This is a genomic window from Cloacibacterium normanense (genome assembly GCF_002943105.1).
In the GTDB taxonomy this organism is placed as follows: Bacteria; Bacteroidota; Bacteroidia; order Flavobacteriales; family Weeksellaceae; genus Cloacibacterium.
Genome location: NZ_PTPZ01000001.1, coordinates 346029 through 461371 on the forward strand (window position 1 = coordinate 346029; position 115343 = coordinate 461371).

Sequence of the window (115343 nt, forward strand, 5' to 3'; positions counted from 1 at the left end):
AAAAAATGAAACCAAATGCCATCATCATGCATCCCGCTCCAATCAATAGAGGGGTAGAAATAGACAATGATTTGGTAGAATGTGAACGTTCTAGAATCTTTAAACAAATGCAAAATGGAGTATTTGCAAGAATGGCCATCTTGAAAAAAGTGTTAGAAGAAAGAGGTTTTGAATTTGAATAAATTAATACAGATAAAAGTGAAAAGTCAGAGTAATACTGCTCTGGAAATCTATTAAAAAGGAATGAAAAAGAAATTAATTTTAGAATCAGGTGAAGTTTTTCACGGACAAGGTTTTGGTGCAAATACCGATACTGAAGGAGAAGTGGTGTTCAATACTGGAATGACTGGTTATCAAGAACTCATTTCAGACCCTTCATATTGCGGTCAGATTGTAACCATGACTTATCCATTAATTGGTAATTACGGAATTAATAGAGATGATTTCGAAAGTATTGAGCCCGCAATTAAAGGCTTAATCGTGAGGGAATTATGTGATTTTCCTTCTAATTTCAGAAGTCAATTGTCTCTAGATGAATTTTTTGCCAAAAAAAAGCTATCAGGAATTTCAGGGATTGATACCAGAAAACTGACTAGAATTATCAGAAATCACGGGGTTTTAAAAGGAAAAATTGTAGATGAAAATGCAAATGAAACAGCAGTAATTGCTGAACTGAAAACTAAAAATTTCCCAACCAATCAAGTAGAGCAAGTTTCTACCAAAACGCCTTATGCAAGTCCGGGAAGAGGTTTCAAAGTGGTTTTAGTGGACTTTGGTTCTAAATTAGGCATCATCAGAGAACTTTCGCAGAGAGATTGCGACATCATCGTGGTATCTCAAGATACAACTGCAGATGAGATTCTGTTAATGAATCCAGATGGAGTAATGCTTTCTAACGGTCCTGGTGATCCACAAGATGTAAAAGGTGCTTCAGAATTAATTAATGGTTTACTTGGGAAAGTTCCAATCTTCGGAATTTGTTTAGGTCACCAGTTAATTGGTTTGGCTTGTGGAGCAAAAACCTATAAATTAAAATTCGGTCACAGAGGTGGAAATCACCCAGTTCTAGATTTAAAAACAGGAAAAGTAGCGATTACTTCTCAGAATCACGGTTATGCAATAGACGAAGAATCTCTAGAAAGCACCGATTTAGAAGTAACACACATCGCTCTGAATGATAAAACAAACGAAGGAGTTCGTCATAAAAAATATCCATGTTTTTCAGTACAATATCACCCAGAAGCAAGTCCAGGTCCAGAAGATGCGAATTATCTTTTTGATGAATTTGTAGAAATGATGGAAGAGTTTAAAATTAAGAACTAATTACTAAAAATTTGTAAAAAGAAAAAATGAAAAGAACAGATATTAAAACCATTTTAGTAATAGGAAGCGGTCCAATTATCATCGGGCAAGCTGCAGAATTTGACTATGCAGGAACTCAGGCTTGCCTTGCATTAAAAGAAGAAGGGTACAGAGTAATCCTCATCAATTCTAATCCTGCAACCATCATGACCGATGTAGAAATTGCAGACAAAGTGTATATAGAGCCTATTTCTCTTCCATTTGTAAGTCATATCATCAGAAAAGAACGTCCAGATGCGCTTTTGCCAACTTTGGGTGGACAAACTGGATTGAACATGGCGGTAGAATTACAGAATTCTGGAATTTTAGAAGAATGTGGAGTAGAAGTTCTTGGGACTAAACTTTCTGCCATCAATAGAGCAGAAGACAGAGATTTGTTCCGTGAATTAATGAGAGAATTAAACGAGCCGGTTCCAGATTCTGATATTGTAAATACAGTAGAAGGCGCATTAGCTTTTGCAGAAAAAATTGGTTATCCATTAATTGTTCGTCCTGCTTTTACCATGGGTGGAACAGGTGGTGGAATCGCTCATGATGAATACCAACTGACAGAAATTGCAGAACTTGGACTGAAATATTCTCCAGTGACTCAATGTTTAATTGAAAAATCAATTGCTGGGTTTAAAGAAATAGAATACGAAGTAATGCGCGACAAAAACGATAACGCTATCGTGGTTTGTAATATGGAAAACATAGATCCAGTAGGTGTTCATACTGGAGATTCTATCGTAGTTGCGCCTTCGCAAACGCTTTCTGACAGAGAATATCAGATGCTCAGAAATGCTTCACTTAAAATTATTAGAGCTCTCGGAATAGAAGGAGGCTGTAACGTACAGTTGGCTTTAGACCCTCATTCTTTCAACTATTATATTATCGAAGTAAATCCTAGAGTTTCTAGAAGTTCGGCTTTAGCAAGTAAAGCAACAGGTTATCCTATTGCGAAATTAGCTGCTAAAATTGCAGTGGGACTTACTTTAGACGAAATGCTTAATCCAGTTACAGGAAAAACTTATGCTTGTTTCGAGCCTGCTCTGGATTATGTGGTAACTAAAATTCCTAGATTCCCATTTGATAAATTCGAAACGGCTGACAGAAGACTTTCTACCCAAATGAAAGCAACGGGTGAAGTAATGGCGATTGGTAGAAGTTTTGAAGAATCATTAATGAAAGCTATTCGTTCTTTAGAAACGGGATTGCAACATTTAGGATTAAAAACCAAACCTGCACTTGCCTTAACAGACGAAGATATCGAACGCAGAATTAGAGTGTGTGATGACGAAAGATTATTCATCATAGGCGAAGCTTTAAGAAGAGGTTATGATTGGGAAACCATCGTAGAATGGAGTAAAATAGATAAATTCTTCGTTTGGAAATTCAAAAAACTGATTGATTTTGAAAAAACCATTGCGGAAAATAAATTCAACAAAGAAATATTACTGGAAGCGAAAAGATTAGGCTTCTCAGACATTAATATCGCACATCTTTGGGAAACAGACCACAGAGAAATCTTCAAGTTCAGAAAAGAAAACGGAGTGATGCCAGTTTATAAAATGGTAGATACTTGTGCTGCAGAATTTGAATCTGAAACCCCTTATTTCTACGGAACGTATGAAGAAGAAAACGAGAGCATCCCTTCGGTTAAAGAAAAAATCATCGTTTTAGGTTCTGGTCCTATCAGAATTGGTCAAGGGGTAGAATTTGATTACGCTACTGTTCATTCAGTTTGGGCAATCAAACAAATGGGTTACGAAGCGATTATCATCAATAACAATCCAGAAACCGTTTCTACAGATTTCTCGATTTCGGATAAGCTATATTTCGAGCCTCTAACAGAGGAAGATGTAATGAACATCATAGAACTCGAAAAACCAAAAGGAGTGATTGTACAATTTGGTGGACAAACCGCGATCAACCTTGCAGATAAATTAGCAGCTCATGGTGTAGAAATTCTGGGGACTTCTCTAGAAGATTTAGACAGAGCCGAAAACAGAGATAAATTCGAACATGCACTTCAAGAATTAGGCATTCCACAACCATTGGGTAAAACGTGTTTCTCTAAAGAAGAAGCAATTAAAATTGCCAATGAAATCGGATTCCCAGTATTGGTGAGACCAAGTTACGTTCTGGGAGGAAGAGCGATGGAAATAGTATACAACGATGCAGAATTAGACCATTACATGGAACATGCGGTAGATGCAAGTCCAGAACACCCTGTTTTAGTAGACCGTTACCTCACCGGAAAAGAAGTAGAAGTAGACGCGATTTGCGATGGCGAAACCACCGTAATTCCAGGAATTATGGAACATATCGAAAGAGCGGGAGTTCACTCAGGAGATTCTATTGCAGTATATCCTCCACAAACGCTTACTCCAGACCAGATTGCAACATTGGAAGATTATACCAAACGTTTAGCAAAAGGTTTGAAAGTAGTAGGTTTAATGAATATTCAGTATGTAATTTCTGATGGAAATGTCTATGTGATTGAGGTAAATCCTCGTTCATCAAGAACCGTTCCTTTCTTGTCAAAAATCACAGAAGTTCCGATGGCGAATTTGGCGACCAAAGCAATTCTCGGAGCAAATCTGAAAGATTTAGGCTATCAAGATGGATTGGTTCCAAATAAAGAAGGAATTTTTGTAAAAGTACCAGTCTTCTCATTCAGTAAATTAACAAGAGTAGATGTAACACTGGGGCCAGAAATGAAATCTACAGGAGAAGTAATGGGCAAAGATTCTACGCTAGAAAAAGCCTTGTACAAAGGTTTAATCGGTGCAGGTAGAAAAGTGCCTTTACACGGTTCTATCTTATTCACCATAGATGATGTAAATAAACCAGAAGCCGCAAAATTAGCAAAAAGATTCTACGATATCGGTTTCAAAATTTGGGCAACCAGAGGAACTTCTAGATATTTTAACGAACTTAATATTCCAACCAAAATTGGATATAAAATAGAAGAAGAAACAGAGAACTTAATCAGTTTAATCCAAAAAGGAAAAGTACAATATGTAGTGAATACCACTACGAAAGGAAAACAATCGATGAATGACGGGTTCTTAATCCGTAGAACTTCGGTAGAAAATGGCGTTCCTTGTCTTACCAGTATGGATACTGTAGAAGCAATGCTCAAAGTTATCGAAAGCATGACTTTCAAAATGGAAAAAATGTAAAAATTTTCTCTAGAAATACCAATCCTTCAAGGTTTTAAAACTTTGAAGGATTTTTTTTGTCTTGAAGGATTTTTTTTATCTTTATCAAAAATTAAAAATAAAAAATATGAAAAAACTGATATTTTCTTTAGCATTGGCAGTAAGTGTACACGCTTTTGCTCAACAATATAACATTCCAGCAGTTAGTCCAAGACAAACCGTAGAACAGCAATTTTCGGTGACCAAAATCTCTATAGAATATGGTAGACCTGCGGTAAAAGGAAGAAAAATCTTCGGAGAATTGGTTCCTTTCGGTCAAGTATGGAGAGCTGGAGCCAATGAAGCCACCAAAATTACTTTTGGTCAAGAAGTGCTTTTTGGCGGTCAAAAAGTGAAAAAAGGAACCTATGCATTGTATGTAGTTCCTCAAGAAAAAGAATGGAAAATCATTTTAAATAGAGGGGTTAACAATTGGGGAGCTTATACCTATGATGCAAAAGACGATGTAGCAACCACTACCGTTCCTGTAAAAATGATGAATGAAAAAATGGAGCGTTTTACCATTAATTTCGAAGACATTACAGACGAAAAACTGAATTTAGTTTTCGAGTGGGACAAAACCAGAGCAGATGTTCCGGTAGAAATTCTGAATGTAGAAGAAACGCTACAGATTATTGATAATTTAAAAGCCATTAAAAAAATAGAAAGCGATATCAAAAAGAAAAACGAACCGAAAAAGTAATTTTTGGGCGCGTCCTTTTTTTGCCAACGCTAAAAACGCTTTTAGAAATTTTTCTAAAAGCGTTTTTTCATCCGCCGAAAAAAGGTCGGTCTTCGTGTAGTCGCTTTTTTAATTTTTTTCTAAAAATTTAAAAAGAGCTCCAACAATACACTTCGCCCTCGCGCAAAAACAACAGAATTTTAAATAATTGTCACTCTGAGCGGTAGTCGAAGAGTCCCATCCAACATTTCACATCTAAAATCTCACATCTAAAATCTAAAATCAAAAATACTTGTTCATTTTTCGGTTGTATCATCCATTCCTAAAAATTTACATTTGCATTACTTTGTCAAAGTTTTAAAATCTTTGACAAAGTTTATCATATCTTTTTTCAATCATTATATATCAATCATCATTTATGAACTTACCTAACGATATCATGTATAATGCTTCTTTCAATAAAGATGCAAGTTTTGAAGGCGTTTTTTGGATGGGCGTAAAAACTACAGGAATTTTCTGTAGACCAACATGCACTGCCCGAAAACCAAAACCCGAAAACGTAGAATTTTTCAGCAATACGAAAGATGCGATTCTAAAAGGATATCGCCCTTGTAAGGTTTGTAAACCATTAGAAAAACTGAACGAAACCCCGAAATATATTCAGGAAATCATCACAGAATTAGCAGAAAATCCTTCTTTGAAGTTCAAAGATTACGACTTGGTAAAACGCGGAATAGAACCTGCAACCATGAGACGTTGGTTTCTGAAAAATCACGGAATCACGTTTCAGGCGTATCAAAGAATGTTCAGAATTAATTCTGCATTTAAGAAAATACAACAAGGCGAAACCGTAACAGAAACCGCTCTGGAAAGTGGCTACGAAAGTTTAAGTGGTTTTACCGAAAGTTTTAAAAATGTTTTCGGAGTGTCTCCTAAAAATTCTAAAAATCAGAAAGTAATTGATTTAAAACGCATCGAAACGCCACTCGGAACCATGTATGCTGCTGCAACGGATGAAGGAATTTGTATGCTAGAATTTACAGACAGAAAAATGCTGGAAACCGAATTAAAACACCTCTCTAAATCCTTAAATGCCAATATTATTCAAGGAGAGAATCCTTATTTTAAAATTTTAGAAGAACAAATTACCGAATATTTTGAAGGAAAAAGAAAAGAATTTACTGTTCCACTTCATTTTGTAGGTTCAGATTTTCAGAAATCAGTTTGGGAAGTGTTGATGAAAATTCCCTACGGTGAAACATGGAGCTATGCCCAACAATCTGAAATTTTGGGAGATAGCAAAAAAGTAAGAGCAGTGGCAAATGCCAATGGAATGAATAAAATATCCATCTTGGTTCCTTGTCACAGAGTGATTGGCAGCGATGGAAATCTTACAGGTTATGGCGGTGGAATTTGGCGAAAACAAAAACTACTAGAATTAGAAGGCGCTATTCTATTCTAATTATTTATGTTTTTTCAATTAAAACTTCGGTTTTAAATAGATAGCATCAATTCTTTTAATTTCTGTAACACTTGTTACAAAGCGGTTTTTCAGAAAAATTCAATTTTGCATTTAATAAAGATCAACAGAGTCTTTTTTAACCCAATAAATTGAGAATTTCCATGAAAAGCATTTGTCCTAATACCTTTCAAACGATGATAAACGATACCATTCAGTTGGTAGACGTCAGAGAACGCTATGAATTTGAATTGTATAAAATGAATCTTCCTATCGTAGAAAATATTCCCTTCAGCGAGATAGAAGAGTTATGGTCACATTTTGATGCTGATAAAAAAATCGTTTTGGTTTGTAACAACAGTGTCAGAAGTAAAAGTGTTGCCAAATACTTGGAAGACAGAGACTTTAACCAGATTTACTATTTAGAAGGTGGTTTGGTGAAATGGCAACAAAATAATTTACCTCTTTTTGGAAATCCACCAGAAATAATTTCCCATTCCCTTTCTATAACTGGAGAATGTTTAAATTGAAATATCGAAAATTACCTTTTGAAACGTCAGAATTTTTCTGGCGTTTTTTTCTTTCTAACAAAAGAATTTTCTGAATGTAACATAAGTTACTGCACATGATTTTTCTCACTTCTATTTTTGCCGAAGAAATAGAGAACGTATATTAAAATTCTCGATTTCAATAATTAAAATAAATGACAAAAAAGAAAAATTTAAATACAATGAGAAAATTTTTAACGGTAGTTTTTGTTTTTTCGCTCGTTCTGAAAGGTTTCTCTCAAGATACCATCAGAATTTCTAGAGCAGAATTAGAACAAAGAATGGTAGACCAAAATCTTCAAGTGAAATTGGCTAATGACGAAGCCAAATTAGCACAAGCAGAACTATTGGGAACGAGAGCAATGTATTTACCCAACGTAAATGCTTCTTACACCTTTTCGAATACCAATAATCCTTTGTATGCTTTCGGTTCTAAATTGAATCAAGAGCGTATCACGCAAATGGATTTTGACCCAGCTAAATTAAATGCTCCAGACGCGATTTCTAATTTCGCTACTAAAATTGAGGTGCAACAACCCATCATCAACATGGATGCGGTGTATCTTAAAAAAGCAGGACAAGTAAAATCTGAAGTTTTAAAAATTAAAGCAGAAAGAACCAAAGAGTACATTCAGTTTGAGTTCAAAAAAGCATATATGCAACTGCAATTAGCGTACAGAATGCTTGAAACACTTGAAAATGCTAAAACCACAACGCTAGCCAATAAAAAAGTAATCGACAATTATTTCAAAAACGGAATGATTCAGAAAACAGAAGTGTTGTACATAGACGTTCGTGTAAAAGATATTGAAAATCAAATCGCTTATGCGAATTCTAACATAAAAAATGCTTCGGATTACCTTTATTTCTTATTAGACGAAGAGTCTTTCAATAAGGTTTTCAAGCCTACTGAAAAATTAGAATTTCAAAACCAGATTTTAGAAAATACGGCTACACTAAATGTAGAAAGAAAAGACTTACAGGCGTATCAAAAATCTCTGGAAGCGTACGATTATCTGATTAAATCAACCAAAGCCAAATTTTTACCAAGATTAAATGCTTTCGGAAGTTTTGAATTGTATGATAACAAATTTGCACAATTTGGTGCCAATGGTTATTTGGCAGGAGTTCAGTTGTCTTGGAATGTTTTTGATGGATTAAAAGCAAAATCTGAACAGGAAAAATACAAAGCAGAACTCACCAAAGCACAAACCGAAATCACTCAGTATAATAGACAAAGTCAGTTAGAACTCAATAAAGCAAATCGCCAACTTCAAGATGCCGAAAATAAAGTAAATCTTACTAAACTAGCGCTGGAACAAAGCAAAGAAGCCTACAGAATTCGTAAAAACAGATACGACCAAGGTTTAGAGAAATCATCAGACTTATTAATGAGCGAAACCACGATGTCTCAAAAAGATTTGGAATATCAACAAGCTATTTTTGAATACAATGTCGCTTTAGAATACTATAAATTTTTAAAACAATAACAATAAAATCTACATATGAAAACATATATTTATTCAGCATTATTTTTAGGAAGCGTATTCCTTGCAAGTTGTTCTTCAGACGAAAATAAATCTTCAGAATTGAATGACAAACCAATCGCGGTTACCGTAAATAAATCTGCCACCAACGCAGTAGGTTCTAATGCTACAGCAAGTGGAAAATTAGTCGCTAAAAATTCGGTAAATGTTTCTACCAGAATGATGGGGTACATTACTGCAATGCGCGCAGAAGTTGGGCAATATGTGAATGCGGGTCAACTTTTAGTAAGCATCAACAGTACAGATATTCAGGCAAAAGGCGGACAAGCTTCTGCTGGAATAGCCCAAGCTCAAGCCAATTATAATATTGCGAAAAAAGATTTTGAAAGATTTCAAAATTTATATAAAAATCAATCAGCTTCTCAAAAAGAATTAGATGATATGAGAGCGCGCTACGAAATGGCTCAAGCTGGTTTACAAGCAGCTCAACAAATGAAAAACGAAGTAAACGCTCAGTACAGATATACCAACGTTACAGCACCTATTTCTGGTACGGTTACTGCGAAATATGCCAGTCAAGGGGATATGGCAAGTCCAGGAATGCCTTTACTAACTATAGAATCTCCGGGAGCTTTGCAAGCGCAAGTTTTGGTTTCTGAACAGAATATTACCCTTTTAAAATCTGGAATGTCTGTAAAAGTAACTTTAAAATCTACCAACAAAGAAGTTTCGGGTACGGTTTCAGAAATCAGCAAATCTTCTGCAAATACAGGTGGACAATACATGGTGAAAATCAATGTTCCTGCTTCTAAAGATTTATTACCAGGGATGTTTGTGAATGTTCAGTTTCCTTTCAAAAATTCTGGAAATGTAAACCAAGATTTTCAGGATGGCGTAATGATTCCTAAATCTGCAATTGTAGAAAACGGACAGTTAACCGGCGTTTATACCGTAAGTTCACAAAATACAGCAGTTCTAAGATGGGTAAAAGTGGGTAAAACTTTCGGTGATCAAGTAGAAATTTTATCAGGTTTAAATTCAAATGACAAGTACATCATTTCAGCACAAGGAAAATTGTTTAACGGTGCAAAAGTTAGTTTAAAATAATATGAGTTCCGAGATACGAGATACGAGTTTTTTACTCGAAACCCGTAACCCGAAACCCGTAACAAATAGAGAATAGTATGGAAAAAGGATTTGCAGGACGCATCGCCGAGTTTTTTATCAATTCAAAATTAACAATTTTGTTGATGATTGCATTGATGATTATTGGGGTGTACAGTTCCACATTAATACCAAGAGAAGAAGAGCCACAGATTATTGTTCCGATGGCAGACGTAATGGTAGGTTATCCCGGTGCTTCACCGAAAGAGGTAGAAAGCAGAGTGGTAAAACCATTAGAAAAAATCATCTCAAACATAAAAGGAGTAGAGCACGTTCATTCTATGGCAATGAACGGACAAGCCATGATTATCGTTCAGTTTTATGTAGGCGAAGATACAGAGCGTTCTTACGTGAAACTCTATGACGAACTCATGAAAAATAAAAATATTTTTCCGAAAGGCGTTTATGAACCGATGGTGAAAACCCGTTCTATTGATGATGTTCCGATGTTGGGTTTAACACTTTGGAGTGAAAAATATAACGATTACGAACTTCGTCAGATGACAGAAGAATTGTCTTCGGAAATCAAGAAAATTAAAGACGTTTCTTTAACCAAAGTCATTGGAGGAAGAAACCGCCAGTTAAAAGTTGAGTTAGACAAAGATAAAATGGCTGAATTGAGCATTGATGCATTAAACGTAATGCAAATGATTCAAGCCAATAACGGAAGTTCACAATCAGGAAGTTTTGATTCTAATGACACAGAATATCTATTGACGACAGGACAGTTTTTAAGTTCTGCAGAGGATGTAGAAAATTTGGTGGTGGGAACTTCGCAAAATATGCCAGTTTACTTGAAACAAGTCGCAAAAATAGAAGATGGAGCGCAATCTCCAGCGAATTATGTGAGTTTCGGTTACGGAAATGCTAATGAAAATGGCAAAAAATTCAAATCAGAATATCCTGCGGTTACACTTTCGGTTTCTAAAGTGAAAGGAGCTGATGCAATGAAAATTTCGGAGCAAATTTTGGATAAAGTAAATGAATTGAAGAAAACTTTAATTCCAAATGATGTTCATGTAGAAATTACGAGAAACTACGGAGAAACCGCTTCTCACAAAGTTTCAGAATTATTAATGCACCTTGGTGTAGCGATTTTAGCGGTTACCATTTTGGTAATGCTCGCAATGGGTTGGAGAGGCGGATTAGTCGTGTTCTTCTCAGTTCCTTTAACCTTTGCATTAACGCTTTTCAGTTACTATATGTTGGGTTACACCCTAAACAGAATTACACTTTTCGCATTGGTTTTTGTGGTGGGAATTGTAGTAGATGACAGTATTATTATTGCTGAAAACATGCACCGACATTTCCACATGAAGAAATTGCCATTCAAACAAGCGGCTATTTATGCCATTAATGAAGTTGGAAACCCAACCATTTTGGCAACGTTCACCGTAATTGCTGCCATTTTACCAATGGCTTTCGTAAGCGGAATGATGGGACCTTATATGTCTCCAATGCCAATTGGTGCTTCTATTGCGATGATGCTTTCATTGTTCGTAGCGTTAACCGTTACTCCTTATTTAGGTTATCATTTATTGAAAGTAAAAGATAACGAAGAGCACAAGGAAGAACAGGGAATGGAAACCAGCAAAATATATAAAATTTACAAAAAAATAGAGCAGCCATTCTTAGACAGCGGCAAAAAACGTTGGACGATGATGGGAATTACGGTAGTACTATTGTTGATTTCTATGTTGGCTTTCGCTACAAAATGGGTAGCAGTAAAAATGCTTCCTTTTGACAATAAAAATGAAATCCAAGTGGTGATTGATATGCCAGAAGGAACGACTTTGGAAAGAACGGCATCAGTTTCTCAAGAAATTGCGCAGTACTTGAAAACCGTTCCAGAAGTGGTGAATTATCAGTCTTACGTTGGATCTTCTGCACCGATTACTTTCAATGGTTTGGTTCGTCACTACGATATGCGTGGACAAAGCAATACCGCTGATATTCAGGTGAATTTATTACACAAAGAAGACAGAGATAATCAAAGTCACGATGTAGCGAAGAATATTCGTCCAGAAATTCAGAAAATTGCGAAAAAATACAATGCCAATGTAAAAATCGTAGAAGTTCCACCTGGTCCGCCAGTTTTATCAACCATTGTTGCAGAAATTTATGGCCCAGATTACGATGAGCAAATTAAAGTAGCCAACCAAGTTCAAAATATTCTGAACAATACAGATGATGTGGTAGATGTAGATTGGATGGTAGAAGCGCCACAAAAAGAGTTTAAATTGGTTGCTGATAAAGAAAAAGCAATGTTGAACGGTGTTGCACCAGCGCAAATTGTAGGAAATCTTACGTATTTAATGGGTGAACATCCTATCGGAAATCTGTATGATGAAAAATCAAATGATGCGGTAGATATCGTAATGAAATTGAATGATGCGGATAAAACATCAATTACTGACATTACTGATTTGAAAATTAAAGGACAAATGGGGAATATGGTTCCTGTAAGTGATTTAGTGAAAGTTCAGCGCGAAGAATTACAGAAAACCATTTACAGAAAAGACCAAAAAAGGGTAGTGTATGTATTAGCAGATATGGCAGGAGGTTTAGAAAGTCCAGCCTATGCAATCTTAGGAATGGAAGAGAAATTGAAAAAAATACAACTTCCAAAAGGATATTCTATTAATGAACTGTACATGAATCAGCCAACTAATGAAGACGATTACACGGTGAAATGGGACGGAGAATGGCAAATTACGTTAGAAGTATTCCGAGATTTAGGAGCAGCTTTTGCAGTGGTAATTATCATTATCTACATGCTGATTGTAGGTTGGTTCCAAAACTTTAAAACACCAATGGTCATGATGGTTGCGATTCCGCTTTCTTTGATTGGTATTGTACTTGGTCACTGGTTATTAGGAGCGTTCTTCACCGCAACTTCATTCATCGGAATGATTGCTTTAGCGGGAGTCATGGTAAGAAACTCGGTATTGCTCATTGACTTTATAGAAATTCGACTCAATGAAGGAATTCCAATTAAACAAGCGATTATAGAAGCAGGAGCTGTAAGAACTACACCAATTTTATTAACAACGGGAGCGGTAGTTATAGGAGCGGTAATCATCTTATTCGACCCTATTTTCCAAGGATTAGCCATTTCATTAGTTTTTGGAGCAATCGTTTCTACTTTGTTGACGCTAATTGTCATTCCGTTGATTTATTACATGACCGAAAAGAAAAAATGGGAGAAAATACACGCAGATGAAAAAAGTGAATATGGTGAGATTTCTTCAGAGGATAACTTATAAAAAAAATGTATTCAATATGAAACTTTTAATGATTACAGCGATTAGAGAATTTGAGAAAAATGTAAAAGATATTCTCAATCATTCTGGAGTAAAATCTTTTTCATATCACTATGTAAAAGGTTACAAAAATGAAAGCGATGGCAGTTCAGAAAACTGGTTCGGAGCTTCACACACTGAGATAGATTCTGTATTATTTGCCGTTTTTATCGACGAGAATTTTACTGAAGAAGTGTATAGAAAAGTGGAGTTTTTCAATGGAAAACAAAAATCCCTTTCTAAAATCCACGTGGCTACAATGAATATAGAAAAATCAATATAACAATAAAAATATGAAGACAAGAGTAATCCACGGGTTCGCAGGAACCATGATATTAACAAGTTTGTTACTGGGAATTTTTGTACACCAAAATTGGTTTTGGTTAACAGGTTTCGTAGGTGCTAATTTGTTTCAAAACGCTTTTACCAACTGGTGTTTGTTAAGTACCATTTTAGAAAAATTGGGCTTAAAAGACGAAAAAGACACTTGTTGTAACTAATAAATTTTCAATTGTGTTTATAGGCTTCGTTTGTATTTTACAAATGGGGCCTTTTTTTTATTACATTTGTTAAAATTAACATCATGGATTTCAGCATACAACCCATTTTAGAAACGCACAAAGTAAGACTGGTTCCGCTTCAGGAATCAGATTTCGAAAGATTGTATCAAGTCGCTTCAGACCCTTTGGTTTGGGAACAACACCCGAATAAAAACCGTTTTCAAAAAGATATTTTTAGAAATTTTTTTGATGGAGGCATGATTTCCGAAGGCGCTTTTATCATCATCGATAAAATGAGCAATGAAGTAGCGGGAAGTACCAGATTTTACAGTTATGACGAAGATGAAAACTCTATTTTCATAGGCTATACTTTTTATGGTAGGAAATTTTGGGGCGGTCAGTTGAATCCTATTGTTAAAAAAATGATGCTAGACTACATTTTCCAATATGTAGATTTGGTAAAGTTTCATGTAGGCGCAGAAAATTGGCGTTCCCGAAAAGCCATGGAAAAATTAGGAGCCGAATTCAAAGGAGAAGTAATGGTAGCCTATCATGGAGAACCTACCAAACAAAATGTAGAATATTGGATTAAAAAAGAAAACTGGAAATAATTACATACAACCTTTCAAAGCATTAGCTCCCCAAATAATAGCAATCAAAGAAAGCGTTCCTTTGACTGAGAAAAATAAAATGCCGAGCCAACCGTATTTTTTAAGAAGGGTTTTCCATTTTGGAGTCTTTTTTTCTTCCATAAATATTTTTTTTAATTAAAATGTTAAAAATCTTCGTTGATGTGTTTATCTCTAAATCCTAAAAAGTATAAAACCCCGTCTAAACCAATGGAAGAGATAGATTGTCTGGCATTTTCTTTAACCTTTGGTTTGGCGTGAAAAGCAATTCCCAAACCTGCAATGTTCAGCATTGGTAAATCATTAGCGCCATCTCCTACAGCAATCACTTGATCTAATTCTATATTTTCTACCTGAGCCAAAAATTTCAAAAGTTCTGCTTTTCTGTTTCCATCTACAATGTCTCCCAAATGTTTCCCCGTAAGCTTTCCGTCTTTTATTTCGAGTTCGTTGGCATATAAATAATCTACTCCAAAACGTTTTTTTAGATATTTCCCGAAAAAGGTAAATCCTCCAGAAAGAATAGCGATTTTATAACCACATTTCTTTAAAATATGCATCAGTCGGTCTGCACCATCCATAATCGGAAGATTTTCTGCAATTTCTTGCAATACAGATTCGTCTAAACCTTCGAGAAGCGAAACACGTTTTTTAAAACTTTCGCTAAAATCTATTTCGCCGCGCATCGCTGCTTCGGTGATGGCTCTTACTTCTTCACCAGCTCCAGCTTTTTCTGCTAATTCATCAATAACTTCTGTTTTGATTAAAGTAGAATCCATGTCAAAACAGATTAATCGTCTGTTTCTGCGGTAAATATTATCTTTTTGGAAAGAAATATCAATGTCTAATGCGCCACTTAAAGTCACAAATTTTTCGTGAATCAAATTCACATTTTGAGGAGTTCCACGCACCGAAAATTCTATACAAGACCTGTTTTGACTATCGTCTTCAGAATCGAGTGGAATTCTTCCCGTCAAACGTTTAATGGTATCGATGTTGAGACCTTGCTCTGCAATAACTTTGGTGACATGAGCTAATTGGTTGGCTTCTATTTTTTGACCAAGAACCGTAATTACGTAGCTTTCTTTACCTTGCCTAGAAACCCATTGATCATAGTCTGCTCTTTCTATGGGCGTAAATTTCGCTTGTACACCAAGTTCGTATGATTTAAAAAGCAAGTCTTTCAAAATATTGCCTTGCATTTGTGGGTCTAATCGAAACAAAATGCCTAAAGATAAAGATTGATGAATGTTTGCCTGACCAATATCGAGAATCGTTGCATTGTGTTTACTTAAAATTTCAGTGAGCGATGAGGTTACCCCGGGTTTATCTTCTCCAGTAATACTCATTAATACAATTTCATGTTTGGTCATATCAATTCTTTGCCCAAAAATACACAATTTCTGCAAAATTCCCTTTCACTAACTTTCGTTTTCTTTTCTGAAATTTTTAATTTAATAGATATTTTATCTTTCAAATTCTTTTATTGTAAAAAATAAATTTATCTAACGTTTAATTTTGAAAAATATTTAACAAAATGCGAATTTTTTTATTGATTCTTTAAAATTTGATATATTTACCGAAATTCAAATTCAACATAATGTCAAAGAAAAATAAAGATTTCGGGATTGAAAAAGTTTTAAAAAATTTAGGAATTAAAGCAGAGAATAAAGGTACTTCTACCGGCGGAAAATGGTTTGCCACAGGAAAAGTAATCGAAAGTTACTCACCAGTAGATGGAAATTTAATTGCTAAAGTCACCGCTTCTTCTAAAAAAGACTACGAAAAAGTAATCGCAGAAGCAGAAAAAGCATTCAAGGAATTCAGATTGATGCCAGCTCCAAAACGTGGAGAAATCGTAAGACAGTTTGGCGATAAACTCAGAAAACATAAAGAAGATTTAGGAAAACTCGTTTCTTACGAAATGGGGAAATCACTGCAGGAAGGTTTGGGCGAAGTTCAGGAAATGATAGACATCTGCGATTTTGCAGTAGGTTTATCTCGTCAGTTACATGGTTTAACCATGCATTCAGAACGTCCAGGTCACAGAATGTACGAACAATATCATCCATTAGGCATTGTAGGAATTATTTCTGCATTCAATTTTCCAGTGGCCGTTTGGTCTTGGAATACTGCGTTAGCTTGGATTTGTGGAGATGTTTGCGTGTGGAAACCTTCAGAAAAAACACCATTGTGCGGTATTGCTTGTCAAAACATCATCACAGAAGTGCTTCAAGAGAATAATCTTCCTTTAGGAATTTCAAATTTAGTCATCGGAGATGCAGAAATTGGGGATTTAATGGCAAAAGACACTAGAATTCCTCTAGTTTCGGCAACAGGTTCTACCAGAATGGGAAAAATTGTAGCTCAAAATGTAGCGGCTAGATTAGGAAAATCTCTTCTAGAATTAGGAGGTAACAATGCAATTATCGTAACACCGGATGCTGACATTAAAATGACGGTAATTGGTGCGGTTTTCGGAGCGGTAGGAACTGCAGGTCAACGTTGTACTTCAACCAGAAGACTCATCATTCACGAAAGCATTTATGATAAAGTAAAAGATGCGATTGTAGCAGCTTACGGACAATTAAAAATAGGAAATCCTCTAGATCAGAATAATCACGTAGGTCCGCTGATTGATACAGATGCTGTGAAAATGTACGAAGAGGCATTGAAAAAAGTGAAAAAAGAAGGCGGTAAACTGATTGTTGAAGGGGGCGTTTTGAAAGGAAAAGGCTACGAAAGCGGTTGCTATGTAAAACCAGCGATTGCCGAAGCTGAAAACCACTTTGAAATTGTACAGCACGAAACTTTTGCGCCGATTTTATACTTGTTAAAATATTCAGGAGACGTAGAAAATGCCATTGAAATTCAAAATGGAGTAGCGCAAGGTTTATCTTCTGCGATTATGACAAATAATCTTAGAGAAGCTGAAAAATTCCTTTCTCACGCAGGTTCAGATTGTGGAATTGCCAATGTAAACATCGGAACTTCTGGTGCTGAAATTGGTGGAGCTTTCGGTGGAGAAAAAGAAACAGGAGGCGGTAGAGAATCAGGTTCAGACGCTTGGAAAGTTTACATGAGAAGACAAACCAACACCATCAATTACACCACAAACCTACCTTTAGCACAAGGAATTAAGTTTGATTTGTAAAATGCTAGATGTTAGATGCAGGATGCTGGAAGTCTGATTAAACAAGCAACGAAGTTGCGTAAGAAATAGCATAGTGCGAAGCGCTATAAAAATATTATAAATTGAATCGCACAGCGATGAATGATTTCAAAGAATTGTAATTTATTCCAATAATTTAAAAAACATCAAAACATCAAATCAACAAATTAACAAATTAACAAATTATCACATTAATCATATGAACAAAACAATAGAATTAAGCCACGAAGTTGCAGGCAACAAAGTAAAAGCAACATTAGGAAAACATATTTTAGCAGATGGTTTTGATTTCGTAATGGATTACGAAAAATCTCACGGCTCTTGGATTCATGACCGTTTAACAGGAACAGAATTTCTAGATATGTTTTCTATGTTCGGTTCTGCTTCTGTGGGTTATAATCATCCCTATATCGTAGGAAAATCTGCTTGGTTAGGCAAAATGGCGGTGTACAAACCTACCATGTCTGATGTGTATTTGCAGGAATATGCAGATTTTGTAGAAACTTTTAGCAGAGTTGCGATTCCAGAAGAATTGCCGTATTGTTTCTTTGTAGAAGGAGGAGCTTTAGCAGTAGAAAATGCTTTGAAAACAGCTTTCGACTGGAAAACCAGAAAAAATTGGCTCAAAGGAAGCAAAACAGAAGGTTCTGTAGCAATTCACTTTAAACAGGCTTTCCATGGAAGAAGTGGGTATACACTAAGTTTAACCAATACCAACGACCCAAGAAAATATCAATATTTTCCATTGTTTGATTGGCCAAGAATCATCAATCCGAAATTGTATTTCCCAATCACCGAAGAAAATTTACAGGAAACCATCAAGAATGAACAATTGGCTTTTGTACAGATTGAAGAAGCGATTTTATCAAATCAAGATAAGGCAGCTTGTATCATCATCGAAACCATTCAAGCAGAAGGTGGAGATAATCATTTCCGTGATGAATTTTTAGTAGAATTAAGAAGAATCTGCGACGAAAACGAAATGTTGCTCATTTTTGATGAGGTGCAAACAGGAATCGGAATTACAGGTAAAATGTGGGCGTTCCAAAATTACAGCGTAGTTCCAGACGTGATTTCTTTCGGGAAAAAAGCACAAGTTTGTGGTATTTTGGCAAGCAAAACCAAGCTAGATGAAGTAGAACACCACGTTTTTGCTGAAAGTTCTAGAATCAACTCTACTTTCGGAGGGAATTTCATTGATATGCTAAGATTCCAATTGGTTTTAGAAATTATTGAAAAAGAAAATCTTTTAGAAAATGTTCAGAAACAAGGTGAGTTTTTATTAGAAGGTTTGCAAAAACTTCAAGCGAAGTTTCCGCATCTAATTTCTAATGCAAGAGGAAGAGGATTAATGTGTGCTTTTGATTTACCGGATGGAAAAGCAAGAGCCGATTTCCAAGAAAGACTCTTCGAAGAAAACGTAATTGTACTCATTTGTGGCGAAAAATCGATTAGATTCCGTCCACATTTGAATGTGACTCAAGAAGACTTGCAATTTGCTTTGGATAAAATAGAGAAAATTGCTTCCAACTACTAAAACTTTTAACATTTACTATATTTCTCACAATCGTTCAATTTTTAAAAATTGGGCGATTTTTTTTGACCTCTTTTCATTTCAAAAAATATTCCTATTTTTAAAAAATCTAAAAATAGTTCATTATTATTGATATGAAGAAAGTATTGAGTCTCTTTTCTTGCATTCTTTTCAGTTGGATGCAAGCGCAATTAGGGTATTGGCAAAATGATACCACTACCAAAGATCAAAGCATTTATGCAATTAGAAACATTACCTTGTATCAGGATTACAAAACAGTGATTCCAGATGCAGTTTTGGTCATTCAGAAAGTGGCAAAGTGTTAGAATCGGGTAAAGTAGCAATCCCGAAAAATGCAGTGGTGATTGATGGGAAAGGAAAGTTTGTCTATCCTTCATTTATTGATTTGTATACCAATATTGGCGTAGAAAAAGCTGAGGCAAAACAAGCAGATTCTAGAAGTATATATTTGCCTAATACCGCTTCTGCAGCAGCGTACAATGATGCTGTAAAAGCCTATTCTAGGGCAGTAGATCAATTTACCAATCAAGGAAAAGACTACGAAGAATACTTAAATCAAGGTTTCGGTACAGTTTTAAGTTTCAATCAGGATGGAATCGTGAGAGGTTCTGCGGTGCTGTACAATTTAGGAAACGGAAAACCTGCAGAAAAAATCATCAAAGAAGATGCTGCACTCATGCTTTCTTTTGATAAAGGCAGTTCTAGGCAGTCTTATCCTACTTCTTTGGCGGGTTCTATTGCCTTATTGAGACAGTTTTATTTAGATGCAGATTGGTATGAAAAAGGAGGAAATGCAGTAGAGAAAAATCTAAATTTAGAAGCTTTTAATCAATATAAAAAATTACCAACCATCATAGAAACTTCTGAAAAATGGGACGTTTTAAGAGCGGATAAAATTGGGGACGAAGCCTTACAACAATTCGTTTTTATGGGTTCTGGAAATGAATACCAGAGAGCCAAAGAAATGAAATCTACAGGGGGATTCTTCTTATTGCCTTTAGAATATCCAAAACCGTATCAGGTGAATGATGCTTTAGATGTGGAAAATGCCAATGTTGCTGAATTAAAGCATTGGGAATTAGCGCCTTATAATGCCATATTTCTTCAAAAAGAAAATGTAGACTTTGCCTTCACGATGAACAAGTTGAAAGACAAATCTTCATTCTTAGGAAAAATAAGAGAACTCTATAAAAATGGTTTATCTAAAGAAGTAATTCTGAAATCTTTGACCGAAAACCCTGCAAAAATTGTAAAATCTGAAGCAAATTTGGGGAATTTAAGAAAGGGAAGTTATGCTAATTTCTTATTATTTACTGAAGATTTATTCAGCAAAGATGCCGTTTTACAGGAAAATTGGGTGGCAGGTAAAAATTTCGTAGTCAATAAATTGTTAGACCAAGACATTAGAGGAGTGTATCAACTCACCATCAATAATCAGAACTATGATTTAAAAATTGCAGGCTCTCTTCTGAAGCCTGAAGCTAAAGTAAGTCAGGAGAAAAAAGACGGAAAAGCAAAACTAAACGTAAGCGACTATAAAATGGCTCTGGAATTGGTTTTACCGAAAGATTCTGTACAGAATTATAGAATTCTTTATCCGCTTGCAGATTATAAAAACACCAATGGTTTTGCCCTGAACAAACAAGGAAACAAAGTTCCTTACAGCATCACTTTCGTAAAAAATAATGAAACCGAAACCAAAAAAGAAGAAGAAACGCCAAAAGAAATCGGTAAAATTTGGTATCCTTTTGCAGCTTTTGGAAGCGAACATGTACCGACTCAAAAAGACTATATCATTAGAAATGCTACGGTTTGGACCAATACCTCAAAAGGAATTGTAAAAAATTATGATGTTAAAATTTCTAAAGGAAAAATCGTAGAAGTAGGAACTCAGTTAAGCAAAGGAAACGCTGAAGAAATTGATGGAACCAACTTGCATTTAACCAACGGAATTATCGATGAACACACGCACATCGGACTTTCTAGAGGAGTAAATGAAGCGGGAAGCAACTCTTCTGCGGAGGTAAGAATGAGTGATGTTATCAATCCTGATGATGTGAATTTTTACAGACAAATTGTAGGTGGTGTTACCACAGCTCAACAACTGCATGGTTCTGCAAACCCAATTGGTGGGCAGTCTTCCATTGTAAAATTTGCTTGGGGAGAAAATGCAGAAAATATGAAGTTTCCAAATGCACCTCAGTTCATCAAATTTGCTTTGGGAGAAAACGTAAAACAATCGAATTGGGGCAATAATCCTAATCGTTTTCCTCAGTCGAGAGGTGGAGTAGAACAGGCATTTGACTTTTGGTTTACCAGAGCTTTAGAATATGAAAAAGAAAAGCAAACCAATAAAAATTACAGAAAAGATTTAAGACTGGAAACGCATTTAGAAATTTTAAAATCTAAACGCTACATCACGTGTCACTCTTATGTGCAGAGCGAAATCAACATGTTTATGAAAATTGCAGAGAAATTTAATTTCAAAGTCAATACGTTCACGCACATCTTAGAAGGGTACAAAGTGGCAGACAAGATGAAAATTCACGGAGCAAATGCTTCTACATTCTCAGATTGGTGGGGTTACAAAGAAGAAGTGAGAGAAGCGATTCCTTACAATGCAGCGATTTTATTAAAGTCTGGCGTGAATACAGCCATCAATTCAGATGATGCAGAAATGGCGAGAAGACTCAATCAGGAAGCAGGAAAATTAGCAAAATACGGAAATATTTCTCAAGAAGAGGCTTGGAAAACCGTTACCCTTAATCCTGCCAAAATGCTAAAGTTAGACCAAAAATTAGGAACAATTGAAGTCGGTAAAGATGCTGATTTGGTATTGTGGACGGACAATCCATTGAGTATTTATGCCACAGTAAATAAAACTTTTGTAGACGGAAAACTCATTTTTGATGCTCAAAAGCAAGCCGAAAAAGATGAAATGGTAAAGAATGAGAAAAACAGAATTATTCAAAAAATGTTATTCTCTGACGATGCTAAAAAAGGAAATACCCAATCGGTAAAAACAGAGCAAAAGAAATTGTATCACTGTGACACTTTAGAAGAAGATTTTCATCAACACTAAAAATTAAATTTCATGAAAAAAATATTTTTCACTTTATATATTTTGGTTTCGGCAATGGTTTTGGCACAAAGACCAAATCCTGCACCTGCACAAAAAAATCCAATTGCGATTACCAATGCCACGATTCACACCGCTACAGGAACGGTTTTAAATAATGCTTCCCTAGTTTTTGAAAACGGAAAAATTACCCAGATTAATGGAATCATTCCGAGTAATGCAGAAGTCATCAATGTCCAAAATAAACATGTTTATCCGGGTTTTATTTTGGTGAACAATACATTAGGCTTGGTGGAAATTTCCGCAACCAATGCCACTGTAGATTATAGAGAAGCCAATGACATTTCGCCAGAAGTCCGTTCGCTCATCTCTTTTAATACAGATTCTCACGTTATTCCTGTGATTAGAAGCAATGGCGTTTTATTGACTCAGCCAGTTCTGAAACATGGGACATTGTCTTGCACCTCTTCCATCATGCAATTAGACGCTTGGAACTGGGAAGATGCAGTGGTAGCTACGGATAATGTTTTGCATCTTTCTTGGCCTGAAATTTTTAGAATAGACGATGAAAAAAGAAACAAAGAATTCCAAACCAGAAGAACAGAAAAAATTAAAGAACTGACTTTACTGTTTCAAAGAGCGCAACAATATGATAATCAGCAAGTCAAAGATTATAAACTGAATGCCATAAAACCAGTCTTTGAAAACAGAAAACTATTTGTAGAAGTAGCAGGAGCCAATGAAACGCTGGAAGTGATTGCTTGGGCCAATAAATTAAACCTTAGAAATGTAGTGCTCATCGGTGAAAGCAATTTGGTAGGGGTTTTAGATGATATCAAAAAAAGCAATTTCCCACTCATCATCAAGAGAGTTCACAGTTTGCCAGTCAACAGTTCTGATTCTCCGAGATTACCGTATGAATTTGCAAAATTGGTGCAAGATAAAGGTATTCTCTATGGGTTAGATTACAGCGGAGATATGGAATACCAAAATTCTAGAAATCTTCCGTTTTTGGCTGGAACTACAGTTGCTTATGGTGTAGAAAAAGAAAAAGCCTTACAAAGCATCACCATTAACCTAGCCAAAATGTTGGGAATAGATAAAAACTACGGAACTTTAGAAGTAGGCAAAAGCGCAACACTCTTCATTTCTGAGGGCGATGCACTGGATCAATTGACCAATAATGTTACTGAAGCCTTCATAGATGGTAGAAAAATTAATCTAGACAATCAGCAGAAAGAACTTTACAAAACATATCAAGAGAAGTATCGATTAAATCAGTAATTTTTATAAATTTGTGTTAAAATTAGAAATATGGGAGCAGAATTACCAAGAGTTTCGGTATTTGAAGCAGATGAAATGGTTCAGATACAAATCGTGAAAAAGAAATTAGAAGATGCAGGAATCGCTTGTTCAGTAAGCAATAAATACCTTAATAATTTGCTTTCTACACCTACTGCAACCGCGCTAAAGTTGGAGGTGAACATTCATGACGAGCAAAAAGCTTTTGAAATAATAGACCATTATTTGGCAGAAAAAGAAAACTAAGTTTTCTTTTTTATGGGGAATTAGCTCATCTGGCTAGAGCGTTAGACTGGCAGTCTAAAGGTGGTGGGTTCGAGTCCCATATTCTCCACAAATAAACTTTAAAACACTTGCAATTTTGTGAGTGTTTTTTTGTTTTAAAACAAATTTTATACCCGAAAAGGTATAATCTATATAATTAAATCTATTTTTATACCCGAGAAGGTATATTATTTAACTTTCAAAACGCATTCCTTAAAGCATATTTTTGTAAATTTATTTCTTTTTTAAAATAAAAAAAATGCATTTTTGCAGCCCTTTTAGAATTCAACCATGAAACTTTGTATTGCAGAAAAACCAAGTGTAGCAAGAGATATCGCTAAAGTTTTGGGAGCCACCACTCCTAAAAGTGGCTATATGGAAGGCAATGGTTACTGCGTAACGTGGACTTTCGGACATCTCTGCACCTTGAAAGAACCTCACGATTATGCACCCGAATACAAAGCGTGGAATCTCTTCTTACTGCCCATAATTCCTAAAAATTTCGGAATTAAATTGATTAATAATACCGGTGTAGAAAGACAGTTCAAAGTCATTGAGTCTTTGGTCAAAGAATGTGATGAGGTCATCAATTGTGGGGATGCTGGTCAAGAAGGAGAACTCATTCAGCGATGGGTTTTACAAAAAGCCAAATGTGATAAACCCGTAAAAAGATTGTGGATTTCTTCTTTGACCGAAGATGCCATAAAGGAAGGTTTTGAAAAATTAAAATCTGCTGAAGATTACAAAAATCTCTACTTAGCAGGTAACGCCAGAGCAATAGGAGATTGGCTTCTCGGAATTAATGCTACCCGTTTATTCACCAAAAAATTTGGCGGAAACAAAGCCGTTTTATCAATTGGGAGAGTACAAACGCCTACTTTGGCAATGCTCGTAAAACGCCAAAAAGAAATAGACGCCTTCGTGCAAAAAGACTATTGGGAGCTTAAAACCAAATACCGAGAAGTAATTTTCACAGCAGCAATTGACCGTTTACAATCGGCAGAAAGAGCTGAAAAAGGTTTGGAATATCTCAAACAAAATCTTTTTGAAATCATTGCTTTTGAAATCAAAGAAGGAAAAGAAAAAAATCCTCGATTGTTTGACTTAACGGGACTTCAGGTAGAAGCTAATAAAAAATACGGATTTTCAGCAGAAAGCACACTTAATTATATCCAAAGCCTCTACGAGAAAAAACACACTACTTATCCTAGAGTAGATACCACCTATCTTTCGGAGAATTTATATCCAAAAATTTCGGGAATTCTTAGAAGCATGAATTTTTATTCAGACTTAACAGCTCCTCTTTTAGAAGCGCCAATTCCAATGTCAAAAGCCGTTTTTGATGATGCCAAAGTGACTGACCATCATGCAATTATCCCAACGGAAATTCCGCCAACTTCCAATTTAACCAGAGAAGAAAAATTAGTCTATGATTTGGTGGCGAAGCGTTTTATAGCGGTTTTTTATCCAGAATGTAAAATTTCGAATACTTTGGTAGAAGGTCAGGTAGGAACCATCAATTTCAAAGCATCGGGAAAACAAATTCTCGAGCCAGGTTGGCGCTTAGTCTATGCCAAAGACCAAAAAGAAACGACTGAAAAAGAAGAAAAAAACGAAGAACAACTTATTCCCGAATTTACAGTGGGCGAAAAAGGCGAACACGAACCTTTCGTGCATCAGGGAAGAACTTCTCCGCCAAAACCATATACAGAAGCTACATTGCTGAGAGCCATGGAAACTGCAGGAAGACAAGTGGAAGACGAAGAACTGCGTGAACTTTTGAAAAACAACGGCATCGGTAGACCTTCTACCAGAGCAAACATCATAGAAACACTTTTTAAAAGAAAATACATCGAAAAGAAAAGGAAAAATCTTTTCGCGACTCAAACGGGTATTGATTTAATTGATACCATAGAAGATGAATTATTAAAAAGTGCCGAACTAACAGGAGAGTGGGAACAAAAACTCAGAAAAATTGAAAAAGGCGAATATGAAGCGCAAAAATTCAAAGAAGAACTTATCGAAATGGTAACCCAACTCACCAAAAAAGTCATAGACAGCAAAGGAAAAGTAATCTCTTTTCAAGAAGAAAAACCTGCCAAAACAAAAGACAAAAAGAACAAATCTCATGACAAATGATTTAAAATAATCATATAAGACTATTGTCTTTTAATTATAATTAAAAAATAATGAATCATTATAAAATAAAAAGCCAGAAGAAAATTTTTCTTCTGGCTTTTTCACATTACAATTTATAATTAGTCTACAATTATTTTTGTTGATTTACCTTGAATTTTTACAATATAAACTCCTTTTGGTAATTTAGTAAGATTAACTTTTTCTTTATTTCCTACATTTTTTACAACTTGAATCAATCTGCCATTCAAATCATAAATTTGAACACTTTCTTTTTTAGTAATACCGCTAATGTAAAACTCGTTGTTTGTTACTGGGTTTGGATAGATGGATAATTTTGAATTTTTTAAATTCACGTCATCAGTAGCCATAGCAGAATAACAAGTCCATGTTAAATTATCAAAAGAGACTCTATTGTTACTAGTATCTACTAATTCTATAATTACATTTCCTTCAACATTAATGTCATTAATGACTTGTGTTGTTGCTGTTTTAGAATAAGGGATTTGAGCTTTTACTACACCATTTACTTTAAGGCTATAGCTTCCCGCAGAATCAGAAAAAGGTAAATAGGTTCTCACTGTTAATGAACCTATTCCACCTGAGATAGTAGAAGATTTTAATGTTCCGTTTTTAATACAAATTGCTTTATTATTGTTACCATCAATATAAATTTGTGAATCTGTTCTAGCACTAGTTGCCGTCCATACAATGTTTTTATTTGTCCACGTTCTTCCTGCATAAGAAGAATCTGCTGTAGGGATACTTTCAAAATCTTCTGTTCCACAAGATGTTCCTGAGCCAGTTCCGCCTGTATCTCCTGTTCCACCAGTTGCTTCTGTTGTTCCACTTACGGTATTGCTGTTGGTTGATTTATTTCCGGCATAATCTCTAGCTACAATATAAAAACTGTAAGTAGTAGATGGAGATAGACTAGAAATAGTAGCGCCAGGATTATATACAGTTGTATTGTAGATATTATCCACATATACATCATAGCTGCCAATTCCTACATTATCTGTAGAAGCTGTCCATGCTAAAACAATACTTGTAGAGGTTTTTCCTGTAACATTTAAGTTAGTAGGAGTTGTAGGAGCTTCAGTGTCTGTAGTGGAACCACTTCCACCTCCAGAAATGCTGTCTGGCCAAGTGTTCTGTGCAGACGGACCTCCCCAGATTACGGTTGCTAAATATGGATTATCTATAAATGGATTTCTATTGTGCTGAATATTATACACTACATTATTTCTATTTCTTTCAAAGTCAGACACAGGATCTTCAACATTCCATTTAAGAAGTATATCTGGGAAATCAGAAGAATAAGTAGCAGGATTCATTGTGATATTTAGAGGTAAACATTGGTTCTTATATCTCACATACATGTACATTAGTATTCTTGCTACGTCACCTTTCCATTCATCTCCTGGATACCAACCTCCTCGATTAGTAGAATAAGCCGTAGCACCTGAACCATCGTCAAATAATAAACTTCCTCTAGTACTATTTAATGTGTTGTCTGCAGGGCGAAGATGGTGACCATCTGATCCAGGACCAGATGTTCCTAGATTTGGTGTTCCTTTTGATTTTGCATAAACGTGCTCTCTATTCCAAGTTCCAGAGTAAGGACGACTTCTTTGATGGGTTCCAGATGCTTGAGAGCCATATATCAACAGTAAATTAGAAGGATTTTGAGGATCTGCGTCACTTGTTTTAAAAAGGTCTGCTAATCCCGCAGAATAAGAAATATTCTGTGTGTGTGTATTGGTAATAAGTGTAGCAAGGTCTGCTTTAAGATCATTTTTTGTCTTGCTAAAATTAATGCCAGAATAGTAAGAAGGCGCTGATTGCGCAAAAGCAAACACTGTAAGAATGCATGCCAAGAAAGAAATTTTTAATTTCATAATGTTTAGGGGATAAAAATGTTTAATAACATTGTGTTTTTATAATGTATAGATAATTTATGGTTAAAGAGATCAATTCTAAATAATTGGTCAAACTTTAGGAAGATATAATTTTTAAACTCAAAAAATAATGCAATAAATGTTTGATTTTCTAACTCTATTTTTACTTCTACAGGGGTATTATTTTCTAATGTTGAGATATTTGTATAAACTAGACCTTCATTTTTATCAATGGCAACTACTTTTATAAAAAGCCCCGGATGATCTATTCCTTCTCCTACAAAAATCCTATTCTCTTTTTTATTTATTCCTATTACATATAAAGGTTTTTTTTTACCACCTACATTAATTCCCTTTCTTTGACCTAACCTAAAATTAGTCCAACCTTCATGTTCTCCTACCAAAATCCCGTCAAAAAGTGAATATTGCCTTTTTTGTGATGCAGATAAAAAATCTGTTTCTGTGGATAAATTGGATAAAATATCACTTTTGTAAATAAGTGAGGATGATAATATCTCTACAATTTGTCCTTTTTGGTTCATTTTATTCTAATTCCCTTTGGGTGAAGTCTTTAGGTGAAAGAGGGCGGCTAAGCTAGGTATTATATTTTAATTATGTACTATGTTATTATTTTTTTTTTCAAAATCATAACATAAATCATTTTAAAATAGGAATTTCAAAAAGAGGGAAAATCTAATTATGATAATACGAGGGGAAACATTTTAAAGAATATTGTGTGTAAAAGATAATATATCTGTCAAAATTTTGAAATGTAAAAAGTAAAATAATACGAATTGTAAATTTCTTATTTTTTTATGTTTAGTAAACCTTCAATGTTTTTTTTAAGAGAGAGTTGGGAAAATAGACACTTGTTTAGCAATAGCTATAATTAGTCAAGTTTATCCTCGAGTTCAATTATTTCAGGGTATTTTATCGAATAAAGAATATAGTATTTGTTTCCTTTTTTGTATTTGTTTTTATAATTGAAAATTCCTTTTTGATAAGTTTCATTTTTAGAAGTTTTATAACTGAAAATTGCCCAAACTTTCCAACCTCCTCTTGTGTATCTGCTTTCGAGATTAATTACTTCAGCGATTGTTTCGTCAGTTGGATAAGTATAGAGTATTTTTTGTATTCTTTTTTCAGTAATATTTCCAGTAATAATAATTGATGTGAAAACTCCACTTATATTTAAAGATATTATTACTATGTTTTTAAAAGTTTGTTGAAACCATAAACTTTTATTTGCATTGAATTTTGGTTTACTGAAACTATAATGTTTTCTAAAAATCGAAAATATAAGTACTAACCAACCAAAAAAGAAAGCGAAATAACTTATGATTCCTAAAAAACTACTTTCTTTATATCCAAGAAAAAAAGTTAATGAAAATCCAATGAGTATTAATAGAATGCTAAAAAAATAAAGCTTTACTTCTCACTCTAAATATTTTGTGAAATGTTTATTTTACAATTACAGATAACGTTTTGCGGTACGAAAAATTATTTATCCAAATATACAAAAGATTTCTTTCTGTTCGTTTTATGAAATCTAAAATCTAGAATCTAAAATTTTAAAATAATCAACGTCTATTTCCAGAAAGTTCTACCAAATCCAGCATTAAGCCAATTTGATTCACATTGTCGGCGTTGTGATAACGAACATGGGAATAATCAAACCTAAAAGAAGAGATTTTGATTCCAAAGCCAAAACTCAATCCAGAGAAATTTCTTTGGTCCAAAACAGCGAGTTCGTTTCCGCGTTTTACATTATAACCCATTCTAATGTTGAAGGCTTGTTCAGGAAACAATTCGATGCCACCAGAAAAATGGTCCATCAATTTTCTACCAAAACCGATTTCTTTTCCATTAATATCATACGATTGAGAAATATTGAATTGCTGCAAATCATGATAAGTAATGGTGTAAGCTAAAGGAAAATCTGGCAAAATTTTGGTGTAACCGATATCTGCTCGGAAAGGCAATTGTTCTTTGGTTCCGTTGTAAGATTTGATTTGATAGCCAAAATTTCTGAAAACTAGAGCTAAAGTTTCTTTGGATTGTTCATTGTGATAAGTCACTCCAGCATTCGCAGAAATGGCCGAAGAAGTATAATTGTCGATTTTAGAAGTCAGGTAATTCACATTGGCGCCAATCGTGAAATCATCATCAAACTGATAAGCATAACCTACACCAAATGAAGCATCCATTGCAGAAAATTCGCCATTTACATTCCCAAATTCATCAGTTCTAGGTGTTTTTCCAAAGTCCAAAACTCTAGCATTGACGGAAATGAAATGTCCCGCCGTTAAATCTTTCACGTAATTAATGCTTCCTAAATTAGAACCCGCAATGTAAGAACCGTAATTAATCCCGATTCTATTGTCCATGTCTAGATTCATCAAAGCAGGATTAATGGCTGCAAAATTCACGTCATAATCTCGTACAGAAACCGCATCACCACCTAAAACAGCTTGTCTGGCAGAAACGGGAACATTGAGAAAAGGATAGACCTTGGTTCCAGTTTGTGCAGAAGCCCATAATGCGAATAAACAGAAGGATGTGGTAAATAGTTTCTTCAAAATTTCAATTATAACTTTGCAAAAATAATTTATTTTACACTTTAACAAAAATTAAATGTGAAAACATAATTCTATTAACGAAATTCTTTACGATTCATTATATTTGCAGTAAATTTATTTTTTGCCTCAAATCTATACTTTTTGAGACACCATTTTTGATAAAAATATAACAATGAAATACAAAAGAGTTCTTTTAAAATTAAGCGGAGAAGCTTTAATGGGTAGCAGACAATACGGAATTGATAATGATCGATTGGTAGAATATGCTAAAGAAATTAAAAAAGTAGTAGATGCAGGCGTAGAATTAGCAATTGTAATAGGTGGAGGAAATATTTTCCGTGGAGTAGCAGGAGCAGCCAAAGGTATGGATAGAGTGCAAGGTGATTATATGGGGATGTTGGCTACCGTAATTAATGGAATGGCGTTACAAGGCGCATTAGAAGACCAAGGCATTAAGACCAGATTGCAGTCTGCAATCGAGATGGACAAAGTAGCAGAGCCTTTCATCAAAAGAAGAGCAGTAAGACACTTGGAAAAAGGAAGAGTGGTAATTTTCGGAGCAGGAACGGGTAACCCGTATTTTACGACAGATACTGCTGCAACATTGAGAGCCATAGAAATAGGCGCTGATGTAATTCTGAAAGGAACCAGAGTAGATGGAATCTACGATTCTGACCCAGAAAAAAATGCAGATGCAGTAAAATTCAATTCGCTTTCTTACGACGAAGTTTTTGAGAAAGATTTAAAAGTAATGGACATGACTGCATTTACCCTAAGTAAAGAAAATAATTTACCCATCATTGTTTTTGACATGAATAAAGACGGTAATTTATTAAAAGTAGTCTTAGGCGAAGAAGTAGGAACTCTTGTGAATATATAATGTGTAACTTATCAAATTTTCAATATACAATGGAAGAATTAAACATGATTATGGATATGGTAAAGCAAGAAATGGATGCTGCAATTAAGCACCTTGATCACGCTTTCCAAAAAATTAGAGCAGGTAGAGCTTCTACGTCTATGGTTCAAGATGTTGTGGTAGAATATTACGGAGCAATGTCGCCAATCAATCAAGTGGCGAATGTATCTGTTCCAGATGCGATGACGATTTCTATTCAACCATGGGATAGATCAGCGATTAACGCCATTGAAAAAGCGATTATCAATTCTAACCTTGGTTTTGCACCTTCTAATAATGGAGATACAATTATTCTAAACGTTCCGCCATTAACTGAAGAAAGACGTAGAGATTTAGCAAAACAAGCGAAAGCGGAAACCGAACAAACCAAAGTAACCATCAGAAATGCTAGACAAGATGGTATGAAAGAGCTTAAAAAATTAGATGGCGTTTCTGAAGATATCATCAAAGATACAGAAGCTAAAATTCAAGAATTGACAGACAAGTATGTGAAATTAGCAGACGAACATCTTAAAGCAAAAGAAACAGATATTTTCAAAATCTAATGCTCATAAACTTAAGAAAAACAAAAAACTCCAGAATTTCTGGAGTTTTTTTATTATAAAATTTTGAATCTCATATCTAGAATCTCATATCTAGCATCTAGAATATAAACCTATTGATACCTTTCATGTTCTCTTTCTTTCACAAACTTGCTCCAAAGAGGCTTGGTCAATGCTTTGTATTTTTCTACATCAAAAACTTGAGAATCGGTAAGCGCTTTATACGTGAGCCAAACACCAAAAGGAAATAAAACCAAATTAGAAAGCCAAGCTCCGAAATAAGGATTGAGTTTTCCTTTCCAAGTAATATTTTCTACCGTCAAGTTCATCACATAGAAGACAATAAAAATGATAATTGCAATCACCACAGGTAAACCTACACCTCCTTTTCTGATGATAGAACCCAAACTTGCGCCAATCATAAAGAAAATAAGACAAGTCACGGAATAAGCAATAATCCCTTGCTGATACATGATAATCTTGTTGTAATACTTTACAATATCTAAGATTTGGGTGTCCTTATTCTTTTTTTCGTTTTGTAGAAAAGAAATTTTAGTATAGGCTTGATAGAGTACTTCTAACCTTTTATCTTCTTTTAATTTTTCTATTGCAAAAGGTTCTGTAGGTTTGGCAGGATTTTTAATTTTGTCGATGTAAGTCACATAATTATTGGTTTGTCCTACCATTTCAGAGTTAATTGAATTAAAACTAAAGTCGTTTTCTTTCTTAACTTTTACAATCGTTTTATTAATCTCTTTATAATTTTGAAAACGGTAATCGTCTGTAATTTTTTCGTCTTCTATGGCTTTGTTAATGACATCACTCACATCAAAATGCTGAACCAGAGAATCAAATTTTACCGATTGACCAGGCTGTTTCAGTCGTTCTAAATAATTTTTATCTTGAATATTATCTTCGAAAATATAACCATCATATAAAACCAACTTCAAATAATTTCTATTCGCAGCGGGTGTAAATTCACCTTTTTTAGCGATAATTGTTCTTTGGTCTTCATAAGCATTAGCCACTTTGTGCACAAAAACGCCTTCTAAATGTTCACCGTTTTCCCCATAAATTTTGTCAAATTTTACCGTTGCTCCAGGCAATGAATTGATAAATTGTCCTGCGGTAAAGTTGATGGCGGGTTTGGTGGCGGCAATATTGTACATCATGTTTTTGGCCTTCCTCTGAAAATCTGGAATGACATTATTTGAAAACACAAAAAGCATGATGGAAAGTAAAGAAACTACTACAAACAGAGGCATCATAATTCTTGTAAGGGAAATTCCTGCAGATTTCATGGCGGCGAGTTCATAGCGCTCCCCGAAATCTCCAAAAGTCATAATGGAAGCCAAAAGAATCGTGAGTGGTAATACCATTTTGACAACGTTTACACTCAGATAAAACAAGAATTTTACAATTTCCCAATTGCTCAAGCCTTTTCCTGTAAACTGCGAAAGCTGAATCCATACAATATTCACCATAAAGATGAAAAACAGCACGCTGAAAATAAATAGAAACGGCCCGAAAAAGGTTTTTATAATATATTGATCGAGTTTCTTTAACATTTGCCAAAATTATGAAAAAAGTTAGAATTATTTTGGTTTTAGTTCTTTTGTCTTGAAACAAAAGAACCAAAAGTTCAAGACTTGAATGCTCAGCTAAATAATTGAAATCTATTCTAAAATCCCTGAAACTTGTCTTCGCTTTGCTTCGACTTCAAACATCAGGAATTTTTTAACGCCTAGATTTCAATTATTTTTAACGCCTCCGCATTCTATGTCATAGAAAAATCCTTCTCATTTTGAGAAGGATTAACGTTATAATTCAGTAATGAGGTAATTCTTGTACTTGGTTTTATCAAAGCTAAAAGTAGAAGCACTTAAACTTTGGTTTTCTTTGTATTGATTTACGGTTATCACGGCCAAATCATTGCCTGATGAAGTCTGTACAATTTTAGCAATCTGCTTTTTAGGCGTATTGATATACAACACCACACTTTTTACCCCATTATCTTTTACAGGAACCATTTTGATGAGGTCTAGACCGCCACTTTTCCCTGCATAAGTTACGGTGTAGCCTGTTTTGTATTCATCAAGGTAGTTGATAGGTGAAAGTGCTTTTTCCGAACCATTCGGTTGAGCAATTGTCACTTCTTGGTCTTCTTTAGAAATGTTGTACACTTTTTTCCCGTCAAAAATCTGCTCATTACCCATGATATTCAGTTTATACTGAGTAGGAGTAGAGTAGAAGATTCCCGTTTCGGTTTTGCTCACTTTTCCAGTTCCCGTTCCGTAAGAAAACTTGAAGTACGTATTTTTTTTGGCTTTATAATTTTTAGAAACGGTTTCTAAAATAGTTTTGGCTTTAGCATCTACTTTTTGCGCAAATGAAAAGGTAAAACTTCCAACCAAAGCACTTGCTAATATAATCTTGTTAAAATATTTCATGTTTTTATTTTTAATGATTCTTGGTGTAGATTTCAAAAAGCGAGCCAAGAAATCTTAAATTTTCTTAACGTTTTAATTTTTTCGTTTTCTAAGATACTTGCTAAATATATTTATGTATCTGTCATCAAAACGTACCAATGTTATTTGATTCCATTTAATTTGGGTTTCTTCATCACTCAAAAAACCTTTTGAGTCAAAGTAATGGATATAAACTGAATTTTTGTTGACTTTAACTATTGGTCCAATATCAAATGTCTTATCATCTATATCTTCATTTTCGATGATAACATTTAAATGAGTTTTTTTTATTGATTTAAATAATGTTTCCCAATTATTAAGATTTATTTTATGTTTTAAATTCACCTTTTCAAGAAGATTTTCACCTTGTAATATTTTATGATAATATTTGTCAGAATTATTTCTTCTTATTTTCTCAATTGTTGATATTGGAAAAATCACATATCCTAAAATATTGAAATCATCACTTTCATGAATAATTAAAAATTCTTTAGAATACGCTACAATGAATCCACTTATGGTTTCAAAATCTCCTCGAAAAATTTTACAAAAATTTTTCTCTTCAAAGTGAAGTTTAATTTGAGAACTTAAATTTTCCATAATTATTTATTACTTCCTCAATTCTTCCAAGAAACTTTCCAAAGAATTTAAATCAGAAATCATGACTTCTCTTGCTTTTGCACCGTTGAAACCGCCTACAATTCCTGCAGCTTCTAATTGGTCCATAATTCTTCCTGCTCTGTTGTAGCCCAATTTTAATTGTCTCTGAAGCATAGAAGTAGAACCTTGTTGTGTAGAAACAATAATTCTAGCCGCTTCTTCGAAGAGTTGGTCTTTTTCATTCGGGTCAAAACTTCCCACTGTAGAAGTGGTTTCTTCACCTGAATATTCAGGCAACATAAATGCAGAAGCGTAACCTTTTTGTTCGCCAATGTATTCTGCAATTTTTTCCACTTCTGGAGTATCTACAAATGCACATTGCAATCTTAATAAGTCATTTCCGTTGAAATAGAGCATATCACCTTTTCCTATCAATTGCTCTGCACCTGTAGAATCTAAAATGGTTCTGGAATCCACAGAAGAAATAACTCTAAAGGCTGCTCTCGCTGGGAAATTGGCTTTAATCATCCCTGTAATGACGTTTACAGACGGTCTTTGAGTCGCTACAATCAAGTGAATTCCCACCGCTCTTGCCAATTGGGCTAATCTGGCAATTGGAAGTTCTACTTCTTTTCCTGCTGTCATGATAAGGTCTGCAAATTCGTCTACTACAAGTACGATGTAAGGCATGTAACGGTGACCGTTTTCAGGATTCAGTTTGCGTTCTGTGAATTTCTTATTGTATTCCTTAATATTTTTACAAAAAGCATTTTTCAGCAAATCATAACGCGTATCCATCTCTATACAAAGAGAGTTCAGCGTGTTAATTACTTTATGTGTGTCCGTAATAATAGCGTCTTCACCATCTGGAAGTTTAGCCAAGTAATGTCTTTCAATTTTTGAATACAATGAAAGTTCTACTTTTTTAGGGTCTACCATCACAAATTTTAATTCTGATGGATGTTTTTTGTAAAGCAGGGAAGTAAGAATGGCATTAATCCCAACAGATTTTCCTTGTCCAGTTGCTCCAGCCATCAATAAGTGAGGCATTTTGGCTAAATCTGCCACGAAAACTTCATTAGAAATCGTTTTCCCGAAAACTACTGGCAAATCCATATCTGCATTTTGGAATTTAGGTGAAGAAATAACACTTCGCATAGAAACCATTGAAGGATTTTTGCGTGGAACTTCTATTCCTATCGTTCCTTTTCCTGGCATCGGTGCGATAATTCTAATGCCTAGAGCTGATAAATTTAAAGCAATATCATCTTGTAATTTTTTAATCGCCGCTACTCTGATTCCCGCTTCTGGAACAATTTCGTAAAGTGTAACCGTTGGACCGATGGTTGCTTTAATTTCTGCAATACCTACGTTGAAATTTTTCAGTAAGCCAACGATTTTATTTTTATTTTCTTCGAGTTCGTCTTTATTGATGGCGATTTCTTCGTTGCCATATTCTTTGAGCAACTCAATCTTTGGCATTTGGAAATTCGCCAAATCCAATTTATGGTCATACAAACCATGTTTGTCTACCAAATCTTTTGCTTTTCTTTCAGAATCGTCTAAATCTTCCTTCACTTCTTCAATACTGAAAGCAATATTGTCTGCAGGTTTTGTAGGCGTTTCTTCTTTTTGAAAACTAAAACCTGTAGGTTCTAAATCTTTCTCCTTTGTCATGTTGAGCACAGAAGAAGGTTCTGCGGACGAAGTCCTCGAAACATCTGTCTTAGGAACTTCCAAACCTGTCTGATTAGGCGTTTTAATGGTTTCAAAAGTTTCTGTTTTTGGAGCTTCAACTTCTGAAGTGACTTTTAAATTTTCAAAATGAGGTTCTTCTTTCAGTTCTTTGTCTGCTTCGAAATCTTCATCTGCATCATAATCTGGGGCAAACTTATCTTTAATAGAATCGATTTGATTTTTAATAGAACTCGGTCTGAGATTAAATTCCAAAACAAAATACAGGATAATCGCCGCTAAAAGTGTCATCCACAATCCGAAATCACCAATAATAGAAGCCAAATATTCTTGAATTTCATTTCCGAAAACGCCACTTAACGTTCCGTTTCCTTTGGTGATGGCACCCATAAGAATAGGGAGCCAACAAAGAAAAAAGAGAGAGTGAGAAACGGTTTTCCAGATTTTAAAATAGTTTTTCTTCAAGATTTGGAAACCTAAAACCATCATCAAAAAAGCCACAATGAAAGCAGCAATCCCGATACTGTCGAAAATAAAAATATTCCCGAGCCAATCTCCCACTTTTCCAAAAATATTAGAAGATTTAATGCTTTTATCCAACATTGCACCGGTCTGACTTTGGTTAGCCTTCCAGTTCAGTAAATAAGATGCGAAAGATAGTGCAAACACTACCGATAAAAACAAAAATAAAAGTCCGAAAAAAATTCTGGGTTTAGAAAGCGTCTTGCTTTCTTCTACCTCTTGTCTATTGTTAGATGCTAATTTTGCCATAATGTGATAACACGCAAAGGTAATATTTTATATGAAAAATGAAAACATTTGAAATCGTTTTTTGATTTTAAAAATAGTAACTTTTTAACGAGAAATAGCATTTAATTTTCTGATTTTGAGGTCTTCAAATAGAAAATGAGGATTTGTCTTTTAAGCGATTGAATTTTTATACAGAGAAATCAAATGGTTCTATGCACCAAAGAAGTTAAAAAAAGCAAAATTTTATAAAAATTTTAACACAGTTATAGATAAAATCCAACTATCAAAATTCGCTAATTCAATTTATAGAATGTATTTTTGTGCAGTTTAAAAATCTATAATGAAAAAACTGATTAATATTCTGATTTCTACGAGAACAATGGCTGTTTTATTGTTCGTTTATGCTTTTGCAATGGCTTATGCCACTTTTGTAGAAAACGATTTCGGAACACCTACTGCCAAAGCTTTAATCTATGAAGCAAAATGGTTCGAAGTAGTAATGATTTTACTTATCCTCAACTTTATTGGTAATATTAATAGATACAGACTTTGGAAAAGAGAAAAATGGCCGTTATTGGTGTTTCACTTGGCTTTTGTCTTTATTTTTATTGGGGGAGCAATCACCCGTTACATCAGTTACGAAGGGCAAATGCACATCAGAGAAGGAGAGACTTCTAATGAAATCATTACCGATAAAAATTTCTTTAAAATTCAAATCGAAAGAGGTGGCGACCGTTTAAGTTATGCCGAAATTCCTTATATGATGGCTTCTCAAGAACCACTCATTGCGAAAATTATTCCACACAGATTTAAGGCAAAGTATGATTTCCATGGTGAACTTGTTCAAGTAGAGCAACTAGAATATATTCAGAGAAAAAAAGACAGTCTAGTAGTCAGCAATTCAGGAAAAGAATATCTTCACTTGGTTTCAACCAATGATAATGGAAGAGAAGATATTTATTTGGGTTCTGGTGATGTAAAAAGCATCAATGGATTCCTAGTTTCTTTCAACAAAGGAATAGAAGGAGCAGTAGAATTCAAGCAGGAAAACGGGAATCTATTCATCAAAACACCTCTAGAAGCCAATTATATGACCATGGCAACTCAAGCGACTGGTGTGACTAAAAAAGATGAATTCCAACCATTGGCTTTGAGAAGTCTTTATACCATAGAAAATTTAAAATTGGTAGTTCCAGAACCTTTGAAAAAAGGAAATCTAATTGCTTATTCTGGAGATAAAAAAAGAGACCAAAACGTTCCTGATATGTTAAAAGTATTGGTAAAAGGTCCAAAAACTGAACAAACCATCGATTTGTCAGTAGAAAAAGGAAATCCTAACGCATTTAAACAAATGACAATTGACGGATTAAACATCATTCTTGGTTTCGGTCCGAAAGTGTATCAAACTCCATTTGCTCTGAAACTAGATGATTTCGTGATGGAAACTTACCCAGGAAGTGATTCTCCATCTGCGTATGAATCTCACGTTCAAATTGTAGACGAAGGCAAACAAACGCCTTATAAAATATATATGAACCACGTTTTAAACCACAAAGGATACAGATTCTTCCAAGCGAGTTTTGACCCAGACAGACAAGGAACCGTACTTTCTGTAAACCACGATTTTTGGGGAACTTTGGTAACGTATATTGGCTATGCATTCTTGTTTTTAGGATTATTTGTAGCACTTTTCTGGAAAGGAACACACTTCTGGAAACTGAACCAATCTCTAAAAGACATGGCGAAAAAGAAAGTAGCAATTTTCCTTTTATTGTTTTCAATTATTGGGTTAAATGCTCAAGAGCATCAACATAAAGAAGGAGAAGTTCATGCTGAAGCTGCGCCAACTGCTCAACCGCAAAGTGTGCCTCAACAAATGGTTCATGCTGAAATTTCTAAAGAGCATGCTGATAAGTTCGGGTATCTTCTCGTGCAAGGTTTTGACGGAAGAATTGAGCCGATGAATACTCAAGCATTAGATGTTTTGAGAAAATTAGCCAAAAAAGAAAAATGGGGAGAATTGAACGCGAACCAGTGGTTCTTGTCGATTAACATCAATCCGATGGCTTGGATGAACGATAAAATCATCAAAATCGGAACAAAAGGTGGCGAAGAATTAAAGAAAAAAACCAAAGCCAACGAAGATGGCTATACTTCTATGATGAATCTTTTCGTAACCGATGCGATGGGAATGCCGAAATTCATTTTAGAAGAAGATTTCAATACGGCTTTTAGAAAAAAACCAGCGGAACAAAGCAATTATGATAAAGAAGTGATTTCTGTAAACGAAAGAGTACAAGTTTTCTACGGATTGCTTTCTGGGCAATATTTTAGAGTTGTTCCTATTCAAAACGACCCAAATCATACGTGGAACTCTTGGCTAGATGCAGAGCAAAAAGCAGATCCACAAGCACAAAATGTGATTGCGCCTTATTTCATCAGCGTAGTAGATGCTTCTAGAAACGGAGATTGGACAAAAGCAGATGAAGCATTAACCAAAATTCAAGAATATCAAAAAACTTGGGGCAAAAATGTACTTCCAGATGAGAGTAAAGTGAAGCTTGAAGTTTTTATGAATAAAGCTAATCTAAACTTCTGGTTATTGATTTTCTATACCATCATTGGTGGTTTATTAATCGTTTTAGGATTTATAGAACTTTTCAAACCGAATAAAACGTTACACAAGGCCATCAAATTCATCATTTACATAGGAGTAGTAGGGTATTTCCTTCACTTCTTAGGATTAATCGGAAGATGGTACATTTCTGGTCACGCTCCTTGGAGTAATGGTTACGAAGCAATTGTATTTATTTCTTGGGTGGGAATTTCAGCAGGTTTAATGCTGTACAGAAATGCCAATGCACTCATTCCAGCTGCAGGATTTATGGTAGCGGTAATCATGATGGGATTTGCGCATGGTGGTTCTCAATTAGACCCACAAATCACACCTTTAGTGCCAGTGTTGAAATCATATTGGTTAATCATTCACGTAGCGATTATTACCAGCAGTTATGGTTTCTTCGCTTTGTCAATGATTATTGCAGTGATTTCATTGTTTTTCTATATCATTTCAAGTAAAAATACATTTGATAAACATGACCATTCTACGATTAAAGAATTAACCATCGTTTCAGAAATGTCCTTAACCATTGGTTTATTTGCATTAACCGTTGGGAATTTCTTAGGTGGAATTTGGGCAAATGAATCATGGGGTAGATATTGGAGCTGGGACCCGAAAGAAACTTGGGCATTCATTTCTATCATTGTATACGCATTTGTATTGCACATGAGATTGGTTCCAGGTTTGAGAGGAAGATATGCCTTCCACTTAATGACCATGTTCGCATTCTGTAGTATGGTAATGACCTATTTTGGAGTAAATTATTACCTTTCTGGATTGCATTCTTATGCAGCAGGAGATCCTATTCCGGTTCCAGCTTGGGTGTACATCAGTATTGGAGTAATGACGGCATTAGGATTAGGTGCTTATTATAAGTACAAAAAATTGACCGCAAAGTAATTTAAAATTCAAACCTTTATCTTTAATTTTGATAAAGGTTTTTTAATAATAATGGTAATGGAAAAGAAATATAAAATTCAGAAACATCCTTTTGTAGTGCCTACTACAGATGGTAAATTAATTCAAGAACATTGGGGAAATTCTACAGGGAATGCTCAGATTTCTATTGCACACATGATTGCGCCACTACATTGGAGCGAACCACATCAAACGCCAGAATTTGATGAATTTACCATCATCATCAGAGGGAAAAAACAGTTTGAAATTGATGGAGAATTAGTAGTTTTAGAAGCTGGACAGAGCATTTTAATCCAAAAAGGGGCAAGAATTCGTTACAGCAACCCTTTCGAAGAAGAATGCGAATATTTAGCCATTTGTTTGCCTGCTTTTTCTATGGATTTGGTGAATAGAGAAGGATAGAGTATTCAAAATTACACCCTTTAGGGTAGGGGAAATAATTTTGAGAAAGTTTTTTTATGGATAAAAGATATAAAAATTCACAAAAAATTAATTCTATTGATTGCATAATATTATATTTTTGTAAAAAAGTTTAAAAATTTGATTTCATATACCATTTATCAAAATTCTGAAAGTGCAGAATGGGTGACCTTTGTTCATGGAGCTGGAGGAAGCTCTACTATTTGGTTCAAGCAAATTAGAGAATTTCAGAAAAAATTTAATGTCTTATTGCTCGATTTACGAGGTCATGGCAGTTCTAATAAATTAAAAGCTAAGAAATACACCTTTCAATCCATTGCACATGATATTTTAGAAGTTATTGATCATCTTAAAATCAAAAGTTCTCATTTTGTGGGGATTTCTTTAGGTTCTATCGTGATTCGTCAGTTGGCAGAAATGCGCCCAGAACGAGTGAAATCTATGGTGATGGGAGGTGCCATTCTGAAAATGAATTTCCGTTCACAGATTTTAATGAAAATTGGCAATATTTTTAAATACATTTTACCATATTTGGTTTTGTATCGTCTCTTTGCCTTCATTATTATGCCCAAGAAAAACCATAAGTCTTCTCGAAATCTTTTCATCAATGAGGCAAAGAAATTATACCAAAAAGAATTCATCAAGTGGTTTAAATTGACAACAGAAATCAATCCAGTTCTGCGTTGGTTCAGACAAAAGGAGCTCAATATTCCTACTTTTTATGTGATGGGAGAAGAAGATTACATGTTTTTGCCTTCGGTAAAAGAAGTGGTAAAAAACCACGAAAAATCATCGAGTTTATTGGTGATAGAAAATTGCGGTCACGTAGTCAATGTAGATGCTCCACACGTTTTTAACAGCAAAGTGATTCGATTTTTAGAATCACTCAAGAGATCTTAAATTGATCCATCGTCTATAGTCCATCAACCAACAACCAACAACTGTCAACCAACAACCAACAACTCCTTTTATAGATTTTTTTTATGGTCAAACTTCCAAAATACAGGATATTTTAAAAATAATTCTTATTTTTGACTTCGTTTTTAGATAAAATTTATGAAGTCACTCGATAAGTTAGATTACAAAATCCTCAATATTCTGCAAGAAGATAACACGATTGCCATCAAAGATTTGGCAGAAAGAATCGGTTTATCTTTCACACCCACTTACGAAAGAGTTAAGTCTCTCAAAAACAATGGAATCATCAAAAAATATGTAGCCATCGTAGATAGAGAAAAAGTAGGGTACGAATTGGTGGCGTATTGCAACGTCACCATCAAAAATAAATCAGTAGAAATTTTGAGAGATTTTGAGGAAAAACTCAATAAATGTCCTGAGATAGTAGAAGTAGTGAGCGTTTCTGGTGTGTATGATTATATGATTAAAATTGTGACCAAAAACATTAAAGAATACAATGATTTTGTAGAAAAAACATTTACCAATTATCCTCACATCGGCGATTATCACAGCAGCATCGTTCTGTGTACGGTAAAAGAAGAAACTAAAATTTTCTTGTAAAATTTTGGAAATAAAAGATAGAAAGTCACATCATCACGATGTGACTTTTTTTTGGTAGAATATGTTTTTACAGAATTTAAAAATCTAAACCTAAATTTTTAAGTTCGGTCTCTAAATTCATGTTTTCATTCACATGAACTGTGATGAAATCTAAACTTTTTGCCGTTTCGATGTTGTGGAAATTATCGTCAATAAAAACAGATTCTTCGGCTTTTATTTGATAACGGTCGAGGAGAACTTCCCAAATTTTAGGATTAGGTTTGATGAGTTTTTCTTCGCCAGAAACTACAATTTTTCCTTCAAAAACATTGAAGAATTCATAATTAGCCAAAGCGTAAGGGAAAAACTCTGCCGACCAATTTGTAAGTCCGAAAAGTTCATATTTTCCTTTTAATTTTTGTAAAACACTCACGTTTTCTGGTATGTCTGAACGCAACATGAGGTGCCAGTTTTCATAATACGCCAATATCTCTTTTTTCCATTCTGGATGCTTAGAAATGAGCAAAGCATTGGCTTCGGCAACACTTCTGCCTCGGTCCTGTTCGGCATTCCATTCATTGGTAGCGATGTTTCCCAAGAAATATTCCATTTTTTCGTCGTCATTGAAATAATCTCTGAAAAAATAACGCGGGTCCCAATCCATAACCACTCCGCCAAAATCAAAGATGATATTTTTAATATTCATGTTTTTCTTATTTTAAAATTCTACATTTTCGAAATGATAGTTTCCATTTTCAAATCTCGCAGCAATATGCTGTAAACCATTGCTCAAAATAATTTTTTCAGCGCCAATTACTGAATTGTACCGGGCAATTTGCTCAAAAGTTTGTTCGGTAAGAGTAATGTGTGGTGCTTTGAGTTCTACCAAAATTTTAGGAGCTGTTTTTTCGGTAATCAAGAGGTCTATTCTCTTAATCGTTCCGTTTAATTCTAGTTTTTTTTCTAGGATTAATGCAGATTTCGCATACTTTTTTACTTGAGTGAAATAGTGCACAAAATGCTGTCTTACCCACTCTTCAGGAGTGAGAACCAACCAAGATTTCCTTACCATATCATAAATAAAAAACGTATCTTTGTCTCGCTTGATATCAAAAACAAAATCTTCTTTAAAATTTAATTTCGGCAGCTGCATTCAGATGAAAGAATTAGAACAGATTTTCAAACATATTAAAAATAGGGAATTTTTACCCATCTACTTTTTCCATGGCGAAGAAGCTTTTTTTATAGACGCAGCTGTAAAAGCATTAGAAAATGATGTGCTTACAGAAGACGAAAAAGCTTTTAACCAAACGGTAGTCTATGGCAAAGATACCAATTATAATGATATTTTGGCACTTTCTAGACAGTATCCTATGATGGGAGACAAGCAACTCATCATCGTAAAAGAAGCACAAGACTTAAAATTAAATGAAGACGAATCTAGAATTTTAGAAAACTACGCCACAAATCCTGTGGAATCTACCATTCTGGTCTTTGCACACAAGCATAAAAAAGTAGACAGCCGAAAAAAAGTATTCAAAGTTCTAGACAAAGCAAATATGCTCTTTCACAGCGAACCTGTAAAAGATTATAACTTGGCAAAATGGATAGAAGACGAAGCTAGAAACCTTCAAATAAAACTAGCGCCAGGAATTGCTCAACTATTGGCAGATTACTTAGGGAATGACCTTTCCAGAATTTCTAATGAGCTCAATAAAATGAAATTGGTGCTGAAAGAAGGTGAAGTTTTAGACGGTAAATTGGTAGAAACGCACATTGGGATTTCTAAGGAATTTAATGTTTTTGAATTGCAAAAAGCACTCGGTAAGAAAGACAGCAATCAAGCCTTCAAAATTGCTTATTACATGGGGAAAAATCCCAAAACCAATCCTATTGTCATGACCATAGGAAATCTCTATACTTTTTTTAGCAATGTGGTAATGTATCACACTGTGGCGAATCAGGGGCAAAGTCTTATTGCTTCAGCATTGGGAGTGAATCCTTATTTTGTGAAAGATTATGCAGAAGCGGCGAGAAATTATCCGTTGAAATTTTCGACCAGAGTTATCTCGGTTTTGAGGGAAATTGATTTAAAATCAAAAGGTCTAGGTGCGGTAAATATGGAGGAAAGTGAACTCTTAAAAGAAATGGTCTACAAAATTGTAAACATTGATAAAATCAAAAGCTAAAAATGATTAAAAATATCTGGAAACAAATCATTTTACTCATTCTTCGTTTACAAGGCGAAGCAGATACCAGTCGGTACAAAGTCATTAAAACCAAAAATAATATTTTGGTTTCCCTAAGAAACGAATTCAAAAATTTTTTACTCATCACCATCGGTGTATTTTCTGCAGGTTTCGGTTTCAAAGGATTTCTTTTGACCAATAAATTTATAGATGGTGGCGCAACTGGGATTTCGTTATTGGTTTCAGCGTTGACAGAAATTCCGATTTATTACTTGATTCCGCTTATCAACTTGCCTTTCATTATTATGGGGCACAAAACCGTGGGAATCAATTTTGCGATAAAAACGGCACTTGCAATTGGAGGATTGGCTTTGGTTTTGGCAAATGTAGACTTTCCAAATGTGACCAATGATAATATTCTAGTGGCGGTTTTTGGCGGTTTCTTTTTAGGAGCAGGAATCGGATTGTCCATTAGAGGAGGTGCTGTAATTGACGGAACCGAAGTTTTAGCGCTCTATTTGAGCAAAAAATTAGGGACGACCATTGGAGACGTGATCATCATTATCAATGTGATGATTTTCTCTGCTGCGGCTTACTTTTTAGGCGTAGAAATCGCGTTGTATTCCATGATTACGTATTTATCGGCTTCTAAAACGTTGGATTTTATTGTAGAAGGAATTGAAGAATACATCGGAGTGACCATCGTTTCTTCAAAATGTGAAGAGATTAAAGAAATGATTTACAATAAATTAGGAAGAGGAGTTACCGTTTATAATGGTAAAAAAGGCTTCGGAAAACGAGGGATGAAAGAAGATAGCGATATTATTTTTACCGTTATTACCCGTTTAGAAGTGAGTAAACTGACCACGGAATTAGAAAAAATAGCACCTACCGCATTCGTAGTGATGCACACGGTAAAAGATACCAAAGGTGGAATGATTAAGAAAAGACCATTGAAAAATTAATTTCAAGTTTTCATATAAAAATTTTCAAAAATGGAAATGTCAAATCAAAAATTGCTTTCATTGAAAAAATTCATAACAGAATCATCAGGAAAACAATGAAATTCACGAAATTTGCAACTCAAAAAGTAACAACCCTTATATTCTATGGAAAATAATATATTAGATTGCGTGATTGTAGGTTCTGGACCATCTGGTTATACCGCTGCTATATATGCAGCCAGAGCAGATTTAAAACCTGAATTATACACTGGTTTAGAGCCAGGAGGTCAGTTGACAACAACAACCGAAGTAGAAAACTTCCCAGGTTATCCAAACGGAATTACAGGTCCTGAGATGATGATGGATTTGCAAAAACAAGCCGAAAGATTTGAAACCAAAGTACACTATGAAATGATTACGAAAGTAGAATTTTCTAAAGAAGTAGGAGGTGTTCATAAACTTTGGGCAGGCGAAAAAGAAATTTTAGCAAAAACAGTCATTATTTCTACAGGAGCTACAGCAAAATATTTAGGTTTAGAAGACGAGAAAAAATATTCTGGAGGTGGAGTTTCGGCTTGTGCAACTTGTGATGGATTTTTCTACAGAGGCAAAGACGTAATCGTAGTAGGAGCTGGAGATACAGCGGCAGAAGAAGCGACTTATCTTTCTAAATTGTGTAACAAAGTAACCATGCTAGTAAGAAAAGACCGTTTCAGAGCTTCTAAAGCAATGGTTCATAAAGTTTTAAATACACCAAATATTGAAGTGAAATTCAATCACGAATTAATCGCTATCGAAGGAGAGAACAGCTTAGTAGAAAGAGCAGTGGTGATTAATAACCAAACGCAAGAAACTTCTAAGATTGACGTTCATGGTATTTTCATCGCAATTGGTCACAAACCGAATACTGATGTTTTTGCAGGTCAAATCACTTTAGATGAAAACGGTTACATCATCACCGAAGGAAAATCTTCTAAAACCAATTTACCGGGTGTTTTCGCAGCAGGAGATGTACAAGACCACATCTACAGACAAGCGATTACAGCAGCAGGTTCTGGTTGTATGGCAGCAATAGATGCTGAACGTTATTTATCAGAATTAGAATAAATCATTGAAAACCTTAGTTTACATATTTTTAGGAGGCGGATTAGGGAGTGTAATGCGGTATTTGGTATCGTTTTATACTTCCAAATTCCTTTCTATTGGGAGTTTTCCTCTCGGAACATTCTTGGTAAACCTCATCGGATGCTTTTTAATAGGTCTTTTTTCGTCTTATTTTATCAAAGTAGACAATTCCCTTAAATTTCTATTGATTACAGGTTTTTGTGGCGGTTTTACCACTTTTTCTACTTTCGCAACAGAAAACTATTCTTTATTACAAAATCAAAATTATATCGTGCTTATTTCTTATGTCTTATTGAGCATAATCTTAGGAATTATAGCAGTAATATTAGGTTTTCAGGCAGCAAGTAATTAATTTTTGATGTTGAAAATTAATGCGTTATAAAAAATGTAGAAAAATCTAAAAAAATAATTTTGTCAGAATTTAAAAAGGTTCTATATTTGCACCACTGAAAACGAGATAATCGTTTCTGGAGAAATGGCAGAGTGGTCGATTGCGGCAGTCTTGAAAACTGTTGACTGTAACAGGTCCGGGGGTTCGAATCCCTCTTTCTCCGCAAGTTGAAAAACAAAATCAAACAAAACCCACTAAACTTCAATGTTTAGTGGGTTTTTTATTTTCTGTGGTATTCAATTTTTTCAACAATTCTTAAAATTTAGGTGTCTTAAAAGGTGTCACTTATTTTAGTCTACCAAGTGACTCCTCTAAATTTAGAAACTCCATTTAAAAGACAGTTTAGAGAGTGTTTCAATTTTTGTACATCTTGATTTTATAGGAATTTAAAATTAAATTGTTTAACAAATAAAATCACCACATTATGAATTCTACAGTATCTGTTCTTTTCTACATTAAGAGAGCAAAAGTTAATAAGGATGGCATTTGTCCAATCTATGTTAGAGTAACGGTTAATTCCAAAAGATTTGAATTTAGTTCTAATAAATTTGTTGCTCCAGATAAATGGTCAGCAGAAGCTTCTAAAATTAAAGGCAACAATGAAGAAGCTAGACTTATTAATAAACATCTTGAACTACTCAAATTTCAAATTTTAGAAGCTGAGAATAAATTAATTATAAAAAATGTACCAATTAGTGCAGACCGTCTAAGAGAAGAATTATTGGGAGTAAACACCACAAATAGAAAGTTAATTCCCATATTTAGAGATCATAATGAAAAAATTAAAGTGCTCGTTGGTACGGAATATTCTCCAGGAACTCTAGAGAGATATAATACATCATTAAAACATACCCAGGATTTTCTTATGTGGAAGTTCCAAAAAGGGGATATTGACATTGTTGATATTGACCATGCTTTTATTACCGATTATGAATTTTGGTTAAGAAGTGTAAGAAAATGCGCAAATAATACTGCAGTAAAATATATTAAAAATTTCAAAAAAATTATCAGAATTTGTATGGCAAATGGGTGGTTAGATAAAGACCCATTTATCAATTATAAGTCTAAAGTTAAAGTTGTCGAAAGAGTTTTTTTAACCCATACTGAAATCCAAACACTACTAAATAAAAGTTTTGTTTCAGAAAGACTAGAATTGGTAAGAGACATTTTTATTTTCAGCTGCTTCACTGGGCTGGCTTATGTGGATGTGAAAAAATTGACCAAAGAAAATCTAAATATTGGCATTGATGGCCATAAGTGGATTTTTACCCATAGACAAAAAACTGACACTCCTTCAAGAATTCCTATTCTTCCAACGGCTGAGGGTATTCTTGAAAAATACAAAGATCATCCTCAATGTATTAATTCTAATATCTTACTCCCTATTCTAAGCAATCAAAAAATGAATGCTTACCTCAAAGAAATTGCAGATGTTTGTGAGATTAATAAAGAGCTTACTTTCCATATTGCTAGACATACTTTTGCTACTACTGTCACTCTCTCAAATGGTGTTCCGATAGAGAGTGTAAGTAAGATGCTTGGTCACACGAATATAAAGACTACACAGCATTACGCTAAAATTTTAGATCAAAAAATTTCCACAGATATGCAGGTTTTAAAAGACAGATTAAAAGATTTGGTAATTTCTAAAATATCATAACATCATAAGTGTCTTATGTAAAATAGTTGTAATTTATTTGTTGCATAATTTTTATGTTCTAAAATTTTCAAGAAATAAATATTTTAGGAGCGTATTTTTTGAAATACGCTTTTTTTTATAAACTAAATAACTTGGAATCGAAATCAATTAAACTACTAACGGAATTGAATAGACAAATTCAGTTCTTAGAATCGGAATTTGAAGATGAAATTATTAAAACAGAAAAAAACATTGAACTTATTTACTTATCAATTGAAAAATTAAAGAATATTGTTTCTAATTACAACTTTAAAACTTGTATTGAGGAAATAAAATTCTTTAAGGAAATAAAACCAAAATTCACTTCTAAGTTAATTTACAATAACAATATTCTTAGAATTGAAACCAATAAGCCTATTGGCAGTAATCAGATAGTTATTAATTACTACCAGAAAGAACAGAAGAAAATTAAATATTTTTTTGAAGATAATTTAGAATTCTACAAGTACTACCGTACCAATTCAAATTATCTTGATGAAAAATATTTCACTAGAAATAATCATGATTTTAAATTGAATCTGGAAACCTGTTATGTTTCCATAGATAAAACATTTTCTACTTCCCATGATTTGAAATTAGCCAAACTCATTGCTAATGATTTGCTCTCAATATACTTAGAGAATAAGATCATTCAGCAAGAAAACTTAAAGCTCAAACATACCCAACGCAACCTCAACTCAAAACTTACTTGGACAGGTTCAAAAATAGCACTTACAGAACTAATTTATGCGCTTCAAACGGAAGGTGTTTTCAATAATGGTACTGCTAGCTTGAAAGATATTGCCGAAACTTTCGAAGAATTATTTGGAATAGATTTAGGTCAGTACAGACGTAACTTCTTAGAAATCAGAACTAGAAGAGAAGATAGAACAAGGTTTTTAAATTCTTTAAAGAGCAATCTAATCAGAAGAATGGATGATTCTGATGAATTTTATTAATTTTTTTATACCCAACGCAGTCTCCGTTGTGAATGAATTATCATCAAATCTTACAAATTTGCCTTAATTAAATTTTATAATTATGGCAGTTAACATTTTAACAAAAGAAGACCTACAGGATTTTAAAGCAGATTTACTTGTAGAGATTACAAAATTACTTCAACCGAAAAATAAAGAACATAAGCAATGGCTTCGTTCTTCAGAAGTAAAAACGATTCTCAAAATTTCTTCAGGTACTTTGCAAACGTTGCGTATTAATGGCACCCTCCGTTTCTCAAAAGTCGGGGGTACCCTTTACTACAGTTATGATGATATTGAAAAATTGCTGCAGTCCAATAATTAAATTCTAAACTAAAATCCTACTTCCTCCCTCAGCTTTTTAGTGTAGAAATTTCTCCCTTTAGATAAGGGGGAAACAATTTCTACACTTTAGGGTTGGGAATACCATCTATTTTCTATCAACAAAAATCCATCTTTTAAGAATGAATTACATTAAACACCTTACCGGTTTTTTTGAAAAAGTTGCACAGGATAGAAATCTCAATGCAACTCATGTGAGCCTTTATGTTGCTCTGTTTCAATTCTGGAATTTTAACCGTTTCAAAAATCCAATAAGCATATCCAGAGACGAAGTAATGAGAATCAGCAAAATAAGTTCAAAAGCTACATATCACAAATGCCTAAAAAACCTCCATGCTTTAGGATATTTTGACTATCAGCCTTCTTACAATCCATTCAAAGGAAGCCAGATAGTCATGTTTGATTTTTCCGAGGATTTAAAGCCTCTGTCTAAAAACGCTAAGACATCATCTGAACAAGTTATTGAAATAGTTGATAAACAAGCTCTAATCAACAAAAGAACAACTTCTAAGGTAGGTATTAAACAAGCTTTAGTACCTATTATAAACAATATAAACATTACAAAAGAATCAAACGAAAATAAAGAGGGAGCACCCATTTCCAAAATCAATTATCAATTTTTTAATAATTCAAATTCACTGAACCAAAATTTAGCTTATCAGTATACAATTCCTGAAAACAGTTTTTTAAAAAAAGAAAAAAGTTGCGCCAAAAAAGAAAAAGAACAATGGAACGATACTACCGAAAATTTGAATGTTGAAAATATCATTCCACCACCATTTGAAGAGCTGATTAATTTTTTCAAAGAATTAAATGCCCCATTAATTGAAGCTCAGAAATTTTTTAATCATTATGAGTCAAACGGCTGGTTAGTAGCTGGAAAATCTAAAATGAAAAACTGGAAAGCTTCTGTAGAAAATTGGTTAGAAAAATCAAATAGATTTAATTCTATTTCTCCAAATCATATACCATCCCCAAAGAATCTCCAAGCCACCACCAACAAAAGCTACAAAGAACCCCTCTAACCTTAACCTCAACCTCACTCTATGAACTTTCCTACACCACCCATAGAAACCCGTTATGATTATTACAAAATCATTCCAGAATTCAAAAAATTCGCTTCCCAGTATATCGGAAAAAACTACCTCATCCCAGACGAAGAAAAACCCATTGTCTTCGCCACCATTGCATGGATGCTCCAAGACGATTTAGTGGCCAAAGAAATGGACTTCGACCTTCAAAAAGGAATTCTCCTTTCTGGTCCTATTGGTTGCGGAAAAACCACCTTATTCAAGCTCATGCAAAAATTCATAGGCAACAAAAACAAATTCGGCATGGTCTCCACACGACAAATCGTTTCAGAATTCATGCAGTCAGGCTACCAAATCCTGGAGAACTACTCCAAAGGAAACTTCGCCCACGACGCTCGAAAAGCCAAAGTTTATTGCTTTGACGATTTAGGCATTGAAACCTCATCTAAGTATTACGGAAACGACTGCAATGTAATGGCAGAAATCCTTCTCACACGCTATGACCTGTTCAAAGAAAAAGGACTCATTACACACCTCACTACCAATCTTTCTGCAGCTGAAATAGAATCTATCTACGGAAACAGGCTCCGTTCCCGAATGAGAGAAATGTTCAATCTTTTCGGCTACGACCAAAACTCCACCGACAAAAGAAAGTGATTTCCATTAATTTTAATTCGTTTTATGGTACATTGTTAGTTATTTTATAGCTTTCCGTTTTTTATTGTGGTTTGGTTTTGTATTTTTGTGAATAGACATAAATTTCTATGGCAACTAATAAACATGCTCAAATTCGATATAATACATTAGACAAGTGTTTTAGAAATCCTGGTAAAAGATTTGCCATTGAAGATTTAGTAGATGCATGTAATGATGCTATTTACGAGTTCACAGGTAAACAAGAAGGAATTAAAAAAAGACAATTGTATGATGATATCCGATTCATGGAAAGTGAACAGGGGTGGTCAATTGAATTAGAAAAAACAAAAGAAGGTAGAAAAGTGTATTACCGCTATGAAGATCCAAACTTTTCTATATCAAATAAACCTTTAAATGAAACTGAAGCTTTTCAATTAAAAGAAGCTTTACTTACCTTGAGTAGATTCAAAGGAATGCCACAATATGATTGGATTGATGAGTTAGGGACACGATTAGATGCCGAATTCAAACTAAATAAAAACTCAGATAAGGTGATGAGTTTTGAAGAGAACGAATACTTAGAAGGCAAATCCTTTATCTCTCAGTTATACAACGCTATCATTTACAAAAAAGTAGTTGCAATTGAATACAAAACGTTTAAAAATGAAAATAGTGTAACTTACGAATTAAGTCCTTATCATTTGAAACAATTCAACAAGCGTTGGTTTTTATTTGGTAAGTCTCCCAATTTCGAAACACTAACAAACTTGGCTTTAGACAGAATTATTTCTATTAAGGAAACCAATAAAACCTATGAAAACAGTGACATAGATTTTAATGAATATTTCGATGATATTGTAGGGGTATCCATTCCAGAAGCAAAAGTGGAAACCATAAAAATTAAAATTGCAGAAACTTTAGTTCCCTATATCAAAACAAAACCACTACATCCATCACAAGCCTATAAGTTTGAAGACAATATACATCGTGTTATAATAAAAGTAATCCCTAATTATGAATTAGAATCATTATTGCTTTCCTATGGTGAAAGTTTACAGGTTTTAGAACCTGCTTCTTTTGTGGAAAAGATGAAAAGTAGAATTGAAAAGATGAAAAATAATTATTAATGCAGATTCAGTGCACTAATTAAAAATACATTTGCAAAGTAATTAGAAAAGAGTTTTTTTTATGGTAAATATAGTTTATTCAAATCCAGTTGATGTGTTATCTTTTAAAGTTATAGGTATTCTAAATTCATTTAGATATAACTCAAAATTCAACAATACAAGTGACTCTGTTCAGATTACATTATTATTGATATCATTATATAAAGATGGTGTAATAAATGAAGATTCTTTTACAGATGATTTTGACTTAAATAAATTAAAATCGCTCATTGTTAATTCAGTTTTAAATTCCCAGACTAAGGAAGCATATATTCAAATTGTTGAAACGCTTAACAATTCATTGACTAATCTTTTTAATCAACCATTTGATATATTTTTATTTCAATTTTTTCAATTAGATAGAAAGATGCTAGTTGATTATTTTCCAAGTTTTTTTGAAGATATTTTGTATAAAATTTCTAAATCTCAGGGAAGATATGCTGGTGAATTTATTCAACCTGTTGAGTTAACACGTTTAATGTCTAGTTTAGCTGATTTAAAAAAAGATGCCAAAGTTTTTAATCCTTTTGCAGGCTTGGCTTCATTTGGTGTGTGTCTTGACAAAGAAATAGCTTATTTAGGTCAAGAAATTTCTGAGGAATCTTGGGCATTAGGAACACTTCGTCTATTAGCGCATAATAAACTTAGTCTTTCAAATTATGTATGTGTTGATTCTACAAAGAATTGGCCTTCATCAAATGAAAAATTTGATCTAGTTATTGCTCATCCACCGTTTAATATGAAATTTGACAGAAACTATCATAATGTAAATTCAGTTGAACAGTTTTTAATTGAAAGGGGACTGGAATCTCTCGATTCTAAGGGTAATTTAATATCTATACTACCACTGGGTTTCTTGTCTAGAGAAGGATATGAAAAGCAATTAAGAAGAGAATTGATTCAACAAGATGTATTAGATACTATTATCTCATTGCCAGGAGGATTATTATCAAATACAGGAATTCCCCTTGTGATTCTGATGCTTAACAAAAATAAGAAAAAATCAGGATTGGTTCGCTTTGTTGATGCCAGTGAATTTGTTGAAGAAAAAGATGGTCAAGGAAAGATTCTAAATGATAATAAACTCAGTGAGCTAATACATAATACTAGAGTTGATTCAGAGTTTATTAGGTTTGTGAGTAATGAACAAATCATTTCGAATAAATATAGCCTAAGCGTACCAAGATATTTTCTTAATGAAATCATTTTTGAAGAAAACGAAAGATTAGTAAAGCTAGGTGATATTCTAGAGTTAGTTAGAGGCCAAAGAGGAAACTTACCAGAATCAGGCAAATTAATTCGTATCCGTGATTTAAAAGACGATAAAGTGGATTTTACACTTGATATTTCAAATGTGGAAGAGACAGAACTGAGGAGATCTGACATTCATATTGTCTCAGAATCATGCTTACTGCTTGCTATGCGTTGGCGTTCTTTAAAGCCAACTTTTTTTGAGTTCAAAGATGAGCCTATTTTTAGAAGTCAGGATATTTTTTCATTTAAAGTTAATGAAGAAATTGTTGATAAAGCTTATTTAATCAATGAGCTTCAGTCGGAATATGTTAATCATCAATTAGATTCCTACCGTTTAGGAGCTACTATACCTTTTATTCGACAGAAAGATTTACTTGAGGTAGTAATTAAATTACCTTCATTAGAAGAGCAGCGTGCTAAAGTTCAGGTTATTAATGAGTTATCTGATAAGATTAAAAGCTTGCAAGAAGAACGTAATGCCTTGGTTCATGGTAAGACGATAAAGCAGTTCAATGAATTTGCATCATTAAAGCATACTTTGGGAAGACCTAGACAAAATATTTTGGATTGGTCTGACAACTTGTTGGATTTTTTAACCAAGAAAAAGAACGATTTTGAAGAATTGAACAAAGTATTTTCCGATTTCTATGATATTGATATTATATCAGCCCTTAAGGAAATCAAGCGTGATGTAAACTTCATTACAGATGTGCTTGAAAAGGGTGAAAACGGACTTGTATTGTCCGAGTACGAAAAACAAATTATTTCGCTGTCAGATATTAATAGTACCGTCAACGAACTGTCTAATAACGGCTTTCACTTCACAATAAAGAAGTTTTTATTAAAAGGTGAAAAACTCAAAGAAAGAGGCATTTATGCTAACAAAACGCTTTTCAAAACATTGCTGGATAACATTCTCACAAATGCCAATAAGTATGCATTTGATAAAAAAGCTATAGGCAACGAAGTAATTATTGAACTGACCGAAGTTGATGATTCTTTAGTAATGGAAATCAGAAATAACGGCAAACCTTTTCCGAAGAATTTTGACAGGGAGAAGTTTATAACCAAATACTCGACAGCCGATTCTAACAATGGCAGTGGTTTAGGTGGTTATGATATACACAGAATTGCTAGTGATTTTAACAACCCGGATTGGATACTTTCACTGAATGAAGACCCATTCTTTTTGGTGAAGTTCAAATTCCAATTTCCAATAAAATTGATTAATTAATTATGGAGGATATATTTTATAATATATTGTGGATAGACGATGAGCATGAAACACTCACTGGAACTAAAGGCCGTGCAAAAAGAAATGGCATAAACCTGATTCCATTCAAGTCTTTGAATAGTGGCATGGATGAATTAGAAAGGAATTATCCTTTTTATGATGGCGTGCTATTAGACGCTAAATTTTTTGAAAATGAAGATGATGTCCAAGGAACGGAAGACACCTACAATGTGCATAGAGCCAAAGAAAGATTACTTCAAATTAAAAAGAAGTTTGAAGTATTTGTACTGACAGGGCAAGCCGAAGCTTATGAAGACAAAACCTTCAAAAAGGCCTTTACCAATGTTTACAAAAAAGGTAGTGACGAGGAAATTGACAGACTGTTTTCAGATATAAGGACTGCTGCTGCAAAACAGGAAGATACTCAAATTCGTCACAATTACAAAAGAGTGTTTGACGTATGTACAGAAAAGTATATTGGCGAGTTTGCAGGTCAAGATATTTTGAACCTACTCAAAGTCAATGATGATACAAACATTGACAATTATTTCAACGCTATTCGAAAAGTAGTCGAAGACCTTTTTATAGCATTCAATAAATTCAATTTACTGCCTTCTGAATTTGTTACACCAAGTGTCGCTTTAAATCAAACGAGTATTTTCCTTGCTGGTCAAGACCAATATGAGAATACCGACGCTGTATACAAACAACACAAGCATCTTCAAGAAACACATCTTCCGAAACAGATTGCTTCATACTTACGCAGTATTTTATCTATAACACAAGCTGGCTCACACAGGTCAGAAATTGATAATTATGTTAAGACCATAAGAACTACTTATCTTTTGAAAAGTATTTCTTTTCAACTATTGGATGTCTTGATATGGTTTAAAATGTATGTAGATTCAAATCCTAAAAAAGAGAATTGGGTAAAAGTGGAAACAGAAACTGAGGAGGCTAAACATAACGAAGTCTACATTTGTGGTAAGGTCATCAATATTAATCCCCATAAAGGCTTCGCTTTTTTTAAACCAGATGAGGGGGGAGATAATATTTTCATACCACCACATTTAGTTACCAATCATTCTCTTATTGAAGAATTACCTGTTCAAGTTGAAATAGAAGAATATACTCCCAATGGCACTAATCTTTTGAAAAATAGGGTAAAATGTATTAAAAATCTAATTGATTAATTCTAATATAATACTTTTAATTACAATATAAAGGTTTAAATTTGACTTTATATTTATTTCGATAAATAAAAATTTATGGCTAAGAAAAAACAAACGGTTGAAGAACCCTTAGAGAAACAACTCTGGAAAGCAGCGGACAAACTCCGCAAGAACATAGATGCTGCCGAATACAAGCATATTGTTTTAGGTCTAATCTTCCTGAAATATATTTCTGATGCTTTTGAAGAATTGTATGCAAGACTAAAAGTAGACGAAGCAAACGGAGCAGACCCCGAAGACAAAGACGAATACAAAGCAGAAAATGTATTCTTTGTTCCGCAGGATGCCCGATGGACTTATTTGCAATCGAAAGCAAAACAACCCGAAATTGGGAAGTTTGTGGACGATGCCATGGATGCCATTGAAAAAGAAAATGCTTCCTTAAAAGGTGTTTTGCCTAAAGTATTTGCCCGACAAAATTTGGACCCGACCAGTTTGGGCGAACTCATTGACTTGGTTGGAAACATTGCCTTAGGTGATGCCAAAGCAAGAAGTGCCGATGTGCTTGGACACGTTTTTGAATATTTCTTAGGTGAGTTTGCCCTTGCAGAAGGCAAGAAAGGCGGACAGTTCTATACGCCAAGAAGCGTTGTAGAATTATTGGTTGAAATGTTGGAGCCATACAAAGGACGAGTATTTGACCCTTGTTGTGGTTCGGGTGGTATGTTTGTTCACTCTGAAAAATTTGTAACCGAACACCAAGGAAAAGTAAACGATATTTCAATTTACGGACAAGAAAGCAACCAAACCACTTGGCGTCTTGCTAAAATGAACTTGGCTATTCGTGGCATTGATAGTTCACAAGTGAAATGGAACAACGAAGGTTCTTTTTTGAACGATGCACACAAAGACCTGAAAGCCGATTACATCATTGCCAATCCACCGTTTAACGTGAGTGATTGGGGTGGTGACTTAATGCGAACTGATGGACGTTGGCAATACGGAACTCCGCCAACAGGCAACGCCAATTTTGCCTGGATGCAACATTTTATTTACCACTTGGCACCAAGCGGGCAAGCAGGTGTTGTATTGGCAAAAGGGGCATTGACCTCTAAAACCTCAGGCGAAGGCGACATAAGAAAAGCTTTGGTGGAAAACGGTTTCATTGATTGTATTGTAAACCTGCCTGCTAAGTTGTTTTTGAATACACAGATACCTGCTGCCTTATGGTTTATGAGCAGAAACAGGAAGAATGGCAAGTTTAGGGATAGAAGCAACGAGATTTTATTTATTGATGCCCGAAACTTAGGGCATTTGATTAACCGCAGAACCCGTGAACTTTCACAAGAAGACATTGACAAAATTACCAGCACTTATCACAATTGGAGAAACCCTGACGGCAAGTATGAAGATGTGGCCGGCTTTTGTGCTTCTGCCCCAATAAGCAAGGTTAAGGAATTGGACTATGTGCTTACACCGGGCAGATATGTGGGCTTACCTGATGAAGAAGACGACTTCAATTTTGCTGAACGCTTTGCATGCTTGAAAGCAGAGTTGGAAGCACAACTAAAAGAAGAAGCCCAACTCAATGAAATAATTGCTGCTAACCTTTTAAAGATTCAAATCAATGAGTGAGTGGAAGGAGTATAAGTTAGCAGATTTATGTACAAAAATTGGTAGTGGTGCGACTCCACGTGGCGGTGGTGAATCCTACAAGGAAACAGGTATTTCTTTAATTAGAAGTCAGAATGTTTTAGATTTTCAGTTTTCTTACAGTGGTTTGGCGTTTATAGATGATGAACAAGCGGATGACTTAAAAAATGTCATAGTCAGAGAAAATGATGTTTTATTAAATATTACAGGAGACAGCGTTGCTAGAGTTTGTAAAGTTCCCAAAAAAGTCATACCAGCAAGAGTTAACCAACATGTTGCTATTATAAGAAGTGATGAGGAACGACTGAATTCAGATTTTTTATTGTACTATCTGCTTAAGCTTAAAGAACATTTACTATCGATTTCAGAGATAGGTGCAACAAGAAGAGCGATAACTAAAGGAATGATTGAAAATCTTGAAATTTCTATCCCTGAGATTACCGAACAAACCGCCATTGCCTCCGTCCTCAGCCGTTTAGACGACAAAATAGACCTGCTGCACCGCCAAAACGCCACCTTAGAAAAAATGGCTGAAACGCTGTTTAGGCAGTGGTTTGTGGAAGAAGCTAAGGAGGAGTGGGAGGAAAAAAAATTGGGTGAGTTCTTTCCTGTCATTACAGGAAAGAAGGACGCCAATTACGCTATTGAAGATGGTAAATATCCATTTTTTACATGTTCTCAAAAGACACTTTTGGCACCTAGCTATAGTTTTGATGGTAAAGCAATCCTGCTTGCCGGAAATGGCGATTTTAATGTAAAACGCTATAAAGGGAAATTTGAAGCTTATCAAAGAACTTATGTTTTAATTCCATATGATGAAAAGTACCATGACTTTCTCTATGTTTTAATGAAATTCTTTTTGACTCAAATCACAGAGGGGCATCAAGGTAGCGTAATCAATTTTTTAACAAAAGGAATGATTACAGATTTTAAGGTTTTATTACCAATACAATATGATGATAAATTGACCGAATTCGAAAAAATATATAAAAAGGTAGATATAAACACAAACCAAATCCGCACCCTCACGGCATTACGAGATACTTTGTTGCCGAAGTTGATGAGTGGGGAGGTAAAAGTTGAAATATAGAATATGGCAAAACGGAGCAGAAAAATATGGAGCATAAAAACTGAACTCTTGACAAAGTCAAGAGAAGCGATGCTTTGTGCTGTTCAGATTTTTAACAATCCGAATATCATTTTCAAATCGGAAAGCTTCATTGTTCTTGCCAACATTTCATGGACATATCTACTTCATGCCTATTACAGAGATAATAAAATTGATTACCGATACTACGAACAAAAAGCCCAACGCAAGAAATTTGATAAAACCAAGCGTGGTGCTTTTAAATATTGGGAATTGGAAAAATGTCTGAATGACAAGAAATGCCCCATTGATAAAATTCCAAAAGCAAATTTGCTGTTCCTTATTGGTCTTAGGCATGAAATAGAGCATCAAATGACCACAAGGATTGATGATTTTCTTAGTGCAAGATTTCAAGCCTGTTGCCTCAACTACAACCATTATGTGAAAAAGCTTTTTGGTGATGAATTTGGAATAGATAAACACCTTTCCTTCTCACTTCAGTTTTCTTCAATTAGTGATTTCCATGCAAAGCAACTAAATGAATTTTCAGAATTACCTCAGAACATTGGCTCATACATCAATGATTTTGACAACTCCGTTTCTGACGATGAATTTAATAATCCGCAATACTCCTATCGTGTGTTATATGTGCCTAAGACCGCAAATAGAAAAGGTCAAGCAGACAAGGTAATCGAATTCATTCCTGCCAACACACCCGAAGCAGAAGGTTTGAACAAAGAATATGTTTTAATAAAAGACCGAGAAAAACCAAAATATCTTCCGAAACAGGTTGTTGACAAAATGAAATCTAAGGGCTACAAAAAATTCGGTATGCAGCGACACACTGAATTTTGGCAGAGTCTCAATGCTAAAGATGAAGCAAATGGTTTTGGCGTGAAAGTCGCAAATACTTGGTATTGGTATGAGAACTGGCTTCAAGAAGTGGAGAACTATTGCAAACAAAATGAGAATGTATTTAAGTAATGACAAGAATCACCGAAAATATTATAGAATCCTTTGCCATTGAGTTGCTCGATAAACTCGGTTATGAGTATATCTATGCACCCGATATTGCACCCGATGGCGAAAACCCAGAAAGGGACAGCTATACACAAGTTTTGTTATTGGGCAGGTTGCAAAATGCCGTTAAGCGAATAAATCATAGTATTCCAGCCGATGCACAGACAGAAGCTATAAAAGAAATTCAGCGTATTGCTTCACCTGAGTTATTGGCTAATAATGAAACCTTTCATCGTCTTTTAACCGAGGGCATTCCTGTTTCAAAACGTGTGGATGGAGACGACAGGGGCGATAGAGTTTGGCTGATAGATTTTAAAAATCCGCACAACAACGAATTTGTTGTAGCCAACCAATTTACCATCATAGAAAATGGGAACAATAAACGTCCTGATGTTATTTTGTTTGTGAATGGAATTCCGTTGGTACTTATTGAATTGAAAAACGCAGCAGACGAAAACACTACCATAAATTCAGCTTTCAAACAAGTAGAAACTTATAAAACCATCATTCCAAGTCTGTTCACTTACAACGGCTTTGTGGTTATATCTGACGGTCTAGAAGCTAAAGCAGGTTCTATTTCTGCGGGTTTTAGTCGATACATGTCTTGGAAATCGGCAGACGGAAAAGCCGAAGCATCACATTTGGTGAGTCAGTTAGAAACTTTGATTCTGGGGATGCTGAACAAAGAAACCCTGATTGACTTAATCAGGCATTTCATTGTTTTTGAAAAATCCAAAAAGGAAGATACAGAAACAGGTATCACAACCATTTCAACCGTTAAAAAATTAGCGGGTTATCATCAATACTATGCTGTAAACCGAGCAGTTGAGTCCACTTTGAGAGCAACAGGTTTTGCCGCAGAACATGAAACGCCTTTGAGCATGGTAATGGAATCTCCTGAAAGCTATGGTGTGCCCGGAGTGAAAAATCAGCCCATTGGCGACAGAAAAGGCGGTGTGGTTTGGCATACACAAGGAAGCGGAAAATCATTATCAATGGTTTTCTATACCGGGAAAATCGTTTTAGCTTTAGACAATCCAACCATACTTGTAATTACTGACCGCAACGATTTAGACGACCAACTTTTTGACACGTTTGCAGCATCCAAACAATTACTGAGACAAGAACCAGTTCAGGCAGAAGACAGAAACCAATTAAAAGAATTATTAAAAGTGGCTTCAGGCGGTGTAGTATTCGCAACCGTGCAGAAATTTCAACCCGAAGAAGGCAATGTGTATGAATTACTCACTGACAGAAAAAACATTGTTGTAATTGCGGACGAAGCACATAGAACACAATACGGCTTTAAAGCCAAAACCATTGATGATAAAGACGAAAAGGGAAATGTAATTGGTAAGAAAATCGTTTATGGTTTTGCAAAATATATGCGAGATGCTTTGCCTAACGCAACGTATTTAGGTTTTACAGGAACACCCATTGAAAGCACTGACGTAAACACACCAGCAGTTTTCGGAAACTACGTGGATATTTATGATATTTCACAAGCTGTTGAAGATGGTGCAACCGTTCGTATTTTCTACGAAAGCCGTTTGGCAAAAGTGAATTTGAGCGAAGAAGGAAAACAATTAGTTGATGACCTTGACGATGAACTGGAACAAGAAGATTTAACCAATACACAAAAGGCAAAAGCCAAATGGGCACAATTAGAAGCCTTGGTGGGTAGTGAAAATCGCATTAAAAACATAGCCAAAGATATTGTTGCACACTTTAGCCAACGTCAGGAAGTGTTTGAAGGCAAAGGAATGATTGTGAGCATGAGCCGCAGAATTGCAGCTGATTTGTATCAGGCAATCATTGATTTAAAACCTGAGTGGCATTCAGACGATTTGAATAAAGGTGTGATAAAAGTGGTAATGACTTCTGCTTCTTCTGATGGTCCTAAAATCTCAAAACATCACACAACAAAAGAGCAAAGAAGAACACTTGCCGAAAGAATGAAAAATCCTCATGACAAATTACAGTTGGTAATCGTTAGGGATATGTGGCTTACTGGTTTTGATGCACCAAGTATGCACACCCTTTACATTGACAAACCAATGAAAGGGCATAATTTGATGCAAGCCATTGCAAGAGTAAACCGTGTTTACAAAGACAAGCCTGGTGGCCTAATTGTAGATTATTTAGGAATTGCTTCTGATTTAAAAAAAGCATTGTCATTTTATTCTGATGCAGGTGGTAAAGGCGACCCAACTATTTTACAAGAGCAAGCTGTTCAATTGATGTTGGAGAAATTAGAAGTGGTTTCTCAAATGTATCATGGCTTTGAATACGAAACCTATTTTGAAGCTGACACTTCAAAGAAACTATCGCTGATACTTGCAGCCGAAGAACACATTTTAGGTTTAGAAGATGGGAAGAAACGTTACATCAACGAAGTAACAGCATTATCAAAAGCCTTTGCCATTGCAATACCGCATGACCAAGCAATGGATGCAAAAGACGAAGTTTCGTTTTTTCAAGCAGTAAAAGCAAGATTGGCAAAGTTTGACGGAACAGGTTCAGGCAGAACAGACGAAGAAATTGAAACAACCATTCGACAGGTAATCGACAAAGCTTTGGTTTCTGAACAAGTAATTGATGTTTTTGATGCAGCAGGAATTAAGAAACCTGATATTTCTATTTTATCCGAAGAGTTCTTAATGGAACTGAAAGGAATGGAACATAAAAATGTTGCTTTGGAAGTTTTGAAAAAACTCTTGAACGATGAAATAAAATCAAGAGCTAAAAAGAACTTGGTTAAGAGCCGAACATTTTTAGAAATGCTCGAAAACTCAATCAAGAAATATCACAACAAAATTCTGACAGCTGCAGAAGTAATTGAAGAACTCATCAACCTAAGCAAGGACATTGTTGAAATGGACAATGAAGCGATACACATGGGGTTGTCAGACTTTGAATATGCTTTTTATACTGCTGTTGCAAACAACGACAGTGCAAGAGAACTCATGCAACAAGAAAAGTTGAGAGAACTTGCAGTTGTGCTGACAGAAACCATAAGACAAAACGCATCTATTGATTGGACAATTAAAGAAAGTGTAAAAGCCAAATTGAAAGTTGCAGTAAAAAGAATTTTACGAAAATTTGGTTATCCACCAGATATGCAAATGTTAGCTACAGAAACAGTCTTAAAACAGGCAGAAATGATAGCAAGTGAAATATCTAACTAATAATACTTTTTTAATTAATTTACCTTACTAACACACTCTCCGAAGTCTCTAGACTTCGGAGCTTATAATTAGTCAAAGGTCCTTAAAACCTCACCCCCTTAGCAATCAAACCATCCACCTGCAGCTTCACCCATTCTTGAGTAGGAGCTTCCAATTTTGCAATAGCATAAGCACTTTGTAAATAATCAAAAACCTCATCATCATAGAGCGCAGAAAGAAAAACATACAAATTTTTCCTATCCCTGTTCTCAAAATAATCCTCATCAAAATTCACAATCGTATTTGCAGCAACTTCCCAACGCTCCTGAAAATAACCATCAAACTCAATTCCTTTCTCCTGCGCAAAACCGTGCAACAAATCCATGCAATCATTAAGATAACCTTCACTATCCAAAGGATCATTAATAAAATACTCTACAAAAAGTGCATTAATATCATTCATAATTGATGAGGTTTCAAAACACTAATTTACATTTTTTGAATTATCCATTTTGTCCCATATTTTGTTGATAAAATAAACTCTAATAATATTAATTGTACTTTTGCAATATGAAATATAAAGTTTCAATTCAAGAATCCAGCCTTACAGATGATTTTGATATTTTTATCGAAATATCAGAGCCTTTCAATGTATCGATAAAAAGAAAATGTAAGGACCAAGAATTATTAAAAATGTATAAGGAAAATCCCCAAGATGTTGATAAAATTTTTGAAAGAGAAATTAGAGCCTCAATAAATTCAATTCTTAAACAACTAAATAAAAAACAAAACAAACTCAATTAGAAATCTGATATTCTCTTCCTCAAAATGAGAATTTAATATCTTGTTCTTATTCGTAACCATTATCTCATTCAGCTGCACAAAAACCGTCTCTAGTCCAAGTATTCCTATAGCCTATGTCATCCTGAGCACAGACATAGTCTGCGAACGAAGTTCTCGAAGGATTTGTTTGCTTCATTTCGCTAATCTTAACGATGAGGTAAACAATTTTCCTCCCACGGTGACTGAGCTTGTCGAAGTCAGGGCAGGGGAAAAGAAAATTGTTTTCCTCCCCGGTGACTGAGCTTGTCGAAGTCAATAACCAAAACTTTTCCACACCCCCTCATTCATTTTGCATTATTTTATACCTTTGAAAAATGAAATCCAAGATAGAACTTTTCAAGCTCGAGAATGAAGAAAAACTAATCATTCCAGTCCTTCCAGCCAAGGTAAAAGCGGGTGGTTATGGCAGTTTTGAAAGTCCTGCATTAGACTTCCCCGAAGACACCATAGACCTTTTAAAGCTCTTAATCAAAGACAAAGAAACCACTTTCTTTGCAAAGGTAACAGGTGACTCAATGAATGGGATTGGAGTATTTGATGGCGACATCCTAATTGTACAAAAAGGACTATTCCCAAGAGAAAATGACATAGTAATCGTATTCTATCAAGGCGAATTTTATGTAAAAAGGTACAAACCGAAATACAAAGAAAACTCCCTAAAAATTGAAAGCATAAAACTTAAATCCGAGAACCCCAACTACTCAGATATGGACATCAACGAAGATACAGACTTCGAGCTTTGGGGCGTGGCAACTTGGAACCTACACAAACTAAGAAAATAATGTACGGCTTAATCGATGGCAATAACTTCTATGCAAGCTGCGAAAGGGTATTCCGCCCAGACTTGCGAAACAAACCCGTTGTGGTACTCTCCAATAACGATGGGTGCGCCATTGCTCGTTCTAATGAAGCCAAAGCCTTGGGAATTAAGATGGGGCAACCATACTTCCAAATCCAACATCTTGAAAAAGAAGCTGGACTAAATGTTTTCTCCGCCAACTTCGTTTTGTATGGCGATATTTCAAATCGTGTGGTCAATATCTGCCGTAGATATTGCAAAGACATTGAAGTGTACAGCATTGATGAATCCTTCTTAGATTTTCACGGGTACGAACATATAGACCTACAAAAACATTGTCTCGAACTTAGAGAAAAAGTTCTCAAAGGTTTAGACCTTCCCACCAGTATCGGATTAGCACCCACCAAAACCTTGGCAAAGGTGGCCAATAAAATTGCTAAAAAGTTACCAGAAAAAACAAATGGCGTATACAGCATAGACACCCCTCAAAAAATTGAGAAAGCCCTCAAATGGTTCCCCCTAGAAGATATTTGGGGTATCGGAAGAAGATACTACGAAAGATTTTCGGCAAGAGGCATCAAAACCGCTTGGGACTTTACCCAACTGCCTGAAGCTTTCGTCCAAAAAGAAATGGGAATCCTCGGACTAAGAATGCACCGAGAATTACGGGGAATACCACAATATGACCTTACCATTCCAAAACCCAAGAAAGGAATCGCCACCACCAGAACATTCGACAAAAGAACAGACGATTTAGAAACCTTGAAAGAAAGAGTTTCTACCTTCGCCTATAAATGCTCCGAGAAACTAAGAGCTCAAAAATCTTGCTGCAGATACGTGACCGTTTTCATAATGACCGACCGTTTCAAACAGGACTTAAAACAATACAGCAACTCCATCACCATCACCTTAACCAATCCTTCCAATTCCGCGATTGAAATTTCAAAAGCAGCTCTGCAAGGACTAGAAAAAATCTACCTGCCATTTTTCCAATACAAAAAAGCGGGAGTAATGGTCACAGAATTCGTTCCAGAAACCGAGAGAATGACCTCATTGTTTGATGAAGACCTCCACGCCAAACACCGCCCAATCATGCAAGTAATAGACGTGATGAACAAAAGACTAGGGGCAGACAAAATCAAACTCGGCTCTATGGACGTTCAAAGAACTTGGAAGATGAACCAAAAGAACCTATCGCCACGCTACACCACAGACCTCCATCAAATCATCAAAGTCAAAGCAAAATAATTTAGATAAGTGTGTTTAAATTTCATAGGTCAGTTGTTTATCACTTAAATTTTGCTATAATCTTTCGATAGTAAGTATTTCTAAATTCTATTTTTTTAGATTTAGTTTGTTTTTAGTAAATTAGCTAATTAAAACTAATAATAATATGAGTTACAAAGAAAAATGGGAACTTTTATTCCAAGATATACGATTTAGAGAAAAAACACCAACTATTCCTTCGGACGGAAGAAATCCTTTTGAGAATGATTACGGAAGGCTAATATCTAGTGCTCCAATTAGAAGATTACAAGACAAAACACAAGTATTTCCACTTGAACAAAGTGATTATATCAGAACTAGATTAACTCATTCTCTAGAGGTTTCATATATTGCAAGTTCAATCGGACAAAGTATTGAAAACTACTTGATTGAAACAGATGAAATATCATCAGATAAAAAAGGTTATTTGAGTTCTCTATTGAGAGTTTCTGGACTAATTCATGACTTGGGGAATCCGCCTTTTGGACATTTTGGAGAAGAAGCAGTAAAAAAATTTTTTAAGGATTATTTTATTTCAAAAGAATTTAAAGAGTATGAAAAAAGAATAAATGAACAAAATAAAACAAATAATCCAATACTTAGTGAATTAGAAAAAGCTGATTTTGTGAATTTTGATGGAAATGTTCAGACACTAAGAATTTTATCAAAACTTTATTATTTTGGAGATGCTTTCGGTTATAATTTAACTTATTCAACATTAGCTTCATGTATTAAATATCCTTCAAATTCAATTGAAGGCAATAAAGGAAAAAAATTTCCCGAAATTTCTAAAAGAAAATTTGGGTATTTTGTTACAGAAAAAGAGACTTTTGATATAATTAACAATTATTTAAATCTTAATAATAGACGAAGCCCTGTTGTCTATTTAATGGAAGCTGCAGATGATATTGCATATAGTGCTGCAGATATTGAAGACGGAATTAAGTTAAATATTGTAAATATTTATGAAGTTAGAAAAATATTTGAAAAAGAATTAAATACTAATAAAAAGTTAGTATTAGATGAACTTGATCGATTGATAATTTTATATGAAATAGAAGAGATTGATGAATCTATCGTGATTCAGAAATTCAGAATTTTCACTCAAAGATTAATGATTTCTAGTATTATTGAAGCTTTCAAAAAGAATTATGATTCTATTATGACGGGCAAATTAGAGTCAGAAATTATAGAAGTATCTGAAGCTTCTGACATACGAGATGCTTATAAGAAATTGCAGATAAAAGTCTTTGATGATAAAAATATAGTTAAAAAAGAAATTGCTGGTTGGGAAGCTATATATGGTCTATTAAAAATAATGGTGAAAGCTTCGAGAAGCGAAAATTTTAAATCAGCAGGAAATACATATGAAGCTCGAATTTATAAATTAATTTCATCTAGCCATCGATTTGTCTATGAAAATATCGAAAAATACGATAATATAGAATATACTAAATTACAAATGATTACAGATTTTATTTCTGGAATGACTGATACTTATGCAATTAATTTATATCAAGAATTAAAAGGAATTAAATTGTAGTGAAAAATTATAAAGACATAAGGCAAGGTTTCTACCTTCATTTTTCAAATCAAATGAAGTCAGAACGCTTTATGGATTTTTTTTACGAATTATTCTTATTTGGTTCTGCATATGCTGTGGGAGGGTACTTTAGAGATTTTATGTTTTCACAAAAAAGTAGAGATATAGATATTATAACAGATATTTCAAATGATTTATTAAAAAGTTTGGTAGTAAATTCTCAAGTCATATATGATGTTAATAGATATGGAGGCATTAAAATTAAACTTAATTCTCTTGAAATTGATATTTGGACAATTGAGAATAACTGGGCATTTAAAAATAATCTAGTAAAATTAAATGATAATGATAAATTAAATAGTATTGCTAAGGGATGTTTCTATAATTTTGATGCTTTAGTTATTAATTTGTACACATATGATTTTAATTTAAGATATTTTAATGATTGCATAGAGAAAAAAGAATTAAATATTCTTCAGGAGCATCCAATTTATAAAAATTTAAATCCATCAGTCGAAGCTAACATTATCAGAGCAATTCATTTATCAAAAAATTATAATTTAGATTTTTCTAAAAGTACAATTGAATACTTAATTGCAAAAATTGGATATATTGAAGATAAATATTCAAATTCATTAGAAAGGTTAATTGAAATAAAAAATCAATATTCAAAATATCAATTTATTACAGAAAGTGATATCTTGAATTTGCAATTTAAACTAAGAGAAAAACAAAATTCAAATCAATTGAAACTCGATTTATAAAAGAATAATTTTTTGATAATAAAAATTTCTAATCCATAACTTTAAAAACCCCTCCAAAGCCATTCAACTTTGGAGTTTTTTATTTCCCAACTTTCACCCCTCCTTTAGGAGGGGCTGGGGGAGGTAAAATGTAAACAAAATTTTCACTATTTTTGATAATCACTTAATCTCACCACCATGTGCAACTACGTAAGAATTAAATCCACACCAAAAGAGCTGGAAAAAGCCTATCAAGCAGAATACTTTGGAGATGATTACACCAGAGACGACAAAATCAATGGTTTTGCCAATCCAAAATTGCCAGTGATTTTAGACCACGATACAGACCATATCGTTGCAGCGCAGTGGGGGTTCCTCCCATCATGGGCTAAGGACAGAGAATTCGCAAAGAAAACTCTTAATGCACGAATGGAAGAAGTACACCAGAAGCCAACCTATAAAAACTACACCAACAACCGTTGCCTTATCTTAGTCAACGCCTTCCACGAATGGAAATGGCTAGATGATAAAGGAAAAAGAAAAGACAATTACCTCATCAAAATTAAAGACCAAGAAATCTTTGCTCTTGGTGGTCTGTACAACATCTGGGTAAACCCAGCTACAGATGAAGAAATCCTTACCTGCACCATAGGAACCACGGAAGCCAATCCATTGATGGCAGAAATCCACAACACCAAACACAGGATGCCAATTCTATTAAACAACCAAATCGAATACCGTTGGTTAGATGATATCCCTGTAGAAGACTTTCTCTACCCAAACTACAATCCAGAACTCACAGCTCAAAACCTCACCAACTTAGAAAGCCATTCATTATTTTAATTTCAAATAAGTGAAATATCACATAAATATTTGAGCCGAATATGTAAAGTATTCGGCTCTTTTTGTTTGAATTAGAAAAGGATTTAAAATATAAATCTCATTATTATTCTAATCTTTCTCCCCTCCTTTAGGAGGGGCTGGGGGAGGCCAAAAGTCAATTCTTCATTCTAATTAATTCTATTCTGAGAGCTTTAATTGAGTGATTTTAAGTATCTGATAAAGTAGCTTCTCAGGAACTTTCATAGAATTACATTGATTAGATTTTTTTGTTCTTTTAGCTTTTCGGTTTCCGCTTTTCTTGTTATTAGTTTTTACCTCATCTCTTTCGGTATTACAAATATGAAGTCATAATTCAACTTTTTCAAGAAAAGTCTGCCGAAATTGATAAAAAACGAGATAAAATAGAGGAGGTATTGGGTGTGTTTTGAAATTTAAAATTCTGGTAATGAAGTAAATAACTGCTGGTATTTTTTGTTTTTAGCGCAATGAATTATTTTTCATCACCTCATCACCTCATCACCTCATCACCACATCACCGTATCACCACATCATCACATCACCACATCCAGAACCATTTCAGAAATTCTAATTTTCTTCATTTAAAAGTTTAATGTAATAAGAAGGCAATGTTCCTGTAATCTTTTTAAAAGCATTGGTGAAAGTTTCAGAATTATTGAACCCAATTTCCTCAGAGATAGCAGCTATGGTATACTTTCTCATTTTTTCGTTCGTTTTAAGCTCTGAAACAATGTAGTTTATTCTGAGTTCATTTAAGTATTGAGTGAAATTTTTTCCTTTTAATTCATTGATTAACTTAGACAGATAATCTCTGTTCGTATCAAACTCTTTAGAAAGTGAATCTAATGTGATGTTTTTTCTTAAAAAATCTTGATTTTTTTCAAAGACCTCTATTTTATGGATGAGAGTCTGAAATTTAGGATGAGAGGTTATGCTGTTTTTGTTCTCCTCATCATCTTGTTTATGGGTATTGAAGGGTTCATTTTCTGTAATGATTATTTTTCTGTGGTCAATTTTTTCAAGCAAGTCCTTTGCATGCTTCTCATATCTTTTGATTTTTTTTCTATTTTCAAAGATGATATAGATAAAAAGACCTGAGCAGATGATTAAAAATAAAATGAACCATATATAAATTGAATTTCGGTTATTCAGAGTTTTTATGAGTCCTTCTTTTTCCTTTATCAGCAAAGCAGTATCATACTTTTTGAAAATTTCTTTGGAAAGATTTTTTTGTGTCTTTGCAATAGCACTGTCTGCATAGATAAGTTGATCAATGTATTTTAATTGCTTTTTTACGTCTCCTTTTTTCTTGTAATAATCAATAATAATTTCATATCCATCCCTGCACACAGGACTGTAATCTTGTATCGCATAAGAAATTGAATCGGATTGAATAAGATAACGGATAGCCTCATCTTCCTGATGAGATTCATATTTCACTTTGCCAATAAAGTAGTATAAAATTGAGAGATTAGAGTGATCTTTATTTTTTCTTAATAATCTTTCAGCAGATTGTAAGTAGCGTAATGACAAAGGCAAGTTTTTTAAATAGTAATAATTGATGCCTTTTAGCATGATGAAGTAATTGTAGTTGGAGTAGATTTTGTGTTTTTTACATTCCTTTATTCCTAACGCTACAAGTTCATTGCTTTTCTCATATAGCTCACATTTAGCATAAATATTGGCGAGTGAAAAAATAGAACCAATGTATGCACCTCTATCTTCATTGCGAGTGCCTATTTTAGCTTTCTGATAATCATAGTATTCTTTGAAAAGGGGTAAAGCTTCTTTATATTCTTCAGTTGCAGTTTTGAGTATGCCTATTAGTAATTTTATACGGTAGAAAAATTCTTGATCGTCTTTTGGACTGTATTTTAAAGCTATTGAATATTGATCTAAAGCGTCCTTATACTTCCCCTCATTGTTGTATAATATCCCTTTAATAATGTATGCATTAGAAGGATAATTTTTATACGTTTTATTTTTTACCAGGGCAATGAGTGAGTCTGCATAGGGATGTCCGTTTTCTCCCTTTAGATTTTTTATTCTGGCAATTTTATAATACCCATCATAGAGCAAATCTTTATTGTTGTCTTTTTTTCCTTTGGAGAGAATTACATTCGCATAGAATTCAGCTTGTTCATTATCTATTTGATATGCATCATGATAAGCATTGTATATATACTGCGTACTTTTATTCTTTAATGAATCGGGTATTTTAAATCCTTTTTTACTTTGAGAGAATAATAAAAAAGGACAGAGAAAAATTAAAATGAAATGAATTCTTTTCATACACGGTTATATCCTACAAAAATAGATATTTTATCAGTATTACAAAGTCTTTTTCAGTGATTTGAAGAGATAAATACAATGATGTAGTAAGACAAAAATATAGAAATTGATAAATTTCGGTAAATACAATTTTTTATTTTGCTTAAATCATTTGATTTTTGTCTTAGTTATAATAAAAAATGATTTTAAATAATAATTCCGATGGCACAGATTTCTAAACCGTGACTTTTCAATCATATCATTTATTTTAATTAAATTTGTTAAGAACTAATAAACAAGAACTCAAATATCGAACTAAAAAATTACAATTATTAGATGATAAGAATTTTACAATTATTTTTTGTCTATTTGAGTGATGTGGCAAAAGGAGCAGAGCGGATTTTGCCACATCGGTTCGGCGGATTATATCCGCAGATGTTGCTCGTCGCTACACGAACTTCGCACATCCGTCGAAACGTTATATGTCATTTAAAAAAAATAACTTTAAACAAAGAATAAATAATGAAAAAAATTTTCGCTATTGTAATCATTACAATTACAAATCTATGTTTTGCACAAAATGTTAAAAACAATGAATTAACAAATTTTGGACGTATTAATTTAGGGTTGCACGGACTTGATGCCTCTTATGAAATGCTAATTTCAAAAAAAATAGTTTGGGAAAACAGTATTGGTATGGGTATGGGTAGTAGTGTATATGGAAGTTCTGTTGAATATCTATTCGACTTTACCAAACCTACACCTTATATTAAATCAGAATTAAAATACATTTATAATACTGAAAGGAGAATTTCAAAACAAAAAAGTATTCTGAATAATTCAGGAAATTATATTGGATTACAAACAAAATATAGTTTTGGAAATAATAATCATTACAAGTTAAACCAAACATTATTGACAGAGATTCATTGGGGAATTCAAAGAAATTTAGGAAAAAAATTCTTATTCAACACTCACATTGGACTTGGATATATTACAGATTTTGATTCGAAAGATGGGCATATAACACCTACAGTTGGATTAAGATTTGGTTATAAAATGTTCTAAAAAGCGACAGATAACATATTCTATGACAAAACACAAATAAAAAATCCGATGACACAGATTTCTATTCTGTGACCTTCCACAAATCATATCATTTACTTTAATTAGATTTGTTAAGAACGAATAAACAAAAACTCAAATAACGAACAAAATAAATACTTACAATCATTTATAAACGAATATTTCCTTGATTATAAGAATTTTACAATTGTACTTCGTCTATTTGAGTGTTATCGGTAATCTCTAAAAAACTATTAACATAACAGAGAATGAAAATTAAAATTATAATATTTTTTTTACTAATTATTAACCTTTCTTTTAGTCAGCAGAAAAAAATAATTAATAATGAATCTACGACTTTCCAATTAACAAGTAGAGATGAAAATATAGATTTTATAGTTTTTGATACAAAACTTGAAACTAAAAAGCCTATTTTTCTTTGGTGTCAAGGTTCACTTCCTTATCCACTTTATGTAAATTCGAAGGAAGGAATCTGGTTAATTGGCGGTGGAATTACAAATTTTGATATTGAGAAGATTACAAAGAATTATTATCTAGTAATCGTCTCTATGCCTAAAACGCCATTAGTTGCAGAGGAAAGCCAAATAAATGATTCCTATTGGTATTTTGGCCACTCAAAGGACAAAAACATTCCAACAGAAGAATTTCAAAAAGCAGATTTTTTAGAAAACTATACAAACCGAGCAATAAAAGTTTTAAAGTTTTTGCACAAGCAAAAATGGGTTGACAACTCAAAACTAATAATTGCAGGTCATTCACAAGGTTCAAAAGTTGCCACAAAAATTGCGAAAAATTATAAGGCAGTAACAAAACTTGGATTATTTGGAGCAAATCCATTCGGAAGAATTGATCAAAACATAAGAGAATCAAGAAAAGACGCAGAAAATAAAAAAATAACTTGGGAAAAAGCAAATAAAGAAATTGAGGAAGAATATGAAATTTATCGTAATGCGAATAATCCGCAAAAAGTAAAAGCAAATGTCAATTTAATTGCATGGAGATCTTTTTCCGAACCTTTAATAGACGATTGGTTAGAAATTAATAAGCCAATTTATTTAGCGTACGGTACATACGATATCGCAAGTGATTTATGCGATTTGGTTCCTTTATACTTCATAAGAAATCATAAAACTAATCTGACTTATAAAAGATATCTAAACCTTGAACATAATTTTTTTGAAGTCGGTGAAGATGGAAGAGCAAACCACGATAAACCACATTGGAAAGAAGTTATGAATAATTTTGTTGAATGGACTTTGAAATGAAAATAAAGAGACTACCGATAATAACTAGAGTTTCGTTGCGTGCGGAGCACGAACAATGAAACTCCTGTTGAACCCGATGGCGCGGATTTTTAATCCGTGACTTTCCACAAATCATATTTTTTACTTTAATTAAATTTGTTAAGAACTAATAAACAAAAACTCAAATAACGAACAAAATAAATACTTACAATCATTTACAAACGAATATTTCCTTGATTATAAGAATTTTACAACTATACTTCGTCTATTTGAGTGTTAAGTGATATTATATCAAAAAACACTGTAAAAATTAAGCTACAATGAAATTTATGATAAATGTTAGCGAAGAACAAATTTTGCCGGAGGAAAAATTTCTACTTATTGATAGTTTATATGATTTTGAATTCCCAAAATGTATAAATGAATTAAAAAGAGAAAGATATTCTAAAAAATCAGATGAAGAATTTGAGTTGATAAAACAAGAATTTGAATCATTTCTAAGAGAAAACGAAAACCCCAATTTAATTTCTGTAGGAATGTATAAATCTTATGCAGACATAAATTTACCTAAAACCTATGATGTAATTTTTGATATAAGAAATAAAAGTAGATTTTGGTATCAAAAAACAATTGTTAAATATGCATATAATTATAAAGATATTTTTCATACAGATTTATGGCAAGGACATTCTTCTCATTTAATAATTGAAATTATTGGAAAACCACCTATTATATTCAATGAACTGAACATCAATTATAAAGATACAAATAAGACTTGTATAGGATTATGCAATAAATTTGATTGGGAATTTATAAAACAAAAAAATAACAACGCCTAACATCCCGATGTCTCAGTTTTCTAATCCGTGACTCATTTATTTTCATTAAATTCGATATAAACTAATAAACAAGAAATCAAATTCAGAACTAAACACTTACAATTATTAGATGATAAGAATTTTACAATTATTCTTCGTCTATTTGAGTATCATCGGCAATCTTAAAATAAAACTTCAAAAACAAACATTATGAAAAATTTCGCAAGAATCTTGACAACATTTATTTTACTTCTTATTGCGCAGAATTTTTATTCACAAGCCAACAATAATAACAAAACTGTTGAACTTGAAAATCAAAACTTAAAATTTAAAGCTGACAATATTTTAGAAAATAAAACAACTGGTATTATTACATTTTTCGGCAATGCTGCATTAATGTCTGATTCAATTAATTTTGAAGGGGCAGAAAAAATTATCTTTAATACCCAAACAAAAAAAATTGAAATTTTAAAGCCAAAAAATTTTAAAATTTTTCACCTTAATTATTTGATAAAAGAAAAATCTGATAATTATAATTTAATGATTTACGATATGAAAGAAAATACTTTAACGCTTTAAATATTGCTTTTTTTTGTTAATTTTTTAGAATGAAAATAAAGACTGCCGATAACATGGGTTTTGCAAGGCGCGGGTTTGAAGATATCCTTTGGGAGATTTGAGACTATACACGCAAAAAAAAATCCATTTTCCCCGATTGCGCAGTTTTCTAATCCGTGACTCATTTATTTTCATTAAATTCGATATAAATTAATAAACAAGAAATCAAATACTGTACTAAACACTTACAATTATTAGATGATAAGAATTTTACAATTATTATTCGTCTATTTGAGTGGTATATGAAATAATGCAAAAAAACCGCATAGAATATGAAAAATTTATTTAAATCAACATTAATTTTACTTATTTCGGTAATTTTAATTTCTTGCCTTCCTATGCCAGGAAGTCCAATGACAGCATTTATTGTAAAAAATACTTCTGAAAAGCCTATAAGTTTTTCTGCAAGCGTAATAAAAATGTCGCAAACATTTGGACCTCAAGAAGTAACAAACTCATTTACGGTTAAAGCAAAAGACAGCATTATTGTAAGACAAACTTATTTTAAAAAAGATGGCGAAAATCCACAAAACTGGTTTTCTAAATTTGATATCTTTCCAGTAGAAGGTATTGAAATGAATAATCCAAACCTTGCTGAAAATTGGAAAAAAACATCTAATGAAAATGTCCCAACCTATACATTTACCATAAACAAATGAAATCTCTAAAAATAATCTTAATTTTTACTTCGGTTTTTGCATATTCGCAATCCAATATTTTTGATAGACTTTCTGTATTAGACAACAATGGGAAAACTTGGTATAATATTGATGGTTACAGCGTAACAAGTGAAGTTTTTAACAATTCTTTTGACGAAAAAGGGTTAAAGAAAATTTTTAAAAAGCATAATATTACTGAAACCGATTTAAAAATTAGAGATGAAAAAATTGATTTCAATAATTATTTCATCACAAAAAAACAGAATATCGCTGGAAACATTTTTCAAACTAATAATTACTATTTTGTGGAGAATCCTACCAATACTACTACTGTTGTTTGGTTTGTAAAAAATGGAATCACAGATAGAGAGACCGAGGAAGAATTAGTTAATAGAATAATTAAGAACCAAATTCCTAGAGAAAATTTTGTTCAGTTGCAAATCCAGTCAATTGATTTTGTAGGAAGAAAAATAGAACTTGGGAATAGTTGCTATTGGTCATATTTAAATACGGTGCAATGTCCTTACTTTGGAGAAATGAATTGGTCTATCCATAAAACTTTGGAAGACGCAAAACAATCTGTTGAAAATCAATTTAATATAACAAAAACAAGAAAAAATACAAAAATTGCAAGTGAAAATATTGTTGATGTTGAATTTGAAGGCATTCCAACCAAAGCAAAAAAAGTTATCGTAGAGTTTACAGGAGTTAATTCTGCTCTAGCGGGAATGTCAGGAGGAAAATCATTGACCGTTTATTACATTGCAGAAAATGTGAGAAACAAGAATATAAGTTGTGTGATGAGTTTTTGGAATAATGATCTAATTAATCCTGAAACGAAATTACCTCCATTATTAGAAAAAGTAATGAAAGTAAAATAACCCCGATGGCGCAGTTTTTTAATCCGTGACTCACCAATACTTTAATTAAATCTGATAGAAAGGAATAAACAAGAACTCAAATACCGAACTAAACACTTACATTTATTAGATGATAAGAATTTTACAATTATTCTTCGTCTATTTGAGTGTTAGCGGGAATCTCTAAAAAACTACCACATAATGAAAATTCAATTTTTACTTTTCCTAATGATTATAAATTTCTCGTATTCTCAAGATAAACTTTTTTTATATGATTATACTTTCATTTCTGATTCTACAAATAAAATGAATGTAAAAAATGAAATAATGATTTTGAATATTCAAAAAGATAGAACAGAATTCTATAGTTACGAAAGATATTCTTCTGATTCTATACAGTTATCCGAAGCCAAAAAAGGGAATATGGCAATGCCAAAAAATAAAGTTCTGATTAATGAAAGAATTGTTAAATATCCTAATTCAAATCAAATTGATTTTATAACTTTTATATCTTGGGATAAATATATTGTAAAACAAGACATAGATCTAAAATGGAAATTGGAAAATAGATTTTCAAAAATTTTAGGTTATGATGTACAAGAAGCAACAACTGAATTCGGTGGAAGAAAGTGGATTGCTTGGTTTGCAAAAGAATTACCAATTCCAGACGGTCCTTATAAATTCAAAAATCTTCCTGGTTTAATTTTAAAAATTGAAGACACTACTAAAAGTCATATTTTTGAATTAAAGGGAATAAGAATAAATGATCATAATTTTACTTATCCCAATTTGAACAACTATAAAGTATATAAATTGAACTTTGACCAATACGTGAAAAAATTTAAAGACTATCGTAAAAATCCAACTGCTGATTTAATTGGTCAAATTCCCGACCAAAGAGATGCAGAAGGAAACTTTAAAACTTCTGCTCAAATAATAAAAGAATTAAATGATAAATGGCTGGAAAACTTTAAAAAAGATAATAACATCATCGAAATAAATTTGTTACACCAAGAAAAACGATAGCGCGGTTTTCTTATCCGTGACTTTCCACAAATCATATCATTTTAGATTTTCAGAATCATATAGTCTACCCAAAACCAAATAAAAAGTTTAAGTAGGAATTGTGTTATTATCTTCAATCTCATTACAATCTCATTACAAATGTCAAATATCAAATTTAAACTATTTTTTGTCTTTTTTAGTTTTTGTTTTTTATCAAAAGCACAGAATACATTTAAAATCATTGCTCATGTCGAAGGTGTGGAGCAAGGCTCTGTTCAAGGTGTTATTCTGCCAAGTTCAGGTTATGCAGGTTTAATGAAAGATGCTAAAATAAAGTTGCTAAACGGCATCTTCCGGCTTGAACTTCAGATGACCAAAACCAAGGAACCATTGCCTATTTATTTCTTTATTTTTAATGGGGAAAAACCATTTATGAAAACCGATGTTGTTCTGTTTTCGCCCAGAAGCCAGAAGTTAATAATAAAAAAAGACGGTAGTATAGTAATTGGAGATAATTCAATTAAACTTCAGAAACATGCTTATGATAAATATTTTAGGGATTACAATTCATCCTATGGACATTATACCGAAAAAGGCAGAAAATTAGTTAAACCAGACAAAAATCAAGTTGAGGAGATGATTGCTCTGCGGGACAAACTTGCTTTGAAAAAGGACTCTCTTCTTTTCGATTTTTCAAAAAACAATAAAAATTCATATTTCCTGCTCAATGATTTATCCCAAAATATTTATACATATGGGTATAAGGAGATTTATGAAAAAACTTTTGATAATTTATCGCCAGTTATAAAGAAGTCGCAATGGGCAAAAAATGTCAGAGCAGAACTTATGGTTTCGAAGAATTTTCAATACGGAAAAGTTTTTACTGTTTACACGATCGGCAATGATGATTTGAGGAAATGGTACGGCAAAAAACTTACATTAGTTGATTTTTGGTTTTCTTACTGTTCTCCCTGTATAGCCGAAATGCCATTCTATTCAGATGTTTACACTAGGTATAAGGAGGCGGGTTTTGAAATAATAAGCATCTCCACAGACCGTAGCCAGGATGTAGTAAATTGGAAAAAGCAGATTGATAAAAATAATATGCGTTGGCATCAGGTGTTAGACGAAAACGGAGTGGTGAGTAAAAAATTCAACATAACAAAATTTCCAACAAACTTCCTCTTAGATGAAAATGGGAAGATATTAAAAAGAGACGTTTCAAAAATAGAACTGCTTTCTATCCTTTCAAAAATTTAATTGCTTCAAACCCCCAGATGGCGCGGATTTCTAATCCAACGGCGCGGATTTGTAATCCGTGACTTTTTATATTTTAATTAAATTTGTTAGAAACTAAATAACCCAAGCACTTCTAAATATGAAATCATATTTCAATTATTTTCTAATTCTAATACTTCTTTCTTTAATCATTATTTCTTGTAACACAAGGGAGAAAAATTACATTACTTATTATAATAAAGTAAATGAGATTGATAGCATCTACAGAATTGCTCAAAGACCTAAATTAGCAATAAAAAAATTCAGAAAATTATTTAAGGAGTTTCCACCTAAAAATCAAGAGAGAATAGAAGAATTTGAAAATTATATTTATTTGAGTGATAAGTATCAAGAAAATTTCGGGGGTAAAAAAAATCTGTACAAGTTTATTACTTTAATTGCACCTTATAGAAACGCTTATCAAGAGCATTTACCCTTATTTAAAAAATATGGAATAGACAGTTTAGAAGCAGCTTATAAAACAGATTTATGGGTGAGGTCAAGAGAAAAAGTATTAATGGATTCTATTACAACTCTTTTTATACGTGATCAAGAAGGAAAACGTTTAGATGTAAATATAAGTGCTAGAAATGATTTAAAAAATGCGAAACTTATGAAGTGGATATTTGATAATTATGGATATCCTTCTTTACAAAAAGTGGGTATTTTTGGGAATGATGATGTCTTTTTACCAATGAGTACCTTTTTTAGTCACATGTCGGCTTCGCAAGATTATCCTTATTTTGAAAAAAAATTAAAAAGATATTTAGAGATGGGGGACTGTACACCACGTGAATATTCAACGATGGTAGACCGCTATCATTTACAAGTTTTAAAAGACAAAATGCTCTATGGTTCTTATATTGGAATAGATGGAATTTCTGATACAATTCAAGTGAATAAAAATCGTAAAAGTGTAGGTTTACCTTCATTAAAACACAATAATATAATTACAAAAGACTTTTTAAAAAAAATAAATAAAAATTAAAACCCCGATGTCTCAGATTTCTTATCCTTGAGTACAGACCAGATGGCGCGGATTTCTAATCCGTGACCTTTAAACTCACTAAAACATACAGTTCATAATAACTCCGTCAAGGTTTCAAAACCACCGCTGTCCGCAGCAAGTAACATAATGAACATTATACGCACTGCCTAGCTACAGAGAGCTGTCTCCACCCAGCCAGCCCTGAGCCTGCCGAAGGGTTACGCCATCATCCCTGCATAGTCCCTATAATGTGGCATTATGTTAAATGCTTTCCTTGCAACAGGCGCAGCCTTTATGCGCTAAACTTTGCAGCCGCTCGATAGGTTATAATTTAGAAGAGCAGACAAATAAAGAAGACCTTCAAATCCCCGCCAAAGCTTGGGAGTAATACCCTGAGCGAAGCCGAAGGGCACAGTAATGATGCACTCGCTGAGGTTCTTCCTATACCTCCAGCAAACCTCTGTCAGATAAAATCTTGGTCAAAATAAAAAGATTTTTCGTGCCATCGGTCAGCTTTCGGTATCGCGCACAGCCGTATTCAGTCCGAAAAAAATCAGTTTTTGCCCACCGCTCAATTTTTTCAGCTGGCTCAATGCATACGAGTAGTATTCATTTATTTTCAGAGGAGTATTCAGTGGCCACCTGAAAAAGCCAACAAAAAACTATTTTTTCCAGCCTTCACACCGCTGTCTTTTCCACCGCTTTTTCCAGTTTAGTAATCATCTTGGCTCTCGGCTCTAGTATCTCGCTTCAATAAGCATCATTTCTGCGCGAACTGGTCTCCCCATTTTGCCACTACTTTCCCATGTTCCTCCAGTACATAATCAGCTTTCATTACACGGAAGTAGGTCCGTTTCATTGCAGCTTTATATGCACTTCCGTCACCGCGCACAGTCGTATGTCGTTGCTTCGTCCCTCGCACCGCCACACCACTGTCTTTGCCATTCCTTCCCATTGGTCGAGTTTTCGTATATTAGTAGAAATTAATAACGATACTATGAAAGAAAATTATCAACTTCAGCATCTAATCGATAAGCTGGGGTTAACCAAAGACGACTATCTCTTTTTGACCATCAAAACGGTCTATTTGTACCACATGAAATCAGGTGAAAAAACAGTGGAATATCGAGACCCAAGTGATTTTATTTTCTCACGTTTGTATGATGATTACTCCAAAAATAATTTTTCAAAACCTAAGAAATATTCACATATACTTTTTCAGGCAGGTTATAATCCAGACAGCCCACGAATGTTAGTAGAACTGAAAGGCTGGAGTCATAAAGGTCAAAATCATCCAGAAAATCTGGACACCAGAGGTCACGATATTGATGATTGGTGTGTAAATCTTGTTTTAGGCAAAATACTCTACGAGAATTTAGATATGTCAAGAGAAGTAGAGTATAACAAGAGAGAAGAAAGAGAATCTGGCCAACCAAGAAAATCTGCAAAATCAAAAGCAGCTTTAAAATCAAAACTTTCTAATCGCAGGTCAAAAATTAGCGGTTCGGTTACCAGAAAAAAATAAAAAAAAAGAAAGTAAAGGTATACGCTCGGGAAAAATGCGCTGTCAATATCTAGCCCATAAAGGGTTTTTTGAAAAAACTATGTGCGTGTAAAGCAAAAAACGCCCATAGTTTTTTCAAAAAAATATTGCATCGCATTTTCCCTCCATTTGAATAGAGCACTTTCTTTTTTTTCCTTTTTTTTCTTTTAAAAATTTTCCTGCGAAGCATAACTTTTAAATCCCAAGTTATGCTTAAAAACAAAGTACGTACGTACTCCGTACACCAAGACGCGCCGAAAATGGCAATTTTCATTCTCAACCGTGGCAGAAATGCAGGAAAACCGCTTCGCCAACCGTGCCCCAACTGTTTTATCATCTATTGCAAAGACGAAAAAGACATGGAGAACCACTACTGGACGTTCTTCACCCTTTGGAAAAATGGATTTTTCCACCCATATCTTTGCGGAAGCGTGATAGACATGCTCAGAATGTCAGATTTCAAGAAACTGCTCCAGAACTGGATTCAACCCAGCATCGAAAAAAACGAACAGGAACCCGGACTCATTGAAAGATTGATTGAAATCGACAATCTAGAACGCAATTACGCCAGACAAGCGAAGCTCTTAAATGATCTTCGAGCGACTTTGGTGAAAAAATTCTACCAAGTGCTCTAATAGAAAAAGCCTCTCCAGCTCGGAGAGGCTCTTTTTTGCCAGTTAGTCACCACACTAAGTTTTTGGCTTTTTTTTCATCATTTGGAGTAATCTCTTAACCAAAAGTGTTGCTACAAAACTCGAGACACCGCCCAAAAATCCTAAAATAATCGTCTTCAAAATATCTTCCGCTTGTAGATTCACAAATATACTTAAAACCGTCCCAAATGCAGTGCTAAATTTTGTTGAGTTATCCACGTAATTCACAGCAAATCAGTATAAAATGAATGCTCACTGACCCAAATTGCTACTCATCACGATAAACTGCAGCTTGACTGACTGCCGAAGCAATGCCACCAGCAACTGCCAAATATCCCGAAACAGAAACCACCAAAGCAGGAAGCGAAACAGGAGCCGTGGCGATAACACCGCTAACAGCCGTTAAGGCCAAACCAATATTTCTAAGCTTTCGGAAAAACTTCGGCGTAGGTTCTTGAATCCTTTGTACTAATTTTTTCATAATGTTTTATTTTTTTGGGTAACAATGAGTTCTACTACAAAACCACTCTCCAGATAGGGGAAAACCAATTTTTTAAGCTTCTCAAAAGCCTTCCTCGATTCATTTCCTCTACCTTCTCCCGTAAGTTGTGTTACAGGAGCAATGCAACCATTCAGTTCCTTTAAAGCGATATTCGCTGGGTGAATCAGAATGAATGTTCTATTCTTCACATTGGTCAACTCCAAATGCCACTTGAATTTGGCACTGAAACGCTTTCGGATTTTGTATTTTCCCTCTGGAATACACGAAATTCTTTTCTGATTATTTCGCCAAGGCAATTCTATTGTTTTACAAATTTCTTTGCCTTCAAAGCTCAAAACGCCATTCGTTCCTTCGGGAAAATACATCCTTTCCAATAAGATTTCCATGAAAAATTTTATACTGGAGAATCAACTTTCACAATCGACAAAGCGTTGAAAGCTCCGTTTTTCAATGGGTATTTTTCACCATTCACATCTTGGAAGAACTCTACTCCTAAAAATAGGAAAATAGGGTGAGGACTGTTCGGAGTCAATTCATTATCCAAAATGAATTCATCAGTCGCCGTTTCATTCCAGTTTTGAATCGCAGATTCATTCATCTGTGTTTCAAAAACACCGTTTTCAAAATCCACAGCAGCTGCAGCAGTTACAATTCTGAAATGAGTAGTTCCACCCGGTGCAGCAATCATCACTGTTGGAACAAAAGCTGGAATGTTCACCTGACATAAACCGCTGGTTCTGGTAATATCTACCGTTTTCGGTGCGAATAGGGTATTCCCTAACTTTCCGTTGATATTAAAGTCAAAACCATCTAAAAGGATAGCCTCTCCGTCAATAACGTTACGGGCACCTCTAGGGTTTACTTGGTCCATTTGGATAACCTTTACCATTTGTTTCGTCAGTCTGCTTACCATTCTGGAATCAGAAGCTCTTAACAGAAGCGGACGAACCGCATTTCTGAGCACCTTTCCAGAATTCCCAGCTCTCCCAAATTCTGAACCGTTTTCTCTGGTTCTCTGGAAAGTAGGATCATTTTTAATTCTCTCTGCAGAAACGCCACCTTTCTCTCTCGCCAAATAACCATCTTTTGACTTATAGAAAGTGATGCCACCAATAGTGCCATCTAACTTGATAATACTTTTTTGTCTTGCCATTTTTTTACTTTTTACTAGATTTATTTTTCAGATGATGAGGTTCACCTGTTCAAACCTTCGCGAATTCACATGACAAAATTTGAGATTTTTCAGCCAATAAAAAAGCTCGCATTGTTCAATATGTCACTATCTGTCATAAATGTCTTACAATAGTCTAAATGTCTTTAAAAAAAAATCTTACCTTGCATATGCTTAAGGGATACTCCTAGTCAAAGGCATAGATAGTGTATGAAAAAGCCATTAAATAGATTATGCATCTATCCAAAAGATATACAAAGAATAACAGGTAAAAGTTATCGCCAAAGTATCAGATTGATGCACAAGATTAAGGCAGACCTCAATAAGTCTCATAACGAGTTCCTTACTATTGAAGAGTTCTGCAATTACACTGGGATTAAATATGAACAAGTGGTTCAATTCATTTGAATATGTTTGAACATTTAACTGGACTAAATATTTACCTAAACTTTAATATTAATATATAAAACCAGTTCAAGATTTAGCCTTCTTCTCTTTGATAATCAGCTATTAATCACTATATTTGTATTATTAGTTTAGTGAACAAGATTGTATATAACAGAATAGGAGTCTTAAAAGGAGTCACTTGTAAAATTTAAATTATAATATATTGATAATCAGTATTTAAATTTGTTTTACAAATCCCTCTTTCTCCGCTAAGTAAATTACAAACGCTGTAAACGAAAGTTTACAGCGTTTTTTCTTTTTAATCCTTTTTATACGAAGTCAGGGATTAGAAATCCGTGATTTCAAAAATTCTAACAACTCTTCTGAGGCAAAAGAATAAAAAAAATAAATCACAATGCTGGGCAAAACATCTCTAAGGTACCTCAGGGACCTAAAAAAACAAAGTCATGTTGATCCATCTCCGTGAAATCTTTTGATAAATGCCAAAAATCGATAACTTCAAAAGTAACTTCTGCAAAAATTTTACGACTATTTCTAAAAAAAATGAATCTAAAATTGCCTATATTTTTCCTTTTGCTATCACATATTTTTATAAGTTCCCAAATAACGATACGGGGTGTTGTAAAAAATGAGGAAAATAAAAATTTTTCATATTGCGCAATAGGAATTAAGGATACTAAGATTGGGGCAATAACTAATGAAAATGGATATTATAAAATCACTATTCCAGATGAATTTCAAAATAAAAGCATTGTTTTTAAAGCCGAAGGTTACTTAGAAAAAAATCTTAATCTTGCAGAATTGAAATCTAATCCGAATGTATATTTAGAATACAAAATTTCAAATATTCAGGGAGTGATTTTAACGGCCAAAAAATTAAAAGAAAAAACGCTTGGAGAGAAATCTCGCCCTTTTTTAACTTTTTCAAAAATGTTTGACAGAAATGTTCCAACGATTGAACAAGGAAATATTTTTGACATCTATAAAAAAACAAAATTAAAGTCCTTCAGTTTTCATATTATTCCAAGTTCAAAATATGAACAGATAATCCTAAAATTAAACATCTATAATGTAAAAAATTCTATACCCTATCAATCAATATTAGATGAAAATATCATTTACAAAACCTCTTCAAAAGGTTGGCAAAAAATAGATTTATCAAAGTACAAATTGCTTTTTAATAATTTAGACAAAATTGCCATCACATTACAACTAGTAGATTATATCCCTTTGAAAGATACAGATTTTGTATTTGGAATTTCTGCGAAAAAAAAACTATCTAAAAATTTAATGTTTAGATTTCAAAGTCAATCTCAGTGGGAGGAAAGTGATGGTTCTTTTCTTACAAATCTTGAAATTGGTTATGATAAGAAAGGAAGTGTTGTTTCGGAGAATAAGAAAAATAAGGAGCAGGACACAGAAAATGAAATTGAAAACAGACTGATTAGTTTTTATAAGGGAAGAGAAGAAGGTTTAAAAACAATTTATGGCAAAAACCCAAAAGGGAGTTATATTAATCTTGATGATGCTAAAATCTATTATGAAGAATACGGAAACGGAGAACCTTTAATTTTGTTAGAAGGGAATAATGGACTCATTTCAGATTTTTATAATCAAATTGCATTTTTCTCAAAACAATATCGTGTTATAGCATTGGACACAAGAGTCCAAGGAAAAAGTTTGGACTTTTCAGAAAAAGACTATGGATATGAGAAACTGGCAGACGATGTCCTAAAAATAGTAAATCAACTCAACTTGGAAAAAGTAAATATTATAGGCTGGAGTGATGGCGGAATAACAGGTTTAATCTTCAATGCTAAAAATCCAAATCTTGTCAATAAATTGGTAACCATTGGAGCCAATACCCATCCTAATGGGGTAAAAGAAGAATTATTGTCCTCTATAAAAGAAAGATATAAAAGTACTAACGACGAAAAGGAAAAAAGGAGATTGAACCTCATGATAAATTATCCAAATATTACAGAGAATGATTTGAAAAAAATAAAAAATCCCGTTTTAGTAATAGCAGGCGATAATGATGAAATAAAATTAGAGCACACAGAACAAATTGCAAAAATGATTGATGATTCAGAATTAGAGATTATTGAAAAGAGTACCCATAATGTTCCTTTTGACCAACCTGAAATTCTGAACAAAAGAATTATAAATTTCTTGAAAAAATAACTCCCTAAGTTTTTTACAATGTAGATTAAGCTTATTGAAGCTAACTTGATGAAGCCACTTTGTAATTCGGTAATCATCTCTACTCATCTCTAATATCAATAAATCCATCCAATACACCTTTCATCCTTCATCCTCTCGTAATCCCACATAACCCATAACCCATAACTCATTCTCCCATTCTCTCACCCCGCATCCATCACCCCACATCCCTTTGTTTAATAACTTCTCTCATTTGTTTTTCTGTGGAAAAGATAGATTTTATATTTGAAGAATGATTTGCATCATTTTTTGTGTAGAGACTTTAGAGGGATTATTTTTGCTTCTATTTCTAAGCTTTTTAAACTGTTTTTATTCGTACATAGACTTTGACCAAACGTTCTCTATTCGAAGAGTAGTCCACTTTTTTTAATTTCAAATTTATTGGGCTTTAACCGAAATTTAAAGAAGACAAAAATAAAAGAACCCACTCTTTAGAAGCAGGTTCAGTAGATAAAGACATCTCATTTTTTTAGTTAAAAGCCAAAAGAAAAGGGAAGCCGACGATGCTTCCCTTAAATTTTTATCTCAAATTTAATGATGATTTCTAGTGAATTGGATACAGAAAAATGCATAACTTTTATTTTCCTGAATTAAAATTACAAATTATTCTAAATCACTGTATTAACGCAATGTTAATATTCACATGTTCTGCACAATTTTTTTGTTTATAAATATTGCTGTGCAAATTCTAATGATTTATTTTCGGTGTAAAAGGTGTTGTTTTTATCCATAAATCCTACATGCCCACCAAAGTCAGGAATCTCTAAATGTAAGAAAGAGTTGACTAATGCTTCTTCTTTAGGAAAGCAACTTTCAGAAAGAAAACTGTCATTTTTAGCATTGATAAGGAGTGTAGGAATTTTAATATTCTTTAAAAACTGCTTGGAACTGCATTTTTCATAATAATCAAAAGCATCTGTAAAACCATTAACTTTCGATGTGTAAACATCATCAAACTCCTTTAAATCTTTGATGTTTTTGATTTCTGCTGCAGACAAAAATTCTGGAAATCTTTTGCACTTGAGTAAGGTTTTCTTTTTTAAGGTTTTCAAGAAATTGTTAGCATACACAAGATTTCTCTTGGAAGTCAATTTGTGCATAGAACCTTTTAAATCTATGGGTGTAGAAATAGCGATGACCGCTTTTACTTTATCAGAAATATTTCTGCTTTCACCAGCGTATTTCAAACACAAATTTCCACCAAGACTAAACCCTTTCAGAATGATTTTTTCATAGTTTTTAGAAAGCACCTTTTCTATCACTTCTTGCACATCATCGGTTCTTCCAGAATGATAAGAATAATGTACTCTATTGCTTTCTCCGGAACAATCTCTGTGGTTTACAGCACAACAATCAAAGCCGTTTTCATTGAAGATTTTTGCTGCTCCCAACATATAATGTCTCTGTGCGCTGCCTTCTAAACCATGAAATAAAATAACGCAACGGTCAGTTTTTTCTTTGGCAAAACTCCAGTCTAAATCCAGAAAATCGCCATCAGAAAGCTCTAACCTTTCTCTTTGTTGAGTTACACCAGTAACTTTTCTAAACAAAGCACTATAAATCGTAGAAAAATCTCCATTTCTGAAGATTTTTTTAGGTTGATATTCGGAAGGAAGAATAGGCATTTGATTATAATTTTTCAGCAACAAACTTCGCTGTTCTAGAGAATTTATCTTGTGCCAAATCTTCTGGAGTTCCTGCAAAAACTACTTCGCCGCCGTGTTTTCCAGCATCTGGACCGATGTCAATGATGTAATCTGCAGATTTGATAATATCTGGTTGATGTTCAATGACAATCACAGAATGTCCTAATCCAATTAAAGCCTGAAGTGATTTCAAAAGTTTATTAATATCATGAAAATGCAGTCCAGTACTCGGTTCATCGAAAACAAAAAGTGTTTTTTCTGTTGTCGCACCTTTTACCAGAAACGAAGCCAGTTTTACCCTTTGAGCTTCACCACCAGAAAGCGTAGAAGAACTCTGACCGAGTTGCAAATACCCTAAACCAACATCTTGAAGAGGTTTAAGTTTGGTCACAATTTTTTCTTCGTGGTTTTCAGAGAAAAATTCAAGTGCTTCATCTACCGTCATGTGTAAAATATCCGAAATGTTTTTTTCATCATATTTTACTTCCAGAATTTCATCTTTGAAACGGGTTCCATGGCAATGTTCACATTCCAGTTCAATGTCTGCCATAAACTGCATAGAAACCGTAATTACGCCTTCTCCTTTGCATTCATCACATCTTCCACCATCTACGTTGAAAGAAAAATGCTTTGGTTTCAAACCTTGAACTTTTGCAGATTTTTGTTTTGCAAAAAGGTCTCTGATGTCGTCATAAGCCTTCAAATACGTGACAGGATTAGAACGAGACGATTTTCCGATTGGGTTTTGGTCGATGAGTTCTATATTTTGAATCACCTTTTTAGGAAATTCTACCGAATCGTAATCGGCTTTTTTACCGCCCATTCCTAATTCAATTTGAATGGCATTCGTGAGGATTTCTTTCATTAAAGTAGATTTTCCACTTCCAGAAACTCCCGAAATTACGGTAAGAACTTCCAAAGGAACATCTACATCTATGTTTTTAAGATTATTTTGTCTTGCTCCTTTTATTTTGATGAATTCTTTCGGTTTTCTTCTGGTTTTTGGGACTTCTATTTCTAATCTTCCCGTTAAATATTTCGAGGTTAAAGTATCTGCATCTTTCAATTCCTTGAAATTTCCTGCAAAAACCAATTCACCACCTAAAAATCCAGCTTCAGGACCAATATCAATAATGTAATCTGCCGCTTTCATCACGTCTTCATCATGTTCTACCACAATCACCGTATTTCCTAAATCACGAAGATTTTTAAGAACTTCAATTAAATTTTCGGTATCTCTAGAATGCAGACCAATACTTGGTTCATCTAAAATATAAATACTTCCCACCAAAGAACTTCCGAGCGAAGTTGCTAGGTTGATTCTCTGTGATTCACCACCAGAAAGCGTGTTAGAAGTTCTGTTTAAAGTTAAATAGCCCAATCCAACTTTATTCAAAAATTCTAAACGAGTGTTGATTTCGTAGGTTAATCTTTTGGCGATTTCCGCATCGTGTTGGTTGAGTTTCAAATTTTTCATCAATGGTAACAATTCATCTAAAGGAATTTCTACCAATGATTGAATGTCATGACCATCAATTTTCACATATTCTGTTTCTGGACGAAGACGTTTTCCTTCGCAAGTTGGGCAAGTAGTTTTTCCACGGTATCTGGAAAGCATGACTCTGTACTGAATTTTGTACAAATTTTCTTCCAGCATTTTGAAAAAGTTATCAATGCTCGGGAAGTTTTTGTTTTTATCGCCTCTCCAAAGATAATTTTTCTGTTCTTTTGTGAGTTTATGATACGGTTTATGAATAGGGAAATCTTTTGCTTTTTTAATGAAATCTCTTTTCCATTCGCTCATAGATTCTCCTTTCCAACAAGCAACTGCGTCTTCAAAAACGGATAAATTTTTATTCGGTATGACTAAATCTTCATCTATGCCGATAACTTTTCCGTAACCTTCACATTCTGGACAAGCGCCATAAGGATTATTAAAACTGAAAAAATGAACATTGGGTTCGTTAAACGTAATGCCATCGAGTTCAAATTTATTTGAAAATTCTTTTACGTTTTCGGTTTCAACTTCTTTCAAAGAGCAAGTTCCGTGACCTTCATAAAACGCCATTTGAACAGAATCTGCCAATCTTTGAAGGAAATGTTCGTCGTTATCATAAGAAAATCTATCAATCACGAGATGAATTTCCATCGATTCTTCTGGAACGAAACCAAAACTTTCTAAATCTTCAATATTGGCAAGGTTTCCATTGATTTCTAATCTTGTAAAACCTGCAACTTTTAGTGTTTTAAGTTGTTCTTTGAATTTTTTGACTTCAAAAAGAAGCGGCGCTCTTAGAAGAAATGTTTTTCCTTCATTTTTTTCGATATAATCTATTACATCTGTCACTGAATCTTTTTTCACTTCGTCTCCAGAAATAGGAGAGTAGGTTCTGCCAACTCTGGCAAAAAGGAGTTTCAGATAATCATAAATTTCGGTAGAAGTTCCTACTGTAGATCGAGGATTGCTAGAAATTACCTTCTGTTGAATGGCAATAGAAGGTGCTAAACCTTTGATGTCGTCAATTTTTGGTTTTTCTAATTTACCAAGAAACTGTCGCGCATAAGAACTCAAAGATTCTACATAACGTCTCTGTCCTTCTGCGTAAATCGTGTCAAAAGCAAGCGAAGATTTTCCGCTTCCTGAAACACCAGTAATCACGATGAGTTTGTTTTTCGGAATCAGTACATCTATGTTTTTGAGATTATTAAGATGTGCATTTTTTACGAAAAGATGTTTTTTGATATCGATTTCTTGAGTTGTAGTCATAATGAATTGAAGAAGAGCAAAATTACGGAAAAATTACCAAATTTTGAAAGCAGAGTTAAGGATAAAACTTGTAAACTTTAACACGAAATAATTTGAAAATTCAAAAAAATACAATTTTTAGAGTTCAAATTGTAATGAACTAAAAACCATTAATTTCTTAATATGAAATTTGATGAAAATGATAGCTAGTGTATTTATCTAGCAACTATTAAGGACACAGATTTTTTTTGTGTCCTTTTTTATTTGTAAAGAATTTTAAGAATTTTAATTTTTTTACTCTAAATTTTTCATATAAATTTGGCCGATTTTTTATGAAAAATTAAAATATGAAAAAAACAATTTTAAGCGCCGCTCTGTTGGCACTTTTCTTAAGTGTTCATGCGCAAGAAAGAACAATTGATGAGGTAGAATTAACTGGTAAACTGGTGAATATGCCTTTCAAAAAATCTAATGTAAATATCACAGTTATTACAAAATCTGAAATTCAGAATAGTCCCGCTCAAAGCATTGAAGAAGTAATTGCCTATTATACAGGTGCAGATATCAGAAAACGTGGTGCAAATGGTGTTCAGACCGATATTTCTCTCAGAGGAAGTTCTTTTGAACAAGTTTTGGTTTTGGTGAATGGCGTGAGAATGAATGATGCGCAAACTGGTCACAATACCATGAATTTTCCATTTGATTTAGCTTCTGTAGAAAAAATTGAAATCTTAAAAGGTCCTGCTGCAAGAAGATACGGACAAGGAGCTTATGCAGGTGTGGTAAATGTTGTAACTAAAGTTTCTGCAGAAAACAATTTAACGATTAATGGTGAAGTTGGGGATTTTTCTACGCATGGTTTCGGTGTTGCTGCGAATTTCGGGCGCGAAAAATTTAGAAATTTTATTCAGGTTAATAATACAGAATCAGATGGTTATCGATACAATACCGATTATAAAATTAAAAATATCTGGTATCAAAATCAATTTGATATAGAAAACGGAAAGGTAAAATTTCAAGCTGGAATTCAAGAGAAAAAGTTCGGAGCCAATGGTTTTTATGCTTCACCAGCTTTCAAAGATCAATATGAAGAAGTGCAAACTTCTTTAGTAGCGGCTTCTCTAGAGAAAAAAGTGAACGAAAATCTAGGTTTTGCAACGCGTTTGTATTGGAGAAGAGCGCAAGATATGTATTTATTCATCAGAAATAATCCTGCAGCATACAGAAATATGCACATCGGGAATAATGTAGGAATTGATGCGAATGTAAATTACAAATCAGAACTCGGAATTACAGGATTGGGAGTAGATGTTAGAAAAGAATTTCTAGAAAGTAACCGATTAGGAAGCAGAGAAAGAACCGTTACCAATGCTTTTCTAGAGCATCATCTGTCGTTTTTTGGTGAAAAATTAAATATTACTCCGGGAATTTCTTTCACGAATTTCAGTAATGATAAAACCTATTTTTATCCAGGAATTGATGCAAGTTTTACCAACGGAAATTCTAAATTTTTTGGTAATTTTTCTAAAGTGAATAGAATTCCTACTTACACCGATTTGTATTACGTAAGTCCTTCTGAACAAGGAAATGCAAATTTGGTTGCAGAAGAAGCATTAACAGGAGAGTTTGGTTATATTTTCAAAACCAATAAAACTTTGCTCAAAGCATCTGCATTTTGGAGAAAATCTGATAACGCTATCGATTGGCAAAAAGCAACGCCAACTTCACCTTGGACTGCACAAAACATCGGGAAAATTGAAACCAAAGGTGTAGAATTAGAAGCAGATTATCAGTTCGCTTCATGGATTGGAACTTCTGTAAGTTATACGTACATAGATAATCAAAGATTAGCCAGTAAAATTGTTTCTAGATATTCTTTAGACAATTTAAAGCATCAGTTGGTAGCCAAATTGAGAAATAAATTCGGAAATTTTTCGAATGAATTGATTTACAGACATAATGATAGGGTTTCTCTAGGAAGCTATAATCTATTAGACAATAAATTAAACTACACTGCAAACCAATTAAACATCTACGTTTTGGTGAATAACATTACAAATGTAAAATACACTGAAACTTCTCTGGTAGAAATGCCCGGAACGTGGTTTCATCTAGGTTTTACTTATCAATTTAAATTGTAATACTTAAATCCCGAGAAAAAATCTTTTTTCGGGATTTTTTTATAGAAAATGCCCATTAAAAAAGAAAAATTTCGTTACTTTTACCAAAGGATTAATCATTTTAAAAACCATGAAAAAACTTATTATTCTTTTCTTTTCCATCTTTTCATTGTTCTCTTATTCTCAAGAAGATTTTAAGAAAAAAATAGCGCAAGATGCTTGTAAATGCATTGGAGAAATAAAATTGGAGAAAAAATCTAAAGAAATGATGCAGATGCAATTAGGCTTGTGCTTTATAAAAGCATCAACTCCTTACAAAGATCAAATCAAAAAAGAATATGGTATTGATTTGTCAAAAGATATTTCGAATGAGTCTAAAATGGAAGAATTGGGCGAGAAATTAGGTATACTAATGGTTTCAGAATGTGCAGATACTTTTATTAATTTTGTAGACCAGTCTGGTTTTGCTGATGAATATGCTCAAGAATCTTCTGCAGAAGTAAATTCAGCGGAATTTATGAATGGTGAAATCACCAAAATAGAAAAAGATACCTTCGTTATTTTTTATTTGAAAGGCGATAATGGTATTTTAACCAGATTTTATTGGATTTCTAATGTAGATTCTAATATAGAACTCGAAAAGAAATATCAAGATTTAGTGGGTAAAAAAGTAAATATCACTTATTACTCTGCTGATATATTTGACCATAAAATAAATGACTACAGAAAAGTCAATATTCTCTCAATGTTGAAAACTGAATAAAATTTAATGATTTTCGACTTTGTCTATTATTATCAAAATTGTATCTTTGTATACTTAATAATTTTTTAATTTATGAAATTTATAGTTGCAAGTGGCGAATTACAGAAAGCTCTTAACGTGGTAAGTGGTGTAATTTCTAGTTCGCAGTCAAGACCCATTTTAGAAAATTTTCTTTTTGAATTAGAAAATGAAATTCTAAAAATAACTGCTTCTGATGGCGAAACCACACTTATTACTTCTCTTGCTGTAAAATCTGATGATCAAGGCAAAATTGCTGTTCCTGCAAAAATTTTTCAAGATTTAATTAAAACTTTTGGAGACCAACCGCTTACTTTTTCAGTGAAAGATTCTGAGTCTGGTGAAGGTGGTCTTTTAGAAATTTTAGACGAAAAAGACAATTACGAAGTAGCACTAGATAATGCAGAAGATTATCCAGAATTACCAGAATTTGACGCATCACAAAAAGTTACGCTAGCTTCTGGAGTTCTTGCAGATGCACTAAGCAATACCTTGTTTGCAACAAGCAACGATTCTCTCAGACCTGTGATGACGGGAGTTCTTTTCCAATTTACAGAAAAAGAAACCAATTTCGTATCTACAGATTCTCACAGATTAGTGGTGTACAAAAGAACAGATGTTACCAATAAAGAAGCGGTAGAATTTATCATGCCGAAGAAACCTTTGTCTATTTTCAAAAATATTTTGTCAAATTCTAATGACGAAGTTACCATCGAGTTTAATGAAAATATGGCGAAATTCACTTTTGGAGAAAATATTTGGATTTGTAGACTAATTGACGGAAAATATCCTAATTATTCTGCAGTAATCCCGAAAGAAAATCCGAATGTTTTGACGGTAAACAGAAACTTATTGTTAAGTTCTATCAGAAGAGCAAGTATTTTATCAAACAAATCTACCAACCAAGTTAGATTTAAGCTTTCTGGCAACGTTCTTCATCTTCATGCAGAAGATACAGAATACGCAAACAAAGCAGATATGAATATTCCTTGTGATTATAAAGGTGAAGACATCAACATTGGTTTCAGTTCTAAATTTTTAACAGAAATGTTATCTGTTTTAGGTTCTGAAGATATCACCATGAAAATGTCTCAACCAAACCGTCCAGGAATTGTAGAACCAGTAGATGGTCTAGATGAAAACGAACACATCCTTATGCTTTCTATGCCAGTAATTGGAATGTAATTTTGTAGTGACAAGTCGAGACTTGTCAATATTAAAATTTAAGATATATCCAAAGAGTCGTCCGAAATTTCGAGACGACTTTTTTATTGAATTATAATTTGGCTTTATCCAAACCCTAATTTGCAATTCTAAAATTTCCTTATCTCTCAAAAAATCACGATATTTGCAAACTTATAAAAGTTATTTGTTTTTTGATATCTCAAATCTCAAATCTCAAATCTCAAATCTTTTTAAAAAATGAAAATCTCAAACAATTGGTTAAAAGACTTTATCAAAACAGATTTAGCAACAGATAAAATTGGTGCTTTTCTTACAGATATTGGTCTTGAAGTAGAAGGAATAGAAAAATTTGAATCTGTAAAAGGCAGTTTAGAAGGAATCGTAGTTGGAAAAGTTTTGACTTGCGAACAACATCCTAATGCAGATAAACTCAAGAAAACTACTGTAGATATTGGTGGTGGCCAAATTTTAGAAATTGTTTGTGGCGCTCCTAATGTTGCTGCTGGTCAAACCGTTCCTGTTGCTGTAATTGGTACTAAAATTTATGCTAAAGACGGAAGTTCTTTCGAAATTAAAGAAGCAAAAATTCGTGGAGAAAAATCTCAAGGAATGATTTGTGCAGAAGATGAGTTAGGACTTTCAGACGATCACGGCGGAATTATGGTTCTAGACGAAGAAATCTACCAAGTAGGAGACCCTTTTGCAAAATATTTTAATTTAACCAATGATGAGGTTTACGAAATCGGCTTAACACCAAACAGAACAGACGCAATGTCTCACTATGGTGTAGCAAGAGATTTACATGCTTTTCTTTCAACCAATGGTTTAAAATCTGAATTCGAAAAAGTTTCCACAGCTTTAGTGAATACAGAAGGAGAACATGGTTTTGAACTAGAAGTAGAAGATGAAGCATTATGCCCAAGATATATTGGTGCTGTAATAGAAAATGTAAAAATTTCAGAATCTCCAGAATGGTTGAAAGACAGATTAAAAGCGATTGGACTTTCGCCAATTAATAATGTAGTAGATATTACCAATTATATTTTACATGGTTTTGGTCAACCTCTTCACGCTTTTGATGCAGATAAAATTGCAGGCAAAAAAGTAAAAGTAGGTGTAAATGATGCAGGAACTAAGTTTGTAACTCTTGATGGAGTAGAAAGAACGCTTAATGGTTCAGAAATCATGATTAAAGACGGAAACAATAAGCCAATGTGTATTGGTGGGGTTTTCGGAGGAAATGACAGTGGCGTTTCTGAATCTACAACTACAATTTTCTTAGAATCTGCATATTTCAATCCAGTAGCGATTAGAAAAGCGGCTAAAGCTCATGGTTTAAATACAGATGCTTCTTTCCGTTTCGAACGTGGAGTAGACCCTAATAATACCAGAACTACAATTACTCATGCCATCAAAATGCTTGAAGAAATTACAGGTGGTAAAAAAGTAGGAAATCTTTTAGAATTTTATCCTAAAAAAATAGAAGACACTAAAGTTATTTTTAGATATTCTCAACTTGATAAAATTTTAGGAATTAAAATTCACAGAGAAAAAGTAAAAGAAATTTTAAAATCTCTCGAAATTTCTGTTCTTAATGATATTCCAGATGGTTTAGAATTATCGGTTCCGGCTTACAGAGCAGATGTTATCAGAGAAATAGACGTGATAGAAGAAATTCTTAGAATTTACGGTTATAATAAAGTAGATGCGCCTCAAAAAATAGCATTTACTCCAGTAAAACTAAGTGTAAATGACCAAGATGAACTAGAAAATTCTTGGGCAAGAACGCTTCAGAGCAATGGTTTCAATGAAGTGATGAACAATTCATTAACCAGCGTAAAAGACGAAACCAACGCTGTAAAACTCTTGAATCCTTTGAGTGGAGATTTAGCTTTTATGAGAAAATCTTTATTAGAAGGGCTTTTAGGAAATGCAGTTTACAATATCAACCGTAAAAATCCAGACATCAAATTCTTCGAATTGGGTAAAATTTATCACAAGTTCGAATCAAGCGAAGCGTATCTTGACCAAAGGGAAAAAAAGTATGAGGAAAGAAAACAATTGGCATTGCTTACAACTGGTAGAACGTATGCAGAAAACTGGTTGATGCCAAAATCTGCTTCTGATTTTTACATGCTAAAAGGTTATGTGAAAGTGCTTCTTGATCGATTAAATTTAGTTACAGAAGAGAAATCTTTAGAAGACGAAAGATTCGGTGATGCTTTAGAAATTACAACAAACGGAAAAACCATTGCCAGATTAGGAAAAGTATCTCCTAAACTATTGAAAGAGTTTGATATAGACCAAGATTGCTTCTATGCAGAAATAGAGTTAGAAACTTGTCAAGCGCTTAGAAAAACAGATAATTTCAAATTCGTAGATATTCCGAAATTCAACAAAATCAGAAGAGATTTAGCGCTATTGGTAGATAAAGATGTTTCTTATGCAGATTTATATGCTTCGGCGAGAAAAAATAAATCTAAATTCTTGAAAAACATCAATCTATTCGACGTTTACGAAGGTAAAAACTTACCAGAAGGCAAGAAATCTTACGCGATGAGTTTCGAGTTGTTAAACGAGGAAAAAACCTTAGAAGACAAAGAAATTACAGAAGTAATGAACTCGCTGATTAAGAATTTCCAAAAAGAATTTAGCGCAGAATTAAGATAATTTAGTAAAAATTTAAGTCGAGATGAGAATAGAAATCTCGACTTTTTTCTTACATTTGAATAATAAATATCTTCATATGAAAAAAATATTTTGGGCACTTGTGATTTCTACAACTGTGATTTCGTGTGCTACAATTTCTAAAATTGGTACTAAGCAAGAATCTATAGCCAATACAAAATGGACTTTGGTAGATAATAATTTTTCAGGAGCGAAAGCACCTACTTTAATGATAGAAGGAAAGAGAATTACAGGAAACGGTGGTTGTAATAACTATTTTTCTGATGTGGTGATTACCGCTTCAACTGGGACTTTTGATGTGGGAAATGTAGGCGCTACTAAAATGGCTTGTGATATTATGATGACTGAGCAAAGTTATTTTTCAGTGTTAGAACAAGTGAATAAATATGTTTTAAACGAAGGTTATTTAGAACTTTATAAAGATAATTTATTGCTATTGAAATTTAAGAAACAATAAAAAAAGAATCCTCGAAATTACTTCGAGGATTTTTTTATGATTTAGTCTTCATCTTCTTCGTCATCATACTTAGCTAACTCTTCGTCGCACCATTTGAATGCTTGTTCTACTACTTGAGTAGCTTCGTTAGCGATGGTTTCTTCGTCGTCACCTTCTAGATCATCTAACCATTCTACCTCTTCTTCTTCTACGTTTAGGATGAATCTTGGGTATTCTGTGTGTACTACAAATAAATCTTCTGGAAATTCAGAATTATCTGCCATTAAAAATTTAGGGAGTTTCATATTTTTAGAATTTTAATTTCTTAAGTACAAAGTTAATGAAATTTATTTATTGAAATTTGTTTTTGTTCATTTTCACTTTAGATTCTATCTTAAATTTTGTTAAAACTTCTTTTTTCAAAGAATCTTCAGGCTTTTCGGTGATGTAAACTCTTGGGTTTATCGTGCTGATGATTTCAGAAATTTTTGAACTTCTGAAATTTTCGTCTTTAATTGGTCGGTAATAGTAAATTTTACTGTCCATAAGCTTTTCTTTAACCAAAAATTCCTTCATTAGTTTTCTGTTTTCCAAATAATTACCTCTGGAAAGCCAACTGAACACGAAACCTGTCATTAAACTTAAAAAAGCGATGGCAAAAACCAATTTTCCGAAAATTTGATGAATTTTTTTGAAATAAACTAGCCAAATTCCGAAAGTAAACGGAGCCAATAAACGATAATCTAAAGGATCTGTTTGATAAAAATACTGAATCAAAAACGAACAAATCATCCCGAAAACCGATAAGAAAACCATCATCTTTTCGGTTGCCGAAAGTTTATTTTTGATGAAAATAAAGGTAAAAAATGCAATATTTAAAAAGCCAATTCCGAGAATTCCTACATTCAGAATTCCACCATTTGGATTGAGAATATGTATGAAAGGATTAAAACTCGTTCCGATAGCTAAAAAGAACTCTTTTACGAGCAATGAAGTGGGTTTTAAGCCAATTTCTAGAAATTTATTGACGTAATTTTGGTTAAAAACATCAATAAAGAAGAATTTATAACCTGCAACAAAAGCGAATCCGATAATACTCGAAATGATGTAAATTTTCGCAAAACTTTTCTTGTAATTCAACACTCCGAAAGCAAATAATCCGCCCATGAAAAACAAACCGCTATAACGAATGTTAAACAGCAAAATAACGGATAGACTCAATAAGAAAACGCTCAGAATTTTAGAATATTTCTCCAATAAAACATTTCTTGCCACATAGAAAAATACGAATAAAAAGGGTAGAAATAATGTTTCGCTAAGTGTAGCTGCAAACAAGGAAATCATAGAGAATAACGCCCCAACTAAAAGGCTTTCTCGCCAATAAAATTTCTTTTTCCAAGCGAAAAACACCATGAAAAGATAACACAATATTCCCACAATTTTACTTGACCAAAATTCATCTGTGAAAACAGTAAAAATCTTGATGAATAAAGGATAAAGCAATGGAGCAGTAGTATTGTCGATTTCTGGAAAAACGTGAGCCTGTCTCATAAAACGGATAGAATCTGGCGTGACTCTTCCTTTTTCGTTGAGCAAAAAACGTAAAACAATCATCACCAAAGTAATGACGAATAATGAGATTTTTAAATACTGTTCTTGAGTTCGGTTTCGCATAATAAAGTCCTTCTCCTTTAGGAGAAGGATTTAAGTTGAGGTTTATTTCGCAAACATTTTCGCTACTTTTTCTGCTTTTTTATACTCTGAATAGTCGTAGAAACCTTCCCCAGATTTTACGCCTAATTTTCCTGCAGTTACCATATTTACTAATAGTGGATTTGGAGCGTATTTCGGGTTTTTGAAACCATCATACATTACATTCAGAATCGCTAAACAAACATCAAGTCCTATGAAATCTGCCAACTGAAGCGGTCCCATTGGATGAGCCATTCCCAATTTCATTACGGTATCAATTTCTTCTACACCAGCAACTCCGTTGTAAAGGGTTTCAATTGCTTCGTTAATCATTGGCATAAGAATTCTATTCGCCACAAAACCTGGATAATCATTCACTTCTACAGGAACTTTTCCTAAAGTTTTAGACATTTCAAAAATGGCATCAAAAGTTTCTTTAGAAGTAGAGTAGCCTTTAATGATTTCTACCAATTTCATAATCGGAACTGGATTCATAAAGTGCATTCCGATTACTTTTTCAGGACGCTTTGTAGCCGAAGCAATTTTGGTGATAGAAATAGATGAAGTATTGGTAGCGAGAATACAATTTTCTGGCGCCAATTCATCCATTTGCTTGAAAATTTTCAACTTCAAATCTTGGTTTTCTGTTGCCGCTTCTACGATTAAATCTGCGTTTCCGCAAGCATCAGAAAGCGCTGTGAAAGTAGTAATATTTCCAAGAGTTTCTGCTTTTTGTTCTTCGGTAAGGTTACCTTTTGCAATAATTCTGTCTAAATTGGTAGTGATGGTTTTAATTCCTTTATCTAATGCTTCCTGTGAAACATCTACCAAATTTACTTTAAAACCAGTTTGAGCAAAAGTATGGGCAATTCCGTTTCCCATGGTTCCAGCTCCTATTACGACGATATTCTTCATATGTTTATTCAATATTTAAAATTCAAGATTTAATTTTATGCGTTTAGTTTGTTATTCCGTAGGAATCTAAATTAAAAATGAGGAACTAATTTATAAAATCCTTTGTTATAGGTGTTCCAATCAATCCATTTGTCATTATAATTAAAAACCTCAATTGTTTCATTAATCTTATATTCTTTATTCCAACTGTTTGCATTTGACAGTCTATGTATTTCAGTTTCGTTATTTATTGAAATGTATGGATAATAAATTTGTGTATAATCATTTCTCAAACTTTGAATTTTTTCTTTTCTAAATTCAATTATTTTAGCACTTCTTTTAGTTGAAGAATTTCTAATTTTCAAAAATCTACTTTTTTCAATAATTTGAAAAATAAAAATCAAAAGAATTATTACTATTAAAAAATACATAAATTTTAAATGAATTTAGATTCCTTCGGAATGACAAACTTTGTGTTTATTCTATTTGTAAGACTTCCAGCTTCTAGCTTTTAGCCAATTTAAGAAATCAACTTCATAATCTCCAAAGCCACTTTCAGCGCTTCTGTTCCGTCTTCTAATGAAACTTCTACTTCACGGTTTTCATTAATCGCATCAGCAAAAGAATTCAGCTCGTCTAAAATAGCATTATTCGGTTGAATGTTTGGATATTCAAATAAAATTTGAGATTTTTCACCATCTGCATTTTCGATAATCATATCAAAATCGGTAGGATGTTCTGGCGCTTCTTTCATTCTGATAACTTCCGCTTTTTTCTCCAAGAAATCTACAGAAATATAAGCATCTTGTTGGAAGAAACGAGATTTTCTCATCGCTTTCATCGAAATTCTAGAAGTGGTAAGATTCGCTACGCAACCGTTTTCAAATTCAATTCTCGCATTACAAATATCCGGTGTTTTAGAAACCACGCAAACTCCACTTGCGTGAATGTTTTTCACCTTAGATTTTACAATAGAAAGCAAAATGTCCAAGTCGTGAATCATCAAATCCAGAACCACCGAAACATCTGTTCCTCTTGGATTAAATTCTGCCAATCGGTGAATTTCGATGAACATAGGATTTTGGATGAAATCTTTGGTCGCAATAAACGCTGGATTATATCTTTCTACGTGACCTACTTGTGCTTTTATACCGTTTTCTCTGCATTTATAGAGAATTTCTTCCGCTTGTTTCAGCGTTTGGGTTACAGGTTTTTCTATAAAAAAATGAAGCCCTTTTTCTATGGCTTTCATGGCGTAATCATAATGATAAACTGTAGGCGTAACGATATCTAACATGTCTATTTCCGCCAATAAATCATCAAAATTTTCAAAATATTTGTATCCGAACTCTGCTTCTAGTTTTTTTCCGTTTTCTACATCTTTGTCGTGAAAACCTACGAGTTCATATTTATCTGATTGATTAAGAAGTCTTAAGTGAATTTTTCCAAGGTGACCAGCACCTACTAAACCTGCCTTTAACATAGAAATTTTGTTTTGGTAAAGATAAGAAATTTGGTTCGAGTTACCAGATTCGAGTGACGAGTTTTTGTAAACTCCAACATTTTGTAGTAGTTTTGTTTTAATCAAAATCTAATCTCGAAACTCGCATCCCGAAACTCGCAACTCTTATGCAGGACTCATTTGTACATAAAGGAAAACGTAAAATTTTAGTAGAATACCTCCGCGTAAAAATTGGAATTTCAGATGAAAATGTGTTAAAAGCCATCAACGAAGTTCCGCGTCATCTTTTTTTAGAAAGTGTTTTTGAGGATTTTGCTTATGAAGACAGGGCATTTCCTATTGCGGCTAATCAAACCATTTCTCATCCTTCTACTGTTGCTGAACAAACCGAATTGTTAGAAGTTCAAGAAAAGGAAAAAATTCTGGAAATTGGTACAGGTTGCGGTTATCAAACTGCGGTTTTGGTCACCATGAATGCTTTTGTTTACACCGTAGAAAGACAAAAAGATTTACACGATTTTGCCCAAAAAAAACTGCGTGAAATGCATCTTCGTCCGAAATTTCAAAGTTTTGGTGATGGGTTTTTAGGTTTGCCTACTTTTGCGCCTTTTGATAAAATTTTGGTGACTTGCGGTGCAGAAATTCTTCCCATAGAACTGTTGAAACAACTCAAAATAGGAGGGAAAATGGTGATTCCTATGGGAAAAACAGACGAACAGATTCTCTATAGATTTACCAAAATTTCTGAAAAAGAATTTGAAAAAGAAGAATTCGGAGCGTATAAATTTGTGCCAATGTTGCAGGATAGAAATAAATAAAAAATCATGAAAACTTTTGAAGAAATCGTTGATTATCGCCGTTCTGTAAGGCATTATCAAAATGTAGAAATAGATACAGAAAAGGTGAAACACTGTATAGAATTGGCTACTTTGTCTCCTAATTCTTCTAACATGCAATTGTGGGAATTTTACCATATTACTGAGCCAGAAATTTTAAAAAAATTGGCGGTGGCTTGTTTAAGTCAGGAAGCGGCAACTACTGCAAAACAAATGGTGGTTTTTGTGACGAGACAAGATTTGCACAGAAAAAGAGCCAAAAAAATGGCAGAACTGGAAACACAAAACGTCTTGAAAAATACGCCTCCGGAAAAACAAGAAAAACGAATCAAGCGTTGGCAAATGTATTACGGAAAAGTAATGCCATTTTTGTATTCTAAATTTCTATGAAGTCTGGGCATTTTTAGAAAAATTTTAGTCAATGTGATTGGCGTTTTCAGACCAATTACCTATCAAGTTTCAGAAAATGATGCGAGAGTAGTAGTGCATAAAACTTGTGCTTTGGCAGCGCAAACCTTCATGTTAGCGATGAGCAATGAAGGTTATGATACTTGTCCGATGGAAGGTTTTGACAGCAGAAGAGTGAAAAAGATTCTCAATTTACCTTTTGGTGCAGAAGTGAACATGATTGTTTCATGCGGAATAAGAGATGAAAAAGGAGTTTGGGGCGATAGAATGAGAGTGCCTTTTGAAGAGGTTTATAAAAGATTATAAATTTTGATTTTAAATTGAAATTTTATCGTTGAATATTTTTAAAGTTTTGTTCCGTAGGAACAATATCTGTGTAGACAATAATAATGTATTTAAGTGGCGTTCCGTAGGGACGCTATCTTTTTTATAGAAATTTGGTTTGTATTTTTCAATTTTAATATCTTTAAGAACTTATATTTTTAGAATAATTACATCTAAAATTTATAATTAAAAATCTAAATTAAAAATGACTTTTCAACAACTGATACAACAAGGAATTCCAACAGAACTTCCTCAAACAAAACCATACGAACCTCAAATTAATCACGCTCCGAAACGGAAAGAAATTCTGAATGAAGAAGAGAAGAAATTAGCGCTAAAGAATGCTTTACGTTATTTTGAACCGAAGTTTCATGCAGAATTGTTGCCAGAATTTCGTGAAGAGTTAGAGAAATATGGCAGGATTTACATGTATCGTTTTCGTCCAGATTACGAAATGTATGCAAGACCAATTTCAGAATATCCGGGGAATTCTTTACAGGCGAAATCTATCATGCTCATGATTCAAAATAATTTGAGTTATGCAGTTGCGCAACATCCTCATGAATTGATTACTTACGGTGGAAATGGTGCGGTTTTCCAAAATTGGGCGCAATATCTTTTGACTATGAAATATTTGTCAGAAATGACAGATGAGCAAACGTTGGTGATGTATTCTGGTCATCCAATGGGATTATTTCCAAGTCATAAAGATGCTCCAAGAGTTGTAGTTACGAATGGAATGGTGATTCCAAATTATTCTAAACCCGATGATTGGGAGAAATTTAATGCTTTGGGAGTTTCTCAGTATGGACAAATGACGGCGGGAAGTTATATGTACATTGGTCCGCAAGGAATTGTGCATGGAACTACAATTACTGTTCTGAATGCTTTTAGAAAAATTAAAAAATCACCAAAAGGTGGACTTTTTGTGACTTCTGGTTTAGGCGGAATGTCAGGAGCTCAACCAAAAGCCGGAAACATTGCAGGTTGTATCACGGTTTGTGCCGAAGTAAATCCTAAAATTACCAAAATTCGTCACGAACAAAAATGGGTTGATGAAATTCACGAAAATTTAGACGAATTGATTGCTAGAGTGAGAAAAGCACAAGAAAATGAGGAAACTGTTTCTTTGGCTTACCTCGGAAATGTGGTAGAAGTTTGGGAGAAATTTGACCAAGAAAATCTAAAAATTGATATAGGAAGCGACCAGACATCGCTTCACAATCCTTGGGCTGGAGGTTATTATCCTGTAGGAATTTCTTTTGAAGATTCCAATAAGATGATGGCGGAAAATCCAGAATTATTCAAAGAAAAAGTTCAGGGAAGTCTAAGAAGGCACGCTGCTGCAATCAACAAACACACTTCAAAAGGAACGTATTTCTTTGATTATGGAAACGCTTTTCTGCTTGAATGTTCTAGAGCTGGAGCCAATGTTTTGTCGGAAAATCCTACGTTGGGAAGAGAATTTAAATTCCCAAGTTATGTTCAAGATATAATGGGACCGATGTGTTTTGATTACGGTTTTGGGCCGTTTCGTTGGGTTTGTGCTTCCGGAAAACCTGAAGATTTACAAAAAACCGATGATATCGCTTGTGAAGTTTTAGAAGAATTGATGAAAAATTCTCCAGAAGAAATTCAGCAGCAAATGCAAGACAACATTACTTGGATTAAAGGAGCGCAAGAAAATAATTTGGTAGTCGGTTCGCAAGCCAGAATTTTGTACGCCGATGCAGAAGGAAGAATGAAAATTGCAGAAAAATTTAATCAAGCCATTAAAAATGGAGAAATTGGACCAGTAGTTTTGGGAAGAGATCATCACGATGTTTCTGGAACGGATTCACCTTACAGAGAAACGTCTAATATTTATGACGGAAGCCGTTTTACAGCAGATATGGCGATTCATAATGTTATTGGCGACAGTTTCCGTGGTGCAACTTGGGTTTCTATTCACAATGGAGGTGGAGTTGGTTGGGGAGAAGTGATTAATGGCGGTTTCGGAATGTTATTGGATGGTTCTGAAGATGCCGACCGAAGATTAAAATCAATGCTTTTTTGGGATGTAAACAACGGAATTTCCCGCAGAAGTTGGGCAAGAAATGAAGGTGCAATCTTTGCCATAAAACGCGCAATGGAAGCAGAGCCGAACTTGAAAGTGACGTTGCCGAATTTTGTGGATGAGAGTTTATTTTAAACTTAAAATGAAATTGTTTTATAAGATAAATTTCAGATTTTCAATATTTTAAACTTCCTTTTTAATAAGGGAGTTTTTTATAAATAACTATTATAGTAAAATTCTATACTAAAAATAATTAATTAGATAATTGATTTACTAATTTTGAAAAAAGAATTTTAATGCTATTAATGATTAAATAAAATTATTTTTCATCCTTAGTACTTAAGTTGTTTTTGCTCTAATGGAATTATTCATGTGATTGACAAGGTCATTCTTCCATAATTTCATAGTTTTTATAATGGTTGTTTTTAAGGGGAAATGACGCTTTCTATAAGCGTCATTTCTATTTCTTATCGTGTTTTCTAAACAAATGTTTTATTTTTGCTAAAAATATTTTTTGATGTATAAAAAATTATTTACCAGTTTATTTTTATTAGTGACCACCGTAGTTTTGGCACAAGTAGGAAGTGTTACGATCTCGGTTTTTGATGAATTTTCTAAAAAACCACTTTCGGCTACAGTTTCTATTCAAGGTGGTAAAGATGAAATTTTCATTGGGAACGGAAGTGTTTTAATTCCTGAAATTCCTACAGGAAACTATAATTTCAAAATTTCAGCAGAAGGTTATGATGATGGCTTTCTGAATGATATCAACGTAGTTCCTAATCAGAATCTTACTTTCTCTATCGGTTTGAATAAAGTCGCTACTCAGATTAAAGAAGTAACGATTACCAAAAAAGTATACAAAACCACAGCAGAATCCCCAATTTCCCTTAGAAATATTACAAGTGAAGAAGTGCAAAAAAATGCAGGTTCTAACCGTGATGTTTCCAAAGCAATTCTAAGTTTCCCAGGAGTGGGAAGTACAGCAACTTTCAGAAATGACCTTTTTATCCGTGGAGGAAGTTCCGCAGAAAATAAATTTTATATCGATGGAATAGAAGTTCCCGTGATTAATCACTTTCAAACGCAAGGAGCAAGTGGTGGACCAAGAGGAATTATCACCGTAGATTTCATTAAAGATGTAGATTTTTATAGCGGTGCTTTTCCTGCAAAGAGAAATGGCGTTTTGTCTTCGCTTTTTGAATTTAATTTAAAACAAGCCAGAAAAGATAAACTAGGTTACAAAGCGATTGTTGGTCTTGATGATTTACAATTGATGATGGATGGACCGATGAGCAAAGACCAATCATGGAGCGGATTATTTTCTGTGAGAAAATCTAATCTTCAGTTGCTTTTTAAAGGAATTGGTTTGCCTTTTTTGCCAAGTTATTATGATGCAACCTTTAAAGTGTCTAAAAAATATAAATCTGGTGACGAATTGTATTTCATAGGTTTAGGAGCAAAAGACCAATTTGAATATAATTTTGATGCTAAAAAAACACTTAATAATCTTACTTTGATAGACAGATTGCCGAATTCGCCACAGTGGAATTATACTTTTGGAGCTGGTTACAGACATTTGGTGGAAAACGGAAACTGGTTATTTACTTTGAGCCGAAATATGCTCGATAATCAAGCGATTAAATATTACAGAAATATTGAAACTCCAGATAATTTATTGTACAATTATCAGTCTAGAGAAGCCGAAAATAAATTGAGAATTGATAGAAATTTCAGTTGGAATGATTATCAATTCAGTGCGGGAACGAATATTAATTTCGCAAAGTATACCAATGATTCTACCGTGAAACAAGTCAATCAAAATTCGGTAGATTTTGATGTGATAAACTCTGAATTAAACCTTGTTCAGTACGGATTGTATCTACAAACGGCGAAGAAATTTTTCGAAAATAAAGTGCAAGTTTCTCTTGGTGCGAGATTAGATGCAAGCAATTATTCTGATTTAACCAATAATCCTTTAGAGCAATTTTCTCCAAGATTTTCATTAAATTATAAATTTGCAGAAAATTGGGCGTTTAATTTCAATACAGGAATTTTCTATCAACTTCCAGCTTACACAAGTTTAGGTCTGAAACTGAATGATGCTTTGGTGAATGAAAATTCTTTGAAATACATCAGAAATGCACATTTAGTGGGTGGTTTAGAATTTAATGGAAAAGACAATTTAAGAATTACCGTAGAAGGTTACTATAAAAAATATAAAAACTATCCTTTCTCACTCAGAAACCAAATTTCTCTAGCGAATTTAGGTGGAGGTTTCGGAGTGGTAGGAAACGAACCTGTGGATTCTAGAGGTTTCGGAGAAACGTATGGTTTTGAAGTTTTAGCTCAAAAAAGAACTTTGAACAATTTCTACGGAATTGTAGCCTATACTTTTGGGAATTCTAAATTTTCTAATGCAGCTGGTGATTTATTGCCTTCTAGTTGGGATTCTAGACACATTCTTTCTTTAACTACAGGAAAATATTTCAATAGAAATTGGAATGTAGGCGCAAGATTTAGATTGCAATCTGGTTTGCCGGAAACGCCTTATGATTTAAACAGAAGTGCTTTGGTTAATATTTGGAACATTGCCAATGGTCCAGTTTCTAATTTTGCACAATTAAATACTTTGAGAGGAAACGTAGCGCATCAATTAGACATAAGAGCTGAGAAAAAATGGATTTTCAGCAAATGGCAATTCACATTTTATATGGATGTAGTGAATGTATATGGTTCTAAAAATGCCAGCAATTTGCCAGTGGTAAATCTGCAAAGAGATGCTTCTGATAACGGAATTATTGCCAATCCTAATGCTCCACAAGATCAACAGTATTATTTGTTAGATGTAGGAGAGTCTGACAGAAATATGCCACTTCCTTATTTCGGATTTATATTTGAATTTTAAAAACTCAAACCTTCAAGGTTTTTAAAACCTTGAAGGTTTATTTTCCTTTGATTTCTTTTAGAATCCATTCTAATTCTACATCATTTCGTTCCAGAATTTGTTGAAAAGTAGGTTTTATTTCTACATCTGGAGTTACACCTTTCATGGTATGAGTGAATTCTATATTGGGCTGAACCAAAAACAATCCAATCGGCAATTTTAGTTTGGAATTTGGCAGTTTTTGAGTGCTATAAATTCCAGCAACTGTTCCATCATTGGCGCCACCCGTTTCTTCTCCAATAATCATGGCGCGCTTGTCGTTTTTTAATTTTGCAGAAATTATAGAAGATGCAGAAAAACTGCTTCCGTTGATGAGTACATAAATTTCCCCTTCGAAAGCATCTTTTTTAGGCTTTTTCGGGGTGAAAATGTTCTGAGATTTTAAATAATATTTGTCATTTTTATGACGAACTATCAATAAACTGGTTAATTTAGATGGCAAATATCCCACAGCTGCAATCGGTTTCAGATAATTTGGAAAGTGCGAGAAGTAATCAGCTTGAGTAATGGAAGTTCTATTAGCTAACTCTAAATCATTGATGAATCTGAACTTCTCTTTTGCTAAATAGCTGTATAAATTCGTAATTTCGGCAAGAGAACCGCCCAAATTATCTCTGATGTCTAAGATGAGGTACTTAGATTTTGCCTTTTTGATTTCTCGAAAAGTTTCTCTGTAAAATTTTTGAGAATAAGACCCTGAAAATGTTTTGATTTTAATGTACGCTACACTGCTGTCTTTTTCTAAAAATTTCAAATTTCTATTGAAACTTTTGGTCACAGGATTGTAGTCTTTGGTTTTCTTTTCTTCTGTTGGTTTTTTATCGGTTTTTTCCTTCTTTTTATCTTCTTTTGATTTTTTTTCTCGGGTAACGAGTTTTTGGTCAAGGGTATTTTCGGATTTTAAATCTATTTTCACACTATCCATAATTCCATATTCTATAGTGAAAAAACTAGGAAATCTTCTCGCCATCGAATATTTTTGATAGGTGGTGTTATAACCATCACTGGTGATAAGTGGTTTGTATTTTTTAAGCAGTTTTTCGGTTTCTAAATTGTTAATGGCAGTAATTTCTGAACCGTTTTTGATATTGGCAACTTTTTCAGGGTTGTCTTTTACATAGAGTTTGTCGTTTTCTACATAATAAGATAATCTTCCCAGAAGTCCTTTTTGTTCTTTGAGTTTTTTAATTTCCTTCTTGGTGAGTTTTTTTTCTGGCGGAACCACTCTTAAATGACCTTGTCTCACTTCTGAGATAACCGGTGCGAGTTTAAAATAAAATTCTAATGGCTTTAATGGTTGTTGAATCGTGTTTTTAAGACTGTCAAATTTGCCATCTAATTTCTCTTTGGGAATATAAGTATATAGAGTAGGGTGAAGTTTCTGAAGTTTTAGATAGGCGTAGTCTATATCTTGTTTTAGCTTTTCGCTTGAAATGGGCTTTTCAAGTCTTTCATTGTACTTTTTTACTGAAATACAAGAATTTAGAGTGAAAATAAAGAGGATGAATGCAATTTTTTTCATAAATTTATTTGTTCAAAAATAAGATTTTTTAATAGGATTATCAATAGTTATAATTTATTGAAATTTTATTTTTGATTGTCAGAATCTATAACTCGAATTTTTTTAATGAATTGAAATTATACTTTACATGACAAATTAACTTTTAATTTTGATAAAAAATAATCAATATGAGTACATCAGAGCAAGGGAAATGTCCATTTCCACATCATGAATTACCAAAAGAAAACAACCCTCATCAAGGAGAAACTATTCACAGTAAAAACGAAGAAAACCCAATTCCAGTGGCAGGTATGTCATTAGGAAATTCAGGGAAATGCCCTGTAATGCATGGCGCAAATACAGGCAGTGACCAATCAGTAATGAGTTGGTGGCCTAAAGCTTTAAATCTTGATATTCTTCATCAGCATGACAAGAAAACCAATCCTCTAGGAGAAGAATTTAATTATGCAGAAGAATTTAAAAAATTAGATTTAGAAGCCGTAAAAACAGATTTAAAAAATTTAATGACCGAAAGCCAAGATTGGTGGCCTGCAGATTGGGGACATTATGGCGGTTTAATGATTAGAATGGCTTGGCATTCTGCTGGAACGTATAGAGTTGCAGACGGAAGAGGTGGAGCGAATACAGGAAATCAACGTTTTGCACCGCTTAATTCTTGGCCTGATAATGCTAACTTAGATAAGGCGAGAAGATTGCTTTGGCCAATCAAAAGAAAATACGGAAACAAACTTTCTTGGGCAGACCTTATGATTCTAGCAGGAAACATGGCTTATGAATCTATGGGACTTAAAACCTTTGGATTTGCAGGAGGTAGAGAAGATATTTGGCACCCAGAAAAAGATATTTATTGGGGAAGCGAAAAAGAATGGTTAGCGCCAACAGGTAGCGAAGGAAGCCGTTATTCTGGAGAAAGAGATTTAGAAAATCCTTTAGCTGCAGTAATGATGGGATTAATTTATGTAAATCCAGAAGGAGTAGATGGTAATCCAGATCCATTGAAAACTGCTAGAGATATGCGTATTACCTTCAAGAGAATGGCAATGAATGACGAGGAGACTGTAGCACTTACTGCAGGTGGTCACACTGTAGGAAAAGCTCACGGAAATGGTGATGCTTCTACATTAGGACCAGATCCAGAAGAAGGAGGAGTAGAAAATCAAGGTTTTGGATGGATGAATCCTAAAGGTGCAGCCGGTAATACGGTAACTTCTGGTATTGAAGGAGCTTGGACTACTCATCCTACAAGATTTGACAATGAATATTTTGAATTATTGTTAAAATATGATTGGCAATTAACTAAGAGTCCAGCTGGAGCTTGGCAATATGAACCAGTAAACATTGCTGAGGAAGATAAACCACTAGATGCGCATAATCCTAATGTTCGTAGAAATCCTATGATGACAGATGCAGATATGGCGCTAAAAGTAGACCCAGAATACAGAAAAATTTCTGAAAAATTCCACCAAGATCCAGCATATTTCCAAGAAGTATTTGCAAGAGCTTGGTTTAAATTAACCCACAGAGATTTAGGTCCTAAATCTAGATACTTAGGAGCAGATGTTCCTGCTGAAGATTTAATTTGGCAAGACCCAATTCCTACAGTAGATTACACGCTTTCTGATGCTGAAATCGAAGATTTAAAAACTAAACTTCTAAATTCTGGATTAACCAGAACAGAACTCATCAATACAGCTTGGGATTCTGCGAGAACTTTCCGTGGTTCTGATTTCAGAGGTGGAGCAAATGGTGCTAGAATTAGACTAGAGCCTATGAAAAACTGGGAAGGAAACGAACCTGCAAGATTAGAAAAAGTCTTAAATAAACTTACAGAAATTCAGTCAACTTTAGATAAAAAAGTAAGCATCGCAGATTTAATCGTTCTAGGAGGAAGTGCAGCAGTAGAACAAGCAGCTAAAGATGCAGGTTTTGATGTAAAAGTTCCTTTTGCAGCAGGAAGAGGAGATGCTACACAAGAACAAACAGATGTAGAATCTTTCGAGGAGCTAGAACCATTACACGATGCATACAGAAACTGGTTGAAAAAAGACTACGTGGTTACTCCAGAAGAATTGATGCTAGATAAAACTCAATTACTAGGTCTTACAGCTCCAGAAATGACGGTGTTAATTGGCGGTATGAGAGTTTTAGGAACCAATTACGGAGGAACTCAGCATGGTGTATTTACCGATAAAGTAGGAGTTTTGACTAATGATTTCTTTGTAAATCTTACAGACATGAACTTCAAATGGGAGCCAGTTGCAGAAAATCTATACAATATTGTAGATAGAAAATCTGGCGCTACTAAATTCACTGCAACAAGAGTAGATTTAGTGTTTGGCTCTAATTCTATCTTAAGATCTTATGCAGAAGTATATGCGCAAGATGACAACAAAGAGAAATTTGTAAATGATTTCATCAAAGTTTGGACGAAGGTGATGAATGCAGATAGATTTGATTTGAAATAAATTTTTTTGTTTTTTATTACTATTTAAACGGGCAATATTGCCCGTTTTTTTATTTTAGTACATTGGTAGAAATTTTTTTTGTAACATTTTTACAACTTCTTTACTAACTCCATAGAAACGCTAATTAATGAAAACTTTAGAATCAGAATTTTTAGAAAAAATAGAAAGTCATAAAGGAATGATTTTCAAAATTTCTAAAATGTACGTAGATGGAAAGGAAGATAGAGAAGATTTGTTTCAAGAAATCATTTATCAACTTTGGAAATCTTACCAAAACTTCGAAGGCAAAAGTCAGTTTTCTACATGGTTATACAGAGTAAGTATCAATACAGCACTTACTTTTCTTAACAAAGAAAAAAAGAAAACCGATAATGCTTCTTTAACCGAAAACATAGACGTACAAGACGAAAATTCTGACGAAAAAGAAACACAATTAGAATTTTTTTATAAAGCAGTTCATGAACTCAATCCTGTAGAAAAAGCGCTGATTTTTTTATTTCTCGAAGGCCAAAGTCATAAAGAAATCGCCACCAATCTAGGGATTACAGAAGTTAACGCACGTGTAAAACTCAACCGAACCAAAGAAAAATTACAACAAATTATTAAAAATTACGGCTATGAATTTTGATAAATTACAAGAACAATGGAACCAAGAAAACAACGAAGTTTCGTTACCCCAAAATCTAGATAAAATAAAAGAAGCACATAATCCTATTGACAAAGTGCGAAGAAATATGAAATTCGACCTTATTTCTCAGGCGGTTTTAACGGTATTAATTGGTTTTGTACCTTATGCGAAAAGAAACGAATGGGATTTTCAGAGTATTTCTATTTTTGCGTTGTTTTACGTGTTGATGTTAGGTTTCATGCTTTATTACACCTTGAAATTTTACAGATTTTACAAGCAAAGCTACAATTTGTCTTATGATAGCAGAAAAAATCTGATGTGGTTTGCTTATGAATTAAGACTTTTCATAGAACTCTACAGAGCGCTTACTTTTATCATGATGTTTCTGGGTATGGCTTTAGGATTGTATTTTGGGATGCATTTCAACACTACTGGTCAAGATATTTTCCATTTGAAAGATGCAGATTTTCTGAAATTATTTGGAGTTTTATTCTTCATGGTAGCTTTCTTGCTTGCATTGGTGGTTCTTTTTATGGAATTTGTCATCAATCATTATTACGGAAAATATTACAAGAAAATTAAAAATATTCTTAACCAATTAGACGAAGAATAGCATGAAAACCTACACCGCAACATCACAAAATTCTAGAAATTTTATTCTAGAAAACCAAAATCAAGAAATTTTAGGTGAATTAATCTATCCAAAATGGTATTCTACCAAAGCAGAAATTCATATAGGTTCAAAAATTTTTAAAACTGATACTAAAGGTTTTTGGACAACTTCTGTAGAAGTTGCCGAATATGAAAGGGTTTTACTGAAATTTAAAATGGATTGGAAAGGAAATATTATCATGACCAGTTTACAGGATGGCGAAAAACATTTCATCATCAAAAAAGAAAAATGGTACAGCAATATTTTGGTAATGAAAGATGAAAACGAAAAAGTGTACTTTCATCTGAAAAGAAATTTTAAATGGAAAGATTTTAAATTCCACTATGAAATTGCTTTAGAAGAAGACTTAGATGCCATTACTTTGCTCAGTATTATTCATGTAGTCAATTATTTTAGTTCAGATGATGATGGAAGCGCAGCAACTACAGCGGCAACTGTATAAAATAAAAACCTCCCAAAAATTTCGGGAGGTTTTTTTATGGATTAAAATCTAAATTTTAGAATTTTATAAAGAATCTACAATTGCATTTAATGTAGCAGAAGCTCTCATAGCTGCATAAGTTTTCGTAGAATCTGGTTGATAATAACCACCAATGTCTTGAGATTTTCCTTGCGCTCCAATCAATTCTTCATTGATTTTTGCTTCGTTTT

97 protein-coding genes, 2 tRNA genes and 1 pseudogene (2 of these 100 cut by a window edge) are annotated in these 115343 nt (G+C 33.7%); 75 read left to right on the forward strand and 25 right to left on the reverse strand.

The window, feature by feature from the left end:
• The 12 genes from C3729_RS01590 to C3729_RS01645 all read left to right on the forward strand — a co-directional run.
• Positions 1–182, forward strand: the 3' end of a protein-coding gene (locus C3729_RS01590; protein WP_104792530.1) for an aspartate carbamoyltransferase catalytic subunit. It extends 709 nt beyond the left edge of the window; the window shows 182 of its 891 coding nt (coding positions 710–891); its start codon lies off the left edge, out of view; it ends in the stop codon at positions 180–182.
• A 61-nt stretch (positions 183–243) separates the two neighbouring features.
• On the forward strand, positions 244–1323 hold the full coding sequence (locus tag C3729_RS01595) for a carbamoyl phosphate synthase small subunit (protein ID WP_104792531.1): 1080 nt from the start codon (positions 244–246) through the stop codon (positions 1321–1323).
• A 26-nt stretch (positions 1324–1349) separates the two neighbouring features.
• The gene (carB, locus tag C3729_RS01600) at positions 1350–4529 is read left to right on the forward strand and encodes a carbamoyl-phosphate synthase large subunit (protein ID WP_104792532.1); all 3180 of its coding nucleotides are present in this window, start codon (positions 1350–1352) and stop codon (positions 4527–4529) included.
• Positions 4530–4635: 106 nt separating this feature from the next.
• The gene (locus tag C3729_RS01605) at positions 4636–5250 is read left to right on the forward strand and encodes a DUF2911 domain-containing protein (protein WP_104792533.1); all 615 of its coding nucleotides are present in this window, start codon (positions 4636–4638) and stop codon (positions 5248–5250) included.
• A 397-nt stretch (positions 5251–5647) separates the two neighbouring features.
• On the forward strand, positions 5648–6691 hold the full coding sequence (locus C3729_RS13440; RefSeq protein WP_104792534.1) for a bifunctional transcriptional activator/DNA repair enzyme AdaA: 1044 nt from the start codon (positions 5648–5650) through the stop codon (positions 6689–6691).
• A gap of 161 nt (positions 6692–6852) precedes the next feature.
• A complete protein-coding gene (locus C3729_RS01615) occupies positions 6853–7218 on the forward strand; it encodes a rhodanese-like domain-containing protein (protein WP_104792535.1) in 366 nt (121 codons plus the stop codon).
• Between the two features lie 200 nt (positions 7219–7418).
• Positions 7419–8726 carry a TolC family protein gene (locus C3729_RS01620; RefSeq protein ID WP_104792790.1) on the forward strand — a complete coding sequence of 436 codons (1308 nt, stop codon included), beginning with the start codon at positions 7419–7421 and terminating at the stop codon, positions 8724–8726.
• Between the two features lie 15 nt (positions 8727–8741).
• Positions 8742–9830 carry an efflux RND transporter periplasmic adaptor subunit gene (locus C3729_RS01625; RefSeq protein ID WP_104792536.1) on the forward strand — a complete coding sequence of 363 codons (1089 nt, stop codon included), beginning with the start codon at positions 8742–8744 and terminating at the stop codon, positions 9828–9830.
• Positions 9831–9907: 77 nt separating this feature from the next.
• Positions 9908–13153 carry an efflux RND transporter permease subunit gene (locus C3729_RS01630; RefSeq protein ID WP_104792537.1) on the forward strand — a complete coding sequence of 1082 codons (3246 nt, stop codon included), beginning with the start codon at positions 9908–9910 and terminating at the stop codon, positions 13151–13153.
• 16 nt (positions 13154–13169) lie between these two features.
• A complete protein-coding gene (locus C3729_RS01635) occupies positions 13170–13472 on the forward strand; it encodes a hypothetical protein (RefSeq protein ID WP_104792538.1) in 303 nt (100 codons plus the stop codon).
• Positions 13473–13482: 10 nt separating this feature from the next.
• Positions 13483–13689, forward strand: a complete 207-nt coding sequence (locus tag C3729_RS01640) for a DUF2892 domain-containing protein (protein ID WP_069796528.1) — start codon at positions 13483–13485, stop codon at positions 13687–13689.
• A gap of 83 nt (positions 13690–13772) precedes the next feature.
• Complete coding sequence (locus C3729_RS01645) at positions 13773–14300, forward strand: GNAT family N-acetyltransferase (protein WP_104792539.1); 528 nt, start codon at positions 13773–13775, stop codon at positions 14298–14300.
• Here C3729_RS01645 and C3729_RS13200 read toward each other — a convergent pair whose 3' ends face one another.
• Together C3729_RS13200 and serB are read right to left on the reverse strand one after the other, a co-directional pair.
• Complete coding sequence (locus tag C3729_RS13200; protein ID WP_164467601.1) at positions 14301–14441, reverse strand: hypothetical protein; 141 nt, start codon at positions 14439–14441, stop codon at positions 14301–14303. It lies immediately after the preceding gene.
• A 23-nt stretch (positions 14442–14464) separates the two neighbouring features.
• Entirely contained in the window at positions 14465–15691 is a 1227-nt protein-coding gene (serB, locus tag C3729_RS01650; RefSeq protein WP_104792540.1) for a phosphoserine phosphatase SerB, read from the reverse strand.
• A 227-nt stretch (positions 15692–15918) separates the two neighbouring features.
• Between serB and C3729_RS01655 the strand changes: the two genes are divergently transcribed.
• The 8 genes from C3729_RS01655 (at position 15919) to C3729_RS01685 (ending at position 25829) form a co-directional block, all read left to right on the forward strand.
• On the forward strand, positions 15919–17472 hold the full coding sequence (locus C3729_RS01655; RefSeq protein WP_104792541.1) for an aldehyde dehydrogenase family protein: 1554 nt from the start codon (positions 15919–15921) through the stop codon (positions 17470–17472).
• Positions 17473–17689: 217 nt separating this feature from the next.
• Positions 17690–19027 carry an L-lysine 6-transaminase gene (lat, locus tag C3729_RS01660; protein ID WP_104792542.1) on the forward strand — a complete coding sequence of 446 codons (1338 nt, stop codon included), beginning with the start codon at positions 17690–17692 and terminating at the stop codon, positions 19025–19027.
• A gap of 131 nt (positions 19028–19158) precedes the next feature.
• The gene (locus C3729_RS13180) at positions 19159–19350 is read left to right on the forward strand and encodes a hypothetical protein (RefSeq protein WP_133159928.1); all 192 of its coding nucleotides are present in this window, start codon (positions 19159–19161) and stop codon (positions 19348–19350) included.
• A complete protein-coding gene (locus tag C3729_RS01665) occupies positions 19344–22127 on the forward strand; it encodes an amidohydrolase family protein (protein ID WP_104792543.1) in 2784 nt (927 codons plus the stop codon). Before C3729_RS13180 ends, C3729_RS01665 begins: the two co-directional genes overlap by 7 nt.
• Before the next feature lie 12 nt (positions 22128–22139).
• Entirely contained in the window at positions 22140–23408 is a 1269-nt protein-coding gene (locus tag C3729_RS01670; RefSeq protein ID WP_104792544.1) for an amidohydrolase family protein, read from the forward strand.
• Between the two features lie 30 nt (positions 23409–23438).
• Positions 23439–23672, forward strand: a complete 234-nt coding sequence (locus tag C3729_RS01675) for a putative signal transducing protein (protein WP_104792545.1) — start codon at positions 23439–23441, stop codon at positions 23670–23672.
• Positions 23673–23686: 14 nt separating this feature from the next.
• Positions 23687–23760 (forward strand) — tRNA-Ala (locus C3729_RS01680).
• A 221-nt stretch (positions 23761–23981) separates the two neighbouring features.
• Positions 23982–25829, forward strand: a complete 1848-nt coding sequence (locus C3729_RS01685) for a DNA topoisomerase 3 (protein WP_260204312.1) — start codon at positions 23982–23984, stop codon at positions 25827–25829.
• A 119-nt stretch (positions 25830–25948) separates the two neighbouring features.
• Here C3729_RS01685 and C3729_RS01690 read toward each other — a convergent pair whose 3' ends face one another.
• The 3 genes from C3729_RS01690 to porQ all read right to left on the reverse strand — a co-directional run bounded on the left by C3729_RS01690 (position 25949) and on the right by porQ (position 30306).
• Entirely contained in the window at positions 25949–27727 is a 1779-nt protein-coding gene (locus C3729_RS01690; RefSeq protein ID WP_104792546.1) for an endonuclease, read from the reverse strand.
• Positions 27728–27732: 5 nt separating this feature from the next.
• The gene (locus C3729_RS01695; RefSeq protein ID WP_104792547.1) at positions 27733–28269 is read right to left on the reverse strand and encodes a tRNA methyl transferase PRC-barrel domain-containing protein; all 537 of its coding nucleotides are present in this window, start codon (positions 28267–28269) and stop codon (positions 27733–27735) included.
• 1038 nt (positions 28270–29307) lie between these two features.
• Complete coding sequence (gene porQ, locus C3729_RS01700) at positions 29308–30306, reverse strand: type IX secretion system protein PorQ (RefSeq protein WP_104792548.1); 999 nt, start codon at positions 30304–30306, stop codon at positions 29308–29310.
• 172 nt (positions 30307–30478) lie between these two features.
• On the opposite strand from porQ, the gene pyrH reads away from it, so the two are divergent.
• Both pyrH and frr read left to right on the forward strand, forming a co-directional pair.
• Positions 30479–31186, forward strand: a complete 708-nt coding sequence (pyrH, locus tag C3729_RS01705; RefSeq protein ID WP_069796895.1) for a UMP kinase — start codon at positions 30479–30481, stop codon at positions 31184–31186.
• Positions 31187–31215: 29 nt separating this feature from the next.
• Positions 31216–31770, forward strand: coding sequence for a ribosome recycling factor (frr, locus tag C3729_RS01710; protein ID WP_069796893.1), 555 nt, complete (start codon positions 31216–31218; stop codon positions 31768–31770).
• A gap of 110 nt (positions 31771–31880) precedes the next feature.
• Here frr and C3729_RS01715 read toward each other — a convergent pair whose 3' ends face one another.
• From C3729_RS01715 to C3729_RS01730, 4 genes are all read right to left on the reverse strand, one after another.
• On the reverse strand, positions 31881–33335 hold the full coding sequence (locus tag C3729_RS01715) for an LptF/LptG family permease (RefSeq protein ID WP_104792549.1): 1455 nt from the start codon (positions 33333–33335) through the stop codon (positions 31881–31883).
• Between the two features lie 252 nt (positions 33336–33587).
• Positions 33588–34217 carry a LolA family protein gene (locus C3729_RS01720; protein WP_104792550.1) on the reverse strand — a complete coding sequence of 210 codons (630 nt, stop codon included), beginning with the start codon at positions 34215–34217 and terminating at the stop codon, positions 33588–33590.
• 72 nt (positions 34218–34289) lie between these two features.
• Positions 34290–34835 carry a hypothetical protein gene (locus C3729_RS01725; RefSeq protein ID WP_104792551.1) on the reverse strand — a complete coding sequence of 182 codons (546 nt, stop codon included), beginning with the start codon at positions 34833–34835 and terminating at the stop codon, positions 34290–34292.
• Between the two features lie 9 nt (positions 34836–34844).
• Positions 34845–37301: an FtsK/SpoIIIE family DNA translocase gene (locus tag C3729_RS01730; protein ID WP_104792552.1), complete on the reverse strand. Its 2457-nt coding sequence runs from the start codon at positions 37299–37301 to the stop codon at positions 34845–34847.
• Positions 37302–37620: 319 nt separating this feature from the next.
• Here C3729_RS01730 and ccsB point away from each other — a divergent pair, with 319 nt between their 5' ends.
• The 4 genes from ccsB (at position 37621) to C3729_RS01750 (ending at position 42756) form a co-directional block, all read left to right on the forward strand.
• Positions 37621–40800 (forward strand): c-type cytochrome biogenesis protein CcsB, encoded by a 3180-nt coding sequence (gene ccsB / locus C3729_RS01735; protein ID WP_104792553.1) that lies wholly within the window; start codon positions 37621–37623, stop codon positions 40798–40800.
• 57 nt (positions 40801–40857) lie between these two features.
• Positions 40858–41220, forward strand: a complete 363-nt coding sequence (locus C3729_RS01740; RefSeq protein WP_104792791.1) for a cupin domain-containing protein — start codon at positions 40858–40860, stop codon at positions 41218–41220.
• A 138-nt stretch (positions 41221–41358) separates the two neighbouring features.
• Positions 41359–42138 (forward strand): alpha/beta fold hydrolase, encoded by a 780-nt coding sequence (locus C3729_RS01745; RefSeq protein WP_104792554.1) that lies wholly within the window; start codon positions 41359–41361, stop codon positions 42136–42138.
• A 156-nt stretch (positions 42139–42294) separates the two neighbouring features.
• A complete protein-coding gene (locus C3729_RS01750) occupies positions 42295–42756 on the forward strand; it encodes an Lrp/AsnC family transcriptional regulator (protein WP_069796477.1) in 462 nt (153 codons plus the stop codon).
• Positions 42757–42832: 76 nt separating this feature from the next.
• Here the strand turns inward: C3729_RS01750 and C3729_RS01755 are convergent, their stop codons facing one another.
• Together C3729_RS01755 and C3729_RS01760 are read right to left on the reverse strand one after the other, a co-directional pair.
• Positions 42833–43441, reverse strand: coding sequence for an HAD family hydrolase (locus C3729_RS01755; protein ID WP_104792555.1), 609 nt, complete (start codon positions 43439–43441; stop codon positions 42833–42835).
• Positions 43442–43453: 12 nt separating this feature from the next.
• Positions 43454–43888 (reverse strand): type I restriction enzyme HsdR N-terminal domain-containing protein, encoded by a 435-nt coding sequence (locus C3729_RS01760; protein ID WP_104792556.1) that lies wholly within the window; start codon positions 43886–43888, stop codon positions 43454–43456.
• A gap of 4 nt (positions 43889–43892) precedes the next feature.
• On the opposite strand from C3729_RS01760, the gene holA reads away from it, so the two are divergent.
• The 17 genes from holA (at position 43893) to C3729_RS01845 (ending at position 63822) form a co-directional block, all read left to right on the forward strand.
• Positions 43893–44924 carry a DNA polymerase III subunit delta gene (gene holA / locus C3729_RS01765; protein ID WP_104792557.1) on the forward strand — a complete coding sequence of 344 codons (1032 nt, stop codon included), beginning with the start codon at positions 43893–43895 and terminating at the stop codon, positions 44922–44924.
• Positions 44925–44926: 2 nt separating this feature from the next.
• Positions 44927–45889 (forward strand): YitT family protein, encoded by a 963-nt coding sequence (locus C3729_RS01770; protein WP_104792558.1) that lies wholly within the window; start codon positions 44927–44929, stop codon positions 45887–45889.
• 144 nt (positions 45890–46033) lie between these two features.
• A complete protein-coding gene (trxB, locus tag C3729_RS01775; protein WP_104792559.1) occupies positions 46034–46975 on the forward strand; it encodes a thioredoxin-disulfide reductase in 942 nt (313 codons plus the stop codon).
• A gap of 4 nt (positions 46976–46979) precedes the next feature.
• The gene (gene crcB, locus C3729_RS01780; RefSeq protein ID WP_104792560.1) at positions 46980–47345 is read left to right on the forward strand and encodes a fluoride efflux transporter CrcB; all 366 of its coding nucleotides are present in this window, start codon (positions 46980–46982) and stop codon (positions 47343–47345) included.
• Positions 47346–47462: 117 nt separating this feature from the next.
• Positions 47463–47547 (forward strand) — tRNA-Ser (locus C3729_RS01785).
• Positions 47548–47808: 261 nt separating this feature from the next.
• Positions 47809–49044 (forward strand): site-specific integrase, encoded by a 1236-nt coding sequence (locus tag C3729_RS01790; protein ID WP_104792561.1) that lies wholly within the window; start codon positions 47809–47811, stop codon positions 49042–49044.
• Positions 49045–49208: 164 nt separating this feature from the next.
• Positions 49209–50021: an RteC domain-containing protein gene (locus C3729_RS01795; protein ID WP_260204321.1), complete on the forward strand. Its 813-nt coding sequence runs from the start codon at positions 49209–49211 to the stop codon at positions 50019–50021.
• An 82-nt stretch (positions 50022–50103) separates the two neighbouring features.
• On the forward strand, positions 50104–50364 hold the full coding sequence (locus tag C3729_RS01800; protein WP_104792562.1) for a helix-turn-helix domain-containing protein: 261 nt from the start codon (positions 50104–50106) through the stop codon (positions 50362–50364).
• 139 nt (positions 50365–50503) lie between these two features.
• Entirely contained in the window at positions 50504–51406 is a 903-nt protein-coding gene (locus C3729_RS01805; protein ID WP_104792563.1) for a transcriptional regulator, read from the forward strand.
• A 21-nt stretch (positions 51407–51427) separates the two neighbouring features.
• Positions 51428–52069 (forward strand): AAA family ATPase, encoded by a 642-nt coding sequence (locus C3729_RS01810; protein ID WP_104792564.1) that lies wholly within the window; start codon positions 51428–51430, stop codon positions 52067–52069.
• A 107-nt stretch (positions 52070–52176) separates the two neighbouring features.
• Positions 52177–53175, forward strand: a complete 999-nt coding sequence (locus C3729_RS01815; RefSeq protein ID WP_104792565.1) for a helix-turn-helix transcriptional regulator — start codon at positions 52177–52179, stop codon at positions 53173–53175.
• Between the two features lie 61 nt (positions 53176–53236).
• Positions 53237–55702 (forward strand): N-6 DNA methylase, encoded by a 2466-nt coding sequence (locus C3729_RS01820; protein WP_104792566.1) that lies wholly within the window; start codon positions 53237–53239, stop codon positions 55700–55702.
• A 2-nt stretch (positions 55703–55704) separates the two neighbouring features.
• Complete coding sequence (locus C3729_RS01825; RefSeq protein ID WP_104792567.1) at positions 55705–56895, forward strand: hypothetical protein; 1191 nt, start codon at positions 55705–55707, stop codon at positions 56893–56895.
• A 75-nt stretch (positions 56896–56970) separates the two neighbouring features.
• Positions 56971–58509 (forward strand): type I restriction-modification system subunit M, encoded by a 1539-nt coding sequence (locus C3729_RS01830; protein ID WP_104792568.1) that lies wholly within the window; start codon positions 56971–56973, stop codon positions 58507–58509.
• On the forward strand, positions 58502–59617 hold the full coding sequence (locus C3729_RS01835; protein ID WP_104792569.1) for a restriction endonuclease subunit S: 1116 nt from the start codon (positions 58502–58504) through the stop codon (positions 59615–59617). Before C3729_RS01830 ends, C3729_RS01835 begins: the two co-directional genes overlap by 8 nt.
• A 3-nt stretch (positions 59618–59620) precedes the next feature.
• Positions 59621–60598 carry a DUF3644 domain-containing protein gene (locus C3729_RS01840; RefSeq protein ID WP_104792570.1) on the forward strand — a complete coding sequence of 326 codons (978 nt, stop codon included), beginning with the start codon at positions 59621–59623 and terminating at the stop codon, positions 60596–60598.
• The gene (locus C3729_RS01845; protein ID WP_104792571.1) at positions 60598–63822 is read left to right on the forward strand and encodes a type I restriction endonuclease subunit R; all 3225 of its coding nucleotides are present in this window, start codon (positions 60598–60600) and stop codon (positions 63820–63822) included. Before C3729_RS01840 ends, C3729_RS01845 begins: the two co-directional genes overlap by 1 nt.
• Positions 63823–63904: 82 nt before the next feature.
• Here the strand turns inward: C3729_RS01845 and C3729_RS01850 are convergent, their stop codons facing one another.
• Positions 63905–64264, reverse strand: a complete 360-nt coding sequence (locus tag C3729_RS01850; RefSeq protein ID WP_104792572.1) for a hypothetical protein — start codon at positions 64262–64264, stop codon at positions 63905–63907.
• Between the two features lie 107 nt (positions 64265–64371).
• Here C3729_RS01850 and C3729_RS01855 point away from each other — a divergent pair, with 107 nt between their 5' ends.
• The 6 genes from C3729_RS01855 (at position 64372) to C3729_RS01880 (ending at position 69838) form a co-directional block, all read left to right on the forward strand.
• On the forward strand, positions 64372–64605 hold the full coding sequence (locus tag C3729_RS01855; protein WP_104792573.1) for a hypothetical protein: 234 nt from the start codon (positions 64372–64374) through the stop codon (positions 64603–64605).
• 353 nt (positions 64606–64958) lie between these two features.
• Complete coding sequence (locus C3729_RS01860) at positions 64959–65426, forward strand: LexA family protein (RefSeq protein ID WP_104792574.1); 468 nt, start codon at positions 64959–64961, stop codon at positions 65424–65426.
• Positions 65426–66691, forward strand: a complete 1266-nt coding sequence (locus C3729_RS01865; RefSeq protein WP_104792575.1) for a Y-family DNA polymerase — start codon at positions 65426–65428, stop codon at positions 66689–66691. The genes C3729_RS01860 and C3729_RS01865 overlap by 1 nt, the downstream gene beginning before the upstream one ends.
• A 145-nt stretch (positions 66692–66836) precedes the next feature.
• The gene (gene dgt, locus C3729_RS01870) at positions 66837–68252 is read left to right on the forward strand and encodes a dGTP triphosphohydrolase (protein WP_104792576.1); all 1416 of its coding nucleotides are present in this window, start codon (positions 66837–66839) and stop codon (positions 68250–68252) included.
• Positions 68252–69016: a hypothetical protein gene (locus C3729_RS01875; RefSeq protein WP_133159929.1), complete on the forward strand. Its 765-nt coding sequence runs from the start codon at positions 68252–68254 to the stop codon at positions 69014–69016. Before dgt ends, C3729_RS01875 begins: the two co-directional genes overlap by 1 nt.
• A gap of 177 nt (positions 69017–69193) precedes the next feature.
• Positions 69194–69838, forward strand: coding sequence for an SOS response-associated peptidase (locus C3729_RS01880; protein WP_104792578.1), 645 nt, complete (start codon positions 69194–69196; stop codon positions 69836–69838).
• A gap of 585 nt (positions 69839–70423) precedes the next feature.
• Here the strand turns inward: C3729_RS01880 and C3729_RS01885 are convergent.
• On the reverse strand, positions 70424–72148 hold the full coding sequence (locus tag C3729_RS01885) for a response regulator transcription factor (RefSeq protein WP_104792579.1): 1725 nt from the start codon (positions 72146–72148) through the stop codon (positions 70424–70426).
• A 501-nt stretch (positions 72149–72649) separates the two neighbouring features.
• On the opposite strand from C3729_RS01885, the gene C3729_RS01890 reads away from it, so the two are divergent.
• From C3729_RS01890 to C3729_RS01950, 11 genes are all read left to right on the forward strand, one after another.
• Positions 72650–73195 carry a hypothetical protein gene (locus tag C3729_RS01890; protein ID WP_104792580.1) on the forward strand — a complete coding sequence of 182 codons (546 nt, stop codon included), beginning with the start codon at positions 72650–72652 and terminating at the stop codon, positions 73193–73195.
• Positions 73196–73461: 266 nt separating this feature from the next.
• Positions 73462–74478, forward strand: a complete 1017-nt coding sequence (locus tag C3729_RS01895) for a hypothetical protein (protein WP_069797055.1) — start codon at positions 73462–73464, stop codon at positions 74476–74478.
• 299 nt (positions 74479–74777) lie between these two features.
• A complete protein-coding gene (locus C3729_RS01900; RefSeq protein ID WP_104792581.1) occupies positions 74778–75296 on the forward strand; it encodes a hypothetical protein in 519 nt (172 codons plus the stop codon).
• Positions 75297–75485: 189 nt separating this feature from the next.
• Positions 75486–75854 carry a hypothetical protein gene (locus tag C3729_RS01905; RefSeq protein WP_104792582.1) on the forward strand — a complete coding sequence of 123 codons (369 nt, stop codon included), beginning with the start codon at positions 75486–75488 and terminating at the stop codon, positions 75852–75854.
• A gap of 311 nt (positions 75855–76165) precedes the next feature.
• Complete coding sequence (locus C3729_RS01910; protein ID WP_133159930.1) at positions 76166–76552, forward strand: hypothetical protein; 387 nt, start codon at positions 76166–76168, stop codon at positions 76550–76552.
• Positions 76549–77433 carry a hypothetical protein gene (locus C3729_RS01915; RefSeq protein WP_104792584.1) on the forward strand — a complete coding sequence of 295 codons (885 nt, stop codon included), beginning with the start codon at positions 76549–76551 and terminating at the stop codon, positions 77431–77433. Before C3729_RS01910 ends, C3729_RS01915 begins: the two co-directional genes overlap by 4 nt.
• 180 nt (positions 77434–77613) lie before the next feature.
• Positions 77614–78438: a GLPGLI family protein gene (locus C3729_RS01920; protein ID WP_104792585.1), complete on the forward strand. Its 825-nt coding sequence runs from the start codon at positions 77614–77616 to the stop codon at positions 78436–78438.
• A gap of 138 nt (positions 78439–78576) precedes the next feature.
• On the forward strand, positions 78577–79677 hold the full coding sequence (locus C3729_RS01925) for a peroxiredoxin family protein (protein WP_104792586.1): 1101 nt from the start codon (positions 78577–78579) through the stop codon (positions 79675–79677).
• A gap of 118 nt (positions 79678–79795) precedes the next feature.
• Complete coding sequence (locus C3729_RS01930) at positions 79796–80683, forward strand: hypothetical protein (RefSeq protein WP_104792587.1); 888 nt, start codon at positions 79796–79798, stop codon at positions 80681–80683.
• Positions 80684–81680: 997 nt separating this feature from the next.
• The gene (locus C3729_RS01940) at positions 81681–82208 is read left to right on the forward strand and encodes a hypothetical protein (RefSeq protein ID WP_104792589.1); all 528 of its coding nucleotides are present in this window, start codon (positions 81681–81683) and stop codon (positions 82206–82208) included.
• A 227-nt stretch (positions 82209–82435) separates the two neighbouring features.
• Positions 82436–82861 (forward strand): DUF6943 family protein, encoded by a 426-nt coding sequence (locus tag C3729_RS01950; RefSeq protein ID WP_104792591.1) that lies wholly within the window; start codon positions 82436–82438, stop codon positions 82859–82861.
• A gap of 286 nt (positions 82862–83147) precedes the next feature.
• Here C3729_RS01950 and C3729_RS01960 read toward each other — a convergent pair whose 3' ends face one another.
• From C3729_RS01960 to C3729_RS01970, 3 genes are read right to left on the reverse strand one after another with little or no spacing between them, the layout of a single operon-like run.
• Entirely contained in the window at positions 83148–83360 is a 213-nt protein-coding gene (locus tag C3729_RS01960; RefSeq protein ID WP_104792593.1) for a hypothetical protein, read from the reverse strand.
• Entirely contained in the window at positions 83357–83767 is a 411-nt protein-coding gene (locus C3729_RS01965) for a DUF5675 family protein (protein ID WP_104792594.1), read from the reverse strand. The genes C3729_RS01960 and C3729_RS01965 overlap by 4 nt, the downstream gene beginning before the upstream one ends.
• Before the next feature lie 8 nt (positions 83768–83775).
• Positions 83776–84534, reverse strand: coding sequence for a hypothetical protein (locus C3729_RS01970; RefSeq protein WP_104792595.1), 759 nt, complete (start codon positions 84532–84534; stop codon positions 83776–83778).
• Positions 84535–84762: 228 nt separating this feature from the next.
• Here C3729_RS01970 and C3729_RS01975 point away from each other — a divergent pair, with 228 nt between their 5' ends.
• Together C3729_RS01975 and C3729_RS01980 are read left to right on the forward strand one after the other, a co-directional pair.
• Complete coding sequence (locus C3729_RS01975; RefSeq protein ID WP_104792596.1) at positions 84763–84960, forward strand: hypothetical protein; 198 nt, start codon at positions 84763–84765, stop codon at positions 84958–84960.
• A gap of 543 nt (positions 84961–85503) precedes the next feature.
• Complete coding sequence (locus tag C3729_RS01980; protein WP_104792597.1) at positions 85504–87144, forward strand: alpha/beta fold hydrolase; 1641 nt, start codon at positions 85504–85506, stop codon at positions 87142–87144.
• A 704-nt stretch (positions 87145–87848) separates the two neighbouring features.
• On the opposite strand, the gene C3729_RS01985 is transcribed toward C3729_RS01980, so the two are convergent.
• Both C3729_RS01985 and uvrA read right to left on the reverse strand, forming a co-directional pair.
• Positions 87849–88808 carry a YheT family hydrolase gene (locus C3729_RS01985; protein WP_104792793.1) on the reverse strand — a complete coding sequence of 320 codons (960 nt, stop codon included), beginning with the start codon at positions 88806–88808 and terminating at the stop codon, positions 87849–87851.
• Positions 88809–88812: 4 nt separating this feature from the next.
• The gene (gene uvrA, locus C3729_RS01990) at positions 88813–91596 is read right to left on the reverse strand and encodes an excinuclease ABC subunit UvrA (protein ID WP_104792598.1); all 2784 of its coding nucleotides are present in this window, start codon (positions 91594–91596) and stop codon (positions 88813–88815) included.
• Positions 91597–91922: 326 nt separating this feature from the next.
• Between uvrA and C3729_RS01995 the strand changes: the two genes are divergently transcribed.
• The 5 genes from C3729_RS01995 to C3729_RS02015 all read left to right on the forward strand — a co-directional run bounded on the left by C3729_RS01995 (position 91923) and on the right by C3729_RS02015 (position 98806).
• Positions 91923–93716 (forward strand): TonB-dependent receptor plug domain-containing protein, encoded by a 1794-nt coding sequence (locus tag C3729_RS01995; RefSeq protein WP_104792599.1) that lies wholly within the window; start codon positions 91923–91925, stop codon positions 93714–93716.
• A 109-nt stretch (positions 93717–93825) separates the two neighbouring features.
• Positions 93826–94458, forward strand: coding sequence for a hypothetical protein (locus tag C3729_RS02000; protein WP_104792600.1), 633 nt, complete (start codon positions 93826–93828; stop codon positions 94456–94458).
• 72 nt (positions 94459–94530) lie between these two features.
• Positions 94531–95661 carry a DNA polymerase III subunit beta gene (dnaN, locus tag C3729_RS02005; RefSeq protein ID WP_069796875.1) on the forward strand — a complete coding sequence of 377 codons (1131 nt, stop codon included), beginning with the start codon at positions 94531–94533 and terminating at the stop codon, positions 95659–95661.
• A 237-nt stretch (positions 95662–95898) separates the two neighbouring features.
• Complete coding sequence (gene pheT, locus C3729_RS02010) at positions 95899–98331, forward strand: phenylalanine--tRNA ligase subunit beta (protein WP_104792601.1); 2433 nt, start codon at positions 95899–95901, stop codon at positions 98329–98331.
• A 76-nt stretch (positions 98332–98407) separates the two neighbouring features.
• Complete coding sequence (locus tag C3729_RS02015; protein ID WP_104792602.1) at positions 98408–98806, forward strand: META domain-containing protein; 399 nt, start codon at positions 98408–98410, stop codon at positions 98804–98806.
• 41 nt (positions 98807–98847) lie between these two features.
• Here C3729_RS02015 and C3729_RS02020 read toward each other — a convergent pair whose 3' ends face one another.
• The 5 genes from C3729_RS02020 to C3729_RS02040 form a co-directional block, all read right to left on the reverse strand.
• A complete protein-coding gene (locus tag C3729_RS02020) occupies positions 98848–99090 on the reverse strand; it encodes a hypothetical protein (protein ID WP_069796870.1) in 243 nt (80 codons plus the stop codon).
• A gap of 46 nt (positions 99091–99136) precedes the next feature.
• Positions 99137–100459 (reverse strand): hypothetical protein, encoded by a 1323-nt coding sequence (locus C3729_RS02025; RefSeq protein ID WP_104792603.1) that lies wholly within the window; start codon positions 100457–100459, stop codon positions 99137–99139.
• 42 nt (positions 100460–100501) lie between these two features.
• Positions 100502–101392, reverse strand: coding sequence for a 3-hydroxybutyryl-CoA dehydrogenase (locus C3729_RS02030; RefSeq protein ID WP_104792604.1), 891 nt, complete (start codon positions 101390–101392; stop codon positions 100502–100504).
• A 71-nt stretch (positions 101393–101463) separates the two neighbouring features.
• A complete protein-coding gene (locus tag C3729_RS02035) occupies positions 101464–101802 on the reverse strand; it encodes a hypothetical protein (RefSeq protein ID WP_104792605.1) in 339 nt (112 codons plus the stop codon).
• A gap of 89 nt (positions 101803–101891) precedes the next feature.
• Positions 101892–102854, reverse strand: coding sequence for a Gfo/Idh/MocA family protein (locus C3729_RS02040; protein ID WP_069796860.1), 963 nt, complete (start codon positions 102852–102854; stop codon positions 101892–101894).
• A 146-nt stretch (positions 102855–103000) separates the two neighbouring features.
• Here C3729_RS02040 and C3729_RS02045 point away from each other — a divergent pair, with 146 nt between their 5' ends.
• From C3729_RS02045 to C3729_RS02060, 4 genes and pseudogenes are all read left to right on the forward strand, one after another.
• Complete coding sequence (locus C3729_RS02045; RefSeq protein ID WP_104792606.1) at positions 103001–103651, forward strand: protein-L-isoaspartate(D-aspartate) O-methyltransferase; 651 nt, start codon at positions 103001–103003, stop codon at positions 103649–103651.
• Between the two features lie 6 nt (positions 103652–103657).
• Positions 103658–104383, forward strand: a pseudogene (locus C3729_RS02050) (nitroreductase family protein).
• Positions 104384–104606: 223 nt separating this feature from the next.
• Positions 104607–106592, forward strand: a complete 1986-nt coding sequence (locus tag C3729_RS02055; protein WP_104792607.1) for a urocanate hydratase — start codon at positions 104607–104609, stop codon at positions 106590–106592.
• A 382-nt stretch (positions 106593–106974) separates the two neighbouring features.
• A complete protein-coding gene (locus tag C3729_RS02060) occupies positions 106975–109365 on the forward strand; it encodes a TonB-dependent receptor (protein WP_104792608.1) in 2391 nt (796 codons plus the stop codon).
• Positions 109366–109402: 37 nt separating this feature from the next.
• On the opposite strand, the gene C3729_RS02065 is transcribed toward C3729_RS02060, so the two are convergent.
• Positions 109403–110926, reverse strand: coding sequence for a S41 family peptidase (locus C3729_RS02065; protein WP_104792609.1), 1524 nt, complete (start codon positions 110924–110926; stop codon positions 109403–109405).
• Positions 110927–111216: 290 nt separating this feature from the next.
• On the opposite strand from C3729_RS02065, the gene katG reads away from it, so the two are divergent.
• The 4 genes from katG to C3729_RS02085 all read left to right on the forward strand — a co-directional run bounded on the left by katG (position 111217) and on the right by C3729_RS02085 (position 115134).
• A complete protein-coding gene (gene katG / locus C3729_RS02070; protein ID WP_260204388.1) occupies positions 111217–113391 on the forward strand; it encodes a catalase/peroxidase HPI in 2175 nt (724 codons plus the stop codon).
• 127 nt (positions 113392–113518) lie between these two features.
• Entirely contained in the window at positions 113519–114019 is a 501-nt protein-coding gene (locus C3729_RS02075) for an RNA polymerase sigma factor (protein WP_069796848.1), read from the forward strand.
• Positions 114009–114632: a hypothetical protein gene (locus C3729_RS02080; protein WP_104792611.1), complete on the forward strand. Its 624-nt coding sequence runs from the start codon at positions 114009–114011 to the stop codon at positions 114630–114632. Before C3729_RS02075 ends, C3729_RS02080 begins: the two co-directional genes overlap by 11 nt.
• A 1-nt stretch (position 114633) precedes the next feature.
• Positions 114634–115134: a hypothetical protein gene (locus C3729_RS02085; protein ID WP_104792612.1), complete on the forward strand. Its 501-nt coding sequence runs from the start codon at positions 114634–114636 to the stop codon at positions 115132–115134.
• 63 nt (positions 115135–115197) lie between these two features.
• On the opposite strand, the gene C3729_RS02090 is transcribed toward C3729_RS02085, so the two are convergent.
• Positions 115198–115343 carry the 3' end of an NADP-dependent isocitrate dehydrogenase gene (locus tag C3729_RS02090; protein ID WP_104792613.1) on the reverse strand. It continues 2074 nt past the right edge of the window, so 146 of the gene's 2220 nt are visible here — the last part of the coding sequence; its start codon lies beyond the right edge, outside the window; the stop codon is at positions 115198–115200.

What these genes read in the sequence shown, in the direction of transcription:
- C3729_RS01595 (WP_104792531.1), top strand. Translation starts at nt 244, where the DNA reads ATGAAAAAGAAATTAATTTTAGAATCAGGTGAAGTTTTTCACGGACAA.
- carB (WP_104792532.1), top strand. Translation starts at nt 1,350, where the DNA reads ATGAAAAGAACAGATATTAAAACCATTTTAGTAATAGGAAGCGGTCCA.
- C3729_RS01605 (WP_104792533.1), top strand. Translation starts at nt 4,636, where the DNA reads ATGAAAAAACTGATATTTTCTTTAGCATTGGCAGTAAGTGTACACGCT.
- C3729_RS13440 (WP_104792534.1), top strand. Translation starts at nt 5,648, where the DNA reads ATGAACTTACCTAACGATATCATGTATAATGCTTCTTTCAATAAAGAT.
- C3729_RS01615 (WP_104792535.1), top strand. Translation starts at nt 6,853, where the DNA reads ATGAAAAGCATTTGTCCTAATACCTTTCAAACGATGATAAACGATACC.
- C3729_RS01620 (WP_104792790.1), top strand. Translation starts at nt 7,419, where the DNA reads ATGAGAAAATTTTTAACGGTAGTTTTTGTTTTTTCGCTCGTTCTGAAA.
- C3729_RS01625 (WP_104792536.1), top strand. Translation starts at nt 8,742, where the DNA reads ATGAAAACATATATTTATTCAGCATTATTTTTAGGAAGCGTATTCCTT.
- C3729_RS01630 (WP_104792537.1), top strand. Translation starts at nt 9,908, where the DNA reads ATGGAAAAAGGATTTGCAGGACGCATCGCCGAGTTTTTTATCAATTCA.
- C3729_RS01635 (WP_104792538.1), top strand. Translation starts at nt 13,170, where the DNA reads ATGAAACTTTTAATGATTACAGCGATTAGAGAATTTGAGAAAAATGTA.
- C3729_RS01640 (WP_069796528.1), top strand. Translation starts at nt 13,483, where the DNA reads ATGAAGACAAGAGTAATCCACGGGTTCGCAGGAACCATGATATTAACA.
- C3729_RS01645 (WP_104792539.1), top strand. Translation starts at nt 13,773, where the DNA reads ATGGATTTCAGCATACAACCCATTTTAGAAACGCACAAAGTAAGACTG.
- C3729_RS13200 (WP_164467601.1), bottom strand. Translation starts at nt 14,441, where the DNA reads ATGGAAGAAAAAAAGACTCCAAAATGGAAAACCCTTCTTAAAAAATAC.
- serB (WP_104792540.1), bottom strand. Translation starts at nt 15,691, where the DNA reads ATGACCAAACATGAAATTGTATTAATGAGTATTACTGGAGAAGATAAA.
- C3729_RS01655 (WP_104792541.1), top strand. Translation starts at nt 15,919, where the DNA reads ATGTCAAAGAAAAATAAAGATTTCGGGATTGAAAAAGTTTTAAAAAAT.
- lat (WP_104792542.1), top strand. Translation starts at nt 17,690, where the DNA reads ATGAACAAAACAATAGAATTAAGCCACGAAGTTGCAGGCAACAAAGTA.
- C3729_RS13180 (WP_133159928.1), top strand. Translation starts at nt 19,159, where the DNA reads ATGAAGAAAGTATTGAGTCTCTTTTCTTGCATTCTTTTCAGTTGGATG.
- C3729_RS01670 (WP_104792544.1), top strand. Translation starts at nt 22,140, where the DNA reads ATGAAAAAAATATTTTTCACTTTATATATTTTGGTTTCGGCAATGGTT.
- C3729_RS01675 (WP_104792545.1), top strand. Translation starts at nt 23,439, where the DNA reads ATGGGAGCAGAATTACCAAGAGTTTCGGTATTTGAAGCAGATGAAATG.
- C3729_RS01685 (WP_260204312.1), top strand. Translation starts at nt 23,982, where the DNA reads ATGAAACTTTGTATTGCAGAAAAACCAAGTGTAGCAAGAGATATCGCT.
- C3729_RS01690 (WP_104792546.1), bottom strand. Translation starts at nt 27,727, where the DNA reads ATGAAATTAAAAATTTCTTTCTTGGCATGCATTCTTACAGTGTTTGCT.
- C3729_RS01695 (WP_104792547.1), bottom strand. Translation starts at nt 28,269, where the DNA reads ATGAACCAAAAAGGACAAATTGTAGAGATATTATCATCCTCACTTATT.
- pyrH (WP_069796895.1), top strand. Translation starts at nt 30,479, where the DNA reads ATGAAATACAAAAGAGTTCTTTTAAAATTAAGCGGAGAAGCTTTAATG.
- frr (WP_069796893.1), top strand. Translation starts at nt 31,216, where the DNA reads ATGGAAGAATTAAACATGATTATGGATATGGTAAAGCAAGAAATGGAT.
- C3729_RS01715 (WP_104792549.1), bottom strand. Translation starts at nt 33,335, where the DNA reads ATGTTAAAGAAACTCGATCAATATATTATAAAAACCTTTTTCGGGCCG.
- C3729_RS01720 (WP_104792550.1), bottom strand. Translation starts at nt 34,217, where the DNA reads ATGAAATATTTTAACAAGATTATATTAGCAAGTGCTTTGGTTGGAAGT.
- C3729_RS01725 (WP_104792551.1), bottom strand. Translation starts at nt 34,835, where the DNA reads ATGGAAAATTTAAGTTCTCAAATTAAACTTCACTTTGAAGAGAAAAAT.
- C3729_RS01730 (WP_104792552.1), bottom strand. Translation starts at nt 37,301, where the DNA reads ATGGCAAAATTAGCATCTAACAATAGACAAGAGGTAGAAGAAAGCAAG.
- ccsB (WP_104792553.1), top strand. Translation starts at nt 37,621, where the DNA reads ATGAAAAAACTGATTAATATTCTGATTTCTACGAGAACAATGGCTGTT.
- C3729_RS01740 (WP_104792791.1), top strand. Translation starts at nt 40,858, where the DNA reads ATGGAAAAGAAATATAAAATTCAGAAACATCCTTTTGTAGTGCCTACT.
- C3729_RS01750 (WP_069796477.1), top strand. Translation starts at nt 42,295, where the DNA reads ATGAAGTCACTCGATAAGTTAGATTACAAAATCCTCAATATTCTGCAA.
- C3729_RS01755 (WP_104792555.1), bottom strand. Translation starts at nt 43,441, where the DNA reads ATGAATATTAAAAATATCATCTTTGATTTTGGCGGAGTGGTTATGGAT.
- C3729_RS01760 (WP_104792556.1), bottom strand. Translation starts at nt 43,888, where the DNA reads ATGCAGCTGCCGAAATTAAATTTTAAAGAAGATTTTGTTTTTGATATC.
- holA (WP_104792557.1), top strand. Translation starts at nt 43,893, where the DNA reads ATGAAAGAATTAGAACAGATTTTCAAACATATTAAAAATAGGGAATTT.
- C3729_RS01770 (WP_104792558.1), top strand. Translation starts at nt 44,927, where the DNA reads ATGATTAAAAATATCTGGAAACAAATCATTTTACTCATTCTTCGTTTA.
- trxB (WP_104792559.1), top strand. Translation starts at nt 46,034, where the DNA reads ATGGAAAATAATATATTAGATTGCGTGATTGTAGGTTCTGGACCATCT.
- C3729_RS01790 (WP_104792561.1), top strand. Translation starts at nt 47,809, where the DNA reads ATGAATTCTACAGTATCTGTTCTTTTCTACATTAAGAGAGCAAAAGTT.
- C3729_RS01800 (WP_104792562.1), top strand. Translation starts at nt 50,104, where the DNA reads ATGGCAGTTAACATTTTAACAAAAGAAGACCTACAGGATTTTAAAGCA.
- C3729_RS01805 (WP_104792563.1), top strand. Translation starts at nt 50,504, where the DNA reads ATGAATTACATTAAACACCTTACCGGTTTTTTTGAAAAAGTTGCACAG.
- C3729_RS01810 (WP_104792564.1), top strand. Translation starts at nt 51,428, where the DNA reads ATGAACTTTCCTACACCACCCATAGAAACCCGTTATGATTATTACAAA.
- C3729_RS01815 (WP_104792565.1), top strand. Translation starts at nt 52,177, where the DNA reads ATGGCAACTAATAAACATGCTCAAATTCGATATAATACATTAGACAAG.
- C3729_RS01820 (WP_104792566.1), top strand. Translation starts at nt 53,237, where the DNA reads ATGGTAAATATAGTTTATTCAAATCCAGTTGATGTGTTATCTTTTAAA.
- C3729_RS01825 (WP_104792567.1), top strand. Translation starts at nt 55,705, where the DNA reads ATGGAGGATATATTTTATAATATATTGTGGATAGACGATGAGCATGAA.
- C3729_RS01830 (WP_104792568.1), top strand. Translation starts at nt 56,971, where the DNA reads ATGGCTAAGAAAAAACAAACGGTTGAAGAACCCTTAGAGAAACAACTC.
- C3729_RS01835 (WP_104792569.1), top strand. Translation starts at nt 58,502, where the DNA reads ATGAGTGAGTGGAAGGAGTATAAGTTAGCAGATTTATGTACAAAAATT.
- C3729_RS01840 (WP_104792570.1), top strand. Translation starts at nt 59,621, where the DNA reads ATGGCAAAACGGAGCAGAAAAATATGGAGCATAAAAACTGAACTCTTG.
- C3729_RS01845 (WP_104792571.1), top strand. Translation starts at nt 60,598, where the DNA reads ATGACAAGAATCACCGAAAATATTATAGAATCCTTTGCCATTGAGTTG.
- C3729_RS01850 (WP_104792572.1), bottom strand. Translation starts at nt 64,264, where the DNA reads ATGAATGATATTAATGCACTTTTTGTAGAGTATTTTATTAATGATCCT.
- C3729_RS01855 (WP_104792573.1), top strand. Translation starts at nt 64,372, where the DNA reads ATGAAATATAAAGTTTCAATTCAAGAATCCAGCCTTACAGATGATTTT.
- C3729_RS01860 (WP_104792574.1), top strand. Translation starts at nt 64,959, where the DNA reads ATGAAATCCAAGATAGAACTTTTCAAGCTCGAGAATGAAGAAAAACTA.
- C3729_RS01865 (WP_104792575.1), top strand. Translation starts at nt 65,426, where the DNA reads ATGTACGGCTTAATCGATGGCAATAACTTCTATGCAAGCTGCGAAAGG.
- dgt (WP_104792576.1), top strand. Translation starts at nt 66,837, where the DNA reads ATGAGTTACAAAGAAAAATGGGAACTTTTATTCCAAGATATACGATTT.
- C3729_RS01880 (WP_104792578.1), top strand. Translation starts at nt 69,194, where the DNA reads ATGTGCAACTACGTAAGAATTAAATCCACACCAAAAGAGCTGGAAAAA.
- C3729_RS01885 (WP_104792579.1), bottom strand. Translation starts at nt 72,148, where the DNA reads ATGAAAAGAATTCATTTCATTTTAATTTTTCTCTGTCCTTTTTTATTA.
- C3729_RS01890 (WP_104792580.1), top strand. Translation starts at nt 72,650, where the DNA reads ATGAAAAAAATTTTCGCTATTGTAATCATTACAATTACAAATCTATGT.
- C3729_RS01895 (WP_069797055.1), top strand. Translation starts at nt 73,462, where the DNA reads ATGAAAATTAAAATTATAATATTTTTTTTACTAATTATTAACCTTTCT.
- C3729_RS01900 (WP_104792581.1), top strand. Translation starts at nt 74,778, where the DNA reads ATGAAATTTATGATAAATGTTAGCGAAGAACAAATTTTGCCGGAGGAA.
- C3729_RS01905 (WP_104792582.1), top strand. Translation starts at nt 75,486, where the DNA reads ATGAAAAATTTCGCAAGAATCTTGACAACATTTATTTTACTTCTTATT.
- C3729_RS01910 (WP_133159930.1), top strand. Translation starts at nt 76,166, where the DNA reads ATGAAAAATTTATTTAAATCAACATTAATTTTACTTATTTCGGTAATT.
- C3729_RS01915 (WP_104792584.1), top strand. Translation starts at nt 76,549, where the DNA reads ATGAAATCTCTAAAAATAATCTTAATTTTTACTTCGGTTTTTGCATAT.
- C3729_RS01920 (WP_104792585.1), top strand. Translation starts at nt 77,614, where the DNA reads ATGAAAATTCAATTTTTACTTTTCCTAATGATTATAAATTTCTCGTAT.
- C3729_RS01925 (WP_104792586.1), top strand. Translation starts at nt 78,577, where the DNA reads ATGTCAAATATCAAATTTAAACTATTTTTTGTCTTTTTTAGTTTTTGT.
- C3729_RS01930 (WP_104792587.1), top strand. Translation starts at nt 79,796, where the DNA reads ATGAAATCATATTTCAATTATTTTCTAATTCTAATACTTCTTTCTTTA.
- C3729_RS01940 (WP_104792589.1), top strand. Translation starts at nt 81,681, where the DNA reads ATGAAAGAAAATTATCAACTTCAGCATCTAATCGATAAGCTGGGGTTA.
- C3729_RS01950 (WP_104792591.1), top strand. Translation starts at nt 82,436, where the DNA reads ATGCTTAAAAACAAAGTACGTACGTACTCCGTACACCAAGACGCGCCG.
- C3729_RS01960 (WP_104792593.1), bottom strand. Translation starts at nt 83,360, where the DNA reads ATGAAAAAATTAGTACAAAGGATTCAAGAACCTACGCCGAAGTTTTTC.
- C3729_RS01965 (WP_104792594.1), bottom strand. Translation starts at nt 83,767, where the DNA reads ATGGAAATCTTATTGGAAAGGATGTATTTTCCCGAAGGAACGAATGGC.
- C3729_RS01970 (WP_104792595.1), bottom strand. Translation starts at nt 84,534, where the DNA reads ATGGCAAGACAAAAAAGTATTATCAAGTTAGATGGCACTATTGGTGGC.
- C3729_RS01975 (WP_104792596.1), top strand. Translation starts at nt 84,763, where the DNA reads ATGAAAAAGCCATTAAATAGATTATGCATCTATCCAAAAGATATACAA.
- C3729_RS01980 (WP_104792597.1), top strand. Translation starts at nt 85,504, where the DNA reads ATGAATCTAAAATTGCCTATATTTTTCCTTTTGCTATCACATATTTTT.
- C3729_RS01985 (WP_104792793.1), bottom strand. Translation starts at nt 88,808, where the DNA reads ATGCCTATTCTTCCTTCCGAATATCAACCTAAAAAAATCTTCAGAAAT.
- uvrA (WP_104792598.1), bottom strand. Translation starts at nt 91,596, where the DNA reads ATGACTACAACTCAAGAAATCGATATCAAAAAACATCTTTTCGTAAAA.
- C3729_RS01995 (WP_104792599.1), top strand. Translation starts at nt 91,923, where the DNA reads ATGAAAAAAACAATTTTAAGCGCCGCTCTGTTGGCACTTTTCTTAAGT.
- C3729_RS02000 (WP_104792600.1), top strand. Translation starts at nt 93,826, where the DNA reads ATGAAAAAACTTATTATTCTTTTCTTTTCCATCTTTTCATTGTTCTCT.
- dnaN (WP_069796875.1), top strand. Translation starts at nt 94,531, where the DNA reads ATGAAATTTATAGTTGCAAGTGGCGAATTACAGAAAGCTCTTAACGTG.
- pheT (WP_104792601.1), top strand. Translation starts at nt 95,899, where the DNA reads ATGAAAATCTCAAACAATTGGTTAAAAGACTTTATCAAAACAGATTTA.
- C3729_RS02015 (WP_104792602.1), top strand. Translation starts at nt 98,408, where the DNA reads ATGAAAAAAATATTTTGGGCACTTGTGATTTCTACAACTGTGATTTCG.
- C3729_RS02020 (WP_069796870.1), bottom strand. Translation starts at nt 99,090, where the DNA reads ATGAAACTCCCTAAATTTTTAATGGCAGATAATTCTGAATTTCCAGAA.
- C3729_RS02025 (WP_104792603.1), bottom strand. Translation starts at nt 100,459, where the DNA reads ATGCGAAACCGAACTCAAGAACAGTATTTAAAAATCTCATTATTCGTC.
- C3729_RS02030 (WP_104792604.1), bottom strand. Translation starts at nt 101,392, where the DNA reads ATGAAGAATATCGTCGTAATAGGAGCTGGAACCATGGGAAACGGAATT.
- C3729_RS02035 (WP_104792605.1), bottom strand. Translation starts at nt 101,802, where the DNA reads ATGTATTTTTTAATAGTAATAATTCTTTTGATTTTTATTTTTCAAATT.
- C3729_RS02040 (WP_069796860.1), bottom strand. Translation starts at nt 102,854, where the DNA reads ATGTTAAAGGCAGGTTTAGTAGGTGCTGGTCACCTTGGAAAAATTCAC.
- C3729_RS02045 (WP_104792606.1), top strand. Translation starts at nt 103,001, where the DNA reads ATGCAGGACTCATTTGTACATAAAGGAAAACGTAAAATTTTAGTAGAA.
- C3729_RS02055 (WP_104792607.1), top strand. Translation starts at nt 104,607, where the DNA reads ATGACTTTTCAACAACTGATACAACAAGGAATTCCAACAGAACTTCCT.
- C3729_RS02060 (WP_104792608.1), top strand. Translation starts at nt 106,975, where the DNA reads ATGTATAAAAAATTATTTACCAGTTTATTTTTATTAGTGACCACCGTA.
- C3729_RS02065 (WP_104792609.1), bottom strand. Translation starts at nt 110,926, where the DNA reads ATGAAAAAAATTGCATTCATCCTCTTTATTTTCACTCTAAATTCTTGT.
- katG (WP_260204388.1), top strand. Translation starts at nt 111,217, where the DNA reads ATGTCATTAGGAAATTCAGGGAAATGCCCTGTAATGCATGGCGCAAAT.
- C3729_RS02075 (WP_069796848.1), top strand. Translation starts at nt 113,519, where the DNA reads ATGAAAACTTTAGAATCAGAATTTTTAGAAAAAATAGAAAGTCATAAA.
- C3729_RS02080 (WP_104792611.1), top strand. Translation starts at nt 114,009, where the DNA reads ATGAATTTTGATAAATTACAAGAACAATGGAACCAAGAAAACAACGAA.
- C3729_RS02085 (WP_104792612.1), top strand. Translation starts at nt 114,634, where the DNA reads ATGAAAACCTACACCGCAACATCACAAAATTCTAGAAATTTTATTCTA.